The following is a 108805-nucleotide window of genomic DNA, read 5'->3' as shown; positions in this document are numbered from 1 at the left end:
CCCCGCCACCGCCTCCCGGTGCCGGGGCCCGTCCGCGTCCGAATCCCGGTGTCCGAATCCTGGTTGACGCCACCGCCGCCCGCCCGCTTCGCTACCCCCATGAGCGATCTTCAGATCCGGGTCGTGGACGGCGAGTCCGACCTCCTCGACTGGCAGCACGTCCACAACACGATCATCCCCACCCACCAACTCACCCCGGACGAGATCCGCGAACGCGCCACCCGCAACCGCCTCACCCTCGCCCACCTCGACGGCCTCCTCATCGGCTGCGCCACCGTCCGCCCACCGACGGACGACGAGCCCGCCACCACCGTGATCGCCCGCATCCTCCCCGCCCACCGCCGCCAGGGCCACGGCACCGCCCTCTACCACCACGAACTCGCCCACGCCCGCACCCTCGGCGCCACCGCCGTCACCACCGTCGTCCTCGCCTCCAACCACGACGGCCTCCTCTTCGCCCTCCACCACGGCTTCACCGAGACCGACCGCTACACCCTCCCCGGCGACACCGTCCCCTACGTCGACCTCCACCTCGCCTGAGCGGTGAGCGACCCGGGAGGAGAACACCGGCGGCCGTAGGACCGGCCAGATGCACAGCACACTGACCGAGCACGCCCAGTGCCTCTACGGCGACGGGCCACGACCCACACCGGGCTGTCCGGTGCGCGATCACGACGAGGTCTACTTCGTCGAGGAGCTGACCTTCGCCGACGCCGGAACGATCCTGGCCATGCTGCGGGCCCTCTGCCCCCACTACGTCGACGGCCACCTGCCGGTGTGGCTGCGCAACCTCTCCTACCGGCTGATCCTGCTGCAACGCCCCGACGAACCCGACCTGATGCGCGAGGCCGCGCTCAACCTCGACTTCCACGGACCCGACTGGGACCCGATCGCCGCCGAGCTACGGCGACGCGCCGACGCCCTCGACCCCGAGCATCCGGCCACCGCACGCCCCCAACGGTGAACACCCTCGTCGCGCTCGCTGACGAGTCGAACTCGCGACGTCCGTGATCGTGATCGGGCGAGAAGCCGCTGTGGCATGCTCTCCGCGTGATCGATGCCCCGAACGATGACTGGTCGTTTGCCACAGCGCGAGAGCCGGCCCGCTTCGGTGCCTGCGGGGTGAACGGCGTTCCCGGTGTCGAGCATGCGGCGGGCGAGCGCGGGACGCTGTGCGGAATCTCCGCGCGGCACACCACCGTCCACCTGCATCTCTTCGTTCCCGACGCCCTGCAGTCGTGCCGGCGGTGTCGCCAGGAGGCCGAGCTGTCCCGGACGCAGCCGTGCGTCCAGGAACGCCTTCACAGTCGAGTCCTGGAATCGGCTCAGGGCACGATGCGTGACGAGTTGCTCGCCGCGCTGCGCAAGGGGGCGAACGTCCGTTCGTGGATCAGCGGCCCCTCCGCGGATCTGGCGAAGTTCTACGCGGAGCTCGACGAGCTGACCGAGGGCACCGGGACCGCAGCCGAGGCTTTCGCATCCGCGGCGACGATCGGACTGGCGAACGTGGAGACCGGCCTCTGGCGGTTCCTGGTCGTCCTGCCGCAGGACGGTGGCTCACCGATCATCGCTCGCGGACCGCGCAGCGCTCGTTGACGTGGTCGGGAAGCCCCCGGCCATCACCATGAGTTGACCTCGAACGGAGCCCAAACCGGTTCGGCAACTCGGTGGCCCCCACCGCGGCTACCACCTTGTCGGCCACCGGATCAGCGCAGGACCCAGCCCTCGCGGCGCAGCCGGCGTGCAGGCCTCACGCACAGCCACCGGGCCGCCCGGGACAGGAGCTCCACCGGCTTTCTCCACCCCTCTTTCCACCCGTGGGTGCAGGTGTTCCGAGCCCCTGATCAGCAGGCTTGGACCCATGACAACCACCGAATGGATCACCGACCTCGCCCTCCTCCTCGTGGTCTTCCGCCAGCTCCGCGAGGGCCGCCTGGACCGCCGCTCCTACCTCGTCCCGCTCGCCATCGTGGCCTTCGTGGCCAACAGCTACCTCGACGGCGTGCCCACCGCCGGCAACGACCTGGTGCTGATCGCCGTCCTGGTCGCCGTCGGCGCCGCGCTCGGCATCGCCGGCGGCCTCTTCACCCGGATCCGCAACCGCGGCGGGCAGCTGTTCATCAAGGCGGGAGCCACCTCCGCCGCCCTCTGGGTGCTGGGCATGGGCACCCGGATGGCCTTCCAGCTCTGGGTCACCTACGGCGGCGGCGCACCCCACGTGGCCAGGTTCAGTGCCGACCACCGGATCACGAGTCAGCAGGCCTGGGTCGCCGCCTTCGTCCTGATGGCGCTCACCGAGGTGGTGACCAGGCTGGCCACCATCTACCTGCGCAGCCGCACCGTGAGCACCGTCCTGCCGCAGTCGGCCGACGCGCGGGCCGACGCGCGGGCCGTGGTCGGCACCGGCCGGGCGTCCTGAACCGGGAGTAGGGTCGCGCCGTGTCCGTGAACACCTCCAGCCCCCGCCCGACCCCTGATCAGGGGCCGGGCGGCCACCGCACCGTGCTGCTCCGTCAGGACGGCGCGGTCCGCTGGGTCGTCACCCTGGTGGTGATCGCCTCCGCGTTCCTGACCACCCGTCCGATCGGCCCCACCGGCCGCGGCCTGGCCGTCCTCCTCCTGCTGGTGGTCTGCTCGCTCGCCCTGACGTCCCGTCACCTCCCGGCGGACTGCCCGCCCCGGATCACCCTGCCGCTGCTGACCGGCGGCGTCCTGGCCGCCGCGGCGCTGACCGGGCTGAGCAGCAGCGGCTCCGGCTTCCTGTTCGCCTACTTCCTGGCCGGTCACATCGGCTTCCGCTTCCCGGCCCGGCAGGCCCTCGCGCTGGCCGCCCTGACCAGCCTGCTCTGCGGCGCGGTGCTGTACTTCGGCCTCGGCCCGGGCCACCAGCAGCTCCCCTGGACGGTCGGCCTGACCACCGGCGTCCCGGTGGTCACGGGCATGCTCAGCCGGAGCAGGCAGCGGGCGGTGGAGGCGATGGTGGCCTCCGCCGAGTCGGCCGAACGCGCCGCCCGGGCCGAGGCCCAGGCCGCCGTGCTGACCGAACGCGGCCGGATCGCCCGGGACGTCCACGACGTGCTGGCGCACTCGCTGGCCGGGATCAACATGCAGCTGGAGCTGGCCGACGCGCTGATCGAGACCGGTGACCTCGCGAAGGTGCGGGAGGCCAACGCCAAGGCGCACGACCTGGTCCGGGAGAGCCTGCGGCAGGCGCAGTGGACGGTGCACGCGCTGCGCGAGGACGCCCTCCCGCTGGTGGAGAGCCTCGCCGCGATGGCGGAGTCCTCCGGGCACCGCGACGCCCTGCGGGTGACCGGCACCGTCCGCGACCTGTCCGCGCGTTCCACCCAGAACCTGCTGCGGATCGCCCAGGAGGCGCTGACCAACGCGACCCGGCACGCCCCCGGCGGCCCCGTCACGGTGGAGCTGGCCTTCGCCGAGGCCTCCACCACCCTCCGGGTCCGCAACGGACCGGCCCGGCGCGCGGGGCAACCGGCCGCCGGCAGTGGGATGGGCCTGGTAGGAATGCGGGAACGGGTCGCCCTGCTGGGCGGCACCCTCACCACGGGACCGGTCACCGAGGGACCGGACCGGGGAGGCTGGCTGGTGGAGGCGGTGATCCCGGGATGAACGACGCACCGGACGAGGAACGCGGGCCGCTGCGCGTGGTGGTCGCCGACGACCAGGCCGCCGTGCGCGAGCCGCTGGCCGCGGTGCTCGACCTCGCGGCCGACGTGGAGGTGGTCGCGGCGGCGGCCGACGGCACCGAGGTGCTCGCGGCGCTGGCCGCCGGGCAGCCGGTGGACGTGGTGCTGATGGACCTTCGGATGCCGGTCCTGGACGGGATCGAGACCACCCGCCGACTGACCGCCGAACACCCGCAGGTGGCCGTCGTGGTGCTCACCACCTTCGCCGACGACGAGTCCATCATGGCCGCCCTCGGCGCCGGGGCCCGCGGCTACCTCACCAAGAACGCCGGCCGCCAGGACATCCTCCGCGCCGTCCGCGCAGCCGCGGCCGGCCAGTCCGTCCTGGACCGCGAGGTCCAGGACCGCCTGCTCGCCACCGCCCGCAGCCGCTCCTCCGCCGAACCGCAGCCGCTGCCCGCCGACCTCACCCGCCGCGAACGCGAGGTGCTCGCGGCGATCGGCCGCGGCCTGCCGAACCGGGCCATCGCCGAGGAGCTCTTCGTCAGCGAGGCCACGGTCAAGACCCACATCAACAACCTCTTCGCCAAGGCCGGCATCCAGGACCGCGCCGACGCCGTCCGCCGCGCCATCGCGGCCGGGCTGGCCTGACCTCCGACCTCCGACCCCTGGCCCCCGCCCCCGACCCCCGACGGAAGGCCCGATGAAACTCCTCCTCACCTCCGGCGGCGTCAGCAACGGGACCATCCGCGACGCGCTCACCCACCTCCTCGACAAGCCCGTCGCCGACGCCACCGCCCTGTGCATCCCCACCGCGATGTACGGCATGCTCCCCCGCACCGCCGTCATGACCTGGCGTCAGATCGCCGGGCAGTCCCCCACCCCGCTGGTCGAACTCGGCTGGAAGTCCGTCGGCATGCTCGAACTCACCGCCCTCCCCAGCCTCCCCGACGACCACTGGATCCCCCTGGTCCGCGAGACCGACGCCCTCCTGGTCTGCGGCGGCGACGTCCGCTACCTGCACCACTGGATGCTCGCCTCGGGCCTCGCGGCGCTCTTCCCCACCCTCCACGACACGGTCTACGTCGGCCTGAGCGCCGGCAGCATGGTGACGGCCCCGCACGTCGGCCGCGAGTTCCTCGGCTGGCAGCCACCCACCGCCGCCCCCGACGACGACACCGCCCTCGGCCTGGTCGACTTCGCGGTCTTCCCCCACCTCGACAACCCGATGTGCCCCGACAACACCACCCCCGACGCCGAACGCTGGGCCGCCCGCCTCCCCGTCCCCGGCTACGCCCTGGACGACGAATCGGCGATCACGGTCGTCGACGGCACCGTCGAGGTCGTCTCCGAAGGCCACTGGCACCACTTCGCCCGGTAGTCCTCCCGTCCGGTTCCCCGCACGCCGGCGGCACCCGAGCGCATCCAGCTCGTCGGCGCTCCGCCCCGGGAGCGCGACACCACCTTGTAGCACCCACTACCGTTCGCTACGTTGGAGCCATGAAGCAACTCAACGTGCGGCTGGACGACGGGGTGCACGAGGCACTGGAGCAGCGCGCCGAGGCCGCCGGGATGACCCTGCCCGACTACGCGCGCAAGGTCCTGGCCGAGGAGGCCGACGAGCGGCGGGACCGGTTCCTGACCGCCGCCGCACACTTCGCGCAGGCCTGGGGCCCTGCCTTCGAGGCCGAGTTCGGGCCGTACCCGGCCGGCAGGCGGGCCGGCGCCGGGACGGCGGACGCGGCGTGATCCTGCGCGTGGACCGGGCCTGGCTGCTGGACATCGCCCACCAGTTCCTGCCCACCGACCCCGACGTCACCGACTACGGCACCCTGGCCGCCGCCGTCGCCCGTCACGTCGACGAGGTGATGGATGTCCCCGTCTACGGCGCCGTCAACCAGCGCGCCGCCGCCCTGATGCACCAACTGGTCCGCGTCCCCGCCCTGGAGTTCGCCAACGAGCACTTCGCCGCCGTGGTCACCGCCTCCTACCTCGCCGCCTCCGGTGTGATCGTCACCGCCGAACCCAAGCAGGCCGCCGAACTCGCCGCCCGCATCCGCGACGGCCACGCCGACGTCCGCGAGGCCGCCACCGCCATCCGCACCTGGTACCGCTGAGCCACCGCCTCCGGACGTTCGGATCCGACGCGTAGGATCGGCGGCGGCCGGCGGAGTTCGCGGGCCAGGGGGAGGCAAGCACCGTGGTTCGTGACGACCGGTACGACGAGCTCGGGAAGAGGTTCGAGGCGTACCTCCTCTCCGGCGTATCCGCGATGCAGAAGGCGGGGTACAACCCGACCGACTTCCAACGGATGATCAGGACCCAGGGGGCGGTGAGCACCACGAAGACCCTCCTCGCCTCCGCCAGGGACACGTCCTACGGCTTCGCCAAGCTGTGGGAGAAGGACATGCTCGACGCCAGCGTCGAGTTCGCCGTCTGCCTGCCGTGGTTCAGGGAGTTGTTCACCGACGAGGAGGTCGAACGGGCCGAGTTCCGCCTGACGGAGCACCACTTCGGCCTCAGGCGGATCGGCACCGTCGCCGCACCGGACTGGTACACCGCCCCGATGCCGGACCGACCCGACCGGACCGGCACCGGGGCGCGGACGGCGGAGCTCCTGGCCGAGCCGAGCCGGACGGCCCCGCCGCTGACCTACCGACAGCGGGTCGAGGCGGAGGAAGCGGCGCAGCGCGCCCGCCCCGCCACCACCACCGCACCGACGACCGAGGCGGTGCGCTCGACCGCGTTCCGGGCGCTCGTCCTGGAGCGTGCCGGGGGCCGCTGCGAGAACCCCGGATGCGGCCACCCCGGCTTCCACGTGCTCGGCCGCAACGAGCAGCCCATCGTCGAGGTGGACCACGTCCACGGCCTGAAGGCCGGCGGTCCGGACCATCCGGTCAACATGGTCGTGCTCTGCCCCAACTGTCATGCCGTCAAGACCCGGGGCCGTGACGCCGAGGTCGCCGCCCTTCAGCGGCTGCTGGCCGGGATCGCCCGAACGAAGCACGAGGCCGCGATGGCGGGGCCCGACCTGCCCCGGCATTGAACATCACCGGGCCCGCACGCCGTGTACAGTCCCGGCCGTGATCAATCGGGGGCGGATGACAGTGCAGCGGCGCAGACGGATCGCGTGGTCGCTCAGGGGTCTGGCCCTGCTGGCGGTCCTGGCCTACCTGCCGGGGAGGTTCGCCCGCCGGTCGGGCGGCCTGGTGGTGCTGGAGGACTGGCTGGACCACCCCGTGCTGCTGGGCGGCACCGCGATCGGGCTGACCGTGGTGTCGCTGGTGGTGGAGCTGGAGTTCCGCACCGTGTGGTCGCAGGTCGGCTGCGCGGCCGGCCTGGTGGCCCTGCTGATCGTCGGTGCGCCGATCGTCTTCCTTGCCATGGTCTTCGGGGGCGACGGCCTTTCGGTGACCCGGGTGGCCGACCCCGACCACCCGGACCGCGTGCTGCTGGTGACCAACGTCTCCGGCTCCATCGACCCGGACTACCAGGTGCAGGTGCTGACCGGCAGGGGCTGGTCGGCCCGCCACTGGGACCTGGGCGTGTGGCGGGACCGCGACCCCCGCGGCAACTTCGGCCGCGCCTCCTGGTCCAGGACCGACCGGATCACCGTGACCACGGACGAGGAGACCGCGGTCTTCACCCTCGACCCCACCACCGGCCGCCCCTCCGCACCGGTCGTGACCCCCCGTTAGGCGGGCGCCACCGGACCACTGCACGGAGCTAGTCCGCGGTGCAGCCCCAGTAGCCGATCTCGGCGGGTTCACCGTCCCGGTACAGCACCGTGCACCGGCCGATCCCACGCTCGACCGGGTCGAGCAGCCGGCGCGTGGCGGCCTCCCACTGCTCGCGCGTGGGCCGGCCGTCGGGGGCCCAGCCACGGATCTCGGCCTCGGTCAGGGGGCGCATCATGGCGAACTGGTCGCCCGCCTCGGCGTCGATCAGCGCGTGGTGGTCGAGCACCGTGCACGTGCCCCCGGTCAGGATGTACTCCTGCCAGGCCTCGTCCTCCCAGAGCTCGACGATGTCCCGCCCCGGAAACCCGTGGTGATCCCTCGTCAGCTCGTCCTTCTGGGCCTTCCGGAAGGCCGCCCCCAGGTCCTCCTGGTACGGCCCCGTCGCCGTCCACGCGTTGCCACCCATGGCACGTCCTCCCTGATCACCACTGGTCCGCTCGGCCGCAGGTTAGCCCCGACCCCCGACAGGACAGAGCAGGATCCGCCCGTCCACCGTGCCGAGGACCAGCTCCCCGCCACCCGACACCGTCAGCGAGAGGACGACGGTCGGCACCCCGCCGACCTCCGCGCGAGAGCGCCACAGCACCGCGCCGTCCACCGCGTCGAGGGCGAGGACCTCACCGGAGGTGAGGGCCGCGTAGACCGTCCGGCCGTCGGTGTCGAGCGCGGTGGCGGAGTGGTCGCCGGTGAACGCCCACTGCAGGGTTCCGTCCGGGAAGCCGCGCCGGGCGATGAACGCGTTCCCGGGCAGCAGGCCGTGCCCGTCGTGGATCCAGCCCGCGTGGACCAGGGCCTCGCCGCCTTCGGAGAGGCGTACGGCCGGGCCGCCGAAGAGCCGCCCGTTCCGCTCGGTGTCCCACTCCAGCGGGAAGTGTTCGCGGACCTTCGTCTTGCCGCCGCCCGTCTCCGGAGCGAGCGAGACGAACCGCCGCTCCTTCCAGGGCTTCTTCCGCTTGCCCTGGATGAACAGCAGCTCGGGGCCGCGCCGCACCTCCAGGTGGTGGTTGAAGAGGTCGTAGCCGCCGACCGTCGGGCCCGCCACGACCTCCCGCTCCGGCGAGATCAGCACCAGCGCGGGCTTCGACTCCTCGTCGCGGGTGTCGCGCAGCGCGACCCACCCGCGGTCGTCGGCCGTCATCGAGGCCGGGAAGGGGACCTCGGCCGAGTCGAGGGTGCTGCCGTCGGCCAGCGAGAGCAGGTCGACGGCGCTGGGGGCGTCCTCCCAGTCGGAGCCCGTCCAGCGCCGACTCCGGGGCACGTTGACCCAGGCCGCCTCCTCGCCCGGGCAGACCGCGAGCTGCCGCCCGCCGTCCGGGTCGGGCACCGACCAGGCCGGCTCGCCGGAGGGCAGCCAGCACTCCAGTGCGGTGCCCTCCAGCGCGGCCAGCACCCGGCCGTCGGCCAGCGCCTCGACCGCCCAGACCTGGCGCCGCGGTGACCGTCCGTCGGCGACACCGGCGACACCGGCGAGACCGGCGACCAGGTCCCGGGCGGCCTCCTTCGCCGGGCCGCGGTCGTGTCCGGCCTTCACCGGCGAACCGCCGAGCTCGCGCGAGGTCACGCTCCGTTCGGTGACGGCCCGCCAGTCCGCCCGCTCGACGAGCGCCTCGAAGCCGCGGGTGAACGGCTTCTTCGCCGCGTCCTCGTCCGGCGGGGCCAGCAGCAGTTCGAGTGCACGGCCGTCCTGCCGCCAGCGCACCCGCCGCACCTCGCGGTCGTGCTCCAGGGCGGAGACCGTGCTCCCGTCCGTGAGGTCGACGAGCAGCAGCTCGCCCTCGAACATGTAGCCGCCGTCGTAGTCGCCCGTCCCGACCGCCAGCAGCGGCAGGCTCGGGTGGAAGGCGAGCGAGCGCACCGGCCAGCGGCTGCTGACGAGCCGTCGGCAGTCCAGGGCGTCGGTCCCGTAGACGCCGACGCGGTGGCCGTGCCAGCCTGCGACGTCCCGCCCCGCCCACTGCAGGTCCCCCAGCTCGCCGCCGACCGCGACCTCTCCCCGCTCCTCGCTGCGCTCGGCCGCCACGGGCTCGCCGAACTCGGCGAACGGACGGCCGCCGAGCACGCGGCGTACGGGCAGGGACGGGGGTACGGGCAGGGGTGCGGGCATCGGTCGGTCCTCCAGGCAGCTGACCCGGCATCCTCGCACGGCCTCCCACCTGCACACGAACGGGAATCCGCAGGTGACCCGCCCTCAGGGGAGCAGCAGCAGGCGGTAGTCGGCCGCCACCGCGAAGAACCCGGCCGCGCCCACCGTCAGCAGGGTGTACGCGACGCGGCCGGTCCGGCTCCACCACCCCCGGCGCCAGGCCAGCACCGTCGCCGGAACCATCGGCAGGGCACAGACCGCCGTGGCGGTCGCCAGCACGGGCACGGCCGCCAGCCCGGGCGCGTTCAGCGGGACGGCTGCCATCAGGACGTTCGGATCGGCCCCCACCACGGCGAACCCGCCCAGGAAGCCTGCGCTCAGCGCCCCGCACCCCCAGGCGGCGAGCAGCGCGAACCGGGCCGCTCGCGGTGCGGCCGGACGCCGCCTGGCCCGCCGGACGGCCGCCGCGACCGGGATGCCGACGGCAGCGGCCACCAGCGCCGCCGCACCGGCCCCGAACAGCGGGACGTCCAGCGTCGGGCTGTCGTACCAGGGCAGCTTCTCGTAGACCTCGGAGGGGAATTCGGAGGAGACCAGGACGCCGTCCCCGGGGAAGGAGATCCGGGCCTCGCCGTCCCGTTCCCGGTAGAGCCCGGGGCCGACGGGGATCCAGTGCTGGGTCGGACGGGCCGGGTCGGGGGAGAGTCCGGTGGTGGTGAGGGTGCCGTCCGGCTCCGCCTCCACCGTCGGAACGGCGAACAGCGTGGCCGCCTTCATCAGGCTGCTCCGGCTGGTGCGGGTCGACCGGTACGGTCCGGCGTGAGCCGCCGACCCGGCCGCCTCCGGGGTCACCGGGACCTCCGGGACGGGAGCCGCGGGGAGGCGGCTGTCCAGGACCAGGTCCACGATCCTCCGGACGTCCCAGGGGCCGACGGCGCCGGTCCCGTCGCCGTTGACGGCCACGTACACGCCGAAGCCCTGCTCCGGCAGCAGCGCCATCGCGCTGTGGTAGCCGGGGACGTCGCCGTCCTTCCACACCACCGGGCGGCCCTTCCGCAGGCGGTGTTCGAGGACGTAGCCCATGCCGGGCATCCGGTCGTCGGCGGTCACCCGGGTCTGCTGCATGGACCGGGCGAGCTGATCCCCCTTCAGCTGGTCGGCCAGGTACCGGCCCATGTCGTCCGGGGTGACGGCGGGCCCGGTGCCGGACGGCGTCCAGGGCGCGTACTGGCCGCGCTGCTCGACGTAGCCGGCGCCCTCGGGGCGGTAGCCGCGGGCGAGCCGGGCGGCGACGGGCGCGGGGTGGGGCAGGGCGGCCGTCGAGCCCGTCATGCCGTGGGCGGCGAACACCTCCTCGGCCAGGTACCGGTCGAACGGGCGGCCCGAGACCACCTCCACCAGGTACCCGGCCAGCGCCAGGCCGTAGTTGTCGTAGGCGATCCGGGTGCCGGGCGGACGGACCCGGGGCGGCTGGCGGTCCTTCACGCTCTCGGCCAGCGTGGCCAGGTCCGCCGGGTCCTCCTCCGCGAGGCCGACCAGGTCCTCGTCGAAGCCGGCGGTGTGGGTGAGCAGGTGCTCCACCGTCACCGGGCGGCCGGGGTAGGTGTCGGCGATCCGAAAGGCCGTCAGGTAGCGGTTCACGTCGGCCCGGAGGTCGATCCGGCCCTCGGCGGCCAGCCGCAGGACGGCCTCGGCGGTGAAGACCTTCGCGAGGGAGCCGGTGAGGAACGGGGTGGCGCTGTCCACCGGCCGCCCGGTCCGGACGTCGGCCACGCCGTAGCCCTTGCTGAGCACCGTCCGGCCGCCCTCCACCACGACCACCGCCGCGCCCGGTATCCGGTCGGCGGCGAGCATCCCGGTGACCGCCCGGTCGACCGCCGCGCCGAGCCCGGCCTCCCGACCGACGGGCTCGGCGGCGGCCGGAACGGTGTACAGGGCTACGGTGTGCAGCGCCACGGTGAGCAGAGCAGCGGCGTTGGCCGGGCGGCGGATCGCGTTCTTCATGCCCCCGAGCCTGCCGCGCGGGCCTGACCCGCCGTCAGTGCCTGACACCTCGACCGGACATGTGATTCGCATGATCCGGACGTAAGGTGCGGTCCGTGCTGATCATCGTGCTGGTCCTGGCGGGGGTGGTGTTCGATCCCCTGCACCCCGTCCCGAGCCTCCCGCTGGCCGGGGTCCTGGGGTTGCAGCTGCTGCACTGCCTGACGGCGGGTCAGGACCGGCGGCTCCGCTGGACCTTGGCGGCCCAGGTCCTCCTGCTGCCCTGGGCGGGCCCTGCGGCGGCCGGTCCGGTGGCGGCCTCCGCGCTGCTGCTCCTGTGCGGCCGCAGCCGCCGGGTGGTGTTCGCCGGGGTGGTCCTGGGGGCGGGCCTGATGGCGCCGGCCGAGCCGTTCGCGGTCGCGCTGGCCCTGCTCAACGCCGTCTGCCAGGGGCTGGTGCTGTTCGGCGTGACCCAGCTCGGCCGGACCAGGGCCGCCGTGCACGCCGTCCGCGCGGAGCTGGTCGCCGCGGCCGTGGCCGAGGAACGCTCCCGCGCCTCGCGCGATCTGGACGACGCCCTCGGCACCGCGCTCTCCGGGATCCTCGCCCTCGCCGCACGGGGCGAACTGGCCGAGATCATCAGGGTCTCGAGGCAGGCGGCCGCCCTGGCCCGGTCCGTCCCGGAACGGCCGTCGCCCGCATCCGCACCGCCCGACGACCTCCTCCCGCGCCTCGCCCTGCCGATCCTGCTCACCGTGCACGGCGGCTACCTGCTGATCGCCCTGATCTACCTCGGCGGCCGCCCCGGCCCCGCCCTGCTCGCCGCCGCCGTCCTCGGCCTCCAGCTCCACCACTCCCTCCCCCGCCCACCGGGGGAACGGCCCGCCGGGCTGGCCTGGACCTCAACCGCCCTCCTGGCACTGACCGTTGCCACCCTCCTCCACCCGGGGCAGGCCTACCCGCAGCTGGTCGGCTTCGCCGCCGCCACCTTCCTGCTGCTCGGCCGCTGGTGGACGCTCGGCGCGGCGGGCCTGCTCGCCTTCCAGACCGCGATCCTCGCCCTCCGCGACCACCCGACCGGCGAGGTCCTGTACTGGGCCTTCAACTCACTGGCCGTCGCCGCGATGCTGCACGCCCTGGCCGTCCAGACCCGCCTGGTCTTCGAAGCCCGCGAGGCCCGCCTCGCCCTGGCCGCCATCGCCGTCACCCGCGAGCGCCGTCGCATCTCCCGCGACGTCCACGACCTCCTCGGCCAGGGCCTGTCCGCCATCACCGTCCGCGCCGAACTCGCCCTCCGCCTCTCCCCGGCGGACGCCGTGACCGCCGAACTGTCCGAGATCACCGCAACCGCCCACCGCTCCCTGACGGCCCTGCGCGCCATCCCCCACGACGAGGACCCCGACCTCTCCCTCGACGCCGAACTCACCTCGGCCCGCGCCCTGTTGGAGGCGGCCGGCATCCGCGTCACGATCCACCGGACCTCCCGCCGCGACGACCGGCTGCTGGCGATCGTCCTCCGCGAGGCCGTCACCAACGTCCTGCGCCACAGCACCGCCACCCACTGCCTGCTGCACCTCGACGCCACCGGCCTCCGCATCCGCAACGACGGCGCGACCGCCCCCACCCGCACCGGCGGCCGCGGCACCACCAACCTCACCGACCGGGTCCGAGCCGCAGGCGGCCAGCTGACGGTCCACCAGGCAGACGGCCACCACGAACTCACGGTCCTGCACCCTTGTTGACGACCTACCCGGGAGAGCCGCCCTCCGCCGGGTCGGACCGACCGCACCGGCTCCACCGGGGAGGGCCTCTGCGACCGGGCCGGCAGGCCGTACGAGCTCGCGGCCGGTGGAACGAGGGGCCGGGGGTGCGCCCGGTCGAGGCGCCCGACGCGGCGCCGGGCCGTCGGGCGTCAGAGCCAGCCCTTGTGAGCGGCCTTGATGCCTGCCTCGAAGCGGCTGCTGGCTTCCAGGCGTTCCATGATGGAGGCCATCAGGCGGTTGACGGTGCGGGAGGAGACGCCGAGCCGCTGGCCGGCGGTGTCGTCGGTGAGGCCGGAGCCGAGCAGGCGCAGGAGCTCGCGTTCGGTGTCGCTCAGGCCCGTCGCGGCGTCCTGGGCGCGGGTCGCACCGAGGGGCACGGCGGTGGCCCAGGCCTGGTCGAAGAGTTCGCACAAGGCACCGACCAGGCCGGGTTCGGTGACGTGGAGTGCGCCTCTGCGCGTGTCGGCGGGGTCGATCGGGACGAGGGCCTGGGCACGGTCGACGATGACCAGGCGCTGCGGGATGACCGGGGCGGTGCGGATCTCGCCGCCGTGGTCGAGTACCCAGCTCGCGTGGGCGACGGTGTGCGGGACGTTGCGCACGGCGTCCTGGTAGAGGCTCCTGATCGCGACGCCGCGGGCCAGGGCTCGGCCGTTGGCGCTCTGGGCCGCGGCCAGGTCCTCGGGGCGGTGGCCGGTCCCGGGGTGGACGCCGAGGCACTCGGCCCGTGCACCGCGGGCCAGTTCCTCCAGCCGGGCCTGGATGGCGTCCATGCCGAGCAAGCGTTCACCGTGGGCGGCCCGGGTCTCGGCCCGGTCGGCGACCAGGCGGGTGACGGCAGCCCGCGAGGCTGCCAACTGGGCCTGTCGGGCAGCCAGTTCGGCCTCCTGGCGGGCCAGCATGTCGGCGAGGCCCACTTCGGGACTGACCGCACGCATCTGGCCGGGATGTTCGCTCGATGCGCGCACCAGCAGCAGGGCGGCGAGCTCGTCCAGGCCGGCGCGCACCCGGTCGGCGGTCAGGTCCAGGTCGGCGGCGAGTGCGGCGACTCCGACACCGGGCCGGTCGAGCATGGCCTGGTAGACGGCCGCGGCGGGGCCGGACAGCCCCAACGATTCGAGCATGGTGTGTTGCCCCCCGTGAAGACGCGGTTGCGCTTCGGCATCGCCGCCCATGATGGCAGGCCCTTCACATCCCCTTCAAGATCCACTTTGGGGTGTTTGTGCACGCACAAGGCATTTGGCGGGCCTGCCCCTAGTGCCGGGGTCCAGGGCTGTTGCGCGGGTCTGCCCCGGGACGAACCGGGTCGAAGCAGACGTCCCCGGTCCTGCTGTCCTGTCGAAATCCCGCCAGGCGCCTTGGCGACAGCCGGAAGTCCTACCGGCGCCACCACCGGGCCGCGAAGCTTGAGCCATCGCCACCAGGGACCACCCGCAACGGCGAACGGACCGAGCGCCACCGCGGAGCGTCGAACCGGCCCGTGTCCCGCACCCTCCTCCAGCCTCGTGAAGGGCAACGACCATGACCCGCCTGTCTCTTGCCGTCGCCACCGCGGTCGCCACCCTCGCCGTGACCGTGCTTCCCACGGCAGCGGCCACCACGGCCCTCGCCTCCCCGGTGCCCGCCACGTCGGCCACCACCACGTCCCCCGCGGCGGTGGACCCGGACGAGTTCCAGTGGGGCTGACCCGCCGATGGACATCGTCTACACCAGCCTGGACCACCGCCCCGGCACCCTCCCGGACTCCCTGACCGAGGTCCCCGAGGCCCTCGACGCCCTGTGGGCGCACGCCACACCCGAGGACGGCCTGGAACACGCCAGCGCCCGCAGCGAGCCCGGCCGCCTCGACCTGCTGCTCTTCCTCCTCCCGCCCGACAGAGCCGGAGCCGGGGCCGAGGCCGCCACCGGCCGAGCCGCCGCCCTGGTCGCCCGCAGCTACCGCAACTCCCCTGTGCTGAAGCGGCGTTACCTCCCGCCGGTGCCCGCGCCGGGCTTCCCCGGCCGCTGATCACTCGCGCCCGCCCGGCCGACTGCTGGTCCTGCAGGGCAGCCGTCCGCCCCCGTCATCCGCACGCGCCGACGTTCGCCGTGCACGAGAACACCCACACGACCTGTGAGTCGACACCGCCTTCTCCCCGAGGGCCGTCGACCGGACCGGCGCCGGGCTGACGGCCCGTGAGCTCTGCCGCCGGGCCCTTGCCGAGGCCCCCGGAGCTCGCTCACCGGCGCCCGGCCCGCTGTGCGCGCCGCCCGTCCTTCCGTTCCCGTCCTCCGAGCAACCGAGAGTGGAACCTGCCATGAGCACACCGATACGCCGTCTGATCAGCGCCTTCGCCGTCCTGGTCACCGCCCTCACCACGCTGGTGGTCCTCCAACTCCCGGCCCGGGCCGCCATGGTGTCCGACGTCAACGGCTGGATCACCAGGAGCGAGGTGATCGAGCGGGCGCAGTACTGGGTGGACCACAAACCCGGTACCTACAGTCAGAGCGGGTACTCTCCCGGGCCGACGGGTGACCGCAACTACCGGCGGGACTGCTCCGGCTACGTGGACATGGCCTGGCACACCGGTACCGACTACTCGACCCGCACGCTCGGGCTGATCTCCCACACGATCGGCTGGAGCCAGCTCAAGGCCGGCGACATCCTGCTGGACGAGCAGGAGCACGTGATCCTGTTCGACGCCTGGGAGAGCGATCGCATCCACTTCTCGTACTACACCTTCGGCGACACTCCGGTGCAGCGGATCACCCACGCTTCCAAGGACGCCCCGGACCTGGACGGCCACCCCCGGGGCGACTACGTCCCCAAGCGGTACGACAAGATCGTCGACGACGAGGCGGCGGTCGGCCGCAAGCAGATCGGCAACGACGCCGACGGCGCACTGAACTACGTCGAGAGCAACGGCAGCGGCGGCTTCCGGGTCCGCTACCAGAACGCGCCGAACAGCACCTGGCACGAGTGGACGGACCTCGGCGGCAGCGGCCTCACCGGCACCCCGGTGCTGGGGCGGAACGCCAACGGCACCCAGGAGCTCTTCGCCCGGCGCGCCGACGGTCACGTCCTGGCGGCCCATCAGGTGGCGCCGAACAGCACCTGGTCGGGCTTCGTCGACCTGGGCGGCAACGTCGTCTCGGACCCGGCCGTGGCGTCCAACGCGGACGGCACCCAGCAGATCTTCGCCCGCAACGCGGGCGGCGGGATCTCCACCACCTGGCAGCTCAGGCCCAACGGAACCTGGCACGAGTGGGCGGACCTCGGCGGCAGCGACCTGACCGGCACGCCGGCGGTGGGGCGGAACGCCAACGGCACCCAGGAGGTCTTCGCCCGGCGCGCCGACGGTCACGTCCTGGCGGCCCATCAGGTGGCGCCGAACAGCACCTGGTCGGCCTTCGTCGACCTGGGCGGCAACGTCGTCTCGGACCCGGCGGTGGCCTCCAACGCGAACGGCACCCAGCAGGTCTTCGCCCGCAACGCGGGCGGCGGGATCTCCACCACCTGGCAGCTCAGGCCCAACGGAACCTGGCACGAGTGGGCGGACCTGCGCGGCGTCAACCTGGTCGGCACCCCGACCGCGGTCCTGTGCGCCAACGGCAACCTGGAACTGTTCGTCCGCAACGGCAGCGGCGCCGTCATGAACGTCCACCAGATCGCGCCGAACAGCACCTGGTCCGGCTGGAGCGATCTCGGCGGGCAGACGGTCGGCGACCCGGTGGTCGGCAGTGACGCGGACGGCCGGTTCGAGCTCTTCGGCCGCACGGCCGACGGCGGGACGGTGCACGCCTACCAGCGTTCGCTGGCCAGTGCCTTCACCGCCTTCGCGACGGTCTGAGCCGAGCACGGCGGGCCGCACACCCCCTGGGGCGTGCGGCCCGCTCGCGTTCGCGATCCGGGGTCAGGAGCGGTTCGAAGAACGCACCGCGACCGTCAGGGCCGCCTCACCTGCTCGAACGGAACGGCCGTCAGAGCCAGCCGTTGTCGACGGCTATGCGGACGGCGTCGAGGCGGTTGCGGGCGTCGAGTTTGGTGACGATCGCGCCCAGGTAGTTGCGGACCGTGCCCTTGCCGAGGAAGCACCGGGCCGCGATCTCGGCCGGGTCGGCGCCGTCCTGGGCCATCCGGAGGAGTTCGGTCTCGCGTGGGGTCAGGGGGTTGGGGCGTGCGGTGAGGGCGGCGGCGGCCAGGGCCGGGTCAACCACCGTTTCGCCGGCGGCCACGCGGCGGATCGCGTCGGCGAGTTGCTCGGGCGGTGCGTCCTTGAGGACGAAGCCGCGCGCCCCGGCGGCGAGCGCGCGGCGGAGCGTCTCGGCCCGGCCGTGGGAGGTCAGCATCAGCAGGCCGCAGCCGGGCGCCCCGGCGTGGATCTCCACGGCGGCGGCCAGCCCGTCCAGGCGGCCCGGCATCTGGATGTCCAGCACCACGACCTCGGGCCGGAGTTCGGCGGCGCGGGCCACCGCGTCCTCGCCGGTGGCGACCTGGCCGACCACCTCCATGTCGGGCTCCATGCCGATCAGGGCGACCAGCGCGCCCCGGATCAGGTGCATGTCCTCGGCCAGCAGTACCTTGATCACGATCGGGCCCCCGTCACGCCGCGACGCTACCACGCGGCCGGAGAGGCGCCTCGACGCCCGACCCGCCGTCACGAGGCACCGCGCCGCCGTCACGAGGCACCGCGCCGCCGCGAACTGACCCGCTGTCAGGGAGCCGCGTCGCCGCCCCGGAGGAGGGCGAGGCCGATCTCCGGGCCGAGGCCCTGGGCGTAGGCGAGGTGGATGAGCACCTCGGCCAGCGGCTCCAGGTAGCGGGCGGTGGCCAGCGGGCCGGCGTCCACCGCGTCGAAGCCGAGCTGGGTGCCGAGTTCCGCCACGGCCTTGACTGCCTCGCGGTCGTCGCCGGCGAGCAGCAGGAGCAGCGGGCGGCCCTCGTAGGAGGCGGCCGCGGTGGCGGCGGCGAGGACGGTGTTGAAGCCCTTGACCACCCGGGCGCCGGGCAGGGCCTCGGCGACCAGTTCGCCGCCGGAGGTGGTGTGACCGACCGTCAGGGAGAGGAAGTCGGGGCTGAGCGGGTTGGTGGCGTCGACCACGATCCGGCCGGCCAGGGCGGCCCGGACCTCGGGGGCGAGGGTGGCGGTGAAGGGGACGGCCAGGAAGGTCATCTCGGCCTCGGCCGCCTGCCGGGCCGCCTCGGCGACGGGGGTGGCGGTGTTCGAGGTGGTGACCTCGTGCCCGGCGCCGGACAGGCGCCCGGCCAGGGCCGAGCCGGCGTTGCCGGTGCCGATGACGTTGATCCGCAAGACGGTCCCTCCCGAACGGGCACGGAGTGCGCCGTGAAGCGCACGGAGCCCGGGGCGGACGGCCGCCCCGGTGTCGGTCAAGCTACCGATCACCGGGGCCGCGGGCCGCCCCGTGCCGTCCGCGTCCGCCGTACCGTCAGGTCCGGGCGGTGACTCGGGCAGGTGCGGTGCGCCGGTGCCTGAGGTTGACCACGGCCGCCCGGGCCAGCACCGCCGGGTTGAGGAAGCGCAGCGGGCCGATCAGCCGGGAGGCGAAGCGGTGCATGTGCCGGGCGATCGCCGCGTCGCGGGCGGCGGCGGAGAAGATCAGCCGCTCCCCGGGGTTGAACGGGCGGGCCTTGGCGTAGTCGGCGGCCAGCTGCTGGTGCCCCGTCAGGCTGCGGCGGTGGCGCCGGGCGTAGGCGGCGAGCGCCTTCTCCAGGTCGCCCTGGCCGGGGCTGTCGGCTCCGCGAGCGCCTGCCAGGGCCGGGCCGACGGCCTCGGCCAGCCACTGGGCGGACTGCAGGGCCCAGGCGCAGCCGACGCCCCAGAGCGGGTCGGGGGTGAGCGCGGCGTCGCCGACCAGGGCGAGGCCGGGGGCGGTCGGACGGCGGCTCTGCAGGGGGTAGTTGACGGTGCCGATCAGCTTGGAGATCCGCCGGGCGCCGTCGACCGGCGGTGCCTCGGGGAGGGCGCGGACGAATGCGAGGAAGCTGCCCTCCGGGTCCGCCTTGAAGGCGGCCAGGTGCTTCTTCTTCTCCACCAGCACCGCGAGCACGGTGACGCCGTCCTCGTTGGGGAAGGCGTAGGCCATGTCGGGCTCCAGGAACCAGGTCTGGCCGATCCCCCCGGCCAGCGGCAGGTCGCGGTACTGCGCGAGGTAGCCGAAGCGGCCGTTCTCGTACTGCTTGGTGGCGATGCCCGCCCCCTTGGCGACCGCCGAGTCCTTGCCGTCGGCGCCGACCACCAGCCGGGCGCGCAGCTCCCGCTCGCCCTCGTGGGTGCTCACCCGGACGCCGACCGTCCGCCCGTCCTCCCGCAGCAGGCCGGTGACCTGGTGGCCGAGCAGCAGGTCGACCCCGGGGGTGGCGGCGGCGCGGGAGCGGATCAGCGGGTCGAGCCTGCTGCGCCGGAGGTTGTAGGCGTACGGCAGGGCGGGCCCGCCGGGGGCGGCCTGGGGCTCGATCCAGCCCCAACGGGTCCACCAGCGGGCGTCGTTGTGCAGGGCGCCGGCCGCCTCGATGGCCTCCGTCAGCCCGAGCTCCACCAGGACCGGGTAGGAGCTGGCCACCAGGGAGTGGGTGCAGAGCACCTTGTACGCCTGCGGGTCGGACCGGCGCTCCAGCAGCGCCACCCGGACTCCCTGGCGGGCCAGCAGGATCGCCGCGGCGCACCCCGCCAGGCTGGCCCCGCTGATCACGACGTCGTACTGCTTCGGACTCCGCGTACCGTGCCCCGTGCTTCCGGACCGTGCCATGAGCCGTCCGCCCCCTTCGGTGCCGTTCCGTCCCACCGGCCGATTACCGGTGGGTACACATCAGCGCCCCTCAGCTGACAACCTGTCAAGAGCGCACCCCGCCCCGGACGGCGACCGCCACTATTCATCAGGAACCCTGCCTGATAAATTCTGCTCCGTCAGAGCGCAGCCGTTCACTCACCAGGGGAGGGCCCAGATCCCATGGGCAGCTATCAGGACGCCCGCCGGGCCAGGATCCGGTTCGGCGTGGTCTTCGCCGTCCACGGCGCCGTGACCGGCACCTTCGTCACCAGGATCCCCTGGCTCCAGCACCACCTGGGCCTGAACGCCGGCCAGCTCGGCCTCGCGCTGCTCGCCCCGGCGATCGGCGCCTTCCTGGCGATGCCGCTGTCCGCCCGGGTGGTGGACCGCTACGGACCCCGGTCGGCGATGCGGCTGCTGATGGTCCTGTGGTGCCTGTCGCCGGCGCTGCCCGCCCTCGCACCGAACCTGCCCGCCCTCTGGGCGGCGCTCTTCGTCTACGGCGCGACCTCGGGCATGGCCTCGGTGCAGTTGAACGCCCGGGGCGTGGAGGTCGAACGCGACCTCGGACGCTCCGTCATGTCCGGTCTGCACGGCCTCTGGAGCGCCGGCGGCCTGATCGCCTCGGGCTTCGGGGTGCTCGCGGCCGGGCAGCACCTCGACGCCCGGATCCACCTGGCCGTCACCGCCGTGCTGCTCACCGCGCTCGCCGTGCCCGCCTGCAACGGACTCCCCGACCTGCGCGCCGAGGCCCACCCCACCGACGGCCCGCAGACCTCCCGGAAGGCACCGCCGCGCCTCGCGCTCCCGCCCCGGTCGGCACTCGCGATCGGCCTGGTCGGCTTCTGCGCCGTCTTCGCCGAGGGCGCCGGCATGGACTGGGCCGGGGTCTACCTGCGCGACGTGACCGGGGCCTCGCCCGCCGTCGCGGCGGCGAGCTTCACCGCCTTCGCCGCAACGATGACGGCCGCCCGCCTCACCGGTGACCTCGCCGTCCGCCGCCTCGGCCCGGTCCGTACCGTCCGCCTCGGCGGCGGGCTCGCCACGCTGGGCGGTCTGCTGGTGGTCTGCTCCGGCTCGCCCGCCACCGCCGTTCCCGGGTTCGGCCTGATCGGCATCGGCGTCGCCACCGTCGTCCCGCTGGCCTTCGCCGCCGCCGGACGCACGGCCGAACCGAGCCGGGCGATCGCCGGCGTGGCCACCATCACCTACACCGCCGGTCTGAGCGCCCCGCCGCCGTCGGCCTGATCGCCCAGACCGTCTCGCTCAGGGCGTCGTTCGTCCTGGTCGCCGCCCTCACCGGCGCCCTGGTGTGCACCGCCGGCGCCCTCCGCCACCGGCCCGCGCCGACCTCCGTCGCCGACGCCCCGTCCGAACGGACCGTCGGCGCCGTCTGAGGCGGCTCCGCGTAGCTCAACCCGCCCGCCGGGCAGCCGCCGTGGCCCCGCGCGGCTCCGTGAGCAGCAGGGCCGCGGTGAGGAGCACGCCGAGGGCGGTGAGGCCGTGCACGGTCAGAGCCGTGGTGGTGTCACCGTGCCGGGCGAGGATCAGGGACATGTCGCCGATCGGGATGGTCGCGGCCGCGAGCATCGCCCAGCCGAGCGAGCGCCGCCGGCCCGTGAGCAGCAGGACGAGGAGGATCAGCGCGAGGCCCAGGTCGCGGATGCCCTTGACCGCGAGGAAACCGGTGCCCTGCTCGGTGGGCCAGTCGGGCAGGCCGAAGCCCGAGGCCATGGTCTGCGGGGTGAGCAGGAAGCCACTGCCGAACCAGAGGACGAAGGCGATGCCGAGGGCGGCGAGGACGGTGGCGAGGTGCTTCTTCATGACGGGGATCTCCTTCGGTGACGGGCGAGCGGTTCAGCCGCGGACGCGGCGGACGGAGCGGGCGTACAGCGAGCGGCCGACGGTGTGCCACAGGAGGCGGCCGGGGAGCGGGAGTTCGGCCAGGAAGGCGGCCCGCTCCTCGGCGTCGGCGTCCTCCAGGGCGATGCCGAGGAAGAGCAGCAGCTTCGGCTTGGGCGTCGCGGCCAGGAAGTGCTCGCCGAGCCGGTTCCACTCGGCCACGGTGAGGTGGCGCTCGGCGAGCGGCAGGAGCTCGGCCTCCTCGTCGTCCAGGTGCTCCACCAGGACGGCGCGGTGCTCCGCGAGCACGGCGGCCAGCCGGTCGCGCTCCGCCTCGCCGGCCGTCGACTCCCAGGCGGGGAGCGCGGCTTCGGCCGCCGCCAGGGTGGCGGCCACCCGCTCGTGCTGGGCCTCCATCCGCAGCACCACCTCGGCCTCCAGGTCGACCCGGCCGAGCAGCAGCGGCCACAGGTGCTCGTCCTCGCCGTGGTGGTGGTTGTGCAGGCCGAGCAGGTAGTCGCGGAGGTGGGCGGTCAGGACGGCGGCCCGCGCGGTGTCGCCGGGGGCCACGGCGGCGACGAGTTCGGCCAGCAGCCCGGCCTCGCGGCGCAGGCCGCGGTGGATGACCACCATGCCGTGGGTGTCGGGGCGGACGCGGTCGTCCGTCGTGTTCCGGCCCTTGCTCGCGGTCTTGTTCTCGGTCTTGCTCGCGGTCTTGCTCTCGGTCTTCATGGTGAAGAGCTTGGCCGGGGCCTCCTGGAAGCGGTTTGGAGACGACTTGGAACCCCCGGTCCCGTCGCCCGGACGGCACCTGACGGTCCGTGAGCCGGTCCGACTAGGATGGCGCGCGCGATGGTGCGGATATCGGTTCTCGGCTCCCTGACGGCCGAACGGGACGGCGCTCCGCTACCCCTGGGCGGGCGGCGGCAGCGGTCGGTGCTGGCCCTGCTGGTGGCCTCGCGGGGCCGGGTGGTCTCGGTCGACCGGATGGTCGAGGAGCTCTGGCAGGACGCCGCCCCGGCCCAGGCGGTGACCTCCCTCCAGTCGTACGTCTCCAACCTGCGCCGCCTGCTGGAGCCCGGCCGCGCCCCGCGCACCCCCGCCCGGCTGCTGGTCAGCGCCGCCCCCGGCTACGCCCTGCGGCTGGACGAGGCGGCGGTGGACTCCTGGCGCTTCGAGCTCTTGGCGGCACGGGCCGCCACCGCACCCCCGCACCAGGCCCTCCCCCTGCTCACCGAGGCGCTGGCCCTCTGGCAGGGTCCGGCCTACGCCGAGTTCGCGGACGAGCCGTGGGCCCGTGACGCGATCGCCCGCCTGGACGAACTCCGTTTCCACGCCCGCGAGTCGGCCGTCGCGGCCCGCCTCCGGACGGGCGACCCGGCCACCGCCGTACCGGAGGCCGAGCTGCTCACCCGGGACGCCCCGCTCCGGGAGGAGGGGTGGCGGCTGTACGCGCTGGCGCTCTGGGCGGCGGGCCGTCAGGCGGACGCCCTGGCCGCGCTGCGGCGGGCGCGGGCGGTCCTCGCGGAGGAGACCGGCCTCGACCCGGGGCCGGCGCTCGCCGCTCTGGAGTCGGCCGTCCTGTCGGGCCGCACCGAGGCGCTCGCCGACCTGCTGCCCGGCCGACTCCCGCACCCTATCGGCGTGTTCGGCTCCGCTGGCACCACCCTTCCGCCTCCCGGCACGACGAGCACCCCAGCCACCACCCTCCCGCCACCGCCCGGCACGACGAGCGCTCCGCCCGCCGGCCTCCCCGCGGAACCGGCCACCGCCCCTGCGGCACGCGCACCGTTCGCCGGTCCGACAACCACCAGCGACGCACCCCCGACCCGGGTGGACCACGCTCCGGCGAGCGGCCTCACCGGCACACCGCCGACCGGGCTCACGGGACGCGTACCGTTCGTCGGCCGAGCCGCAGAGCTGGCGCAGCTCACCGCTGCCGCCGCGCGCGCCGACGCCGGCGCGGGGCCGGCCTTCGCCCTGGTGACCGGCGAGGCGGGGCTCGGGAAGTCCGCGCTGCTGGCCCGGTTCGCCGAACGGCTGCGCGCGGAGGGGTGGTTGGTGGTCTCGGGGCGGGCCGAGGACTCCGCCGGAGCACCACCCGCCTGGCCGTGGGTGCAGGCCCTGAGGGAGCTGGCGCAGACCGCGCCGCCCTCCCCCGAACAGTCCGCCCTCCTCGCCCCGCTCCTCTCCGACGACTCCCCCACCGCGCCCGCCGACCCGGGCGACGGCGCGGCGGCCCGCTTCCGCCTGCACCGCGCCGTCCACACCTGGTTGGCCGAAGCCGGGACCGACGCCACGGCCGACGCCACCACCACGACCGCGCCCGAAGCAGGCGCCGGGCCCGCCCCCGGCCGCCCCGTGGCGCTGCTCCTGGACGACCTGCACTGGGCCGACGGCGAGAGCACCGCGCTGCTCGGCGCCGCGGCCGAACTCCCCTCCGGCGCCCGGATCCTGATCGTCGGTGCGTACCGCGCCGAGGAGGCGCCCGCCGGCCTCACCGAGGCCCTGGCCCGCCTCGCCCGCCGCGAACCGGTCCGCCTCCCCCTGCCCGGCCTGGCCCCACCCGCCGCCGCCGAACTGCTCGCGGCCCTCGGCACCGGCAACGGCGACGGCAGCGGCGAAACCACCGGCACGGCCGCCGGCCCGCCCGTGAGCCCGCAGACCGTCGCCGCCCTGACCGAGCGCACCGGCGGCAACCCCTTCCACCTGCGCGAGAGCGCACGCCTGCTCGCCGCCTCCGGGGAGGCGGCGGCGCTGGGCGAAGTCCCGCAGGGCGTGCGGGACGTGGTGCGGCGTCGGTTCGCCCGGCTGCCGGCCCCGGCCGTGGCCGTGCTCCGGCTGGCGGCGCTGGTGGGCGCCGAGGCCGAGGTCGAGCTGCTGGTCACGGCTGCGGAGACCGGGGAGGAGGAGTCGCTCGACGCCCTGGAGGCCGGGGTCCTGGCCGGGTTGCTGGAGGAGCCGTCGCCGGGCCGGGTGCGGTTCGTCCACGCGCTGGTGCGCGACACCCTGCTGGCCGATCTGACGGCCCTTCGGGCCCGCCGGATGCACGGCCGGATCGCCGACGGCCTGGAACGGCTCGGCTCCACCGACGTCACCGCACTCGCCCACCACTTCGCCTCGGCGGCCTCCACCGCCACCGCCCGGCGAGCCGTCCACCACGCCCTGTCCGCAGCCGAGTTGGCCGGTCGCCGGCACGCGCACGACACCGCCGCCGCCGTCCTGACCACCGCCCTCGCCGCCTACGACCGCGTCCCGGACCCCACCCCGGCCGAGCGCGTCGACCTGCTCGGCCGCCTGCTCCGTGCCCAGGTCCGCGCCGGTGCCGTCACCCGGGCGCGGGCCACCCGGCAGCTCGCCGTCGACTCCGCGCACGGCGATCCCGCACTGCTCGCCTCCGCGCTCACCGCCTGGACGGTCCCCACCCCCTGGCAGATCCGGCCCTACGGGGAACTGGACCTGCCGCTGATCGCCCTGCTCACCGCCGAGTCGGCCCGCCCCGGCCACCCCGACGCGGTGCGGTGCGACCTGCTGCTCGCCTACTGCGCCGAGCTCTCCGACCTCCAGGACCCGCGCGCCCGCGCCGCCGCCGAGCAGGCCCTGACACTCGCGGGGGACGATCCCGTCCGTCGCGGCCGGGCACTGGCCGCGCTGCTCCGCGAGCTGGACGCGGACCGGGAGCGTCCCCGGCTCGCGCTGCTCTGTGCCGAACTGGCCGAGTCGGCGCTCACCCACGACCTGCCGGGGCTGCGGTGGTTCGGGCTCTTCACCGGCGCCTCGGCGCAGCTCTCCGCCGCCGCGGCCGACCGGCTGCTGGACGAGGCGGCGGAGGTCGCGCAGGCCTACCGGCTGCCGCAGGCGCTGATGGTGGGGCGGGCCGCGCTGGCCGTCCGGGCGGTGCTCGCGGGGCGGCCGGAGGAGGCCGAGCGGCTGTACGCGGAGGCGGCCGCCGGCATGGCCGCCCAGGGGTCCCCGCACGCGGAGGGCTTCCACCTCATCGCCCTGGCCACCATCCGCAGCCGGCAGGGCCGCCTGCCCGAACTCCTCCCCCGCCTGCGCCGGTTGGCCGACCGGTACCCGCCGGCCCGGGACGTCCTCGCGGCCGCCCTCGGCGCCGCCGGCGACCACGAGGAGGCCCGCACCGTCCTCGCCCAGGCCGGCCCGCTGCCCACCGACTTCTTCCTCAAGCTCTACGCCACCTTCCGGGCCTCCACCGTCCTCGCCCTCCAGGACCGCGCGGGCGCCGCCGCCCTCTACGCCACCCTCCTCCCCCTCCACGCCGCCCCGCCCCCTGCCGCCGGCTACACCGTCGCCATCCGCCCCGTCGCCGCCACCCTGGCCGATCTGGCCGCCTTCCTCGGCGACCCCGAGGCCTCCGCCGCGCACCACGCCGAGGCCGACGCCGTCGCCGCCCGGTGGGACCTCGCCGCGCCCTGACGCTCCGTCACGCCTTCCGGGCGACACCGCCCGCGATGCAGCGCTGACCGGCCGTCCTCGGCTTCAACTGCGGGCCGTCCGGCCACCAGTCGGCGCACGGGACCAGGCCCGGGGCGACCATGTCGAGGCCGCCGAAGAGCTGCTCCAGTTCGGCCCGGGTGGAGAAGGTGCCGCTGCCCATCATGCTGTGCAGGAACATCTCCTCCATCTTCCGGGCGGTCGCGCTGAACTCGTCCGCCGGGTCGAGGAAGTGACTGACCGCCACGTACGACCCGGGCGGCAGCGCCTCGACGTACGCGCGCATGATGTCGCGGCGGGTGCGCAGCGCCTCGCCGTTGTAGTGGTGGAGCGTGCCCATCTGCAGCAGCGCGACCGGCCGGGTCCAGTCCAGCGCGGAGCGCACGGCCTCGTCGCTCAGCAGGGCCTCCGGCTCGAAGATGTCCGCCTCGACCACCGCGACCCTCTCGTTGCCCGCGAGCAGCGCGCGGCCGTGGGCCAGCACCATCGGGTCGTTGTCCACGTAGACGACCCGGGCCTCCGGGTCGACGCGCTGGACCACGTTGTGGGTGTTCTCCGCGGTCGGCAGGCCGGAGCCGCAGTCCAGGTACTGGGTGATGCCGGCCTGGGTGGCGAGGAACCGGCAGGCGCGGATCAGGAAGGCGCGGTTCTCCAGCGCCAGGTCGACGGCCTCGGGGGCGGCCTCCAGGACGCGGCGGAGCACCTCGCGGTCCACCTCGTAGTTGTCGGTGCCGCGGAGGAAGGCGTCGTACACCCGGGCGATGCTCGGCTTCGTCGGGTCGACGTACGCGGGAACGGTCTGGTCGGACGTCATCTGGGACATGCCAGCGGACACTAGTCCCGCAGGGGCGCCGCCCACCGTCGCAACGGCGCCCCACGCGCTCAACCCACCCGTCCGTGTGACAACCGACCCGGCGTCACGCCCGCAGCGCCACCGGGGCGAGCGCCGGCCGCCGTGCGCTGCGCCCGTCCCCGGAGGAGCGGCCCCGGACGCGCCGGGCCAGCCACGGGCCCAGGAAGGCGGCGGCCCAGCGGAGCTCGGCGGCGGTGGCGCGGACGCCCGTGGCGACGGCCTGCGGCGGGAGCGGATCGGCCCAACTTCCCGAGCTGCCGGGCAGGTCGAGGGCCTGCGCCACCGCCTCGGCGATGCACCGGTGGCCGAGCGGGGAGGCGTGCAGCCGGTCCGCGGCCCACATCCGGGGGTCGGTGGATGCCTCCGGGAGGGCGGTCTCGGCGACCACCACGCCGTGCCGGGCGGCGGCCGCCCGGATGTGGTCGTTGATCTCCAGGATGCGCGGGCGCAGCGGCTTGGCCAGGGAGACGATCCGGGTGATGTCGGGGAAGGTCACGGTCGCGACCCGGGCCCCGGCCTCGGTGAGCGCGGCGAACATCGCCTCCAGCTCGCCCGCCGTCCGGGCCGGATCGAAGCCGGGCCGCAGCAGGTCGTTGACCCCGGCCACCACGGTGGCGAGGTCCGGCTTCAACTCCAGGGCGGGGCCGAGCTGTTCGGCCCGCACCTGCCCGGCCAGCCGGCCGCGCACGGCCAGGTTGGCGTACTGGAAGCCGGGCTCCAGCACCGCCAGCTGCTCGGCCAACCGGTCGGCCCAGCCACGCAGGCCGACGGTGTCGTCACCGTCGCCGACCCCCTCCGTCTGGCTGTCGCCGAGGGCGACGTAGCGCAGGTAGGGGCGCTGCTGCACAGACCTGTCCGGCTCGGTGCTGTTCGGCTCGGTGCTGTTCGGTTCAGTGCTGTTCGGTTCAGTGCTGTTCGGCACGGCTCTCCTCGCGTGCTCGCAGGACGGCCGCGATCCGCAGGCACCAGTCCCTGGTCTCCCGTTCGAACGCCACACCGCGCAGGCAGGTCAGGTAGGGCCCGATCCGCTCGCCGTGCAGCAGGTACTCGTCCTCGTCCGCGCCGCCGCGCAGCGTGTGCAGCAGCTCCACCAGGAAGTCCACCTTGGCTGCGGCGATCTCGGCGCGCTCCTCGAGCTGCGCGAGGACGGCGGCGGTGCCGATCCGGTCGGCGGCCTGCACCTTCACCATCAGGTCGTCACGGATGAAGGAGGGTTTGGCCACCGTCTCGGCGAAAGCCTCCAGTTCGGCCCGGCCGGCCTCGGTGACCTGGAAGAGCCGCTTGTTGGGCCGCCCCTCCTGGAGCACCTGACGGCCCGACACCAGGCCCTCCTTCTCCAGCTTCGCCAGCTCCGCGTAGAGCTGCTGGGGCAGGGCGTGCCAGAAGTTGGCCACCCCGATGTCGAAGGCCTTGGCCAGCTGGTAGCCGCTGAACTCGCCGTCCAGCAGCGCGGCCAGGACCGCGTGCCTGAGTGCCATCTCCGTCGCCCCTTCCCTTCCGAGGTCCGCGACGGCATCATACTCATGAAAATGACTAGTCACATTGATGACTATCGAGGAGGGCCCACCGTGCCGCTGCACCCCACCGCCGAACGCTTCCGCTCCGCCGTCGAGAAGGGCGACCACGCCGCGCTGGACGACCTCTTCAGCGCGGACGTGCGCTTCTTCAGCCCGGTGAAGTTCACCCCCTTCGAGGGGCGCCCGATGGTGGTCGGCCTGTTCGGCGTGCTGCTGAACGCCTTCGAGGACTTCCGCTACCTCGGTGAGTTCGACGGCACCGCCGAGCCGACCGCCGGCGGCGAGCCGGGCCGCTCGGCGATCCTGCCGTTCCGCACCACCGTCGACGGCAAGCAGATCCACGGGATCGACCTGCTCCAGTTCGACGAGGACGGCCGGATCGACGAGTTCACCGTCATGGTCCGCCCGCTCAGCGCCGTCCAGACCCTCTCCGCCGCCGTCCTGCGCGGCCTGGTGGCCGCCGGCCTGGTCCCCGCCCCGGCAGCCGCCGGGTCCTGACGGGGCGTCGGTCGGCGGCAGCCGCTGCTGGTGGCCAGGGCCAGTCCTCCGTGACGGGGAACACGTCGGCCTACGGGCTCGGTCCGCCGGTCTCCGGGTCCAGACCGTCCAGCGGTCCGGATCGGGATCGTTCATCGGCCAGGCCGTCTCGTCGGCGTTCATCCCGGCCCCCCGGGGCAGGACGGCCTCGGCACCGGGGCCAGGATGACGAACCCACCGAGGTCGCCCACCTCGTAGACGTCCAGCAGCGCCTTGTGGTCGCTCGGCGAGCTCACGCCCAACGACGCTTCGGCGGCCGCCCGGTCGATCCGCTCGCCGTCGGCGAAGTCCGCCGGTACGAGATCGAGCAGTACGGCCGGCTCGGAACGAATGCCCACGGTGGCGCCCCTCCGGATCGGTGAGCAGCCACCCCGGTCATCCCGGCTGACACTCGTTCACCGCCGTTCCGGCCTGACCGGGATGGACTCGGCCCGGGGGCGCCCGGCGGCCGGCTGGGCGGCGGACCCGGTGGCGGCGTTCATCGTGCCGAGCAGCTGGCGCGCCAGGCCGAGGCCGGTGCCTCCCATCGTCAGGGCCTTGGCGAACATTTCGCCCATGCCGTCGGCGCCGTTCAGCAGTACCGTGTCCTCGACGTTGCCGGTGGAAGCCCGTTGATGAGCGCCATCGGTTGTGGTCGGCGGACGGCACCTGGGAGCTTCTGCTGCACGACCCTTGCCGTCAGTACCCACGGCAGCGTGCCATCCGGCGGACGATCCCGGAGAAGGCGGACGGCCACCAGGATTCGACAAGGAGCGGTACAAGAAGCGCAACACTGTCGAGAGGGCCATCAACAAGCTGAAGAACTCCCGCACCGTCGCGACCCGTTACGGCGAGCGCGGATACGTCTTCCTCGGCACCGTCACCGTGGCCGCCCCCGTCATCTGGCTCCACACATGATCAGTCACCGTCCGGGACCTCGTCATCAGCGACCCGGAAGGCTCCCTGCGCGGCCGGCGAGCCAGACGGCAACACGCTGCTTTTCCTCGCGGTTTGCGTAAGGGCTGTCGTCACGCGTGATCCACTCCAGGTGTCGCAGGACGTTCTCCGAGCGGTCCGGGTGATGCACCGCGAGCACGTCGATGCCGGTCTCGCCCGTCGAGGCTTCGATGTACACGCTGCCATCCAGAGCCATCATGCCGAAGCCCGGGTGCCCTGAGTGCACACCCAGGAACGCCGACGCCGCGCCTCGGCCCATGATGTCCCAGCGATCCAGCAGTCGGACCCGGGTCCAGAGCGCCGGTGCAGTGTTGCCGCTGTGCAGGTGCTCCAGAGCGGCCCGGTGCGAACGGGTGCCCTGTGGAAGCTGCAGTAGGAACTCCCGCCGGTGGTCGAAGAGGCCCGAGGAGACCGCCAGGTCGTACCAGTCTGCATTGAGCCGCTCGACCAGCCGCGAGGTGCCGTACCGGTGCGAGAAGCCTCCGGCCACGTCCTCCGCACCGTATCCGCGGACGAACGGCATCGTGTCCCCTGGCACTGCGTTGGGGATCACCTCGAGGCTGGCTCGCCGCAGAGGCCGGTACACCTTGCGGTCACGTTCCTGAATACCCATCGGCTCATGTTCTACCAGGGGTCCACAGCCCCGGGCCCGCCCTTTTCCTTCACCTCCACGTGACCGGCCGGACCGCTCCCAGGTTGCGGGTCCTGCCACAAAGTCTGACGCACGACACTACAAACCCCGAAAATGCCCGAGTCGGCGAACTGACCGGAGTCCTCAACCCTGGCCCCTACCTTGAGCTTCTGCCTGCGCTGAGCACCAGCCTGCCCACGGGCGCCAAGGCATTCGCCACCGACCCGGGCCACTACGACTTCGCCGGACGGCGCTGCGTGAAGGACCTGACGCTCCACCAGGCCACCTTCTTCCACGACGGTCAAACCCTCGACCTGGGACGACCTCGGCACGCTGATCCTGGACGAGATCCTTCCGCACGACCAAGGCTGCACTCACGAGATGGCCTTCCGGCCCGGGTCGGTCATCGTTACGTGCAACGACATCACCGCTACCTGGGTCGCAGCGGACTGCGCTTAAGCCCACTGAGGTTGAAGAACAAGACTAGGGCCTGTTCTAAAAGTGGATCAGAGGACGCGTAGGATCCTGTGCCGCCAGCGGTAGGAGTTGGTTCGGCGACCGGAGGCGGCATGACGGCGCAGAGGAAAGGTCAGGACTCCGATGAACCCTTGGGCAGGGACTCGCTGGAGGACCGTGTCCGCGCGCTGACCACAGCTCTTGTCGACGGCGCTACGGCGGTCGCCGAGCAGGTTCGTGGGCTGTCCGGCGACGAGATGCACCGGATTGAGCGTGACCAGTCCGCGCCTCTCGGGGATGCCTACCGTTGCTTCCTGACGCTGATCGGTGGTGGTGCAGGGCGCTTCTTGCAGGGCAGTGACGTCTTCTATCCGCGAGTCATCGGCCTGGGCGAGGCGGCACGAGAGCTGCTGGCGGAGAACGGCGTCCCCTTCCTTCTCGCCGAGTCGGACCGGGTCATCCTCATGCACCAGGGTTACCAGTTCGATTTTCTGCGCGGCCCCGGACCTGATCCCGAGGTGTGGTCGTACTGTGAGGGCGAGGCGCCCGCCTTGAGCTTCGCCAGGTTCACCGACTGGCTGCAAGCCCACGTCACGCAGCAGACCAAGGCGTGGGCGCGGCTCGTTCCGATGTACGAGGTCGAGAAGCGGAAACCGCCATCGACACCCTCAGGAACAACGCCTGGCTCCGCACCCGTGCCACCGCCCTCGACCTACGGACCCTGATCAACCTCGGACTCACCCACAACGGCACGACCCGGCAGATCCCGGCCGCCACCTGACGGCACGACCCGGATCACACCAAGATCTTCATCAGCGTTCTACAGCGGCTTGCGCCACACCGAGACGTGCTTCGTGGAGTCCTGGGCGAACGGCGCACCGTCCCAGTCCGCGACCCGGCGCTCCGGCTCCAGACCGGCGATCCTCGCCATCAGGTCGAGTTCGGCCGGCCAGGCGTACCGGTGGCGGGAGTTGTCCCGGCGGTAGCGGCCGTCCTCGCCGTCCCGGGTGAAGTGGTGCGAGACCAGCACCTGCTCGACCAGGTCGAAGGTGTCGAAGCCGACGTGCCCCGCCGAGACGTCGAACGGCACCGCCAGCGCCCCGGGCGCCAGCAGCCGCAGCGGCGGCACCCCGAGCTCGATGACGAACCGGCCGCCGGGCTCCAGGTGGCGGGCGGCGTTGCGGAAGCACTCGACCTGCTCGTCCTGGGTGAGCAGGTTGGTGATGGTGTTGTAGACCAGGTAGACCAGGCTGAACGAGCCGGGGACGACGGTGGTCGCCATGTCCCCGACGGCCACCGGGAGGGTCTCCTCGTCCACCTTGGCCCGCAGCACCGCCGCCATGTGCGGCGAGTACTCGATCCCCACCACCGGCACCCCGCGCGCCCGCAGCGGCACCCCCACCCGCCCGGTCCCGATCGCGAACTCCAACGCCCGCCCATCTCCGGCGAGTTCGGCGAGGAAGTCCAGGACAGGCTTGAGGGCTTCCGCCGTGGAGGACTCGGCCTCCTCGGCGTCGTAGCGGTCGGCGGTCTCACGGGTCCACAGTTCGCTGCTCGTCACGGGCCGCAACGATGCCCGCCGCCCACCCCCGCTGTCGAGTGAATTACCCGTGCCCGTCGAACGGTCAGTCGGTGGCGGCCAGTTCGGCGGCCCGCCCGGGGTCGCCGCCGGCCCGGCGGAGCAGCGCGGCCACGTCGTACGAGCCCTCCCCCGCCCCGAGCGAGAGCCCGGCCTCGAAGCGCGGCCGGTACAGGCCCGCGCGCAGCTCGGGCCGCAACCGGTCGAGCGCGCACAGCAGTTCCCAGCCCGCCAGCTCCAACCGGCCCCGCTCCACCGGGTCGCAGGCCCGGACGGCGTCCTCGACCGCGCCGCCGTCGGCGTCATGGTTCCGTAGGTACGGCAGCAGCTCGGGCGAGCCCAGGATCTCGGCCGCCCGGAAGGTGTGGACGTGCGCGCCCTCGGGGTCGTCGAGCAACTCGGCCAACAGCGGTACGGCGCGCAGGTCGTGACGCCGTGCCAGGCCGCGGATTCCCTCCTCCCGGGTGTCGGCGTGCCCGTCGCCGGTCCGCTCCCAGAGCGCGGCGCGGATCTCGGCGGTGTCGACCTCGTACTGGAAGCCCAGCGTGAAGGTGGCCCAGTCCCGGACGTCCGGGTCCTCGTCCCGGGTGAGCGCGATCAGGGCCCGGACGTCCGGGCCGTCCGGCTCCCCCGTGGCCACGCTGGAGAAGGCGGTCGCCACCTGGCGGCGGACCTCCTCGTCGGGGTGCCGCGCGAGGGTCACCAGGACGGGGACGGCGCGCGGGTCGTAGGTCTGCCCGACGGCACGGGCCAACGCCGCCAGGACCTCGGCGTCGGTCTCCCGCTCCGCGAGCGCGACCAGTGCGGCCACCACCTCGGGCTTGACCTCGTCGTGACGGTCGGCAGCGTTGCCCAGCAGCCGGCACCCGAGCTCACGCTCGGCCGGGTCCGGCGAACCGATCGACTCCAGCCCGAGCGCCAGCGCGCCCGGCCCGTCCTCCGCCGCCCGCCAGAGCAGGCCTCCGTACTCGTCCCAGTCGTCCGTCTGCTCCGCGATCCGGGCCGCCGCCCGCGCCCGCTCCGCCCACTCCGCCGCCGCCGTGCCCGTGTCCATCCGGGCAGTGTGCCGTACGGATCCCGCCCACACGAAGGGGTTTCCGCAGGTCAGGCGCCGACGGTCTCAGATCACCTCGGCGAGGAACCGTCGCAGGCGCGGGCTCTCCGGAGCACCGAACACCGCCTCGGGCGGGCCTGACTCGACCACCACACCCCCGTCCATGAAGGCGACGCCGTCCGAGACCGAACGGGCGAAGCCCATCTCGTGGGTGACCACGACCATGGTCATGCCCTCCTTGCCGAGGTCGGCCATCAACGACAGGACGCCCTTGACCAGTTCGGGGTCGAGCGCGGAGGTCGCCTCGTCGAAGAGCATCACCCGGGGCCGCATCGCGAGCGCCCGGGCGATGGCCACCCGCTGCTGCTGCCCGCCGGAGAGCTGGCCGGGCCGGACGTCCGCCTTGTGCCGCAGCCCGACCAGGTCGAGCTGACGGCGGGCGGCCTCGACCGCCTCCTCCTTCGGGAGACCGCGCAGCTTGCGCAGCGGGAGCGTGAGGTTGCGCTCCACGCTCAGGTGCGGGAAGAGGTTGAACTGCTGGAACACCATGCCGATGTGCCGGCGCAGCAGGTCGGGGCTGCGCCCGAGCACGCTCTCGCCGTCCAACAGGACGTCGCCCCGGTCGGGTTCCACCAGCCGGTTGATCGTCCGCAACAGTGTCGACTTCCCCGAGCCGGAGGGGCCGATCACCGAGACGGTGTGCCCCTTCGGGACGTCGAGGTCCACGCCGCGCAGGATCCGGTTGCCACCCAGTGCGAGGTGCAGGTCACGGGCGGTCAGACTGACGGGTGAGAAGTCCGTGTCAGACACGTGCCGCTCCTTCGGGGACGGGCGCCGGATCGGTGGCGGCCTCGGGTTCGACGACCTCGCGCCCGTTCCGGAGCCGCCGGTCGATGACGTTGACCAGGTGGGTCAGCGGCACGGTGAGCAGGAGGTAGAAGAGTCCGGCCAGGACCAGGGCGGACTCGTTGCCGGTGTTGGCGGCCGCGTCCTGGCCGATCCGGAACAGGTCGCGCTGATCGGCCATCAGCCCGAGGAAGTAGATCAGGCTGGAGTCCTTGATCAGCGCGATGAGCTGGTTGACCCAGGCCGGCAGGATCCGCCGCACTCCCAGCGGTACGACGACCAGCCGCATCGCGGCCGCGTAGGAGAACCCGAGGGCCCGGGCAGCCTCCAGCTGCCCGGCCTCCACGCTCTGGATGCCGGAGCGGAAGATCTCGCCGAAGTAGGCGGCGGCGATCAGCGAGAGCGCCAGGATGCCGAGCGGATAGGGGTCGGGCCCCCAGATCAGCATGCCCTGCGGGGCCAGCCCGACCCCGATCAACAGGATGGTGACCGCGGCCGGCAGGCCGCGGAACACGTCCGTGTAGACCCGGGCCGGCCACCGCAGCCAGCGGGTCCTGGCGATCCCGGCGACCGCCAGGAGCAGACCGAGGACGGTGCCGAGGACGGCCGAACTCACGGCGAGGACCAGCGTGTTGGGCACGCCGGTGGTGAGCAGGTCGGGGATCGCGGAGCGCATCGACTCCCAGTTGAAGAACGTCTCCGCCAGCGTGCCCAGCTGGTCCACGTCGGTCTCCTGTCCTCTGGATAACTAGGTGACGGTCGGTCAGGAGGACGGCGTGGCGCCCGCGGCCGCAACCGGCGGGAAGGCGACCGAGCCGCTGCCCGGCTTGAAGCCCTCGGGGATCGGACGGCCCGGGTAGTACTGCTGCTGGAGCTTGGTCCAGGTGCCGTCGGCGATGACCTCGTCGAGCGCCTTGTTCAGCGCGGTCAGCAGCTCCGGGCGGTCCAGCGCCACCGCGAAGGCGGTCGGCGAGGAGCTGAGCTGCTTCTGCGCCAGCACCACCTTGCCGCCACTGTCGTTGGCGCTCTTCTCGCCGATCTCGGCCGGGGATATCCAGGCCTCGGCGGTGCCGGTCTTCAGCTGGTTGAGCGCGCTGTTGTAGTCCGGGACGCGCACCGGGTCGAGCTTGTTCTTGGTGGCGTAGTCGTCCTGCACCGTGCCCTGGACGACCACGACGCGCTTGCCCGCGAGCTGGTCGAAGCTCTTGATCGGCGAGCCGGCGGGCACGTCCAGCCCGAAGTAGCCGAAGTCGTAGCCGTTGGTGAAGGCCACCGTCTTCTTGCGGGCCTCGGTGATGGTGATGGACGAACTGCCCACGTCGAACTTGCGGTTGGCGACCTGCGAGAGCAGCGCGGAGAAGTCGGTGGAGGCGAACTGCACCTTGAGGCCGGCCTTCGCGGCGACGGCGGTGAAGAGGTCGTTGTCGAAGCCGGTGAACTTGCCGTCCTTGAGGTAGACGTTCGGCGGCGCGTCGGAGAGCGTGCCGACGTGGACGGTGCCCGCCTCGTTCAGCTTGTACGGGTTGTCGGCGGACTTCGAGGAGGACGAGCTGCCGGCGCTGCTGCAAGCGGTGAGCGCGGAGAGCGAGACGGCGGCGGCGAGGGCGGCGACCAGGACACGGCGCGAGCGCATGGGGAACTCCAGGGATGGCGGAGGAGCAGGAAGGAGGTGCGCGCGAGGAGCCCCGCACCGGCTGTGGTGACCGGGACGGGACGCGCGCGAGGAGATGCCGGACCGGCCCGTTCACGGGCATGCCGGTGAGGATGGAGCGAAGGGAGGAACGCGGCGGACAGTCGGCCTCAGGGCCGGAGAAGGGCGCGCGTCAGCAGCTGGGGCGACAGCTCGTCGCCGTCACACGGCGCAGGTCGATGTGCCTGCGCGAAACGAGGTATCCAGCCATGCGGGCACTATGCGTGGTGATCGTCCACGGAGTCAAATCACATGATCCCCACAACGGCCGTCCCGGGACGTGTGCCAGGATGCCCGGATGATCAACCACGACGCCCCGCGCGGTGACGCCCTGTCAGGGCCTCCCGTGCTCGTACTGGACGACAGGACGGTCCTGCGGCCCTGGGAACCCTCCGATGCCGGGGCCCTGCTGACGGCCGGCCAGGAGCCGGAGATCCAGCGGTGGAACCTGTTCACGGTGGGGTCGGCGGAGCAGGCGCGGGGGCGGATCGCCCGGATGCGGGAGCGGTGGGAGGCCGGGACGGGGGCGGTCTGGGCCATCGCGGACCACTCCGGACCCGTCGGGCTGATCGGCTGCAACGAGCTCGATCTCACCAATCGCAGCGCGGAGTTGGTCTACTGGCTGCTCCCGGCCGCCCGCGGCCGCGGGCTCGCGGTGGCGTCCGTCCGCCGGGTCACCCGCTGGGCGGTGGAGGAGTTCGGCCTGCACCGGCTCCGGCTCTGCCACTCCACCGCCAACCCGGCGTCCTGCCGCGTGGCGCAGAAGGCGGGGTACGCCTTCGAGGGCACCATGCGCGGAGCCCTCCTGCACGAGGACGGGTGGCACGACCAACACCTCCACGCCTTCCTCCGCGGCGACCCGCTCACGGAGTGACCGGCATGGACGACCGGGCGTCGGTCCGGGTCGACGCGAGGTGCGACGGGTCCGTTCGGGTGAGGTGTCCGTAGCTGGCGGGGCGTCAGCACGGGAGCAGGGCGGTTCGGTTGCTAGCTTGCCGCTCACCGGCTGTCGGTACCTACGGAGATGATGATGGTTTCGCTGCGTTCGGCGTTGCGCCTGGTCGGCATCGGCGCCGTGGCGGGTGCCCAGGTGCTCGGCGCGCTCCTCGTGGCCGCGCTGCGGCCGCGCTTCGAGGCGATCTTCCGGCGGGACTGACGGCCGCCGCCGGCACCTGCGTTCGGGCCCGTCGCGTGACGAGGGGTCAGACCTGGGAGGGATGCTCGTCGGGCGGGGTGGAGCGCAGGCCGATGGCCTGGCGGAGGAGGGCGTCGGCCTCGCCGTTGGCGTTCTGGTCGAGACCGTCGTAGGCGTCATAGAGGGCGTCGACGTCCTCGTCCCCGGTCTCGTTGAGCTTCTTGCCCTGGGTGACGAGACGGTCCAACTCGATCTGGAGGTCGGCGAGTTCCGGCCGACCGGGGTGACTCCAGGCCACCTTGGCCAGCTTGCTCTTGGTGGCGGTGGCGGCGTCGGCGACCGTACGGCCCCACTCCTGGTAGTCGTCGGTCGCGTCCTCGAGCTCTTCGATCGGCGCGCCCGCGAGGGCGACGTCCAGCTCCCGGGTGGCCTCCAGGTACCCGTACTGCTCGGCGGTCCAGCGGGACTGGTCCTGGTGGAGGGTGCCGGTGCGGAGCTCCTCGGAGTCGAAGAGGCAGATGGCCCGCTTGGTGGCCGGCCAGGCCTCGCGGTCGGGGTAGATGGTGGTGGACTCGACGGTGGCCGGGATGGTCCAGTGGTCCGGGGTGTAGGCGTACTGGGGGGCGATGCACTGCAGCGAGACCGTGCGCTCCAGCCGGCTGGTGCCGGGGTAGTCGGCGCCGGGGAGGTGGGCGACGCCGAACACCTCCCCGTGGTGCGGCTCGCCGCACGGCACCACCGTGAAGCGGGCCCGGACCGCCCGACGCCCGGTGGCCTCCTTCATGCAGTCCCCGGCCTTGAGGTCGAAGACCGCGACCCCGCCGGCCGACTGCTCCACGCCCTCCTGGAACGCCGCCACCACGAACGGCGCCAACGCCAGCGTCACCAGGGCCCAGCAGGAGGAGAGCACGATGCCCGCCACCGCCATGCCCTTGCCGCGCTGCGGCCGCCGCTTGAGCTGCCGCAGCGCGGCGATGCCGAGCCCGAGGCCGAGGGTCCAGGCCAGACAGAACAGCCCGAAGATCCCGAGGACCAGCGAGGCGACGGCCAACCCGTTGGTACCGGGCGCCGGCAACGGCGGCCCCTGCCAGTACGGCCCACCGGCGTACGGACCGCTCGCGTACGGGTCACCGGCATGCGGCCCACCGGTGTACCCACCGCCTGCGTACGGACCACCTGCGTACGGACCACCGGCATACGGGTCGCTGGTGAACGGAGCGGCCGGGTACGAAGCACCGTGCGGCGGCTGGTAGGACGTCGCCGGCCCGTACGGTTCGTCCGTGACCTGCGGCGGCACGTAGGCGTACGGGTCGGCCGCCGGAGCGGCGCCAGGAGCGCCGGAGTCGCCGGAGTCGGCGGGCGCGGACCAGTCGGTGGCGGCCGGGGTGGCGCTCGGCTGGCTGGACTGGTCGGGCTCGGACGACAAGGGGCTCCCCCGGAAGGCACGGTTCCGTCGGCGCGACGGTTGCGCGAATATAGCCGATCGTCCGATGGTCTTCCCAGGGGGATCCCAGGTCATCCGGCCCGCAGCCCTGTGATCTGTCAGTGGCGGGCCGTACGCTCACGTCCCATGGACGGGAACCAGGCGGAGCCCACGGAGGCCCGGGAGGCCACCGGGCCGGCGGTGCGGGGGTGGACGGCGACGGGGCTGCGCTGGCGCGAGGGCGTGCCGCAGCTGACGGCCGCCCGCGGAACGGAGGAGCACCGCCGCGAGATCGGCACGGGCACCCGGATCGGCTGGGAGGTGGCCGGGCCCCGCCGCTGCACCGGCATCCGGACGGCGCACCGCCACCACCCCTGCCCCACCTCGGCCCTGCTCGACCCGGCCGGGAAGTCCGGCCAGTGCCCGTCCTGCCAGGACGCGGACCAGGGGCTGGCACTGGCCCGGGACCGGGTGGTGGACGACGGGCGGACGTACCGGCTGTACCTGGCCTGGTTCGGCCCGGGCCTGGCGAAGGTCGGCCTGACGGCGGAGCAGCGCGGCAGCGCACGGCTGCTGGAGCAGGCGGCCCCGGTCTGGACCTTCCTGGCGCGCGGGCCGCTGCCCGGGGTGCGGCGGGCGGAGCTGACGGTGGCCCAGGCGGGGCTGGCCCGGGAGCGGTTCACCACCAAGGCCAAGAACCAGGGGTGGTGGCACCTGCCCGGGCCGCGGGGGCGGGCGGAGGCCGTCAGGGCGCTGCGGGCCGAGGTGCTGCCGGTGCTGGCCGGGCACGCGGTGGAGCTCTTCCCGGACGGGCCGGTGGTCGATCAGGTGGAGCTGTTCGGCCTGGCCGAGGGGCCACCGCCGGCGTACCGGGAGGTCACGGCGCTCTCCGACGGGGCCCGGCTGAGCGGGGTGCTGCACGCACCGGTCGGCCAGCAGCTCTTCCTGACGCCCGATCAGTCCCCGCCCGTCCCCGGCCGCGAGCACGTCCCCGGTCGCGAGCCCGTGCCCGGCCGCGAGCCCGTCCCGCTGCTGCTGGACACCCGCCTGCTCACCGGCTGGACGCTCCGCCCGTGCGCCCCGGCGCCCTGTACGGGCCTCACCGAGCTGCTCCGCTCCCGCCCGGTCGAGCAGACCGCGCTGTTCTGACCGCCCCTGACCACCGGGTGATCCGCACCGCCGCCACTGCCACGCCCCCCGTGCGCCCCGGCGTACCACCGTCGGCACCCCGGCGCCGTTGTGACGGGATGTGGACAGCGGGAAGCATGAGGGGTCCAGTCCCGCCTGCGGAGGCCCCGAACCATGCGGATCGCGTACCTGCACGACGGCAGCATCCCCACCGACCGCGCCGCCGGTGTGCGGGCGGTGCGGATGTGCGACGCCCTGGTGGACGCCGGGCACCAGGTGATCCTGTACGCCCGGCCCGGGTCGGTACCGGACGAGGACCTCTACGCCTACTACGGGACCCGCAACCGCTTCGAGGTCCGCACCGTCGCCCAGCCCGCCGTGCCGCTGGTCGGTCCCTGGCTGCGGGCCCGGCGGGTCCGCGCGGAGCTCCGCCGCCGGGCCGTGCCGGACCTGCTGTACGGCGACGACCGCGCGGCCCTGCTGGTCTGCGCCGACCTCGCGCCGATGGTCCGCGAGGTCGACCGCCTCCCGGCCGGGCGGCTGGACCGGGCGCTGGAGCACCGGCTGCTGCGCCGCCGCCGGCTGCGCCGGGTGGTGACCGGTTCGCACGCGCTGGCCGAGGAGCTGCAGCACTCCCTCCCGGGGTCGCCCCGCACGGACCGGCTGACCGCCCTGCCGGCCGCCGATCCCGTCCCGGCCGACGGCCCGGTGGCCCAACTGCCGGGCCGGGAGGGCGCTGTGCGCATCGGCTGGATCGGCCGTCCGTCCACCGGGCGGGGCACCGGGCTGCTCCTCGCCCTGGCGGAGCGCTTACCGGAGGCGGACTTCCACCTGGTCGGCGGGACGGAGGCCGAGGTCCGGCACTGGCGCGACCGCTGCCGCTCCGTCAACGTGCACTTCCACGGCCACCGGCCGCCCTCCCGGATCACCCGCTACCTGCGCGCCTTCGACCTGGTGCTGGCACCCCACCAGCAGCACGCCGACGGCGCCGGCCGCCGCACCGTCCCCACCTGCCTCCCCGAGTACCTCGCCCACGGCCGCGCCGTGGTCGCCTCCGACCACCCCGTCCTGCGCGAGCTGCTCACCGACGAGGTCAACTCCCTCCTCTGCCCGGCCGATTCGGTCGAGGACTGGGTCAAGGCCGTCCGCCGCCTGACCGAGGACCAGGAGCTCCGCGAACGCCTCGCCACCGGCGCCCTGCGCCGGCACCTCACCCACCACACCTGGCACGCCCGCACCGCCCGCGTCCTCGCCGGCCTCCCCACCGACCACCGCCCCTGGCGCTAGAACCCGTCCGACGGGCGCCGGCCGATCAGCCCGCGACGCCCTTCAGGTAGGTGGCCAGGCGGGTGATCGCGGCGGGGTTGCGGGGGCTCTCGACCAGGTCGACGTAGGAGAGCACGAAGACGCGGTCGTTCTTGACGGCGGAGACCTGGGCCAGCGGCGGGTAGGACTTCAGGAACTGCCGCTTCGCCTCGGCGCTGGTGTCGCCGTAGTCGTTGATGACGATGACCTCCGGGTCGCGGGCGACCACGGCCTCCCAGCCGACGGTGGTCCAGGAGTCGTCCAGGTCGCCGAAGACGTTCCGGCCGCCGGCCTTGGTGATGATCTGCTCGGGCGCGGCGAACCGGCCGGAGGTGAACGGCTTGTCCTGGCCGCTGTCGTAGAGGAAGACCGAGGGGCGCTTCGCGGGGGCGGCGGCCTCGGCCTTCGCCACCTCGGCCTTGAACCCGTCGATCAGCTGCTGCGCCTTCGCCTCCACCTCGAAGATCCGGCCGAGGTTGGTGAGGTCGGCGTAGAGGGCGTCCAGCGGCGGCATCACGCCGCGCGCCTTCTCCTTGCCGTTGCGGCAGGACTCGGTGAGCGTGTACGAGCCGACGCCCAGCTTGCCCAGGCCCTCGGGGGTGAGGCCGGTGCTCTCGTTCCAGCCGTAGTTCCACCCGGCGAAGACCAGGTCCGCCTTGGCGTCGAGCACCAGCTCCTTGGTGATCTCCTTCTTGGAGAGCCACGGGGTGCGCTCGTACTCCTTGCCCCAGGCGACGGCCGACAGGTCGCCCTTCTCGTCCGGCATCACGTACCCGGCCATCCGGTCGGCCAGGCCCAGGGCGAGCATCAGCTCGGTGATGCCGATGTCGTTGGTGACCACCCGGCCGGGCTTCTGCTGGTACGTCACCTGCCGCCCGCAGTTGTCGACGGTGACGGGATAGTGCGCCGACGCGGCGGCGTCCGCCGGGGGGGCGACCTCGGCGCCGCAGGCGGCCAGGCCGGTGCAGAGGCTCAGGGCGGCGGCGGCCGCCAGGGTACGGCGGGCGGTGGTGAACAGCACGTGATGGTCCCTCAGGAGTGGTGGGCGGGAGAGTCGGTGGTGAGACGGTCGAAGAGCAGTTGCACGGCCCCGGTGACCGGGTGCCGGACGGGGTGGGCGCGCACCCCGAAGACCTCGGCCAGCAGCTCGGCCGAGAGCACCTCGGCCGGCGGGCCGGACGTGACGATGCGGCCGCCGGCGATGACGTACAGCAGGTCGCAGTGGGCGGCGGCCAGGTTGAGGTCGTGCAGGGCGGTGAGGACGGTGAGGCCGCTGTCGCGGACCAGGGCCAGCACCTCCAACTGGTGCGCGATGTCCAGGTGGTTGGTCGGTTCGTCCAGCACCAGCACGTGCGGACGCTGGACCAGCGCGCGGGCGATCAGCACCCGCTGCTTCTCGCCTCCCGAGAGGTGGAGGAAGCCCCGCCCGGCCAGGTGGTCGGCCCCGACCCGGGCCAGCGCGGCGGTGGTGTCGGCGGCCTCCTCGGGGCCTGGGCCGGTGAAGCCGCGGCGGTGCGGCAGGCGGCCCATGCCGACCACCTCCGCCACCGTGAAGTCGAACTCGGCCACCGTCTCCTGCGGCAGCGCCCCCACCCTGCGGGCCCCCTCACGGGCCGTCAGCCCGTGCAGGTCGTCGCCGTCCAGCCGGACCGCGCCGCTGCTCGGGCGCAGCGCCCGGTAGACGGTCCGCAGCAGGGTCGACTTCCCGCTGCCGTTCGGCCCCACCAGCCCGATCACCTGTCCGCTCTCGGCCTCCAGGCTGGCCTCGTGCACCAGCCGCGCCCCGGCGATCTCCACCGAGACCGCGTCGATCTCGACCTTCATCCTCGGCCTCCCGCAGTGCGGCGAGCGGCCCGCGGATCCCGCGTCCGGGCCGCCGTCATGGTGTGCGTACGCTCTCCGGCCCCCGTCGGCGTGCGCTCCCGAGCCCCCGTCGGCCTGCGCTCCCCGGCCCCCATCAGCGCCCGCCGAAGCTGTAGGTGCGCCGCCGCATCAGCAGCAGGAAGCAGGGCACGCCCAGCACCGCCGTGATCACGCCGACCGGCAGCTCCGCCGGGGCGAGCAGCAGGCGCGAGACGATGTCCACCCACACCAGGAGCACCGCGCCCAGCAGCGGAGCGACCGTCAGCACGCGTCGGTGGCCGGCCCCGACCAGCATCCGGGCCAGGTGCGGCACCATCAGGCCGACGAACCCGATCGCCCCGCTCACCGCGACCACGGTGCCGGTGACGGCGGCGGTCACCAGGAAGAGGGCCCGCCGCAGGCGGGCGGCGTCGACGCCCAGGGCGGCGGCCGTCTCGTCGCCCATGGCCAGCGCGTCCAGGCTCCCGGCGGCGGCCAGCAGGTAGACCAGCCCGGCCAGGACGGTGGCGGCCGCGATCGGGACGGAGGCCCAGGTGGCGCCGCCGAGGCTGCCGAGCAGCCACATCATCGCCGTCCGGGCGGCCTCGCCGCGCTCCGCGGAGAAGACCATCAGCGAGGTGACGGCGGAGAAGCCGTAGGCGAGGGCAGTTCCGGTGAGCACCAGCCGCAGCGGGGTGAGGCCGTGGGCGGTGCGGGCCACCGCGTAGACCAGGACCATCGCGGCCAGCGCCGAGCTGAAGGCGGAGAGCGAGAGCGCCCAGACGCCCAGCGAGGCGAACGCGCCGAGCAGCAGGACGGCGTTGGCGCCGACGGCGGCGCCGGAGGAGATGCCGAGGACGAAGGGGTCGGCCAGGGCGTTGCGCACCATGGCCTGGACGGCCACGCCGACGGCGGACAGCCCGGCGCCGACCACGGCGGCGAGCACCGCCCGGGGCAGCCGGATCTCCCAGACGATGGTGTAGCCGGCCACCTGGTCGGCGTGGATCCGCCCGCCGGTGAGCCCGGCCTGCAGGAAGTGGGCGACCTGACCGAGGCTCAGCCCCGAGGAGCCGAGCGCGACCCCGCAGACCAGGGAGGCCAGCAGCGCCGCGCCGAGGCCGAGGGCCAGTGGCGCGGTGCGCAGCGGTCGCCGGGCCGCGGCCGGTCGGGGCGGGCCCGGCCGGCCGGGCGGGCTGGTGGCGCTGCCGGGAGGTCCGGTGGCGGTGGTCGCGCTGCTCAACGGCTGGGCCTTCGGTCGGGCCCCGGGCGTACGGGGGCGCGACCGGCCGGGCCCGGGCGGCGGCGGACGGCGGGCGTCCGCGCGCTCCGGCGGGCGCGCCGTTCGGCATCCCCTCGCAGTCCGCGGCGAGTTCTCGGGAGGACCGCGCCGCCGGGGGCGATCGGGCTCACGGACCGTCAGGGGCCGTTCCACCGTTGCGGGTCAGCGCCGGGTTCTCACCGGACTTCTCCCTCGGGACGCCCTGGCAGCATAGCAAGGCTCACCTCACCTGTAAGGGGCCCATCCCTGTGTCACCCGGCACACCCGGGGGCGGACCGGACGGCGGACCCGGGGGCCAGCCCCCGCCCGAGCTCGGGTGCTGACCGGGTACCGGGCCCGTCCCGCCCGACCGTAGCCTCCTCGTCATGACCACCGGATCGCACAACTCCCTTCCCCCGCAGCACCATTCCCGCACCCGCGCCCGCGCCCGCCGGGCCCTCGCGGCCGCCGCCGCGGTCCTGCTCGCGGTCGGCCTCGCCGCCCCGGCGGCCGCAGCCGCCACCCCGGCCCCCGTCCCGGGCTCGCCGACCTCGCCGACAGAGCGCACCGCCGGCCGGGGCGAGCTGCTGGCCGTCACCCCGCTCGCCCGCCTGACCCCCGCCCAGGTCGCCGCCTACGCGCGGGACTTCGGGGTGGACACCGCCACCGTCCGCCACGGCGTCGCCGCCTACCGGCTCACCTACCGCACCGTCACCCCGCAGGGCGCTCCCACCACCGCCACCGGCCTGTTCGCGCTGCCCGAGGGTGGCCCGCACCGGCTGGCCGTGGTCTCCGACACCCACGGCACCATGGTGAACCGCGACGACGCGCCCTCCACCGCCGGGGACTTCGGCAAGCTCACCCCGTACCTGCACGCCTCGGCGGGCCGGGCCGTGGCGGCGCCCGACTACCTCGGGCTCGGCCTCGGCCCGGGCCTCCACCCCTACATGGACACCCGCTCCGCCGTCTCCGCCTCGCTCGACCTGCTGCGCGCCTCCCGCGAGGCGGGCCGCCGCCTCGGCCGGCCGCTCACCGGGGACGTGTACGCGACCGGCTTCTCGCAGGGCGGCCAGGTGGCGATGGCGCTGGGCCGCGAGCTCTCCCGGGGCGCCGACCGCCACCTGCGGCTGCGCGGGCTGGCCCCGGTGGCCGGGCCGCACGACGTCCGGGGCGCGGAGCTCCCCGCGATCCTGGACGGCCGGGTGGACGAGCGCTCCGCCGTCTTCTACCTCTCCTACTACCTGACGGCGGCCAACCGCCTGCACCCGGTCTACCGGGATCCGGCCGAGGCCTTCCGGGCACCGTACGCCGGGGTGGTGGAGGGGCTGTTCGACACCCGGCACACCGAGGAGCAGGTGGTGACCGCCCTCCCGGGCACGGTCCGCGAGCTGCTCACCGACTCCTTCCTGCGCCAGCTGGACCGGCCCGGCCCCGGGCTGTCGGCCGCGCTGGAGGCCACCGACGGCGGCTGCGACTGGCGGCCCGCGGCACCGGTGCGGCTCTACGCCTCCACCGGGGACCGCGACGTACCGATCGCCAACTCCCGTTCCTGTGCCGCCGCGCTGGCCGCCCACGGGGTGCGGGCCCCCATCCTCGACCAGGGGCAGGACGCGGGCCACTTCGCGACCCTGCGGGCGGCCGCGCCGCAGATCGTCCGGTGGTTCGACGGACTCGACCGGTAGCGTTCCGGGCGGACCGGACCGCGGAGCGAAGGAGTGGACGTGGCAACGGAACTGACGGGACGGGTGGCCCTGGTGGCGGGAGCCACCCGGGGCGCCGGGCGGGGCATCGCGGTGCAGCTGGGAGCGGCGGGGGCCACCGTCTACTGCACCGGCCGCTCCACCCGGGGCCGCCGCTCGGAGTACGACCGGCCGGAGACGGTGGAGGAGACCGCCGAGCTGGTGGACGCGGCCGGCGGGCGCGGCGTCCCGGTGGTGACGGACCACCTGGTGCCCGAACAGGTCGAGGCGCTGGTGCGGCGGATCGACGCCGAGCAGGGGCGGCTGGACGTGCTGGTGAACGACATCTGGGGCGCCGAGCACCTCTTCGAGTGGGACACCCCGGTCTGGGAGCACGACCTGACGAACGGTCTGCGCCTGCTGCGCCTGGCGGTGGAGACGCACGCCGTGACCAGCCACCACGCGCTGCCGCTGCTGCTGCGCCACCCCGGCGGACTGGTGGTGGAGATGACCGACGGCACGGCCGAGTACAACCGGGAGAACTACCGGATCAACCTCTTCTACGACCTCGCCAAGACCTCGGTGCTGCGGATGGCCTTCGCCCTCGGCCACGAGCTCGGGCCGCGCGGCGCCACGGCGGTGGCGCTCACCCCGGGCTGGATGCGCTCCGAGATCATGCTGGAGACCTTCGGCGTCACCGAGGCCACCTGGCGCGAGGCCCTGGAGAAGGTCCCGCACTTCGCCATCTCGGAGACCCCGTCCTACGTCGGCCGCGCGGTGGCCGCCCTGGCCGCCGACCCGCAGCGGGAGCGGTGGAACGGGCAGTCGCTCTCCAGCGGGCAGCTCGCCCGCGAGTACGGCTTCACCGACCTGGACGGCAGCCGCCCGGACGCCTGGCGCTACATGGTCGAGGTCCAGGACCCGGGCCGTCCCGCCGACACCACCGGCTACCGCTGAGCAGGCCGCTGAGCGGACCGCTCCGTTCGACGCGGGGTGCGTGACCTGCGGAATCCGGCTCTCCGTCAAGCAGCGGGCTTCCGGTCGTCCGTGGACGAATTCAAGCCCGGGGCAGGCTCCGGCGACCCGCCCCGCGTCGGGTCACGACATAGTCATGGACAGGTCAACACACCACCAACCGGAGGACCCCATGACCAGGACCCGCACCCTCGTCTCCGCCCTCGGCGCCGGCGCGCTCTCGCTCGCCGCGCTGCTGCTCCCGGCCGCCGGAGCACAGGCCACCACCCTCGCGGCGGACTCCTGCACCCAGAACTGGAGCATCAGCTCGGGCGAGGGCTACGCCAACGGCAAGTGGTGCAACTACAACACCAAGGTGACCGGCACCGTGCACGACACCAAGGCCGACGGCCGCTGTCCGTTCGTCCGCGGCGTCCTCTCCAACGGCGGCGTCGTGGACGGTGACTGGGCCACCGGCAAGGGCACCTCGCGCGGCTTCACCCTCGACGCGCCCTCGGGCTACTTCACCTCGGTGCAGATGAAGTACATCACCTGCTGACGAGCCGGCCCACCCCTCGCGACGGCGGGCGCCACCCTGTCCCGGGGCGGCGCCCGCCGTCCTTCCGGCCCGGCGCCCGGGGCTCGGCTACCGTGGGTCCATGACCGACGACCGCACCCGGCTGACCGCCCTCGTCCACGGACTCGTCCAGGGCGTCGGCTTCCGATGGTCCGTCAGGGAGCGGGCGGAGGCGATCGGCGGGCTGACCGGCTACGCCCGCAACCTCGCCGACGGGGGCGTGGAGGTGCTGGCCGACGGCGGCCGCGCGGAGTGCGCGCGCCTGCTGGAGTGGCTGCGCGGGGGTGACACGCCGGGCCGGGTGGAGTCGGTGGCCGAGCGCTGGAGCTCCCCGACCACCGACCACCCGGGCTTCACGATCCGCTGAGCACCTTCGGGTCGGTCCGGTCCGCCCGCTCGGCCCGCTTGCGCCATCCGTGCCACACGCCCAGCGCCACCACGAAGGCCGCCACCGCGAGCGAGAGCGAGACCACCTCGCGGTTCTCCTCGTCCGTGAACATGTAGCCGATCACGAAGACGATCATGGCGATGGCCGCCCAGGTCAGGTACGGGAAGAGCCACATCTTCACCGTCAGCCCCTCCGGCCGCTCGCGCAGCAGGATGCCGCGCATCCGCAGCTGGGTGCAGCAGATCACCAGCCAGACGAAGAGCGCGATCGCCCCGGAGGAGTTCAGCAGGAAGCTGAACACGGTGTCCTTGAAGGCGTAGTTGAAGTACACCGCGACGAAGCCGAAGACCACCGAGCCGAGGATCGCCGCCACCGGCACGCCGCGGCGGTTGGCCCGGGCGAAGGCGGCGGGCGCGTCGCCGCGCTCACCGAGCGAGAAGGCCATCCGGGAGGCCGTGTAGAGGCCGGAGTTGAGGCAGGACAGCACGGAGGTGAGGATCACCACCTCCATGATGGTGCCCGCCTGCGGGATGCCGATCGAGTCCAGCGCGGCCACGTAGGAGCCCTTGGCGGTGATCGCCGGGTCGTTCCACGGCAGCAGGGTGAGCACCACCAGGATCGAGCCCAGGTAGAAGACGGCGATCCGCCAGATCACCGAGTTGGTGGCCCGGGTGACGGCCCGTCGGGGGTCGGCCGACTCGCCGGCCGCCAGCGTGACGATCTCGCTGCCCATGAAGGAGAAGACCACCATCAGCACACCGGTGAGCACCGCCCCGGCCCCGTGCGGGAAGAAGCCGCCGGTGTCGGTCAGGTGGGCGAGGCCCGCGCCCGGGTTGTCCGAGCCCGGCAGCAGCCCGAAGACCGCGAGCAGGCCGATCACCACGAAGACGCCGATCGCCACCACCTTGATGCCGGCGAACCAGAACTCGAACTCGCCGTACGAGGCGACCGAACCCAGGTTGGTGACGGTCAGCACCGCCATCACGATCAGCGCCCAGGCCCACTGCGGCACGGCCGGGACCCAGCCCTCCAGGATCACCGCCCCGGCCGTGGCCTCCACGGCGAGCACCACGACCCAGAAGAACCAGTACAGCCACCCGATCGAGAACCCGGCCCAGCGGCCCAGCGCCCGGTCCGCGTACGCCGAGAACGACCCCGGGTCCGGACTGGCCGCCGCCATCTCGCCGAGCATCCGCATGACCAGCACCACCAGCACGCCGACCAGCAGGTACGACAGCAGGATGGCCGGTCCGGCCTTGGCGATCCCGGCACTCGACCCGACGAACAGGCCGGCGCCGATCACCCCGCCGATCGCGATCATCGACAGGTGACGGTTCTTCAGACCGGCGTGCAGGCCGTCCTGCGGCTGTCCTGGCTCCGCCGGCGGGCGACCGGTGGTGGGGTCACCCTGCTGCGGACGGGTTCTGGTGGAGTCCATGGGCATGTCCTTGCGGTTCGGGCCGCCGGGGTCCGCCCGGGGTCCCCGAGCGCGCCGACGGCGGGGGCCACGGTCACGTGGCATCGGCCACATGCTGCCCCGCCGCAGCCCCCCGCAGTGGGATTCCCCGGTCTCTCCGTCAGGTCCCCACCCTCTGACCACGCAGTTCTGAGCCCCCTCTGAGCATCGGCCCCCTCCGGCCCCGTCCGGCGCCCTGACCAGGCCCGCTACAGGTCCGCGATCCAGGAGTGCCCCGGGTGCATGCGGTCCAGCAGCCCGGCCAGGCCCCGCCGCTGCGCCGGGCTCATGTGCGGCACGGTCGCCTCGAAGTCCCACTGGTCCTTGGGGCGCAGGTGCTTGGCCTTGAACAGCAGAACCAGTTCGGGCACCAGGTACGGGATGCCGTCCCCGGTGCGGCGGACGATCTCCTCGTACGGGAACCGGATCCCCTCGTCGCGCCGGCAGATCCAGGTGTCGCCGTCGTGCGGCTCGCGGAACACGTCCACCAGGTAGTCCCCGCTGACCGGATCGCGCACCCACGTCTGGTGCACGGCGGCCAGCACCTCCGGCGCAGCGTCCTCCCAGATCCGGCCGCTGCCCGCCGCATCGAACACGTACCCGGGAAGACGATCGCGGACCTCACCGAAGGCCGCCGCCGGGATCCCGATCTCGATGTCCCCGTGCACCCGCGTCGGCCCACCCCGGAACAGCTCCAACGCCCACCCCGCAGCCACGTACCAGGGCGCACCGACCCCGCCCAACCGCCGCGCGACCTCCCCCGGCGTCCAGCAGGACGACCACCTGGCGTCGAGCGCCTCGATCTCCTCGGCCGACAACTCGATCCCGCCGCTCGGCAGTTGCTCACCCACCACACGAACCTACCAGCGCCCGCACCGATCCCGACCGGCAGTCCACCGCCACCCCTCGAGCTGCGGCAGCGACCGTCACATCCGTTCGCGCGGGACGAAGGCGCGTCAGTCCCCAGCGACTCCTGGGAGCAGAAGACCGTGGCCCGGTACTCCCCGTTGGCCGAGCAGGGTGCCGAGTGCGGAGGCGGGGTCCGGGGCGGTGAGCACCGCGCGGACCTCCGTATCGCTGATCCTGATGGTCGGCAGCCAGCCGTGCTCGGACGGAAGGAGATCCGCCAGCGTGTCCCGGAAAGCACGCTGACGGTGGCGACCTCCGACGCCCGGGAACAGCGGCGGCTTGGCCTTGGCGAACCCGCCGCCGGGCTCACGCCCGGTCAGCGCCCGCGATCGGGCCAGCCACTGTCCGGCGTCGAAGCCCAGCCTCACGCTCGACGGGTAGAGCTCCAAGGCCACGGCACGCGCACCGGTGAAGTGCTGTCTCTCGTCGATCTCCAGGATCTGCTGCCGGCCGCCCTCGTAGGTCAGCACCACGTCCAGGCGCCGCCACTCCCGGCTGGGAGCCAGCTCCGGCAGAACCAGCCCCGTCAGTGCGCCGTAGACGGTCGAGACCGTCTCCCACATCCCGGCACATTCGACGCGGCCGGGCCGGTTCAGCCATGCGGGGCAGTTCTCGGGTGCGATCCGCGCCACCACCACGGCAGGCAGCAGGCCGGTCACGGCGTCCTGCAGTTCCCTCACACCGAGCTCCCCACACGGTCAACTGGGTCGCAGCGAAGGGCGAGCGTTCTCACTGAGCCCTGTGCGCGAGTCACGAGAAGTCGTCCTCCGCACGTGCCCAGACCACCTGCTCGTTGCTCAGTGGCGGGGTGAATCCGTCCGGGAACATCAGCATGCGGTCGTCCGGCCACATGTTCTCGAGCCCGTGCTCCGCGCAGACCAGGGCGACGAGATGTGACGGTCCGCCCTGGCAGGCGTCACCTCGGTAGGGACCGTCGTGCGACTGGCAGACGTATCCGAAGGACGTGCAGTCGTCCTCATCGGTCGGCTCGTAGAACCCGGGGTCGCGGACCACGCTCGTCACCGGTTCCTGCAGGTTGTCCCTGGGGATGGGACGCGGGTCGCACCACAGCAGTCGAGGAGGGAGCACGGGCTCATCATCCCGCCTCGCGACCCTCCCTGGCCACAGTCGCCCGCAGCCTCCTGACGAACGGCCTTCACCCGGTGCCGGGCCCGCACCAGGAGTACTGTCGGGCGTGCGCCACCGCTGACGGACCGTCAGGGACCCTCCGCGGTGGGGCGTACGTGACCTAGGGGAGGCATGGTCTTGGCCGGACCGGACCCGAGGGGGCCGCCGGAGGCGGAGCGCGTGAGGGCGGGCCTTCCTGCCGGCGCGCCGAGGAGGAGCGGCTGCGGAGGCATCCGCAGGGGAGCCGCGTGGGCACCTGGTGCATCCCCCGTCACCGGGCTGCCACCGCACCCCAGTCCCTCTTCCTCGGAAGGCCAGAGATGGAAACTGCCGGATGGGTGACCACCATCGTGGCGGGGATCGCCGGGAGCATCACGGTGCTCGGCTATCTCTTCGACCAGGTCCCGCCCCTGTCGCAGAAGCTCGTGAAAGCGATCCGCTCGGTGCGCGCTCTGCGTGATGAACTGAGGCGTACGACGAACGGATGACCGAAGGCCGCGCCGGTCCCCGACCGGCGCGGCCCTCACGGTCGTGCCCGACGCTCCGTCAGGACCCGTCGTCCCCCGCCAGACCCGCCGGGTCGGTGTTCGCCCCGCAGAGCACGATGCAGACCCGCTCCCCCTCCGCCGCCCGGTACGCGCCGTGCCGCACCGCCGCCAGCGCCGTGGCCGCCGCGTGCTCCACCACCAGCCGGTGCTCCTCCCAGAGCGCCCGCCGGGCCTCGACGATCGCCGCGTCCGGCACCAGCACCGACTCCACCCCGCCGACCCCACCCGCGAGGGCCACCGCGAGCGCGGTCGTCGAGACCCGCCGGGCACCCAGCGAGTCCGCCGCCACCGAGTCCACGTCCACGTCCACCACCCGCCCGGCACCGATCGCCGCGTTCAACGCCCGGCAGTTCTCCGGCTCGACCGCCACCGTCCGGATCCCGTGCTCGGCCGCCGCCGTGGCCACCCCCGCGAACAGGCCGCCGCCGCCCACCGCGACCACCACCGTGTCCACGCCCGGTAGTCCGGCCCGGATCTCGTCCAGCAGCGTCCCGGCCCCGGCCGCGATCAGCGGGTGGTCGTAGGCGTGCGAGGCCAGCGCCCCGCTCTCCCCCGCGTACTCCTGGCAGGCCGCCAGCGCCTGCGCGTACTCCCGCCCGACCAGCCGGACGTCCGCCCCGTAGGCCCGCAGCCGCGCGACCTTCACCTCCGGTGCGTTCTCCGGCAGGAAGACGGTGGCGGGGACGCCCTGCTGTCCGGCCGCCCAGGCACAGGCCAGCCCGGCGTTGCCGCCGGAGGCGATGGTGACCCCGGCCTCGGGCAGGGTCCCGGCCTCCCGGTGCGCCCGCAGGAAGTTCTGCGCGCCCCGGGCCTTGAAGCTCCCGGTGTGCTGGAGCTGCTCCAGCGCGAACCACACCCCCTCCCGGCCGCCCGGCACCACCCCCACCGGCCGTACCGCTCCGGCGATCCGTTCGCCGGCCGCCTTGACGTCCTGGTAGTCGAAACCGGGTCGGGTCACGTCGCTGCTCCTCGTCCGCAGGGGTCCTGTGACCCGTACCGTACGCCGCGACCCCACCCCCCTGACCAGTGGGTTTAGGACAGGGACGAAAGGAGGGGTCCGCAAGGCCCCCAGCGCGCCAGTCTGATGGCCGAAGGAGGTCCAACTCATGTCCCTCACCCGCTCGTTGACCCTGACCGCCACCGCCCTCGGCCTCGCCCTGGCCCCGCTCGGCCAGGCCGTCGCCGCCCCCTGTCCCCGCCCCTCCGACTACCTCGTCTCCCGCGACCCGGGCGTCCTGCCCGAGGGCATCGCGATCGACCGCGACGGCACCGTGTACGTCTCCTCCTCGGCCACCGGCCGCCTCTACCGCGGCCAGGTCGCCGTCCCCTGGCTGCGTCCCTTCGTCGCCCAGGGCGTCGCCGACCGCACCCGCACCCTCGGCGTGCACACCGACCGGCGGGGCCGGGTCTTCTCGGTCGGCGGCGCCACCCTCGCCGTGCACGCCCCGGACGGCCGCCTGCTCACCCGCCGCACCGCCCCGGAGGGCCCGCTCGGTGCGCCCGACCTCAACGACCTGGTGATCACGCCGGACGCGGTCTACGTCACCGACTGGGCCAACCCCTCCGTCCTGCGCGCCGCCCTCGACCGCGACGGCCGCCCGGGTCCGCTCCTGCCCTGGCTGGACCTGCGCCCCGCCCTCCCGCAGTTCCCGGCCCGGTACTGGCTGCTCAACGGCATCGTCGCCACCCCCGACGGCGCCACCCTCCTGGTCGCCTCCAACGGCACCGAGGCCGTCTGGCGGATCGACACCGCCAGCTCCGCCGTCTCCCGCCTCGACCTGGGCGACCAGTCCTTCGGCGCCGACGGCATGGTCCTGGCCGGCCGCTCCCTCTACGCCGTCCTCAACTACGGCGCCCCGTCCGGCGTCTACGTCGCCGAGCTCGACCCGGACCTCCGCACCGGCACCGTCACCCACCGGCTCACCGGCGCCCCCTTCGACTCCCCCACCACCCTGGCCCGCCACGACTGCCGCCTCTACGTCGTCAACAGCCAACTCGACCACGCCCCGGGCACCCCGCCGTACACCGTCTCCGCCGTCCCCGACCCCCTCTGCTGACGCCCCCTCACCACCGCGCGCGTCAGGACTTGGTGCGGCCCTTGCGCCAGAGGAGGAGGGCCACGCCTGCGGCCACGGCCAGCAGGAGGGCGCCCAGGTGGTTGGGGCCGGTCGGCTGCTCGGTGGCCGTCGGGGCGGGAGCCGGGGCCGGGGTGCCCGCGGGGCCGGTGCCGGGGCTCGGGGTCGGCTGGGGCTTCGGGGCGGCATCCGGCACCGGGACCCGCCACACCTCCGAGTCCTTGCCCTCGCTGCCGAACAGCAGCGCCGCGCCGTCCGCCGTGAAGGTGACCGACTCCCCCTGCCTCTGGAAGGGGACGGAGACGGACTTCTCGGCCCCCAGCGCACCGTCCTTCCAGTCGTACAGCTTCGCCCAGAAGTACCCGCGCAGGACCACCCGGCGGCCGTCCGGCGAGAACGCGCCGTCCGTCACCCACGGCACGTCGCCGACCGGCCGGAAGACGTTCACCCCGGTGCTCGCCAGGCTCTCGGGCCCCTCGTACAGGTGGCCGCCGCTCTGGTCCTTGCTCGCGATGTAGACCCGCCCCGTGACGGGGTGCACCAGCAGGGCCTCCGCGTCGCGCGGCCCGTCCTCGTACCGCACCCGGTACTTGGTGACCTGGACGGTCTGGTCGCGCAGCTGCTCCGGCTCGGTGAAGCGGTAGAGCCAGACCTCGGGCCACTTCCCGTGGAAGTTGTCCCCGATGTCGGCGAGGTAGAGCTGGTGGTCCGGGCCGAGCGCGACGGCCTCCACGTCCCGCGGCTTGGTCCCGCGCAGGGTGAGGGTCGCCACCGTGCGGCCGGTGGCGGCCTCGACCCCGTAGACGTAGGGGCCGTCGTCGCTGTCGTTGTGGGTCCAGTAGACGCCGGGGCGCCGCTGACTCGCCGTCAGTCCGCTGGACTCGGTGATCCGCTCGTCCCGCAGGGTGAACTCGCGCCGCGACCCCTCTGCCGCCGCGGGCCCGGCGACCGGCCCGAGCACCACCACCAGGGCAGCCACCACCGCCGCGACCGGCCGGCCCACCGCTCGGCCCCGATCCCGCTCCCGCCACCGGCTGTCCACGCTCACCACCCAGCGATCATCGCACGAGCCCCGCCTCCGGAGCGGTCAGGGCCAGAGCAGCGAGCGCCGCCACCCGTCCTGCCCCCGGCAGTACGCCAGCCGCACGTGGCGCCGCCCCGAGTCCCCCTGCCAGAACTCCACCGTGTCCGGCCGCAGCAGATAGCGCGTCAGCCCGGGCACCGGCCCGTCGGGGTCCGCGTTGGCGAGCACCAGCGCCCGCTCCCAGAGCGGTCCGAACTCCTCCGCCGACCGCATGTTCTCGCTCTGCCGGCCGACCAGGGCGGCGGCGTGCGCGGCGGGGCTGACGCTGCGCTCCTCCCGCGGCGCGTCCTGCTGGTCGAGGGCCGTGACCGGCCCGCGCAGCCGCACCTGCCGCCCCATCGGCGGCCAGTACGAGGTCATCGCGGCCCAGGGCGTGGCCGCCAGCTGACGGCCCTTCGGGCTCCGCCGGTCGGCGACGAAGCTCCACGTCCCGGTCTCCGGGTCGATGTCCCGCAGCCCGACCACCCGCGCGTCCGGGCGCCCGTCCGCGTCCACCGTGGACACGGTGACCAACTGGGCGTCCGGGACCTCCTGCGTCATCGCGGCGAGCAGCCATTCGACGTGCAGCTCGGCCGGGTCCTCCGGCGCGGCGGCCGGGTCGAACCCCGGCAGTTCGCGGGCCATCGGCGGCCGGCTCCGCAGCAGCCCGCGCAACTCCGCGAGCCGCTCCTTCCCACTGTGCTGCCCCGTGCCCTGCCCGTGCACAACACCCTCGCTCATCCCGGCCTCCTGACGCCACGTCCCCCGCTGCCGACGGTCATTCTGCCGTGCCCCGCGCGCCGGGCCGAACCTGCCGGACCGTGAGGTCAGAGCACCAGGTCGTCGTGCTCGTCGAAGATCCAGCCGTCCTCGTACAGCACCTCGAAGAGGTGGCCGTCCGCGTCGGTGAAGTAGCCGCTGTGGCCCCAGGCGTTCGCACCGGCCGGGCGGGTGACGGTGGCGCCCAGCTCCTCCGCCTTCGCCATCACCGCGTACACCTCCTCCGCACTGCGGGCCACGTACGCCAGCGCGAAGCCGGCGAAGCCGCCCGGCCCCCGGTCGGGGAGCCGCGCGTCGGCCGCGAAGGCCTCCCGCGACTGGAACGCGACCGCGACCCCGCCGAGTTCGAAGAGCGCGAACTCGTCCGAGCCGGCCTTGGACCGCTCCCAGCCGAGCCCCTGGTAGAAGGCCACCGAGGCGGCCACGTCCCGCGCCCCCAGCAGGATCAGGTTGAGTCGTCGTCGCATGGTCGTCCTCCCTGGTACACCGGTCGGTGCGATTCTGCCGTTCCCCACTGACAACCCCGACCGACAACCCCCACTGACGACCCCCACCGACCACCCCTGCCGACCGCCACGGCCGCAGGTTCAGTCGAAGACCTCCAGGTACAGGACCCCGGCCCACTCCTCCGTCACCACCAGCAGGGAGCGCCACCAGATCTGACCCACCCGGGCGTTCCCGACGTCGCCGCAGCGGCGGACCGGCCCCAGGTGGGCCTCGATCAGGTCGGCGATGCCCTCGGCGAGTTCGCCGGTACGGCGCAGCTCCTCGGGGGTGCGCAGGCCGGGGTCCCCGTACCGGGCGACGGGCTGCATGAACCCCTTCGACACCGCCCCCAGGAACACCTCCCGCCACTCCTCCGGCCGCTCGAACCACCTCACCGGCCCCACCGCCTCGCCGAGCTGAGCGGCCGTCATCCCGCCTGCGGGGAACACGGGGTACAGCTCCACCGACGACACGTGGTTGCAGTCGTCGAGCAGTTCCTCCAGCGGCTCGGCCGCGGCCAGCACCGCCTCGGGAGCGTCGAGCGGGTTCAGCATGGGTGTCCGTCCGTGGATCGACGCCGTGTCCCCGGCACCCTAACCCGGCTCCCCAACCCCGCCGAGCCCGGCCCGGGGCTGGCGCCCCGGGCCGGGCCGGGCTCGATCGTGGACGGGCTGGGCTACGTGCGGGTCCAGCGCTGGGCGTCCGTGCCGTTGCAGTAGTAGAGCTGCAGCTGGGTTCCCGGCACGTTGCTCGAGTTCGGAACGTTGACGCAGAGTCCGGCGGAGCCACCGCCGGGGGTGTGCCTCAGGGTGCCGCCGGTGCCGGGGGTGAACCTCTGCGCTCCGGTGCCGTTGCAGCGACCCACGGCGAAGGCATCCTCGCGGACCCCACCTGACCGCCGTTCACGTAGAAGGCGAGGACCTCGGTGTCCGCGGAGTAGGTCGCGGCGATGTGGGTCCAGGCACCGGGGTAGGCCGACCCTCCGGACGCGCCGACGGAGATCCAGTGCGCGGCGCTCGAGTCCTGACTGGTCGTCATCACGTCCCACGACCGGCTGGCCTCGCGGTAGAACAGGTTCACCGAGGGGACGTTGTCGCCCTGCTGGCAGATGACCGATTGGTCGGTGCCGGTGCTGCCGTTCAGCTTCACCCAGGCGGAGACGGTGTAGCCGGTGTCACTGACGATGCCGGGCGCTGCGGCCTGGAAGGTGTTGCTGTGCCACAGCGGTGTGGTGCCCTGGTAGACCACCAGGTTGCGGTCGTTCTACAGCGCGAGCACGGCACCGGCGTGACCGTGGGTGTTGGTGTGCCAGATCGGATTGCCGCCCTGGTCGTGGATCACGAGGTTGCCGTCCGGCTGCATGAGAGCGGTGGCCCCGTTGTGTCCCCAGGTCTGCGAGGCCCACAGTGCGCGGGCCGAGTTCTTCGCGGCGAGGACCAGGTTGCCGTCGCTCTGCATGGTCAACATCGTGTTCTCCGAGGCGACTTGCCGACCGGAGGCTGGTCCGCTGCCCGACGGCAGCCCGGCGGAAGTTGTCGGTGCTCTCGCCGAACGCTTCAGTGTCGGCGGCGGTTGAGCACACCGATGAGAGTGGCAAGGTCGGCGGCACCGGCCGGGTCATCCGCGTAGCGGGTGGTCTGGAGGGGGCCGACCTCAGGAAGGACGATGTCCTCCCGCGCCAGAACATGGACCAAGGTCAACAGTGCGGCGCGGGCGTTGCCATCGGTGAAGGGGTGGAAGAACGCCACGTCGAGGTAGGCGCGGGCCGCGCGTGCCGCCAGCGGGATGTCCGGGTCGGTCGTCTCGCGCAGGCAGGAATCGAAGTCGGCCTGCGTGTGAGGGGTAAGACCGTAGCGCTCGCGGCCAGCCTTCGCATAGGCGTCGCTCACGCGGAACGGTGCCTCTGCTGCAGCGAGGACTTCGCGTTGCCAACCGGCCAGGAGCGCGAAATTCAGCGGGGTCTGGCGTGCGGCATCTTCTCGGGCCAGGGTGTGTGCGGCGAGCAGACGTTCGGCGCGAATCGGGTCACGTCGGCGCACCGGACCCTCGCACCAGGACTGGAACCCATCGCGGTCGGTCGGGACCCGTTGTAGAGCCGGTGCGTGTTGCCAGTCGACCTCGCGGCGTACGCGCAGCCAGTCCGAAAGGCTGTCAGTAGTGGTCATGGAACTCCTCAAGCGCCGCCCTCTCACGGTGGTCCTGGTACGGGGCGTGGCCGGTGAGGCCGACGGCGAGGTCCTCGCCGACGGATTCGATCAGGGTTCGTTCCGGGTAGACCCAGCTCTTGAACCGGCCGCCGATCGCGCGCTCCACCGCTAGCTCGGCCTCGGCCCGGTCCATGCCGGTGCTGGTGAGGAACCAGCCCAGGACGATCGAGGTCTGGCCGCGCCAGGCGTTGTCCGCGCCCGAGTCCAGCGCGTGGGTCACGAGCCGGACGCAGGCCCGTTCCAGATGCCAGCTGCGATCCTCGGGTGAGGCGTCCGGCGGCGGCGCCAGTTCGGCGAAGCGCTGGGTCGTCCGCTCCAGCCAGGCTCGCCACTCCAGTAGCGCGGCTACGACGCGTGCTGCGGTCTCGTCGGGGGTTGTCACCGAGCTTGACGCGCTGACCCAGTAGCCGATGGGCCCGCCGTCGCGGTAGGACCAGCTCCATCCCCAGGTCCAGGTGCCGTATCGCTCCCGGAGGACCGCGTCCACCTGGCTCTCGCACCAGCGTTCTCCCTGCCACCAGCCAGCCATACCGGAGAGCACGGGTGGCACCCACTCGCGGACCAGCGAGCGGAGGCGTTCCTCCTCGTCCTCGTCCCAGGCGAACGAGTGGCGGGCAGGGTCGAACTGATCCCAGTCCCGGATGCCCTCGTAGGTGACGCGGGGCACACGGTTCTCGGGGAAGGGCAGGGTGTCACGGTTGTACGTCAGGGCTGGCCACTCTTCCTGTCCGATGTGATCGACCCATCAGTCTCGGCTCAATGACCCTGGGACCGCGATCGGTTTTCCGACGGTGTCGGTTCGTCGGTCATGCCGCTGCCGCCTCGTCGTCGTCGCCGAGCACGCTGAAGTCAACGTCCAGGCGGGCGTCGTAGTCGTCGGGGGATACCGAGTTCGTGGGTGGAGTACTCGCACCGGCCGAACGGGTCCCTCAATTTCGGGTCATTGCCGGACGCCGGTCCGAACCGGTTCCACCACTCGATCCAGTACGCGGTGCGGGCCACGATCCCCAGCAGGGTGCGCTCGGGCATCCGCTCCTTGACGGCCTGCTCCAGCACCTGCGCGGTGCGGCGCGGCTTCTCCGCCTGGCGGGCCCCATGAGCTTCGGCGCCCCCGTGTCGGGGTCGACGAACAGCTCGTCGTTGTCCGGGCACTCGCCGTCCGCCGCGGCCGCCGAGGCGGACAGCCGCCCGCGCAGCTGGGCGACCAGGGCAGCGGCCGTCGAAGGCCGCGCCTCGCCCGGGGTGCTCAGGCCCGCCTCGACCAGGTAATCCGGCAGCTTCGCCTCCACCTGCTCCCAGGGCAGCAGCTGCTCGGACCAGTCGGCGCACTCCTCCGAGCCGATCACCGCGACGTTGTGCTTGAGCGCGTTGAACAGCGTCTTGCCGTCCAGGCCAACGACGTCGACCAGGCCCAGCAGCCGCGCCCGCACCCGGGACAGGGCCAAGCCCCGGTGGTAGACACGGAGTACGACTCAGAGCTTCCAGATCATCCCGTGGCGGCTTTTGGGCTCACCTTGGTTGGACCCCATATGCGGGAGATCGCCATCGCGCGTCAGGAACGGCCCAGCGCCTCGCGGAGCGTCAGCCCGTGATGCTCCTTCAGGCGGCGCAGCTCCCACCAGGAGAGGGCCGTCACGGTGATCGGAGCGCCGAGGACGAAGGCGGCTCGGGCGGCCGGCGGGACCTCGGAGTAGGCGCCGGTCACGACGTCGAGGAGGGCCATCTCCCAGACCAGGATCCCGGCGAGGAGCGGCGGGAGTACCTCGTGGATGTCGGCGGTGCGGAAGACGTGGACGAGGGAGAGGCCGATGCCGTAGAGGGCGAAGCCGAGGGACCACAGGCAGAGCACGGCGAGGACGACCGTCCCCACCACGCCCACCGCGTCGCGGAATCCTGCGGTCTCCGGGGCCATCGCGAGGGGGAAGGTGGCCATCGATCCGATGACGGCCGCCACCGCGCCGAGCGGGCGCAGGGCCCGCCGCAGGTACGTCCGCCGCAGGTCGCCCCGGGCGGCCGCGATGAAGGCGCCGACCACCAGCGGGAAGGTGCAGACGAGCACCAGGACGCTGGACCAGCTCTGGTTGAAGCGGTCGTCCGCCATCGCCTTGACGCCTTCGACGTCGGCCACGGCCCGGTAGGTCGCCGTCAGCCCGATGTAGGCCGCCAATCCCAGCCCCGTGCGCCAGAGTTGGAGCCGGCGGACCGACGCGTCCTCCGCCAGGTCCGCGCGCGAGGGACGGAAGGCCCGCTGGGCGGCGTAGAACGGGTTGCGGACGCCGCGCAGGATCTTCTGCGCGCGCGAGGGCTCGACCGGCGGCAGCAGCGGCGGGGGCTCCGGCGGAGCGTACGGGCCGGGCGGGACCGGCGGCGGAGGTCCGTACGGGTAGCCCTGCGGCGGGATCGGTCCCGGCCCCGGCGCCCCCTGCCCGGGAGGCGGCCCGTACCGCGGTCCGTACGGCGCTCCCGTCGGCGGACCGTAGCCGCCCCCGCCTCCACCGTTGCCGCTCACGTGCCGTCCCCCGTCCAGTCCGTTCGTCAGTGCCTGGGCATCGTAGTGGGCCTTCCCCCGAACGAGCCTGACGACTCGGCGGACGCCTGCTCACACCGCCTCGGCCGGCGCCTCCCAGGGCCCGAGCTTCTCCGGGTTGCGCACGGCCCAGATCCGGGTGATCCGCCCGTCCTCCACCGTGAAGGCGGCCACCGTCACGGCGCTGCCGTCGAGGAGGGCGACCAGGCCGGGGCGGCCGTTGACCGAGCCCTCGCGGAGGGCCTGCCCCTGGGTCCGGTCGGCGATGGCGAGGACGAGGCGGGCGATCGCGTCGGCGCCGGTGACGGGGTGGAGGGCGGACGGGACGAGGCCGCCGCCGTCGGCGGTCAGGGTGGCGGCGGGGTCGAGGAGGGCGACCAGGGCCGCGATGTCCTTGGTCTCCCAGGCGTGCTTGAACGCGCGGACCACCCGGGCCTGGTCGGTGGTCATCCCGGTATCGGGCCGGGCGTCCCGTACCCGCCGCCGCCCGGAGGCCGCCAACTGCCGGCAGGCGGCCGCCGACCGCTCCAGCACCTCGCCGATCTCACCGAACGGGTACCCGAAGACGTCGTGCAGGACGAAGGCCACCCGCTCCGCCGGGGTCATCGTCTCCAGGACCACCAGCAGCGCCATGTCCACCGACTCGTCCAACGCGATCCGCTCGGCCGGGTCCTGACGCTCCGCCACCGACGGGCCCGCCGGCCACTCGGTGCGGTCGGGCAGCGGCTCGGGTATCCACTCGCCGACGTAGCGTTCGCGCCGGGCCCGGGCCGAGCCGAGCTGGTCGAGGCAGATCCGGCTGGTGACGGTGGTGAGCCAGGCGTCGGGCGACAGGACCGCCTCCTGCCGCTCCGCGGGCAGGGCGTACCAGCGGGCGTACGCCTCCTGGACGGCGTCCTCCGCCTCGGTGAGCGAACCGAGGAGGCGGTAGCCGATGTTGAGCAGCCGGTGGCGCGCACTGTCGACGGCAGTGATGGTCATGGTCCGGCTGCTCCTTCGCTACGGGGTGATGCACCGTCATGATCCACTGCACGCACGCCCGAAGCGAGCCCTTTCGCCGCCCCGCCTCACATTCCGCCGGGCTGTTCCGTCAGGAAGGTGAGCGACCGGGACACGGCCCGGCGCAGGGGAGAGAGAAGGACGGCGATGGCCACCTTGACGTCGACGGTGACGGTGCGTCGGAGCACCAGGTTCCAGCCCTTCGTGCGGGTCGCGGTCGGTCTGCAGACCGCGACCCTCCTGGCGCAGGCGGTCAGCGCGGGTCTGACCTTCTCCACCTCCTACGGCGAGCTGCTGCACGCCGTGGGCGCCCGGGTCACCTACGGGGCCACCATGCTCTACCTGCTGGCTGCCGTCCTGGCCTGGCGGCCGGGTGGCGGTCCGGGGCGGCCGGTGCTGTACGCGACCGGGTTCCTGGTGCTCTCCTCGGTGCAGGTGCTGGCGGGGATCGCGCACCTGGCGAGTCTGCACATCCCGCTCGGGGTGCTGATGTTCGGCACCAGTCTGCTCCGCTTCGGCTGGGACGTGGCGGGGTACCGGAACGGCGCGGCCGCGAAGCCCTGACCTGCGGAGGGAGCGGCGGGGCGCGGCCCCGAGCGGACGGGCCGGCGCGGGCCGGGGCGTTAGGCTGACGCCCCATGAGACGCCGCCCCGCCGCCCCACGCTCCCCCCTCCCCCAGCGGCACGGCGTCGACCCGGTGCGGCGCCGGCTGCCGGAGGACGGCGGCGGGTGGGCGACGGTCCACGCGTACCTGACGGAGTTCCTCCCGGTGGAGCCGGCCGTGGTCGACGCGCTGTTCGCGGGCGATGCTCCCGGGGACGGGGTGCACGGCGCGGACGGGAGGCTCTCCCCCGACGCGCCGTTCGTCCCGGGGGCCGTGATCTGGTACCACCGTGACCTGCCGCCCGAGGTGGAGGTGCCGTTCCCGCTCACCGTCCTGCACCGGGACGAGCGGATCGTGGTCGCGGACAAGCCGCACTTCCTCTCCATCGCCCCGCGCGGCAAGCACGTCACCCAGACCGCGCTGGCCCTGCTCCGCGACCGCCTCGGCCTGCCGGAACTGAGCCCGGCCCACCGCCTCGACCGGCTGACCGCCGGCCTGGTGCTCTTCGTCGTGCGGCCGCAGGACCGCGCCGCGTACCAGGGGCTGTTCGCCGAGCGGCGGGTCCGCAAGGAGTACCGGGCGGTGGCCCCGTACCTGCCGGGTCTGGAGCTGCCCCGGACGGTGGAGAGCCGGCTGGTGAAGGAGCGCGGCGAACTGACGGCGCGGGAGGTGACGGGCGAGCCGAACAGCCGCAGCGTCGTCGAGCTGCTGACGCAGGACGGGCGGAACGGTGGATACCGCTTGCTGCCCGAGACGGGCAAGACCCATCAGCTGCGGGTCCACCTCTGCTCGCTCGGCATCCCGATCCTCGGCGATCCCCTCTACCCGCGCGTCCTCCCCGAGGCGGCTCCGGACGATTTCCGCGATCCGCTCCAACTCCTGGCCCAGGCACTGGAGTTCACCGACCCCGTGACCGGCGTGGCGCACCGCTTCGAGAGCGGGCAGCGACTGGCCCACTGGCCGGACCACCAGGCCTCCCCGCACCCCTTGTGACGAAGCTCACCCCCGGGACTCCGTCACCTACGGTCGCGTAAGGTAGTTCACAAGGTGAACTATCTCCTCCATGGCTGACACACAGGAGACCCTTGACCTCAGCTCGTACGTGGCACTCGGGGACAGCTTCACCGAGGGCCTCAACGACGCCCGCCCGGACGGCCTGTACGCCGGATGGGCCGACCGACTGGCCCGACTGCTCGCCGCAGAGCGGCCGTTGGGCGACTTCCGGTACGCGAACCTCGCGGTCCGCGGCCGGCTGCTGGACCAGATCGCCGAGGAGCAGGTGCCCCGGGTCGCGGAGATCCGCCCCGACCTGGTGACGCTCTGCGCCGGCGGCAACGACATCCTCCGCCCGGGCAGCGACCCGGACGCGGTGGCCGAGCGCTTCGAGGCCGCGGTGGTGGAGCTGAAGCGCCACGCCGGGACGGTCCTGATCTGCACCGGCTTCGACACCCGGGGCATCCCGGTGCTCGGTATGCTGCGCGGCAAGATCGCCACCTACAACGGCCACCTGCGGGCCGTCGCCGACCGGCACGGCCTCACCGTCGCCGACCTCTGGTCGCTGCGTTCGGTGCACGACCGTCGCGCCTGGAGCGAGGACCGCCTGCACCTCTCCCCCGAGGGCCACCAGCGGGTCGCCCTGCTGGCCGCCCGCTCGCTCGGCCTGCCGCTCGGCCCGGAGCAGGACCCGGAGGCCCCGTGGCCCGCCGCGCCCGTGCTCACCACGGCCGAGCAGCGCCGGGAGAACCTGCAGTGGGCCCGCGAGTTCCTGGTGCCGTGGGTCGGCCGCCGCCTGCGCGGCGAGTCCTCCGGGGACAACGTCGAGGCCAAGCGCCCGGAGCTGCTCCCGCTCTGACGCCGCATCAGCCACCGGCCCGTGCCTCCGACGCCCCGGAGGCACGGGCCCGGCCGTTCTCCCGCTCAGCCCGCTCAACCCGGCTCCGACCGCTCCGGCGCCGCTCCGGTTCAGCTCACCCCGGCGCCGCGCCCGGCTCAGACCACCCCGGCGCGGCGCAGCAGCCAGCGGTTGGTCGGGCCGATCAGGCCCGCCCGGTCGAGGACGCCGACCGCCTTGGCCGCCATCCGGGTCTTGGTGGCCCGCCAGTTGGGGTTGGACCGGGCGGCGGCCCGGCCGGCCTTGGGGTCGATGCCGACCGCCGCGTAGAGGCGGGGGTTGATCAGGCCCTTGGTGGAGCGGTGGATGATCAGGCCGATCAGCAGCTGCTCGTAGAAGCGGCGCACCGGTCCGACCCGGGTGCGGACCAGCTCCTCCCGGGCGTAGGTGATGTGGCGGGACTCCTCGATCACGTGGATCCGGGAGACCTGGCGGGTGAGGGGCTGGAGCGACTCGTCGTTCATCAGCTCACGCTGGAACGCGTCGAGGATCTCCTCCACGTACATGGTGCCGCCGAAGGTCTGACTGTGCGTCGAGATCGCCTTGAAGATCCGGCCGAGCTCGTGCGAGAGCCGTCCGGGACCGTAGGCGGGGACGCCCATCCAGGTGATCATCTTGGCGAACATGACGGAGTGCCGGCACTCGTCGGCGATCTCGGTGAGCGCGTACTGCACGTGGGCGCTGGTCGGATCGCGGTCGAAGGCGTGGCGCAGCAGCATCTGCATCAGGATCTCCTCGAACCAGATGCCGAGGCTGGCGACGCTGGCCACCTCGTGCTTGCTGAGCTCGATCCGCTGCTCCTCGCTCAGGCCCTCCCAGAGCTCGGTGCCGTAGAGCGAGGTGTGGTGCGGCGGGCAGAAGTAGCGGCCGGGCAGCGGCGGGGTGTCCCAGTCCACCTCGGTGAGCGGGTCGAAGGAGAGCTTGGCCGAGGAGTTGAGCAGCCGCTCGGCGGTGCGGCGGCGCTCCTCGGGCCAGGCTTCGGGTGCGGTCCGGACGGCCTTGGTCATCGGCCCTCTTCCTTCCTCTCGGCGCGCGGCGGGGCGCACTGGCCCTCTGACCGGAAGGTAGAAGCTATTAGACACACCGTCAATACTTCGCACAGCCCCACCGCCCGCCGGTCCGGGTCAGGCCCGCAGGAAGGCGGTCAGCAGCCGCGCGGCCTCCGCCACCTCCTCGACGTCACGCCGCTCGGTGTCGACGTCCAGGTGGAACGGTGCGTGCCCGCCGGCCGCCGTGTCCACCTGGGCCTCGCGGCGGTCCGGCGTCACCAGCCACCAGACGTGGTCGTCCTCGCCCCTGCCCCTGGCGTCCAACCGCCGGACCTCGACCTCCGGAACCGCCGACCGGACCAGCGCGAACACCTCGTCCAGCGGGCCGCCCGTCGCATCGGCCGCCGACCAGATCCGGTGGAAGCAGCGCTCGCTCAGCGGCTGCGGGTACTCCGTCATGACGCCCCCTCAACTCTCGTTCCTCGTACACGGGTCACCGTAGCTCCCCGATTCCTCCGGATCCTGTTCCGTTCTGCGAACAGGCGTGTGCGATCTTCGTATGCTCGACTCCACACCCCCTTGGGCACACCCTCTGGGTCGACCGAAGCGAGGCTGACCGGATCATGACCAACCCCCTGACGCACGCCACCGCCCTCTACCACGCGGGCCGTTACGCCGAGGCCGAGGCGGAGGCCCGCGCTCTGGCGGAGGCACCGCGGATCGAGCCGGAGGACTTCGTCTTCGGGCCGCTGGCGCTGGAGATCGTCGCGCTGGCGGCCAGCGCCCAGGGCCGCCACACCGAGGCCCTCGGCATCCTCGACGAGGTGCGGCCGCTGATCGCGGAGCTGATCGGGCCCGAGCACATGCTGACCCTCAAGCTGCGGGCGGACCGGGCCCAGGTGCTGACGATGCTCGACCGCTTCGCCGAGGCCGAGTCGGAGTGCGCGGCGGTCGCCCACCTGGCGGAGCGTCAGATCGAGGCGGAGGCGGAGGCGGGGGCGGAGCCGGAGATGCAGCTCCTGCGGCTCAACGCCCGCAGCGGTCAGCTCCACGCCCTCACCGCGCTCGGCCTCCACCCGGAGGCGGAGGCGGTGGCCCGCCAGGCCATCGCCTCGCACCGCGAGGACGACCAGATCGCGCTGATCCTGCGGCTGGGCCTCTGCCGGAGCCTCAACCTCCAGGGCCGCTACGAGGACGCCCTCGCCGAGGCACGGCTCGCCGACGAGCTGCGCCGCGGCTGGGACGAGGAGCGCCGCCGCCCGGAGGCCGGGGCCGTGGAGCTGGCCGCCGCCCGGGCCCTCCTCGGGCTGGGGCAGGACGCCGCGGCCCGTCCGCTGGCCGCCACCGCCCTCGACGCCTCCCTGGCCGCGTTCGGGCCGGACAACTCCCGCACCGTCGAGGCCCGCGAGCTGCTGGAGCGGATCGACGGCGCCTGACCCGGCCACAGGCGGCTGACGGTCAGTCGATCTCCTTGCGCGGGGCGGCCGCCGTCCAGTAGTCCGGGTCGGGCGGGATCCGCTGGGCGAGGTCGGCGCGCACCTGGTCGGCGAGCCTGCGGGTGTCGCGGCGGTTCATGGTGGCGCCGAGGCCCGCGCCGATCAGCAGCGGAGTCAGGGAGGGGAGCTTGCGCAGCGTGCTCCGGGTCAGCCGCTTGCGCAGCTTCTGGCGGACCTCGGAGCTGACCGCCATCGCCGCCAGCCCGGCCGGGCGGATCAGCGCGGCCCGGTCGATGCCCCGGCCGTCGGCCCAGGCGCCGACGTACGCGGTGGCCCGCTGCGCGACCGTGCCCTGGGCGGGGACCCCGTAGACCTCGTGCAGCTCGGCGATCAGCTTGATCTCGACGGCCGCCACCGAGAGGGTCTCCGCCGCGATCTCCACCGGCATCGCGGGCGGGACGGGCATCATCGCCGCCGCGCCCGCCCCCGCGCCCAGCGCGGCGGAGGAGCGGCAGGCCCCGAGCGCGATCAGTTCGGCCAGCTCGTCCGGGGTGGCGGCGGTGGGGTGCTGGGCGCGCAGGGTGGCCAGGCTGCGGACCGGGATCCGGGGCGCGGCGTCCAGCAGCCGGTCGGCCAGTACCTTGCCGCCGTACCCGGCCCCCTTGGCCGCGGCCTTGCCGCCCCGCCCGAGCGCGGCGGTCAGCGAGCGGACGAGCGCGCCGGCCCGCTGGCTCCCGCGCCGCCGGTACCAGGCCTCCCGGACCGCGGGAGCGGCGTCGGGGAGGGTGCGCTCCATCTCGGCCGAGAGCGCGGCCAACTGCCCGGCGACGTCCTCGCCGCCGGCCGGTGCGTCCCGGCCTCCCCGTACGCCGTCCTCCGGCCCGGGCTCCGGCTCGCCGTCTCTCCTCCGTCGGATGATTCCCATGATCTGCGCGTACCCGGTTCCCTCCGCCGCCACGCCGCACCGTGACCCCGATATCCCCCTGGTACCGCTCAGGTCTCGGTTCGGGCATGCCCACGCCCACGAACCGTCCGTGCCCAGCACACTGGGACCGGCCGGTCCGACGGGGCGTCACGGGGGCGAGCACCGTCGGACCGGCCGCACCGACGCCTGCCCCGACGGCACCGGTGCGCGCACCGCGCGGTTCCGTCCACCGGGCCCCTGCCTGCTCGCCACCGAGTCCGAGGGGACCGCCCGTGCCGACGACCGCCACGAGAGCCCGCGCCACCGACCGCAGCGACCTCCAGCTGGCCGCCCTGCTCGCCGCCGCGACCGCGGTCCTCGACCTGCTGCTCCTCCTCGTGGTCACCCGCGTCGGCGGCCTGCTCCTCGCCTTCCACCTCGGCGGGGCCACCGTCGCCGCCCTGCGCGCCCTCTGGTACCCGGCCCCGGCCGTCCGCCAGCTGCGCCGCCTCGCCACCTGGCTGCTCCTCGGCCAACTCGCCCTGGTGGCAACCCTGTTGGCGACCCTGATCGCCGTCCACTGGGCCATGCGCGGGACTCCCTGAACGTGTCCTTAGCACACCGTGCGCGCGCCTTGACCAGGCCTTGGCCGGCCCTTGGCCCTCCCTTGATCGTCTGCGGAGCACCTACCGGCGGCCGCCCTCCGACGGCTGGGTACTGTGGGCGGACCACCCCTCGAAAGGCGCTTTCCCCATGGCCAAGAACGCCGCCGCCGGACCGCCCGCCGCCCCGTCCGGGGCCGCACGCGGGGCGGCCGCGCCGGCTCCCCTGCTGCGCCTGAGCGGCGTCAGCCGCTCGTACGGCGACCGGGAGGTGCTGCACCCCGTGGACCTGTCGCTGGCCGCCGGCGAGTGCGTCGCACTGCTCGGCCACAACGGCTCGGGCAAGTCCACCCTGCTCCGGGTCGCCGCCGGGCGGGACGCGCCCAGCAAGGGGACGGTGCGCTTCGACGGCCTCCCGATGGACCAGAACGACCCCCGGATCCGGGCCCGGGTCGCCGTGGTCGGCGACACCGTCGCCTGCTACCCGGACCTGACGGTCCGTGAGCACCTGCTGCTGGTGGCGGTCGCGCACGGGGTGGCCGACGCGCCCGACTGGATCACCGAGGTGCTGGCCCACCGCAACCTCACCGAACGCGCCGACGCCCTGCCCTCGGCCCTCTCCTCCGGCCAGATGCAGGCCCTGCTGCTGGCCTGCGCCATGGTGCGCCCGCGCGACCTGCTGCTGCTGGACGAGCCCGAGCAGCGGCTCGACCCGGAGGCCCGGCGCGACCTCGCCGAGCTGCTCAAGGGCGAACTCGCCGACGGCGTCGCGGTGTTGCTGGTCACCCACCACACCGACCTGGCGCTGGACGTGGCCGACCGGGTGGTGGTCCTGGAGGAGGGCCGGATCGTCCGGCAGGGCAAGCCCCGGCAGGTCCTCGCGGCGGAGTACGCCGCGCGTACCGCCGCCGCCCCGACCACCAACTCGGCCGGTGACCGATGAGCACCGCCGTCCCCGAGGCGGAGAGCGCCGTCGAGCCGTGGTCGGCGGACGACGACTGGACCGACGAGACCCTCGCCCTGCTGCGGGCCCTGCGCGCGCCCCACCGGCGCAACCGCGCCAAGTCCGTGGCCTTCGCGCTCTACTGCGTGCTGCTCGGCCTGGTCGTCTGGGGCGGCGTGCCGAGCCTGGGCCTCTTCCTCCAGGCCTCGATGGGCGCCGACTACACCGGCCACGGCGGCGACCTGCTCGCCGCGATGCCCGCCGGCATCACCGCCGTCGGCCTGACCACCTTCCTGCTGCTGCTCCGGGACGGCCTCTGGCGCGGCCCCGTGGTGCCGCCCCGGGCGGCGACCGACTGGCTCCTCGCCCACCCGGTCCGGCCCCGCCCGGTGCTGCGACCGTGGTTCTGGCTGTCCTGCGCGGTGGCCGCCTTCCCCGGGCTGGTGGCGGCGGCCGGCGGCATGGTCGCCCTCGGGCTGACCGTCCGCACCGGCCTGCCGGCCGCGCTCGGGTGGTGCCTGCTCGGCGGGCTCGGCGTCCCCCTGCTGGCCACCTGCGCCGCCCTGGTGGTGGAGCGCAGCGACCGCACCGCCCACTGGGTGCGCCGCCTGACGCCCTACCTCACCCTGCTGATCCTGGGCCTCGCCGCGCAGACCGTGCTGGCCGTCGCCGGTCACCCGGTGGGCTGGCTGGAGCGGGCCGAGCTCTGGTCCGGCCCGTGGGGCTGGGCCGCCGTCGCGGCCCTGGCCCCGACGCCCGCCGCCGTGCCGGGCGGCTGGATCGCCGCCGCGCTCCTCCTGGTCTCCACGGCCGCCGCCCTGGTGGCCGCCGACCGCGCCGCCGCGACCGTCCCGCTCGCCCGTCTGCGCGAACGGGCCCGGACGGCCGCCGGCGTCCTGGCCGCGCTGCGCACGGTCGAGCTGCGCAGCGCCCGACTGGCCGTCAACAGCGCCAACGGCAGCCTCCGTCAGCGCCGCCTGCGCCTCCCCGCCCCTCGGCGGGCCTGGCAGGTGCTGCCCTGGCGCGACACCCTCGCGCTGCTGCGCTCCCCGGCGCGGCTGGGCCGCGCGGTGGTGCTCGCGGTGCCGGCGCCGCTCTGCGCCGCCCTCGCCCACGGCACCCGGGGCGGAGTGTCCTGGCTGGCCACCGCCGTGGCGCTGGTCTTCGGCTACCTGGCGGTGGCGCAGCTGCTGGAGCCCGCCCGGATCGAGACCGACGACGTGAGGCGCGCCTCCTGGTCGCCGTACCCCTTCGCCGGGCTGATGCTCCGTCACGCCGTGGTCCCGGTCGTGGCCGGTCTGCTGCTGGGCCTGGCCTGCGCGGGCGCGCTGCTGGCCCTCGGTGGCGGTGGCCCGGGGGCGGGGCCCACGGTCTGGCTCGTCCCGGCCGCCGTCCCGGCGCTGGTGGCGGCCGGGCTGGTGAACGCCTGCCGGGGCCCGGTGCGCCGGGACCTGATGTACTCCCCCGCCCGGGGCGCGGGCGGGGGCACCGGGCCGTTGGTCTTCGCCGCCTGGTACGCGGCGGGGCCCGCGGTGGGGATCGCGGGCCTGACGCCGCTGTACTCCGTCGCCCTGCGGGCGGGGTCCGTCCCGGCGGTCGTCAAGGCGTCGGCGATGGCGGTGGTGCTCGCGGTGCTGCTCTTCGCCTGGGCCCGGACCAGGGCCGTGGCGATGAGCACGGCCCGGCCGGGCGAGGGCGCCCTCTGAGTCAGCCGTCGCCGCGGCGGTGGACGGTGAGCTCGCCGTAGGCCGACAGGGCCGGGACCGGGTCGCCTCCTGTGCGGTCCTTGAGGGTGGCGTCCAGGAAGGCGAGCGTGGCTCCGGCGGTGGTGCGGGGGCTCCCGGTGCGGCCGAGCGAGCCGACGATCGAGGGCACCGGCGGCAGGTAGAGCGGGCTGTCGGTGAAGGTGAGGTGGGCGGCGCCGGGGACGGTGAGCCGGTAGGCGGTCGCGGTGCCGGCGTCGAGCGCCTCGGTGAGACGGGGCGGGTAGCGCGGGTCGGTGTCGGCGGTGAAGGCCTGGGTGAGCGCCAGCACCGGAGCCGCGAGGGCGGGCGCGGCGGGGCCGTGCGGGAAGCCGTCCAGGTCGACGACGGCGCCGAACCTCCGGTCCTGCCGGGCCGCCTGCAGGGCGGCGGCGCCGCCCATGGAGTGGCCGGTCACGGCCGCGCGGCCGGTGTCCAGACGGCCGGCCAACGGGTCGGCAGCGCGGCCGGCGTCCGGACGGTCCGTCAGCGGGCCGTCCGCGCCCCGGTCCAGGGCGGTGAGGCGGGTGAGGACGAAGCGGAGGTCGGCGGCCCGGATCGCCGTCCAGCCGGCCGCGAGCTTCTCGTCCTGGTCCCGGTCGCCGGTGGAGGTGGTCGCGGTGGTGACGGTCCGTCCGTCCGCGAGCAGCACGGCGGCGGAGTCGTACGGGTGGTCCAGCGCGGCCACCAGGTAGCCGTGGCTCGCCAGTTCCTCCGCCCAGGCGGTGTTCTGGGTGCGCACCCCGCTGGAGCCGGGCGAGAACAGCACCACGGGGAAGCGCCCGCCCCCGTCCGCCACCGGGGCGTCCACGACCGCGGCGGTGCGGGCGCGCGGCACCCCGTCGACCAGGAAGCCCGGCAGGCCGGCGGTCCGGGCGAGGGCCTCGGCGACGGTCCGTGCCTCCTGCTCGGTCCGCCCGAGGTAGCGCGCCCGCTGCCCGCCGTCCGGGCTCCTGCGTGCCGGGTACCAGAGCTGCACCACGACCGTGCGGTGGTCGTCCGGGTCGGCGGTGAAGGTCTCGGGGCGGTCCGGGTCGGTCCACTGGAGGACGCGGGTGCCGACCGCGAACTCGCCGGTGGGCCAGGGGAAGACCGGCACGGGGAAGGCCCGGGCCGCCAAGGGCCCGGCGGCGATCAGGCCGACGCAGGCCACCGACGCGAGGAGCGCCGGCCACCGCCGGGCCCGGCCGGCCGGCGTCCCTGCGCGGCGGGCCCGCAGCAGCGGGAGGACGGCGAAGGGCAGCGCGGCGGCACCGGCCACCAGGACCGGCAGCAGCTGCCAGCGGAGCCCGGCCACCAGGAGCACGGTCGCCGACGACGCGAAGAGGGCGGTGGCCGCGACCGTCGTCCGGGAGCGGGCGACGGGTGGCAGCCGGTGGGCCAGGGGCAGCGCCACCGCGCCCAGGACGGCGAGGAGTTCGGGAAGGGACAGGGACAGCTCGGGGATGATCTCGTTCACCCGGCCAGCGTCGCGGCCGGGCCCGTCCCGCCGCATCGCCCTCGGGTCCTCGACGGGTGCGCCCGCAGTCGCAACGGCCCGGGCCCGATGCGCTGCCGCACTGCGACCGTGGTCGGTGGCCCGGCTCCTCCTCCAGGCGTACACCGGGGCTCGGCGATCGGACGGCGGGCCCATGCGCGGCCCCTCCGCCGGGCACTACGGTGGCGCGTGTACCGAGCGCGGGGCGCATGCCGAATCGACAGGAACACGTGATGACCGAGGCGGCCACCGGGCCCGACAGTGCCCACTCCCCTTCGGCGCGGCCGGCACGGCCGGCGCGGTGCGGACGGTCCCGGCTGCTGCTCCGGGACTCGCTGCTTCCGGCGCTGCTCCTGCTCAACGTCCTGACCACGCACGGCCCGCAGGGCCTGCCGGTGGCCGCGACCCTCACCGCCGCGCTCGCGCTGCCGCTGCTCTGGCGCCGCCGCGCGCCGCTCCTGGTGTTCGGCACGGTGGCCACCGCGGCCCTCGCCCAGTGGCTCCTTGACCTCCAACTTCCCGGCGCGATCGCCCTGTTGGTGGCCCTCTACACCGTGGCGACCGACTCGGACCGCCGCGTCACGCTGCTGGCCGCCTCGGTGGTGGAGGCCGGGGCCCTGCTGGCCTGCCTGCGCTGGGCGACCGAAGGCGCGTTCCTCACGCCCTTCGTCGCCCTGACCGCGCTGGTCGTCGCCGCCACCGCGCTCGGGACCAACGTCCGGACCACCCGCGCCTACCTCGCCGTGGTGGAGGAGCGGGCCGTCCGCCTGGAGCAGCAGCAGGACCAGCAGGCGCGCCTGGCCGTCGCCGGGGAACGGACCCGCATCACCCGGGAGATGCACGACATCGTCACCCACAACCTCTCCGTCATGGTCGCCCTCACCGACGCCGCCGTGCACGCGCAGCGCCGCTCTCCCGAGCGGGCGACCGCCGCGATGCTCCAGATCTCCGAGACGGGCCGTCAGGCCCTCACCGACATGCGGCGCTCCCTGGGCGTCCTGCGGGCCGACGAACCCGACGCCGAACGCCACCCGCTGCCCGGCCTCGCCCAACTGGAGCTCCTCGCCGCCCAGATGGGCGCAGCCGGACTGCCGACCCGGGTCGAGCTGCGGGGCGACCACGCCCACGTGCCCGCCACCGCCCAGTTGACCGTCTACCGCCTGGTGCAGGAGTCCTTGACCAACGCCCTCAAGCACACCCCGGGCGGCACCCGTGCCACGGTCCTGGTCCACTGCTCCGCCGCCACCGTCACCGTGGAGGTCACCGACACCGGCCCGCGCACGACCCCGCCCTCCTCCCCCTCCGGCCACGGACTTCCCGGCATGCGCGAGCGCGCCGCCGCCTACGGGGGGACCCTGCGGGCCGGACCGCTCCCGGACGGCGGCTGGGGAGTGCACACCCGGCTCCCGCTCGACGGCGGGGCGGTGCCCGCATGACGATCCGCGTCCTGATCGCCGACGACGAGACCCTCCTGCGGATGGCCTTCACCATGATCCTGGAGGACCAGCCCGACCTGACGCCGGTCGGCGAGGCCTCGGACGGCGACCAGGCGGTGCTGCTGGCACGGGAGTTGAGCCCGGACGTCGTCCTGATGGACGTCCGGATGCCCGGTACGGACGGGATCGAGGCGACCCGCCGGATCGTCGCGACCTCCCCTCGGAGCAGGGTGTTGATCCTCACCACCTTCGACCTGGACGAGTACGCCTTCGCCGGCCTGGAGGCCGGTGCCTCGGGCTTCCTCCTCAAGAACACCCGGCCCGACGAACTCCTCGGCGCCATCCGCACCGTGGCGGCCGGCGACGCCGTCGTCTCCCCCCGGATCACCCGCCGCCTGCTCGAGACCGTCCGCCCCCACCTCTCCCCCGGCACCGCCCCGCGCCCGGACCCGCGCCTGAGCCGCCTCAGCGCCCGCGAGCACGAGGTGCTCCTCCACGTGGCCCGCGGCCTGTCCAACGCCGAGATCGCGACCGCTCTCCGCCTCGCGGAGCCGACGGTCAAGTCCCACTTCGGGCGGATCCTGCTCAAGCTCGAACTCCGCGACCGCGTCCAGGCCGTCGTGTTCGCCTACGACAACCGCCTCGTCAAGGCGACCGGTGCGACCTGAACCAGCAGATCCGGATGAACGCGTCGCACGCGTCCAGTTCGTTCATCTCCCTCCTGATCCTCTCGAGGGTGTCGCCCTTCGAGAGCGGCCACGGTTCCACCTCGATCCCGGTCTCGCCCCCGAGGTCACCGACGGCGACCCCTCGGTCCATCATGTCCCCGATCAGCCGGACGGTGAGGGCACGGATCACGTCCTCGTGGGTGCCGTGTCCCGCCAGGGTCTCCGCCGCGCCCCGGACGACGAAGAAGTAGACGGGCGCGTCACGCGCGTACGCCACCAGATAGTCCAGTTCGTCCTGGTAGGGCTTGCTTCCTGTCATCGACGCCTGTCCTCCGCGCAACCGGTTCCGTGTCACCCGCCGAGCGGGTGTGCCCACAGACTCCGCGACCGGCACTTCGGCCCGGTCGTGGCGGCGCTTCCGCCGGCGCGCAGTCGTGTATCAGCCGTGTACCGGGTCGTCGTGGACGGGCAGGTCGAGGGTGGCGACGGCTCCGCCGTCCGGGGCGTTCGCGAAGGTCAGCCGGGCGTCGAGGACGGCGGCCTGGCCGGTGGCGATGGTGAGGCCCAGGCCGTGGCCCTGGCCGCGTTCGGCGGCGCCGGTGCGGAAGCGCTGGGGGCCGTCGGCGAGGAGGGTCTCCGGGAAGCCGGGTCCGTGGTCGCGTACGGTGATCCGGCTGCCGGTGACGCTCACCTCGACGGGGGCGCGGCCGTGGCGGCGGGCGTTGGCCACCAGGTTGGTGACGATCCGTTCGACCCGCCGCGGGTCGGTGCGGACGGTGGCGGGTGCCGCGAGGAGGAGTCGGACGTCGTCGCCGCCCTGCCCGATCACCTGGGTGATGAGGTCCGCCAGCGGGACCTCGTCCAACCGGGCGCTCTCGGCGCCGGCGTCGAGGCGGGAGATCTCCAGCAGGTCCTCCACCAGGGCGCGCAGGGTGCTCACCTGGGTGCGGACCAGATCGGTCGCCTCGTCGTCGTCGGGCAGCAGCGTGGCGGCGGTGACCAGACCCATCAGCGGGGTGCGCAGTTCGTGGGCGACGTCGGCGGTGAAGCGCTTCTCGGCGGCGAGCCGTCCTTGCAGCGTGGCGGCCATCGCGTCCACGGCCGCTGACATCTCGGTGATCTCGTCGCCGGCGCGGCCCTGGCGGCCGATCCGGGCGTCGAGGTCGCCGTCCGCGATCCGGCGCGCGGTCCGGGAGCCGTGGCGCAGGCGCCGGTTGAGCCGCCCGGTCGCCAGCGCGGTGACGGGGACGACGACGGCGAGCGCGGCGAGGGCGGCCGTGACCATGCTGCGGTCCAGCAGTTGCAGGCTGCGCACCGTGGCGCTCATGTCGGTGCGGACGGTGAGCACCTGGCCGTCGCCGACCGGCAGGGCTGCCCACATCCAGTACCAGTTGGGCGCTTTGACGTCGTACCACAGGGCGTACTCGCCCGGGCCCCGCAGGTCCTGGACGGCCCGGGCCAGCGGCCCCGGAAGAGTGGTCGCCGGTTGGAGCGAGGCGTTGTCGGGGCGGCGGCCGGTCCGCGTGAACTCCTGCTCGGCGGCGCTCAGTTGGGCGACCGCCAGGTCGCGGCCGGTCCGGTCGCCGCGTTGCTCGGTCGCCCGGTGGACGAGCAGGCCGATCACGACGGCGACCGCGCAGCAGGCCAGCGCGACCAGCGTGGTGATCTTCCAGCGCAGGGAGCGCGGGTCGAGCAGGCGCCGGCCGGTGCGTCGGGCGGTCACCGCGTCAGTTCCGCACGAGCTTGTAGCCGAAGCCGCGGACGGTTTCGATGCGGTCCGCCCCGACCTTCTTGCGCAGCCGTACCACGCACAGGTCGACCACCCGGGTGTCGCCCTCCCAGCCGTAGTCCCACACCTCCCGCAGCAGCCGGCGGCGGTCCAGGACCGTGCCGGGGCTCTCCGCGAAGGCCAGCAGCAGGCGCAGCTCGGTGGGGGTGAGGGGCACGGCCCGGCCGTCCAGGCGCACCTCCAGGCCGTGCGGGTCGATGGTCAGGCCGCCGAAGGTGAGCAGCTCCGGCTCCCCCGGCGCGACCGGCTCCTCCGGCACGGGCCGCGCGGCCTGCACGGGCTGCACGGGCTGCGCGTCCCGCTCCTGGTGGAAGGTGGCGCGGCGCAGCAGGGAGCGGATGCGGGCGACGAGGACGGTGATGTCGACGGGTTTGACCACGTAGTCGTCGGCGCCGGCCTCCAGCCCGGCCACGACGTCGAGGGCGTCGCCGCGGGCGGACATCATCAGGACGGGGGTGAGGGTCTCCTCCCGGACGCGCCGGCAGAGGCTGATGCCGTCGATGCCGGGCAGCATCACGTCCAGGATCAGGACGTCGTGCGCGCCGCTGCGGACGGCGTCCAGGCCGTCGAGCCCGTCCCCGGTGACGTCGACCTCGTACCCGTAGCGCTGCAGGGCCAGTTGGACCGAGCGGCGGATGACCGCGTCGTCCTCGACGAGCAGCACGCTGACCGCGTCGGGCACTCGGGTAGCGGACAAGGGTTCTCCGATGTCGTCGTCTCGGGGTGGAAGGTCCATTCCAGCACGTCGGGGGCGGTTCCCGGCCCCCGGGGGCGGCGGCACGGCGGCCGCGGCCGGGTGGGGGCCGGTCACAGGCGCAGGGACGCCGCGACCGGGAGGTGGTCGCTGCCGGTGTCGGGCAGGGTCCAGGCGGAGCGCGGGGTGACGCCCTTCACCAGGATCTGGTCGATGCGCACCACCGGGAACGATGCGGGCCAGGTGAAGCCGAAACCGGCCCCGGCCTCCTCCTGCGCGGACCGCAGCGGACCGGTGAGGGTGCGCAGTGCCGTGTCGTCGAAGGAGCCGTTGAGGTCGCCCAGCACGACGACCCTCGGCAGCGGCTCGCTCCCGACGGCCGCCGCGAGCCTGGCGGCGGCCCGGTTGCGGTCGGCGGTGGTGAATCCGGCGTCCAGGCGTACCCGGACCGAGGCGAGGTGCGCCGCGTAGAGGGCGACCGGGCCCTTGGGGGTCAGGACGGTCGCGCGGACGGCCCTGGTCCAGGGCATGATCTCCACCGGCTCCACGGCCTGGAGTGGGTACTTGCTCCACAGGCCGATGCCGCCGTTCACCTGGGCGTAGGGGTAGGCGGCGGCCAGCTCGCGCCGGAAGGCCTCCTGCGCGCGGCTCGCCAGTTCCTCGACGGCCACCACGTCGGCCCCCGATCCGGCCAGGGCCCGTGCCGTCCGGCCCGGGTCGGGGTTGTCCTCGTTCACGTTGTGGCTGACGACCGTGAAGTCCCCGCCGCCCTCGCGCTTGTCGAGGAGGGCCGGTGCGAACAGGCAGGTCCACACCAGGGCGGGCAGCAGGACGGCCACCGCCGCCGGGACGGAGCGCCGCAGCGCCGCGAGGAGGAGCAGCAGCGAAATGCCCAGGCCCGACCAGGGCATGACGGTCTGCCAGAGGCTGGCCAGGTTGACCGGGCCGTTCGGCAGCCAGGGGGCCAGGGCCATCAGGGCGGCGCACACCACGGCGGATCCCGCGATCAGCCGCCCGCCCGGCCCCAGGGCACCGCGGGCGCGGCGGAGGAGGAGGTGACACAGACCGGCTCGGCGGCGCGGCCCGGGCCGGTCGACGGCGGCGGGCCCGGCCGGGGGTGCCGTCGGAGCCGGGCCGATGCCCGCCGCGGTACCGGTCCCCGTACCGGTCTCGGTGTTCGTGCTCACGCCCACTCCCGCTGGCCGCCGTCGAGCGTCGGAAGGACACCGGGCAGCTTCTGCCGCAGGGCGTCGACGAGTCGGCCACTGCTCTCCAGGGCCGCCCGGATCCCCTCGGTGGGGGTGGTTCCGGCCCGTTGGCCGAGCACCACGCCGTAGACGAGCCGGCGCCCCGAGCCGCTCCGGCCGTCGGCGACCTCCAGGGCCCACATCAGGTTCCCGCCCGCCGCGGTGGTCGAACCGGTCTTCAGGCCCACCACCCCGGGCCGGTCGAGCAGCGCGTTGGTGTTGCGCAGCGGTGCGGCCCGGCCCGGCAGCGTGGTGTCGCGCAGCGCCACGATGACCCGCAGCGCCGGGTCCTTCATCGCCTCGCGCGCCAGCTTGAGCTGGTCGGCGGCGGTGGACACGGTCGTGGCCTCCAGGCCGCTGGCCCCGGTGTAGGTGGTGCCGGACATGCCCAGCCGGGCGGCCTCCGCGTTCATCCGGGCCACGAACGCCTCCTCGCTGCCCGCGTCCCAGCGGGCCAGCAGCCGGGCGACGTTGTTGGCGGAGGGCAGCAGCATCACCTCCAGCAGCTTGCGCTGGGTGAGCCGCTGCCCGGCGGTGACGGGGGCGGTCGACTCGTCCGTCGAACCCGCCTCGGCGGCGGCCTGCGCGTCGACCGTGATCACCGGTCCGTCCTCGCCCTCCTTGAGGGGGTGGTCCCGCAGGACCACGTAGGCCGTCATCACCTTGGTGACGCTCGCGATCGGCACCGGCTGCTGCGGTCCCTTCACCCCGAGCACGCCGACCCTCGCCGCGGCGACGGCCGCCTGTCCCTCCTGCGGCCACGGGAGCCCGAGGGCGGCGACCGCCTCGGGCGCCGGCAGGACCAGCGCCGCACCGGGCCGGCCGTCGCCGCCCGCGTGCGCGGAGCCGCCCGCCCGGGTGGCCAGCGTGCCCCCGCCGGCACCGGCGGCGGCGAGCAGGACGGCGGCCAGGGCCCACAGCGCCGTGCGGCGGGCCGGTGGGATCCGGCCGGGCGCGGTACGAGGGTCTCGGTCTTCAGGTTGCACGGGCACGGACACGACGGCTGCCTCCCGGAGCCAGAGGGACGGATCTCCCCGGCGGCCTCGGTCGCCGGGTGTGCCCACAGACTCCGCGACCGGCACTTCGGCCCGGTCGTGGCGGCGCTTCCGCCGACGCGCAGTCGTGTATCAGCCGTGTACCGGGACCGTCAGCGGGCCGGGCCGTACCACACCCGCTCTCCGCGGCGGAGGGTTCCGACCGAACCCCGCCGCCGCCCCGATGGTGCGAACTAGCTTGGCCGCCAGACCGGTTCCGCACAGAGGAGGCCCGTCCATGGCCAACGACTTCCAGCGGCGCAAGCTCCGCAACGTCTTCCACGCCTTCGACGCGGACGGGGACGGCTACCTGCGGAAGGCCGACTTCGAGTCCCTGGTGGTCCGCTGGAGCCGGCTCCCCGCCGTGCGGGGGAACGCCGAGCTGCAGTCCCGCGTCGAGGCCTTCCTGCTCGGCTGGTGGGACCACCTGGCCGCGGTCGCCGACACCGACCGCGACGACCGCGACGACCGCGTGGACATGGACGAGATGCTCGCCCTGGTCGACCGCCTCCCCGCCCTGCGCGACACCGTCACCGCGACCGCCGACACCGTCTTCGACGCCGTGGACGAGAACGGCGACGGCCGCATCTCCCGCGAGGAGCACCGCCACCTCGTCGACCTCTGGCACGGCCGCCCCGTCGAGACCGAGGACGTCTTCCCCCTGCTCGACCTCGACGGCGACGGCTACCTCGGCCGCCCCGAATTCGCCGCCCTCTGGGCCCAGTTCTGGATCAGCGACGACCCGGCCGAGCCGGGCAACCTGATGTGCGGCCGCATCCCCGACCAGTGACGGGCCGTCAGCCCCCGGCCCCGTGCGTCTCCGCACACTCTCCGGTTCCCCGTCGAGGGGCCCCTCGGACGATCGTCCGGCTCGGCCCCCGGGTAGCGTGGCGGCATGACGATGCGGGTGGTGTCGCTGGTGCCGTCGCTGACCGAGGCGGTGGCGGCGACGGGGCGGGAGCTGCTGGTCGGGGTCACCGACTGGTGCAGTGAACCGGGCGACCTCGGTGTGCCGAGGATCGGGGGCACCAAGAACCCCGACGTGCCGCGGATCCTCGGCCTGCGCCCCGATCTGGTCGTCGCCAACGAGGAGGAGAACCGCGAGGCCGACCTCGCGGCGCTGCGCGCGGCCGGCGTGACGGTCCGGGTGACCGAGGTGCGGTCCGTGCCGCAGGCCTTCGCGGAGCTGCGGCACCTGCTGACGGAGGATCTGGAGCTGCCGGAACCGGGCTGGTTGACGGCGGCCGAGGCCGCCTGGGACGGCCTGGCCCCGTCCCCGGCCCCGCTCCGTGCCGTGGTGCCGATCTGGCGGCGGCCGTGGATGGTGCTGGGGCGGGACACCTTCGCCGGGGACGTCCTGCGGCGGCTCGGCGTGGAGCCGGTCCACGCCGCCCACCCCGAGCGCTACCCGGCCGTCCCGGTCGAGCAGCTGCGCGCCGAGCGGCCCGATCTGGTGGTCCTCCCCGACGAGCCCTACCGCTTCACCGCCACCGACGGCCCCGAGGCCTTCCCCGGAGTGCCCGCCGCCCTGGTGAGCGGCCGTCACCTCACCTGGTACGGCCCGTCCCTGGCCGAGGCACCGGCGGTCCTCTCCGCCGCGCTGCGCGACGCCCACCCCCACCCCCACCCGGACGCCCGAGGAGGCACCACCCCGTGAGCACGCCCGCACCCATCGGCATCGGCGCCCTCGCCCCGCTCTCCCGCCCCGGCTGGGTCGAGGCCGGCCGGCACCTGCTCGCCGGGATCGAGCTGGCCGTGGGCGAGGTGAACGCGGCCGGCGGAATCCACGGCCGCCCGCTGGAGCTGACGGTCCGTGACACCGCCGGCGATCCGCACCGGGCGGAGGCCGCCGTGGAGGAGCTGGCCGCACTCGGGGTGGCCGCCGTGGTCGGCGAGTACCACAGCGTCGTGGCCCGCGCCGTCGCCGCCCGGGCCGAGGCCCTCGGCGTTCCGTTCCTCTGCTCCTCGGCCGTGCTGGACGCGCTCACCGAGCGGCCCGGCGACCACGTCGCCCGCATCGCCCCCGCGCAGTCGCACGGCTGGCGCGTCTACGCGGACTTCCTGCTCGCCGCCGGCCACCGCACCGTCGCCGCCGCGGTCGACCCCAGCGTCTACTGGACCTCGGGCATCGCCGTCCTCCGCACCCACCTCGCGCCGCACGGCGGCACGGTCACCGAGTGGCCGGCCGCCGGGCTCGACCCGGCCGCCCTCGCCGACAGCGGTGCGACGGCGCTCCTGCTCCTGACCAGCGTCCCCGACCGGGCGGCCGAGCTGGTCCGCACGCTCCGTCATGCCCCCGGTCTCGCCGGTCTGTTGATCGGCGCCCCGGCCGGGCAGCCCGAGTTCTCCGACTGGGCGGAGCAGCTGGGCCCGGCCGGCGACGCGGTCCCGTTCCTGCGCTACCTGCCGGAGCGGCCCACCCCGCTCCAGGCCGCCCTCGGGGAGCGGCTGCGGGAGCGCCTGGGCGCCGCCCCCTCCTTCGTGGCCTTCGAGGGCCACGACAGCGTCACCGTCCTGGCCGAGGCGCTGCGCACCCACGGGACCGACCGCGCCCGCCTCGCCGCGGCCTGGCCGCACCTGGTGGTGGAGGGCAACCGGGGCACCGTCCGCTTCTCCCGCGTACCGGACACCGGCCTCCACCAGTGGGCCTGGCCGCCGGTCCAGGTCGCGCAGCGGGATCCCGCCGCACCGGACGGCTTCCGCGCCCTCCACCAGGGCTGACCGCCCGTCACGGGGCGTCCGGCCCCGCGCCGCGCCCGGCTGCCCACGCCCGCAGCCGGGCGGCGGCCTCCTCCGTCGTCAGCGGTCCGAACTCGACGTGCAGCTCCTTGAGGTGCCGGGTCGCCGCACCGACCAGCGGCCCGGGGCCCAGCCCGAGCACCTCCATGACCGCCCGGCCGTCCAGCACCACCGGGACGTCCCGCAGCCGCCGCTCCAGGTCCGCCTCCGCCGCGGCCCGTTCCGTCCGCTCGTGCTCCGCGTACCACTCGTCGTGGTCCGCCGCCCACCCGGCGGCCCGACCGGCTGTCAACCACCCGTCCAGGTCCCGCTCCCGGCCGAGCCCCACCTGGTGGAACAGGTCGTACCGCACCGCCTCCCCGGCCCCGGCCGGGACGACGCCGAGCCGCGCGAGCGCCGCATTGACCGGCCACTCCTGCCTCGGTCCGCCGAAGTCCCGGTCGCTGACCGGCCCCCACACCAGCCTGCCCGCCCGCCACACGGCCGCGGTCTGTTCGCCCTCGCCGCCGAAGAACTCCGCCTCCACACGGGCGAGCGGCCCCCGGTGCGACCACGCGCACAGCGTCTCCTCGGGTGCGAGGCCGCCCGGCGGCCCGACTACGGGCAGGAGCCCCAGGCCGTGCCGGAGCGGGGCGACCACCGCTCCGTCCGTCCCGGCGGTCAGGCTCCGGAGCAGGTCGAACCCTCCGATGACGGCGTTCAGTTCGTACGACATCCCCGCAGGCTAGCCGCACGGGAACGGACTCGACCCGAGCCGACCATGATCGCTATGCTCCGGCGAGCTTTCGAACACCCCAGGGGGCGGACAGACATGACCAACGAGACCGACCGGCCGACGGACCAGCAGCACGCCCCTTCACCGGACCTCCGGCCGGTGGCCGACCCGCGGCGGCTCGCGCTCTGGGCACAGGGCCTGATCGCCGCAGCCTGCCTGGTCGAGCTCCTGCTGGCGGTGGCCGGCGGCACGGGCACGTGGCTGTTCCGGGCGGCCTCCCTGCCGTACGGCGCCGTCACGCTGGCGGCGGCCGTGCTGTTCCTGCGCTGGCTGTCCCGGGTCCGTCACAACGCGGAGCACCTCGCCCCCGACGCCCACCGGTACGCGCCCGCCTGGGCGGTGGGCGCCTGGTTCGTGCCGTTCATGATGTGGTGGGCGCCCCGCCGCATCGTGCTCGACGTCGACCGGGCGAGCGGCGGAGCCGGCACCCTGCTGGTGAACCTCTGGTGGGTCGCCTGGCTCGGCAAGACGGTGGGCATGCTGATCGCCCGCCAGCTGGCACCGGACCTGCCCGTGTACACCCCGGCGGGCGAGGCCGTGAACCTGCTGGCCGGCGCCCTGGCCGTCCTGCTGATCCACCGGATCACCGCGGCCCAGTGCGCCCGCTTCACCTCGTCCACCGCCGCGGTGGAGGGCAGCGGTGAACGGGTGGACGCGTGAGGGCCGCCGCCACGCGGCCCGGTCAGCCCGCCACCGGCACCAGCGGCGCGGTCAGCCGTTCCAGGTGGCAGGGGTTCGGGTAGCCCTCCTCGAACTCCCGGAACTCCCCGTTCCAGTACCCGCTGATCTCCAGCGTGCGCGGATCGTAGTCACGCGGGCAGCCGGCGACCGGCCCGTTCCGCAGCGGGGTGAAGTCCCCTGCCAGCTCGACCAGTCGGCCGCACGCCGCCTCCTGCTCGGGATGGTTGCCACCGGTCGGGCCGGTGGGGCCGCAGCGCAGCGTCCAGTGCCGGACGGTGCCGTCGATGCCGTCCCGGACGGTGATGCCGAGACCGGCGGACGGGCCCGCCTCCCGCGGCTGGGCGGCGGCGGGCAGCACGGGGACGAGCGCGGCCAGGACGGCGGCGAGGACGGCCGAGCGGCGGGCGAGACGCGAGGGGCGGACGGAAGGGCGCACGGCAAGGCTCCGTTCGATCACTGACGGATGATCAGACCCTGCCGAGTATCAGGGCCTGACGGTCCGTAGCGCGGGACGACTCGCCACGGCGGACGGGCCAGGCCCGGCGATATCGGGTTGCGGAGCCCCGGAGCACCGGTGTCAGATCCCGGACATGACGATTGCGCTGGGGACACCGACCGTCCACGCGGTCCGCGAGGCCATGGCCGCGCTGCGGGAGTGGCAGGACGACGGGGCACCGATGCAGCTCCATCCGGGGGACGTCGGCTGGAACCACCGCTTCGGGGCGGCCGAGACGGCCGCCGTGGTGCGGACCTGGAGCCGGGGCGGACGGATCCTCGCCGTCGGGATGCAGGACACCCCGACGCTGCTGCGGATGACCGTCGCCCCCGACGCCTTCCAGGACGAGGAGTTGGCACGGCGGCTGGTCGAGGACTGCTCGCTGCCGGGGCGCGGCGTGCTGCCGGAGGGCGAGGTGGCCGTCGAAGCCCCGCAGGGCCTGCTCCTCCACGAGCTGCTCACCGCCGAGGGTTGGGGCGTCGACGAGCCGTGGACACCGCTCTTCCGCGACCTCACCGAAGCGGTGGAGGATCCCGGCGTGCGGATCGAGCCGATCGGCCCCGAGCGGGCGCAGGACTTCGCCGACGTCCTGCGGTCGGCCTTCGACACCCAGCGGCCCACGCCCGCGTACTGGCACGCGCTCGCGAAGGCGCCGTTCCACACCGACGCCCGCTACCTGGCCGCCTACGACGACCGGGGCACCCCGGCAGCGGTGGTGACGGTCTGGTCCGCCGGCCCGGGCAGGCCGGGACTGATCGAGCCGATGGGCGTCCACGCGGACCACCGCGGCCGCGGCTACGGACGGGCCATCACCCTCGCGGGGGCGGCCGCCCTGCGGGAGTTGGGCTCCTCCAGCATCCGCGTGTGCACACCGAGCTCCAACACCGGCGCCGTCGCCACCTACCAGTCGGCCGGCCTCGTGCCGCAGCCCGAGATCGGCGACCGGATCCGCCACCCCTGACACTACGTCAGCCCGCACCGCTGCCCCCGCAACCGCTCGCGGCCGGCCCGGCGTCAGCCACCACGCGAAGGAAACCGCAGGGCCCGTCATACCGCACCAGCTGGGCAGCGCTCCACGGCCACCGGGCGGTGACCCGCTCGACCTGCTCGGGGACAATCTCGGCATCACGGCCGACGGGCCGTCAGCTACGCGTTGCGCGCGCACCGTATGTCATGTCAGCATCAAGAGCACCAGCAGCACCACCGCTCCCGGAAGGAACTGCCATGCTCCGCCGCGCCGTTGCCGCCCTCGCCTCATCCGCCGCCCTCGCGACCGTCCTGGTTGCCGCACCCACGGCCTCCGCCGAGCCCAACCCGGCCGACTGCCCCAAGGGCTACTTCTGCGCCTGGGAGGGGCCGGACCAGACGGGCCGCCAGGTCGTCCGCACCGCAGGCAACTGGACCGGCTGGGCCTGGTACCAGTCCTACTTCAACAACGGGTACGTCTCCCCCGGCGCCGACCACGTCGACCTGCACTACAACTGGCAGGGCCTGGACGGCAGCTTCTGCGTCCACTACAACCCGGGCCCGGGCAACTACAAGGGCAGCGTGTCCCCCGGGGTGGTCATCACCGGGGTGGTGTGGCGCGGGGAGTGCTGACACCCGCCCGACTACCAGGGCCGTTCCCCAACTGACGTCGGAGGAACGGCCCTTGGCGTTCGCGGGCCGTCCGGCAACCGTGTGCGGCCCAGGGGCCCGTGGAGCCACCACCACCCCCCACCGCACACTGCCGGAGGCAGAAGGACGGCGTCTTCGACCAGCTCAACGGCCTCCTCCGCCGACCGGTCCGGGAAGCCGCAGGCCAGGAAGCAGAGCCGAGCGTGTGTGTCCTCGACGCGCAGAGCGTCGGCCGCAACCGAGTCGGTGACGGCCGGAGGCCTACCGCGGCGGGGCAGGGGCCGGCAGGCGCAGGCCCTCCGGGTAGGTGCGCCACTTCCAGACGCCGTCCACGTCGCGCACCGCGAGCCCCGCTCCGGGGTAGTGCACGATGACGGTGCTGCCGCGCGGACCGGCGACCGTCGCGAGTTCCATGACGGTGCCCGGGAGTTCGCGGTACCCGGCCGCCGACCGCCAGACCGGGGACCAGTCCTGTTGCCCGTGGACGCTCTCCTCGACCACCCACCGGTCGACGGTCTCCTGCCCCGGTCCGAGCGTGGGCCCCTCGGTGGCCCAGCTGCCGGGGGCGCTCCGCGCGGGACGCGGGGACGTCTCACCGGGGGCCATGACGCCCGGAGCCGGCGAGCCCGGCGGTTCACCGCGGGTCAGCCGGTAGCAGCGCTCCGGCGCCTTCGGGAGGCAGACGGTCCGCCCGGGCGTTCCCTCGACCGAGGTGAACGGTGCCGCGTCCTCCGAACCCGCTTCCAGCCGCTTCCAGTTCTGGCCCCCGTCCGGGGAGGTCCAGTACCCGCCGGACGTCTCCAGGAACGCGCCGTCGGCGTCGACGCCCAGGTGGAGGGAGGTCGTCGGGGCCGGTGGTACGTAGCCGTCTCCCTCCTGCCGCCGCTCTCCGGTGGCCACCATCGCCGCGACCGCCACCGGGACGACCACCAGGCCGACGTACGGCGCCCGCCGCAGCTCCCGGCCCCGCCGCCACAGCCACCAGCTCGCCACCAGCGCGGGCAGCGCCATCAGGTCGGTCGGATCGCCGACGATCCGGCTCGGCACACCGCCCGACGACCAGACGCCGGAGGCGAGTTCGCCCCCGGCCGGGCCGGACTTGGCGACCGCGAACGAGACCGCCGTCACGGCCAGCCCCAGAACCGCCGGCCAGTGCCCGCGCAGCCGCAGCGCGGGCGTGAGCAGCAGCGCCACCACCGGCGGCGCCACCAGCATCCACGCCACGTCGCTGACCTTGCCCGTCACCGGTCCCGGCCAACTCCGCTTCCACAGATGGTCGTTGAGCAGCAGCACCAGGACCGCGAGCACCGTCCCCGGATGCCCCGCCCACCGCACCACCCTCCGCACCGACCCGCCGGCGACACCCCGATCCCCCTGCTCCCCCTGCTGCGGCATGGCGACCAGTCTGGCGGACGGCCGCCTCGGCGGGACCGCCGCCGGGGTCGGTCAAGCACGGAACCGGCCATCGCACGCACACCGGCACCGTCCGGGGTCGAACCTTCCGCCAGCATCGCGTCTACACGAAGGGAGCATGCGTAACACGGTGCTCCACATGGCCAACTCCCCCTTGGACAGCGCTTTCTCCGCGTACGAGAGTTCCGGGCCTTTGTCCGGTTCGAGCGGCCTGCCGGGCGGTCTCCCCGGACTAGATTCCTCGCCGGTGAACGCCCCACCACGGGGGTGAATGGGCGGTGGCGGGGGATGCCCGGCCGGCGATTTGCGGCCGGAGCTACCCCGTTCTCACCTTTGACGAAGGGACATGGCTATGGCCACGACCTCGATGCGGCGCCTGGCCGCATTCGGTGCAGCGGCGGCGATGAGCTCCGCGCTGCTGATAGCCCTGCCGACCACGGCCCACGCGGCCGGGTACTGCAACGGGGACGTCCTCATCACGAAGAACGCCAACGGCATGAGCTCCCGCCTGATCCGCTCCTACGACGGCGCCAGCCTCTGCGTGAACACCTGGAACCAGACCGGCGGTTACGCCTGGACCCGGGCCGTCATCACGAAGCAGGTCGGCGGCCCCGACGCGGCGAAGGACTACGGCTGGTACTCCCAGTACGCCTCGACCGGCTGGGTCGGCAAGGGCAACGGCTGCTGGTGGTGGGGTGGTACCCCCACCTCCCCGGGGTCGAGCACTTTCAGCCTCTGGTACGACTGCGTGTGAGTTCCGAGCGGCCGGTCACGGACGGATCCGCACGACCAGGGCAGCGACCGTGACCGTGCGGAGGAAAGCCGAGGCGCGCGCCACAGCATCTCGCGACAGCACGGAAGGCCGTTCACCGTGTTGATCTCCCGCTCGATGGCTTGACGCTTCCCGGCTGGTCGACCACCGCACCCGCCTCGTGCGGTGGTCGGCCACCCGGCCCTCCACACCGACCCGCCCCCGCGCTACGGCACCAGCAGTCGCTCCCGCAGCGCCATCACGTACGACCCACCGAGGCCCAGCTCACCCTCGACGTACCCCGCCACCGATCCGTGACGCTCCGTCAACTCCCGTAGGAAGGAGCGGATCAGCGCCTCGGGGGCCTGCCCGTAGGCCGGCCAGAGCTTGCCGGGGCCGTACTTGGCCTGCCAGTCGGCGACCAGCGAGGCGGTGGCGAGGTTGGTCAGCGCGAAGTCCTCGGCCACGGTGGCCTCGGGGACGCCGAGCAGGGTGAGCACCAGGGCGCCCACGATGCCCGTCCGGTCCTTGCCCGAGGCGCAGTGGAAGACGGTGCGGCCGGCCGACGGGTCGGCGATCACCTCCATCACCCGGCGCAGCTCGGCGGTGCCGTCCTGCGCGACCTCCAGGAACTTGTCGACCAGGTAGACCGCCGGGTCCACGTCCTCGCCCAACGCGGCCTGGTCGTACGGGCGGTGCTCGATGCTCAGGTTGTGGAAGGCGAGCCCGGGCAGCTCGGGGACGCGTCCGCCGCGCTCGATCTCCCAGGGGTAGCGCAGGTCGATCACGGTGCTGACGCCCAGGTCGGCGAAGCGGGCCAGGTCGGCCTCGGTGCGCAGCTTGCCGAGCGAGTCGGAGCGGTAGAGGGTGCCCGTCCTGACGTCGCGGCCGTCCTCGGTGCGGTAGCCGCCGAGGTCACGGAAGTTGTGCAGCCGGTCGAACTCCAGGTGTCTGGTCATGGCCGCCACTCTAGGGGGGTCTCCTTGATGGGGCCGGACCACCGGCGCCCGGCGTCCGGTCCTGGTGGCCTCGAACTGGGGGCTTGCCAGGTGCACGGCAACCCCTAGACTCTGCCGAGCGATCATGGTTCGATCTTCACAGGGGGAGCACGAAATGGTGACCAGGCGTGGATTTCTGGGCGGCGCCGCCGCGTTGACGGGCACGACCGCGCTGCTGGGCGGCGGCGTGGCCGCGAGCACCGGCGTGGCCCGGGCCGCCGAGGCGCGGAACGTCCCGTTCGCACCCGTACCTCCGCCGCACCTGGTGCAGGCCGAGCAGATGGTGCAGTACCAGCGGATGCTGGCGGAGGGTCAGCTGACCACCGGTCTGGCCGGGCACTGGCCGCTCACCGCGACCACCGAGGACCGCAGCGGCAACGGCCGCGCGCTCACCAGGGGTTCGGCCACCGCCACCGGCTGGAGCGACCTGCGGGTCGGCCAGGAGCTGACCCTCAACGGCGCCGCGGACGCCGCCTACGCGGCGACCTCCTCGGTGCTGGACACCACCAGGCCGTTCACCGTCTCGGCCTGGGTCCGCCCGGCGGCGCTCACCGGGATCATGACGGCGGTGAGCCAGGACGGCGCGCAGACCAGCCGCTTCCTGCTGATGCAGGACCGCGACCCCGACACCGGCCAGACGACCTGGTCGTTCCGGGTGCGCACGGCCGACCAGGCCCAGGCCTCCAAGGTCGCCGCGGTGGCCACCACCAAGCCGGTGGCGGGGACCTGGGTGCACCTGACCGGCGTCTGGACCGGCACCGAGGTCCGGATCTACGTGAACGGGGCCAAGGAGGGCACGGCCGCCGACGCCACCACCCCGTGGGCCTCCGGCCAGGGCTTCAACGTCGGCCGGGCGAAGTGGAACGGCAATGCCGTCAACGAGTGGAACGGCCAGCTCAGCGACGTCCGTGCCTACGACCGCGCGCTGTCCGACCAGGAGATCGACCTGATCAGCGGTCAGGCCGCCGTCCGCAGCAACGTCTACCTGGTGGGCGAGGAGGCCCAGGTCGTCTTCGGGCAGCCCGCCGACCCGGCCACCTGGGTCAACCGCTCGCGCTGCAACTCCTTCGTCACGGCGGTGCTGCGGCACACCTACCCCTGGGCGGCGGACAACAGCTACTTCGCCACCTGGTTCGGCGCCACCGACCCACGCTTCAGCCCCACGGCGGCCCGCTACCAGTCACGGTTCAGCGGGGAGAACGGCGGCGCGGGGCCGCGCTTCAAGGCGATCACCCGGGTCACCGACCTCCGGCCCGGTGACCTGGTCTCGGTCAACTACAACGGCACGGTCGCGAACAACACCGGACACATCGTCATGGTCCGCACCCTCAAGGGCGTCCGCACGGGCTTCATGGACCAGCCGGGCCTCACCCAGTACGTGGTGGAGGTGGTGGACTGCACGGCCTCGCCGCACGGGGTGTTCGGCCTCTCCACCTACTGGGACTGCCCGGACACCCGGATGGTGGACAACCTCGACAAGGCGGTCTCCCAGAACCGCCAGGGCGCGGGCATCGGCCACATGGTGTTCTACGCCAAGGCGGACGGCAGCTTCGCCGGGCACCGGTGGAGCGTGAACTCCGCCGACTTCCGCGCGGTCGCCGAGACCACCGGGACCGGCCCGGACGCGACCACCTCCTCCGGCGACAGCATCACCGCCGCCCGGGTCGTCTGAGACCCGGGACCCGGGTCCCGGATCCCGGGTCCCGCCGCCCGGATCCCGGGCCGCCGGAAATCCGGGCGACGGCACCGCGGCCGCGGTGTTAGCGTCCGAAGCATGGAGCCACTCACCGAGCCGCAGATCCGCGCCTCCTTCGTCAACTGCACCAAGGGGGAGGCCGGGCGGCTGAGCCTGCCGCGCGGTCTGGCCGAACTGCCTTGGGAGCACCTGGACTTCCTCGGCTGGCGGGACCAGGGGGCGCCCGACCGGGCGTACCTGGTCGCGCCGGCCGAGGACGGTCCGGTGGGCGTGACGCTGCGGGTGCCGACGGTGCGCCGCAGTTCGCTGAAGAGCAACCTCTGCTCGTTCTGCCTGACCTCGCACACCGGCACCGGGGTGGCCCTGCTGGCCGCGCGCCGGGCCGGGGCCGCCGGGCGGGAGGGCAGCACCGTGGGCACCTACGTCTGCGCGGACCTGGCCTGCTCGCTCTACGTCCGGGGCCGCAAGCGCACCGCCTCCGCGGAGCGGGTGGCGGAGTCGCTGACCGTGGAGGAACAGATCGCCCGCACCGTGGCCAACCTCGACGCCTTCCTGGCCCAGGTCCTCCGGGGCTGAGACCGGGCCCCGGCGCACCGGGCGGGGACGAACCCTCGCCCGACTCCCGGCCCGCTCCTGACCTGGGGCGTCGTGACCCGGGGGTCCGGCATCCGAGCGTCGGCCGGGCCGATAGGGTACGGGCACCACGACCCATTCAGGAGGGGCAGACATGGCTGACATCGAGAACGCCAAGAAGGTCTTCGCGCGCTTCGACGCCGACGGCGACGGCTTCATCACCGCCGCCGAGTACAGCAAGGCGATGGCCGAGCTCGGTGACCCGTACGTCACCGAGACGGTCGCCCAGGCGGTCATCAACAAGGCCGACACCAGCAAGGACGGCCAGCTGAACTTCGAGGAGTTCTGGGCCGCCCAGCAGGGCTGACGCCGAACGGCCCGGCCGTGAGGCCGAGGCCGAACGGAGCACGCCCTCGCGGCCGGCGGTCAGCCGGCCGCACCACCGTCCCGGCCGCTTCCCTCGGCCGGGACGGCCCCGTGCACCACGTAGTGCTGCGGGGCCATCGCCGTCTCCCGGCCGGGAAGGGCCGCGACCACCGCGCGGTGCGCCTTCGCCGGGGTGAGCGGCCGCTCGCCCGGGTCGATCCAGGCGGTCAGCCTGCCCTCCCGGACGGCCACCGTGGCGATGACGCCGGGGCCGAGCGCCTCGGCCAGCAGGGTGCGCACGGCCGCCAGGTCGATCCAGCTGCCGTCCACCTCCTCCCACTCCCCCACCCGCTTGCGCGGTGCCAGCCCGGTCAGCTCGGTGAGCCGCGACAGCTCGACGGGGCCCTCGGCGACTGCGGCGACCAGCTTCAGCAGACCCCGGGCGAAGAGCTCGCTCTCCTGACGGTCCAGCACCTGCGGACAGGTGTGCAGGGAGATCTCCACCACCTCGCGGACCCGCCAGATGTTCATCATCAGCCGCACCGGCACCGGCTCGTCCGGGTACCAGCTCAGCTCCGGCTCGGCGCTGGGCACCGGCCGCGAGCGGGCGGCCGCCTCGGGGATGGTCAGGCTGAGGTCGTTGACCACCACCTGGCGGTTCCAGCGCGCCCCGCGCTGGTGCGCGGCGTCCTCGACCAGCTCCCAGATCCGCGGCGCGTCCAGGGTGCTGTGCCAGTAGCCGGCGAAGGCCGCGGCCTTGGTCCGGCCGATCACCTCGTCCAGCCCGTCCGCCCGGGCGTCCACCGCGATCAGCGCGTCCTGCGCCAAGGTGCCTATGTGGGTGGCGAGTTGGGCCCGGTGCCGGTTGGCCGAGAGCGCGGCCAGTGCCAGCCTGGGCTGGTCGGCGAGGTGGGCGACCAGCGCGGCGAAGACGCCGAGCAGCACGCTCGACGGACTGGCACCGGTGCGGTGACAGGCGGCGTCCAGGCTCTCGGCGGCGGCCCGGGAGCGGATCGCCAGGGTGGCGAGCTGCTCGGCCGGCCCGGTCAGCCCGGAGTCGGCGAAGACCGCCGCCGGGCTGGTGAGCAGGATCTTCTCCCAGTGCTTGAGGGAGGCGGTGGTGCGGCGCCGCCCGGCCGCCGAGTGCTCGGCGGCCGCGATCTCCAGCGGGGTGGGGGCGCTGACCGGCGGGAGCTCGGCCCCCGAGAGCAGGGTGAACCACTCCTCGAACAGGACGGAGGTGGCCGCGCCGTCCGCCCCGGTGTGGCAGACCACCACGGCCAGCCGGGCGGGCTTCCCGTCCCGGGTGAGCAGGGTGAAGCGCAGCGGGAAGTCCGCTGCCAGGTCGAACGGGCGCGGCCGGTCCAGCCGTGCCAACTCATCGGCCCTGACGTCGAGTTGGTCCTCCGGCGCGGCCTCCGTCAGGGTCACCTCGAAGGAGCCGGCGGCGTGCACCGCCTGCCGTCCGTCGACCGCGAAGGTGGTGCGCAGCGACTCGTGGCGTTCGGCCAGCCGCCGCAGCGTGGTGAGCACCTCGGGCACGGTGGCCCCGGGCGGGACGGGCCAGACCGCGTGCTTGTTGATCTGGTCGGGGTCGTCCCGGCGGATGCACAGGATCATGTTGGCCTGACCGAGCGTCACCGGCCCCTCGCCGGTGCTGCCGCCGTCGTACCGGACGGTGACCACGCTCATCGGAGGGCCCCTGCCGCGACGGTGCCGGTGAGCACCTCGCGCACCGGCTGCGGCCAGTCCGCCGGGTACGGGCCGTGCGCGTGGATCAGGGCGAGCGCGATCCGCTCCAGGCCGAAGGCGGCGCAGGCGGTGTGGCCGGGTTCGCCGTCGGCGGTGAACTCGAAGACGGTGCCGAAGGTGTCCTTGTGGCAGTTGGCCGAGGCGATCGCCTGGACCAGGCCGTCGGCCACCTCCACCCGCAGCTCGTACTTCAACTCCTGGGCGCGCTGGGCGGCTTGGAAGACCTTGCGGGCCCGGCCGAAGAACGGGTCGTCGGCGACCTCGACCGAGACCTTGAGGGCCATCGCCCCCAGCCACTCGGCGACCCGGGCCAGCCAGGCGGCCCGCCAGTCCTCGCAGTGCGCCTGCGTCCCGGCGGTGACGTACTCCGACATCCGGAAACTGCGCAGCCGGCCGGGCTCGGCGCTGCCCTCCTGGCGGAAGCAGTGCGCGGAGACCGCGAAGCGGGCGGGGCCGGTCAACTCCCGTCCCTCCAGGGTGGCGTAGACCGGGTAGCAGGCGGCGGGGAGCAGCACCAGGTCACCGATCCGCTGCTCGCGGTGCCAGTCCGGAGTGCCGGAGAGCTCGCGCCACTCGGCGGGGGTGCCGGTGAAGCTGTGCACGGTGCCGAGCAGGTGCGGGAAGGCCTTGGCGTACCCGGCCCGCTCCACCAGGGCGCGGGAGATCACCGGCGGGATGGCCAGCCGCTCGAAGGGCTCGTCGGCGCCGAGCGCCTCGATGCCGAGGCGCAGGTCGGCGATCAGCCGCTCGAAGCCGCCCGAGTAGAGCACCACACCGGGGGTGTCCGTGGGCAGCAGGGTCGCGGCTTCCGCCGTCCGGAGGTCAGTCATCCGCTGTACCTGTGTTCCTGGTTGGAGTCTGGTCGGGGAAGGGTGGTGCTGGTACTGACGCCGGTGCCGGTGCGGGCGCCGGTCACGGCTGGCGCAGCTCGGCGGAGCGGCCGGTGCGGCGGTCGGTGCCGCGGACGAGCAGCGGGCCGCCGCTCCAGGCGGAGAGCGCGGCCGTCCAGGCGCCGGTGAGCGGCTGGCCGCCGGCCGCAGGGGCGGCCTCGTCGGCTCCGGACACCGGGTCCGGGAAGGGCCAGGACGGACGCCACGGCTCCTCGCCGCCGGTGGTGACCGCGCGCCGCGCGGCCGTAGCGGTCCGGCGGACCGTCAGGGTCTGCTCCTCCGGCGCCTGTTCGCAGAGCAGCAGGACGCCTTCGGCGTGTGCGGGCAGCTCGACCGGCCCGGGCGGCACGTGGTGCAGCGCGGGCTGCTCCAGCAGCAGCACCAGGGCGCGCTCGCAGGCGCCCGTCCGCGCGTAGCGGTCGGCGATCCGCAGGGCGGTGAACGGGCTGAGCGGCCCCTGGTCGCCGACGGCGAAGGCCATCGGCTCCCCGGGGCAGCTCCGGGCGAGCCGCAGGGTGTTGGCCAGTCCGGGCTGGACGTCGGGGACGTCGAAGGCGAGCAGCAGCAGGTCGGCCGGCCGGTCCTCGGGGAGGTCCAGCTCGGCGAGCAGTGCCTCGCCCATCTCGCCGTAGCCGTGCCCGGCTCCCTCGGTCAGCAGGTCCTCGCGCAGGGCCAGCCCGTACGGGCGGGTCTGGTCGGCGACGAAGACCCGCAGGTCCGGGTCGAGCGCGGCGGCCGAGCGGCCGGAGAAGCGGCGGTGCACCGACCTGGTGATCCGCAGTCCGCCCCGGCCGGTGGGGCGCGGCTGCACCGCTCAGGCCTCGGTGATGGTGTGGCCGGCCACGAAGTCGGCGAGGCTGGCGACCGAGCGCAGGTCGTCCTCGCCGATCTCCTCGACGTCCACCTGGATGTCGAGCGCCTCCTCGAGTTCGAGGATCAGCTCCAGGGTGCCGGCCGAGGTGAGGCCGAGGTCGTCGAACAGGCAGGCGTTCTCCGGGATCTCGGTGAGCTCGCGGCGGAGCACCCGGGGCAGCAGGGTGCCGATGCTCTCCAGCACCTGGCCGCGCAGGGCCGGATCGGGGGCAAGGGTGGTGTCGTCCATCGTGGAACATCCCATCGGGGGCAGCGCGGTGTGGTCAGCGCGGGCGGACGGTGGAGGCGCCCCTGGGGAACGGGGGCTGTCTCCCGGGGGCACGGCCGGTCAGTGCCGGACGGTCATCGCCGAGAAGGTGGCGCCGAGGCCGGAGGCCGCGATCATGTACCGGTCACCGGGACGGAGCAGGCCCCTGGTGACGGCGGTGTGAAGGTTGATGAACCCGTCTGCGGCGAAACTGTGCCCGACGGCGGGCACGTTGTCCAGCAGTACTCGCTCGATCGGGAGCTCCAACTCCCGCGAGAGGCGCCGCCAGGAGACCTGGTTGACGTTGTGCGGCAGGATCAGCGCGAGCTCGTCGAGGCCGGTCCCGGCGCGCTCCGCGGCGGTGCGGATCACCTCGGCCATGGTCTCGGGGTAGGCCCGCTGGTAGCGGGTGAGCAGCTCCGGATCCTCGGCGAAGCGGCCGTCGAACTCACCGAGTTGGCGCACGGCGTAGGACAGCACCTCGCCGGGGCCGCCACCGGCGCGCACCAGGCAGGCGGCCGCGCCCTCGGCGAACAGCGCCGTCTCCGGGACGAGTTGGGCGTCCCGGGTGAAGGTCTTCTCGCCGGTCAGCACCAGGGCGAGCGCGTCCGGGTCCGGATCGGCGGCGAGCAGGCGCCCGGCCAGGTCGATCGCCAGCAGGCTGCCGGCGCAGGCGTGGTGGGAGAGCGAGAAGTGCTCGGCGTGGCCGAGCCCGAAGCGGTCCAGCAGGTCGGGCAGGGGGTCCAGCGGGTACGGGAGGGCCACCGGCATGCTGCGGGCGTACAGCACGTGGCGGACCAGGTGTTCCCGGCCGCGGAGTTCGGTCAGGGCGCCGAGGGCGCCGGCCAGCAGGTCGTGCAGCGTTCCGTCCGGGTCCAGGCACACCTGGTCCAGGCCGTGGAAGCGGCGGAAGAGGGAGATTTGGCGCGGGGTCAGTCCGATCCGCTGCCCGACGGCCTCGATGGGAACGGCCGAGTCGGGGAGGTGGACGGCCACTGCCTCCAGTGCGGTCACCCGGGCTAGTATTCCCACGCCCCGCGAGCCGCACAAGATGTGTCCTGACTCTTCGGCCGGAGCCCACGACCCCCCGGAGTGCTTCCTGATGGATCGTCATACCCCTGTGAGCAGCAGCTTCCTGTTCGTCGTGCCGCCGCTCGCCGGCCACGTCCTGCCCACGATCGGTCTGGGCCGCGAGCTGGAGGGCCGCGGCCACCGGGTGGCCTGGGCCGGTTCGGAGCTGGTGCTGCGGCCGCTGCTCGGGCCGGACGCCCGGGTGCTCCGCACCGGCTCGCGGCTGTTCCGTCCGCAGGGCGGTTCGGGCGAGGCGGCGCTGCGCTCGCTCTGGGACGGCTTCGTGGTCCCGTACGCCCGTTTCACCGCGAAGGCGCTGGACGCGGCGGTGCGCACCGAGCGCCCGGACGTCCTGGTGGTGGACCAGCACACCCCGGCGGGCGCCCTGACCGCGCACCGGCACCGGATCCCCTGGGCCTCGCTGGCCCCGGGGCTGATGGAGCTCGGGCGGCCGTTCCCGGAGGCGGAGCCGTGGATCGAGGAGCGGCTGCGCGAGCTGTGGCGGCGGGCCGACCTGCCCGAGGAGGAGTACGTCGACCCGCGCTTCTCGCCCGAGCTGGTCCTGGCCCTGACCAGCGAAACCCTGAGCGGGGAGGCCCTCGCCGGCCGGGCGACCGCCCTGGTCGGCCCCGTGCTCGCCGAGCGGCCACCGGAGCCCGGCTTCCCGTGGGAGCGGCTCGACCCGACCCGCCGTCACCTGCTGGTCTCCATGGGCACGCTGGCCGACGACGTCTCGGTGGACTTCCTGCGCCGGGTGGGCGCGGCGCTGCACCTGCTGGGCCCCGAGGTGCCGGCCGTGGTGGTCGCCCCGCCGGAGCTGTGGGAGGCCTTCCCGGAGTGGGCGGTCGCGGTGGAGCGCGCCCCGGTGCTCGAACTGCTGGCGCGGGGGCGGGTTTCGGCCCTGCTCGGCCACGGCGGGCTGAACACCACCGGCGAGGCGCTGGCGCACGGCGTGCCGGTGGTGCTCGCCCCGATCCGGCACGACCAGCCACTGGTGGCCGGGCGGGTGGCGGCGGCCGGAGCCGGGCTGTGCGTCGACTTCGCGGGGGCCGCCGCGCAGCACCTGGCGCAGGCGGTCCTGACGGTGCGCCAGGGGCCGTCCTACCGCGAGGCGGCGGGGCGGCTCGGCCACGAACTTCTCGCGAAGGGCGGCGCCCGCACCGCAGTTGACCACCTGGAGCGCACGGCGTCCACCAGGCGAGATCCCGCGAACGACCTGGTCCAGACCATTGTGGCGAGCCCTGCCGACCCCCTAGGGTGACGCCCGGGGAGCCACTCCCCCGGCTGCCGCACGGGTGCTTCCGTCACCCCGGCCGCCGGTGCCCGTGGCCTGCCCCGGCACCGTACGGCTCCGACCGGACGGCCCCTCACCCCCTGTCTGCCCACCCCTGTACGGGAGTTCTGGCTTTGATCGAGACCACGGGGCTGCGCAAGTCCTACCAGTCCCGCAAGGCCGCCGCCGTCGACGCCGTACGCGGCCTCGACCTCTCCGTGGCGGCCGGCGAGATCTACGGCTTCCTCGGGCCCAACGGCGCCGGGAAGACCACCACCCTGCGCATGCTGGCCACCCTGATCCGCCCCGACGGCGGCTCCGCCGTCATCGCCGGGGCCGACCTGCGGGCCGACCCGGCCGGCGTCCGCCGCCGCATCGGCTACGTCGCCCAGGGCGGCGGCACCGCCGACACCGTCACCGGCCGCGAGGAGCTGGTGCACCAGGCCCGGCTGTACGGCAGCTCCAAGGCCGAGGCCCTGAAGCTGGCCGAAGGGGCCGTCGAGTCCTTCGAGCTGGGCGAGTTCGCGGACCGCGCCTGCCAGACCTACTCGGGCGGCCAGCGCCGCCGGGTGGACATCGCCCTCGGCGTCATCCACCAGCCGGCCGTGCTCTTCCTCGACGAGCCCACCGTGGGCCTGGACCCGGCCAGCCGGGCCGGGGTCTGGGAGGAGATCCGCCGGCTGCGGGCCGAGGGCATGACGGTCTTCGTGACCACCCACTACCTGGACGAGGCCGACGCGCTCTGCGACCGCATCGGCATCATCGACCACGGCGGCATCGTCGCCGAGGGCACCCCGGAGGAGCTCAAGCAGGAGGTCTCCGGGGACGTGGTGGTGCTCAGCGGGCTGGACGTGGAGGACGCCGCCAAGGCGCTCGCCGACGCCCCGTACCTGCACCGCACCGAGACGCCCGCCGAGGGCGGCCTGCGCCTGTACGTCCGGGACGGCGCCACCGCCATCCCCCAGCTGCTGCCCGCGCTGGCCGAGGCCGGCCTCACCCCGGCCACCGTCCAGCTCCAGCGCCCCAGCCTGGACGACGTCTTCCTGGCCCGCACCGGCCGCTCGCTCACCTGAACCGCCGCCCACCGCGGTCCGCACCCCTCTGGAGCCGTTCCCCGATGAAACTCGCGCGTGACACCTGGCTGGTGTTCCAGCGTCAGGTGCTGCTGATGTGGCGCACCCCGGTCTGGCTGGTCGTCGGCATCGTCCAGCCGCTCTTCTACCTGCTGCTGTTCGCCCCGCTGCTCAAGAGCGCCCTGGGGGCCGGGAGTTACCAGGAGGCCTACCGGATCTACGTGCCGGGCCTGCTCGCCGTGCTGGTCATCTTCGGCGGCCTGTTCTCGGGCTTCAGCCTGCTCGGCGAGCTCAAGGCCGGCATCGTCGAGCGCTCCCGGGTGACCCCGGTCAGCCGGCTCGCCCTGCTGCTCGGCCGGGCACTGCGCGAGGTGGTGGCGCTGCTCGCCCAGGCGGTGGTGATCACCCTGCTGGCCCTGCCGTTCGGCCTGACCGTCGGCCTGCTGGACCTGGCGCTGGCCTACCTGCTGATGGCCATGCTGGCGCTGATGACCTCGGCGGTCTCCTTCGGCATCGCCCTGCTGGTGCGCAACGACGCCGCGCTGGCCCCGGTGGTGAACACCGCGGCGCAGCCCATCGCCCTGCTCTCCGGCGTGCTGCTCCCGCTGGCGCTGGCCCCGCAGTGGCTGCGGTCGATCGCCGAGTGGAACCCCTTCTACTGGGCCGTGGAGGGGATGCGCTCGCTCTTCGCCGGCCGGATCGGCGACGCCGTGGTCTGGCAGAGCATCACGGTGGTGGCGCCGCTGGCCGCGCTGGCGGTCTGGTGGTCGGCCAGGCTGTTCGCGGAGCGCGTGCGCTGACGGCACGGACAGCACGCAGGAGGGGGTGGGAGCCACTGGCTCCCACCCCCTCCTGCGTGCTGTCTCAGGCCGCCGCCTCCGCCCGGACGAAGGCGGCCAGCCGCTCGACCCCGTCGGCGATCCGATCACCCGTCAGACTGCTGATGGAGAGCCGCAGCCGGCGCTCCCCGCCGCCGTCCGGGTAGAAGTCGGCCATCGGGGTCCAGAGCACCCCGTACCGCTCGGCACACCGCGCCACAGCCGCCGCGTCGGCCGTGAACGGGACGGTGAGCACGGTGAAGTAGCCGCCCTCCGGCTGGTTCCAGCCGACCCCGAGCCGCTCCCGCTCGGCTGCCGGGAAGTGGCGGTCGAGCTCGGCCAGCAAACGGTCCAGGTTGGCCGCGTAGTGGGCGACCGCGTCCGCGTTGGCCTCCCGCAGCCGGAAGTCGTGGCTGATCAGCAGACCGCCGATCACCGCCTGGCTGAGCGCGGGGGTGTTCACCGTGGTCATGCTCTTGAGCTTGGCCAGTTGGTCGGCCAGCAGCGAGGTGGTGCCGTCCGCGGCGCGCACCACCTGATCGGCGATCAGGTAGCCGAGCCGGGCGCCCGGGAAGCAGGTCTTGGCGAAGGAGCCGAGGTGCACCACCCGCTGCTCGCGGTCCAGCGCCTTGAGGGTGGGCCGGCGCTCACCGGTCCGGGAGAAGAAGCCGTAGGGGTCGTCCTCCAGGATCAGCAGGTCCTCCTGCCCGGCCACCGCGAGCAGCTCCTCGCGGACGGCGGTGGGCAGGCTGGCGCCGGAGGGGTTGGCGAAGTCGGGGACGACGTAGAGCGCCCGGGAGCGCCGCCCCTCGGCCCGCAGCCGCCGCACGGTGGCGGCCAGCGCGCCCGGGTCGCCCTCCGGCACGGGGACGGTGGCCACGTCCAGCAGCCGGGCCGCGCCGGTCACGCCGACGTAGCAGGGCGAGCTGACCAGCAGCACGTCCTCGGGCCCCGCGCAGAGCGCGCGCAGCACCAGCAGCATGCCCTCCTGCGCGCCGACGGTGACCACCACCGAGGCCGGATCGACCGTCAGGCCCTCGTCGTTGGCCAGTGTCCGGGCGATCAGGTCGGCCACGATGCCCTTGGTCGGGCCGTACTGGAACAGCGCGCTGCGCACCTGCTCCTCCGTCAGGCCGCGGCCGCGCAGGTGGTCCAGGTACACGTCCAGGTACTTCGCCACCTGGGAGGTCTCGAAGAAGCCCTCGTAGGGACGGCCGGCGGCGAAGGAGACCGCCGACGGGTAGCGCTCCGCCACCTCGTTGAGGAAGGTCATCGCGTCCAGCAGCGGGTCGGCGAGCGAGCCGTGCAGCTCGGCCAGGGACAGGGCGCTCACGCGAACGCCTCCCGCAACCGCCGGGCCGCGTACTCCTGGGCGTCCCGCCCCGCGTCCAGCGCCCCGGCCATGGCGAAGAAGCCGTGCACCATGCCGTCGTACCGCCGGGTCTCGACTTCCACGCCGGCCGCCCGCAGGGCCTCGCCGTACGCCTCGCCCTCGTCGCGCAGCGGGTCGTACTCGGCGGTGATCACCGTGGCGGGCGGCAGTCCTGACAGGTCGTCGGCCCGCAGCGGGGAGACCAGCGGGTCGTCGCCGTCGGCCTGGTCCGCCAGGTAGTGGCCCCAGTACCAGTCCACCGAGTGCCGGTTGAACAGCAGCGGGTCGTCGTTCTCGCGCAGCGAGGCGGTGTCGGCCCGGCGGTCGGTGTTCGGGTAGACCAGCAGCTGGTGGCGGAGCTCCGGGCCGCCCTCGCGGCGGGCCAGCAGGGTGACGGCGGCGGCCAGGTTGCCGCCCGCGCTGTCCCCGCCGACGGCGATCCGCGCGCCGTCCAGGCCGAGCTCGGCGGCGTGCGCGGCCAGCCAGACCGCGGCGGCGTGGCAGTCCCGCACGGCGGCGGGGAAGGGGTGCTCGGGGGCCCTGCGGTAGCCGACGCCGACGGTGACGCAGCCGGCCGCGTTGGCCAGCCGGCGGCAGATCGCGTCGCTGGTCTCCAGCGAGCCGAGGGTCCAGCCACCGCCGAAGAGGTAGAGCAGGGCGGGCAGTCCGGGCGCGTCGCTCGGGCGGTAGACCCGCAGGGTGAGCGGGCCGCCGGGCCCGGGGACGGTCAGCTCGCTGACCTGGTGGACGGGCTCGGGGTCGCCGCCGGCGGCCTGGATCGCGGCCAGGTCGGCGGCCCGGGCGGTGGCCAGGTCGAGCGTGTAGAGAGGGGGGGTGCCGGCTTCGGCACGGCGGGCCCGCAGGGCCAGGACTTGCGGGTCGAGTGGCATCGCCTCGCCCAACCTTCCTTCGGGAAAAGGGAACTGATGGGGAGTGAGCGGAGATTCGTCAACGGCTTCACCGCTTCTCCGTCAACTCCGCCGCCGCGCCTCGACATAGATGGTCTCGTCGCTGCGGAAGGCGGTGTCGAGATCGGCGATTTCCGTGTGCAGCCCCACACGGTACGAGCACAAGCGGACCGCCTCCTCGTCGAAACCCGCCTCGGTGAGCACGTAGGTCAGCTCGGCCTGGTCGTAGATCCACCGGTGTCCGTAGTAGGCGAAGATCTGGTTGATCAGGAAGGCCTTGCGCTCGGGCATCGGCGGGCCGAAGCCGAGCTTGCTCAGCCGGCGCCGGTGCCGGGTCAGGAAGCCGTCCTCCTGGACGTAGCCGACCAGGTACTTGGCCAGGTCAGGGGTGGTGATCCTGATCAGCCCGCCGGGGGCGAGCACCCGGTGGCACTCCTTCAGCCAGCCCAGCGCGACGTTCAGCGGGATGTGCTCGATGAGGTGCTCGGCGTAGATCCAGTCGACCGCGCCGTCCTCGAACGGAAGGGGGCGGGAGACGTCGAGCTGGGTGAAGCAGCGGTCGCCGTCGACCCGGTAGAGGGTGCCGGGTTCGCTGACCGCGACGGCGCTGCGCAGCGGGGTGAGGTCACTGCCGAGGCCGTTCGGATGGTCGGTGCGGAATGCGGCGAATTCGATTCCGGTGAGACCCAGCGCCTGGAATTCCGCGCGGGTGCGCGGGATTCCCTCCGGCATAGCCTCCAGTTTCTCGCAGACCGCGACCCCGGCACTGAATTCGTCCAGGGTCACGGCGAGCGTCTCGGGATTCTCCCAGTCCCATCCGGCAAATCTGTTCACGGTGCTTCGCGCCTTTCCTGTTCTCGACATGGCGTCAGCGTGCACAAGTCAATCCGTGCACGTCCGACCTGAAGGGCCGATCCGGCGGAGCCGGGGTGCCGTGGGGGCTGCCCGTTCGGCGGGCCCCGCCGGGGCCCGGAAGGCAGACCTGCCGCCCCGACCCGAGGCCGTGCGGCCGGAGTCGCGCAGGCCATGGCGGTCCTGCGGCGTCAGGCGGGGCCCGCAGGCCCGCCACCGCACCGCCCTCGCGGCACGCCCGCCCGCGGGCCCGCTCCAGGCTCGGCAGCGTAGGGGCCGCAAGCGGCATTGGTATAGACCTTGACCCGGTCAATCGTCCTGTGCCAGGGTCTGGGAACGCGGAATTCCATCCGCCGAAAGTGAACCGCTGCCAATCTCTGTCGCCCCGATTCATGGAGTGGCGTTGCCCGGTTTCCCCACCGATGCGCCCCCGCATTCCGAAGCCCCGGAAGGCTGGGTCGATCACTTCCTTTTGGCCGGTCCCGGTCAAGAAGTCTGTCTCCGGTTCGAAAGGCCGGTGACCCGCTCCGCCCTGCGTTCCCTGGTGGACGCGCGGCGGGCAAGCCTCGCCGCCGCCGGGCTCACGGACGGCGGCACGGTGGCCCTGCGGCTGCCGCCCTCGCTCGGGTACGTCGCCGCCCTGCTCGCCGCCTGGCAGCTGGGCGCCCAAGTGGCCCTGCTGGACCACCGGCTGACGGACCACGAGACGGCGGCGGCGCTGGAGCGCCTGGCTCCCCAGGTGCTGGTCGAGGCGGACCGGCCGCCGCCGGCGGGACTGCGCGGGTTCAGCGAGGTCGAGCCGGTCGTCACCACGCGACCGGACGGCCTGCCCGCGCGGTCACCGCACGCGCTGGTCCAGTTGAGCTCCGGCTCGACCGGGCCCTCCAAGGTGATCGCCCGGACCGCCGGCGACCTGCTGCGCGAACTCGCCGTCTACCGCGCGCTGCCGGGCTTCCCGGCCGCGGGCGGCCGCACCGTGCTGCTCTCCTCCGTGGTCCACGTGCTGGGCCTGGTCGGAGGGCTGCTGCACGCCCTGCACGCCCGGGTCCAACTCACCGTCCCCGAGCGGATGACGGCGGCCGGCATCCTGGCCGCCGTCGCGGAGGAGGACCTGCCGACCACCGTGATCGGTGTCCCGTTCCACGCCGAGCTGCTGGCCGGAGTGCGCGCACCCCGGCCGCTGCCGCACCTGACCGCGATCGTGGTCGCGGGCGAGCTGACCCGGCCCGGAGTGGCCGGGGCGGTCCGCGACCGGTACGGCGTACCGCTCGGCACCATGTACGGGATGACCGAACTCGGCGTCATCGCCACCGACCTGGACGGCACCCTGGCGCCCGCCGTCCGCCCGGTCCCCGGACTGGAGCTGCGCACCGAAGGCGGCGAACTGCACATCCGCCGCCCCGACTCCCCCTATCTCGGGCTCACCGATCCGAGCCGCTGGTCCGACGGCTGGCTGCACACCCGGGACGCCGCGGCGTACGACACGACGAGCGGCCTGCTCACCGTGCACGGCCGCCGCGACTCCCAGGTCTCGATCGGCGGGCTCAAGGTCGACCTCACCGAGGTCGAGCACACGCTGGCCGCACTGCCCGAAGTCCGGGAGGCGGTCGTGGTGTTCGAGCACGGCGCGGTCGAGGCCTACCTGGTCCCCTCCGAGGGGGCCGGGGCCGAACAGATCCGCGCGGGCCTGGAGCAGAGGCTCGCCGGATACAAGCGCCCGCGCAGGCTGGCGCTGCTGCCGGCCCTTCCCCGCACCGCCACCGGCAAGCTGCTGCGCGACCCCGCGGGGCTGCGCGCCGCCGCCGCAGCGCTCTGACCCCGTCACCGCCCTTCCCGCCGAGGCTGGGCAGTGGCTGGGCAGAGCCTGGGCACTTCCTGTGAGTTCTCCCCGTCTGCGAATCCCCCCGTCCCTCCGACCCGTTACGGAGCCCCCCGATGCAGGACACCATCCGCGAGTTCGTGCTCGCCACCCTCACCGCGATGAACTACGACGTCTCCGAGGTCACCGGCGACACCGACCTGGGCCCGGCCGGCCTGGACCTGGAGTCCCTCGCGCTGGCCGACCTGGCCGTCCAGGTCGAGGAGGAGTACGGCGTCCGCTTCGAGCTGGACGACATGGAGGGCACCGCGCTGATGACCCTCGACGAGTTCACCGCCGACGTGGCCAAGCGCCTCGCCACCGCCGGCACCCCGGCGTGAGTGCCGCGCCGCCGCCCGGCCGGGCGGAGGTGCTGGCCGTGCTGGCCGAGTTCGGCCGGCGCGCCCCCGAGGCGGTGGAGGAGGAGCTCGGATCGCTCGAACTCACGTGGTTGCTAGCCGAGTTCGAGCAGCGCCACGGTGAGCTGAGCTACTCCGACGAGGCACTGGACCAGGTCCGCACGGTGACCGACGCGGTGGAGCTGCTGCGGACGGCCGTCGTACCGGCGACGGGCGCGTGACCGTGACCACCACCGACGTGGCGGTCACCGGCATCGGTGTCCGCTCCGCCTTCGGGTCCGGTCTCGACCCGCTGGTCGCCGCCGCCACCCGGGGCCTGTCGGCCTTCGGACCCGTCGGTCGCTTCGACGTGACGCACCGCCAGGCCCGCCGGGCCGCGCTGGCGCCGGGAACCCCCGTCCTCGGCGAAGCGCTCCCGGCCGTCCTGCACGAGGCCGTCACCCAGGCGGGCGTCGACCCCGACGAGGCCGGCCCGCTGCTGCTGGCCCGTCACGGCGACCCCGTGACGGCCGAGGCCTGCCGTCCGGTGCACGAGCGCTGGGGCGACGGCCGGGTCTACACCGGGGCCTGCACGGCCGCCGGCTCGGCGGTGGCGGACGCCGCCGCACTGATCTCCTCCGGCCGAGCCGAACGGGTCCTGGTCGCGGCCGGGTACCTGGTCGAGCCGGACACCTTCGCGGTCTTCGACGCCGGCCGGGCCCTGGCCCGCGACGGCGTGGCGCGGCCGTTCAGCGCCGGGCGCAGCGGACTGCTGCTCGGCGACGGCGTGGTCGCGGTGGTGCTGGAGTCGGCCGCCGCGGCGGAGCACCGCGGCGCCGAGGTGCTGGCCCGGATCGCGGGCTGGGGCCGGGCGGGCGACGCGTACCACGTCTGCCGTCCGGCGCCGGACGGTTCGGGCCTGGCCCGGGCCGTGCGGTCCGCGCTCGGCCGGGCCGGGCTGACGCCCGACCAGGTCGGCTACGTCAACGCCAACGCCACCGGCTCGCCGCTGGCGGACCAGGCCGAGGCCCGGGCGCTGGAGAGCGTCTTCGGCACCGGCGGGCCGCCCGTCAGCTCCAGCAAGTCGGTGCACGGCCACGCGCTGGAGGCCTCCGCGCTGCTCGAACTCGCCGTCACCATCGGCGCGTTGCGGGCAGGCGTGCTCCCGGTCAACGCGGGCCTGCTCGGGCCCGACCCGGAGTGCGCGCTGGACCTGGTCACCGAGGACACCCCGCGGGCGGCGCCCGCCCACGCGCTCACCCTCAACTCCGCCTTCGGCGGCGCCAACACCGCACTCCTGGTGGCCGCCGCGTGAAGCAGCTCGCCGAGGGGCGCTGGCCCGAGCCGCAGGACGAGGCACTCCCCCGTCTGCCCGGCTTCGCCGACTCCCCGTTCAACCCCCTGGTGGTGGCCGCCGCCGACCGCTGCCTCCAGCAGCACCGAGCGGCACCCCTGACCGCCCTGCTCCTCGTCAGCCACAGCGGGGACCTGGGCACCGCCGAGGCGATCGCCCGCGCGGCGGCGGGAGAGCGACGGGTACCCCCGCTGCTCTTCTTCCAGTCCAACCCCAACGCGGTGCTCGGCCACCTGGCCGCCCGCTGGGGCCTCACCGGCCCGGTGATGGCGGTCAGCCCGTCGAGCGCCACACCCGGTGAAGTACCGCAGGACGCCTACGAGTTGGCCGACCTGCTGCTGCTCGACGGCGACGCCGACGAAGTCCTGGTGATCGCCGCCGAACAGGCGCACCCGAGCGACCCCGGCCGCGCGGTGGCCGTCCTGCTCGCCCCCTGACCCACCTCCCGACCCCCATCCGACGCCGCCCGAGCGGGCGGCGCCGCGCCCCGTGCTCTCCCCGTGCGCCCCGGTGCGGCCTCCAGAAGGGAACCCCTACCCGTGAGCATTCGCAGCATCCGTGCCCGGCTGGCCGCCGATCCGGCCCTCGGCGCCGGGAACGTGCTCACCACCCGGATCGCCCTCGGCGAGGGTCTCGACGAGCCGCTGCTCACCTTCGACACCCCGGTGGACGACCACGCCGCCTGGCAGCCCTTCACCCTGCGCGAGCTGGACCTGGCGGTCCGCTCCCGGGCCGCCGCCCTGCACGAGCTGGGGATCGGCCGCCGCGATCCGGTGGTGGTCTGGTCGACCGCCGCCGCCGACCACGTGCTGACCTTCCTGGCCGCCGCCCGCCTCGGCGCCATCCCGGCCCTGCTCAACCCCAACCTGGACGGCGAGAAGGCCGCGCTCTACATCCACCGCCTGCGCGCCACCGGCATCCTGACCGACGCCGAGCACCGCGAGCGGCTGGCCGGCTACGACCCCGGCGCCCCGCTGCTGCCGGACGTGGCCACCCTGGGCCTCGGCGACCCGGCCAAGGCGCCCGAGCCGTACCGGCACTGGGGCGGCGACCCGGTGGCGATCACCCACTCCTCCGGCACCACCGGCCTGCCCAAGGCCGTGGTCCACTCGCACGACAGCCTCTACGCGGCGATCCGCTACCGGCTCGCGCTGCCCCGCCCGCAGGGCTCCGAGCGGATGCTCTCCGCGCTGCCCGCCCCGCACGCGGCCACCCTGATCATCTCCAACCTGGTGATGAGCCAGCACGCCCAGCTCGCGGTGCTCTCCAGCCAGACCGGCGCCGGGGTGCTGGACGCCATCGAGCGCTGGCAGCCGGGCGGTGTGATCGGCTTCGCCGCCACCTGGGCCGACCTGGCCCGGCACGACCTGAGCGAGCGTCAGCTCCAGTCGGTGGCGCTGTGGTGGAACACCGGGGACTGCGCGCACGAGGCGCACATCCGCCGCCTGATCGCGGTCGGCTCGCGCGAGTCCGTCTCCCGCGAGGGCCGCGTCCGCACCCCCGGCTCGGTCTTCGTGGACGGCCTGGGCTCCACCGAGATGGGCCACTCGCACTTCTTCATCAGCCACAGCCAGGGCAGCGACCGCTACGGCCGCTGCGTCGGCCGCCCGCACGCCTTCGTGGACTGCGCGGTGCTGGCCCCCGACGGTTCCGAGCTCGGCCCGCACGAGATCGGCGAGCTGGGCACCAAGTCCCCCACCCTGGCGCTCGGTTACTGGAACGACTCGGTCACCACCTACCGCACCCGGGTACGCGGCTACTTCCTCACCGGCGACCTGATGTACCGGGACGAGGAGGGCTACTACTACCACGTGGACCGCGCGGTGGACTCGGTGGACCTCGGCAACGGCCACCGGCTGCTCACCGCGATGAGCGAGGAGCGGGTGCTGGCGGCCTGCCCGGACGTGCTGGACTGCACCGTGGTCGCGGTCCGTGAGAACGGCGCCGTGGTCACCGACGTGCTGCTCCAGCTGGCCCCGCAGGCCGACCAACTGGCCGACCGCAGCAAGGAGGTGACGGCCGCGCTGGACGAGTGGACGGCCGCCACCGTGCGCCGGGTGCTGGTGGTGCCGGACGAGCGCATCCCGCTCGGCCCGACCGGCAAGGTCCGCAAGATCCTGCTGCGCGAGCGGCACCTCGCCGAGTCCGCGGCCGCCGCCCTCGCCGGGAACCCGGAGTGAGCGCGCAGCTCGGCGCCGCCGTCACCGGTGTGGGCCTGGTCACCCCGCTCGGCCGCAAGGCGGAGGAGGTGTTCGAGGCGCTCACCTCCGGCCGGTCCGGGATCACTTCGGTGCCGGAGGGCCACGCCGCGCACGGC

The 108805-nt window shown here is 74.0% G+C and carries 118 protein-coding genes and 3 pseudogenes (1 of these 121 only partly in view); 60 read left to right on the top strand and 61 right to left on the bottom strand.

Features of this window, described 5'->3' with window-relative positions; all coding sequences use genetic code 11:
* The first annotated feature begins 99 nt into the window (after positions 1 to 99).
* The 11 genes from ACWCYY_RS19235 (at position 100) to ACWCYY_RS19185 (ending at position 7345) form a co-directional block, all read left to right on the top strand.
* Positions 100 to 540, top strand: coding sequence for a GNAT family N-acetyltransferase (locus tag ACWCYY_RS19235; RefSeq protein ID WP_449796737.1), 441 nt, complete (start codon positions 100 to 102; stop codon positions 538 to 540).
* 49 nt (positions 541 to 589) lie between these two features.
* Positions 590 to 964 carry a hypothetical protein gene (locus ACWCYY_RS19230; protein WP_449796736.1) on the top strand — a complete coding sequence of 125 codons (375 nt, stop codon included), beginning with the start codon at positions 590 to 592 and terminating at the stop codon, positions 962 to 964.
* Positions 965 to 1050: 86 nt separating this feature from the next.
* Positions 1051 to 1596: a hypothetical protein gene (locus ACWCYY_RS19225; RefSeq protein ID WP_449796735.1), complete on the top strand. Its 546-nt coding sequence runs from the start codon at positions 1051 to 1053 to the stop codon at positions 1594 to 1596.
* A 265-nt stretch (positions 1597 to 1861) separates the two neighbouring features.
* On the top strand, positions 1862 to 2419 hold the full coding sequence (locus tag ACWCYY_RS19220) for a hypothetical protein (RefSeq protein ID WP_449796734.1): 558 nt from the start codon (positions 1862 to 1864) through the stop codon (positions 2417 to 2419).
* A gap of 20 nt (positions 2420 to 2439) precedes the next feature.
* A complete protein-coding gene (locus ACWCYY_RS19215; RefSeq protein ID WP_449796733.1) occupies positions 2440 to 3630 on the top strand; it encodes a sensor histidine kinase in 1191 nt (396 codons plus the stop codon).
* Positions 3627 to 4298, top strand: a complete 672-nt coding sequence (locus ACWCYY_RS19210; protein WP_449796732.1) for a response regulator — start codon at positions 3627 to 3629, stop codon at positions 4296 to 4298. Before ACWCYY_RS19215 ends, ACWCYY_RS19210 begins: the two co-directional genes overlap by 4 nt.
* A gap of 52 nt (positions 4299 to 4350) precedes the next feature.
* Positions 4351 to 5028, top strand: coding sequence for a Type 1 glutamine amidotransferase-like domain-containing protein (locus ACWCYY_RS19205; protein WP_449796731.1), 678 nt, complete (start codon positions 4351 to 4353; stop codon positions 5026 to 5028).
* A 119-nt stretch (positions 5029 to 5147) separates the two neighbouring features.
* The gene (locus ACWCYY_RS19200) at positions 5148 to 5396 is read left to right on the top strand and encodes a hypothetical protein (RefSeq protein ID WP_345286879.1); all 249 of its coding nucleotides are present in this window, start codon (positions 5148 to 5150) and stop codon (positions 5394 to 5396) included.
* Positions 5393 to 5764, top strand: a complete 372-nt coding sequence (locus tag ACWCYY_RS19195) for a fic family toxin-antitoxin system, toxin component (protein ID WP_345286877.1) — start codon at positions 5393 to 5395, stop codon at positions 5762 to 5764. Before ACWCYY_RS19200 ends, ACWCYY_RS19195 begins: the two co-directional genes overlap by 4 nt.
* Before the next feature lie 83 nt (positions 5765 to 5847).
* Entirely contained in the window at positions 5848 to 6693 is an 846-nt protein-coding gene (locus ACWCYY_RS19190) for an HNH endonuclease (protein ID WP_449796730.1), read from the top strand.
* 55 nt (positions 6694 to 6748) lie between these two features.
* A complete protein-coding gene (locus ACWCYY_RS19185; RefSeq protein ID WP_449796729.1) occupies positions 6749 to 7345 on the top strand; it encodes a hypothetical protein in 597 nt (198 codons plus the stop codon).
* A gap of 28 nt (positions 7346 to 7373) precedes the next feature.
* On the opposite strand, the gene ACWCYY_RS19180 is transcribed toward ACWCYY_RS19185, so the two are convergent.
* The 3 genes from ACWCYY_RS19180 to ACWCYY_RS19170 all read right to left on the bottom strand — a co-directional run bounded on the left by ACWCYY_RS19180 (position 7374) and on the right by ACWCYY_RS19170 (position 11474).
* Positions 7374 to 7793 carry a hypothetical protein gene (locus ACWCYY_RS19180; RefSeq protein ID WP_449796728.1) on the bottom strand — a complete coding sequence of 140 codons (420 nt, stop codon included), beginning with the start codon at positions 7791 to 7793 and terminating at the stop codon, positions 7374 to 7376.
* Positions 7794 to 7835: 42 nt separating this feature from the next.
* Positions 7836 to 9491: a PQQ-binding-like beta-propeller repeat protein gene (locus tag ACWCYY_RS19175; protein WP_449796727.1), complete on the bottom strand. Its 1656-nt coding sequence runs from the start codon at positions 9489 to 9491 to the stop codon at positions 7836 to 7838.
* An 84-nt stretch (positions 9492 to 9575) separates the two neighbouring features.
* Complete coding sequence (locus tag ACWCYY_RS19170) at positions 9576 to 11474, bottom strand: serine hydrolase domain-containing protein (protein ID WP_449796726.1); 1899 nt, start codon at positions 11472 to 11474, stop codon at positions 9576 to 9578.
* A gap of 95 nt (positions 11475 to 11569) precedes the next feature.
* Between ACWCYY_RS19170 and ACWCYY_RS19165 the strand changes: the two genes are divergently transcribed.
* Positions 11570 to 13195: a sensor histidine kinase gene (locus ACWCYY_RS19165; RefSeq protein WP_449796725.1), complete on the top strand. Its 1626-nt coding sequence runs from the start codon at positions 11570 to 11572 to the stop codon at positions 13193 to 13195.
* A gap of 170 nt (positions 13196 to 13365) precedes the next feature.
* Here ACWCYY_RS19165 and ACWCYY_RS19160 read toward each other — a convergent pair whose 3' ends face one another.
* Positions 13366 to 14340, bottom strand: coding sequence for a LuxR C-terminal-related transcriptional regulator (locus tag ACWCYY_RS19160; protein WP_380149903.1), 975 nt, complete (start codon positions 14338 to 14340; stop codon positions 13366 to 13368).
* A gap of 397 nt (positions 14341 to 14737) precedes the next feature.
* On the opposite strand from ACWCYY_RS19160, the gene ACWCYY_RS19155 reads away from it, so the two are divergent.
* The 3 genes from ACWCYY_RS19155 to ACWCYY_RS19145 all read left to right on the top strand — a co-directional run bounded on the left by ACWCYY_RS19155 (position 14738) and on the right by ACWCYY_RS19145 (position 17046).
* The gene (locus ACWCYY_RS19155; protein WP_449796724.1) at positions 14738 to 14902 is read left to right on the top strand and encodes a hypothetical protein; all 165 of its coding nucleotides are present in this window, start codon (positions 14738 to 14740) and stop codon (positions 14900 to 14902) included.
* Between the two features lie 7 nt (positions 14903 to 14909).
* On the top strand, positions 14910 to 15224 hold the full coding sequence (locus tag ACWCYY_RS19150; protein WP_449796723.1) for a hypothetical protein: 315 nt from the start codon (positions 14910 to 14912) through the stop codon (positions 15222 to 15224).
* A gap of 289 nt (positions 15225 to 15513) precedes the next feature.
* On the top strand, positions 15514 to 17046 hold the full coding sequence (locus ACWCYY_RS19145) for a hypothetical protein (RefSeq protein WP_449796722.1): 1533 nt from the start codon (positions 15514 to 15516) through the stop codon (positions 17044 to 17046).
* A 130-nt stretch (positions 17047 to 17176) separates the two neighbouring features.
* Here ACWCYY_RS19145 and ACWCYY_RS19140 read toward each other — a convergent pair whose 3' ends face one another.
* The 3 genes from ACWCYY_RS19140 to ACWCYY_RS19130 form a co-directional block, all read right to left on the bottom strand.
* A complete protein-coding gene (locus ACWCYY_RS19140; protein WP_449796721.1) occupies positions 17177 to 17785 on the bottom strand; it encodes a response regulator transcription factor in 609 nt (202 codons plus the stop codon).
* A gap of 125 nt (positions 17786 to 17910) precedes the next feature.
* The gene (locus tag ACWCYY_RS19135) at positions 17911 to 18507 is read right to left on the bottom strand and encodes an NADPH-dependent F420 reductase (RefSeq protein ID WP_380149908.1); all 597 of its coding nucleotides are present in this window, start codon (positions 18505 to 18507) and stop codon (positions 17911 to 17913) included.
* A 136-nt stretch (positions 18508 to 18643) separates the two neighbouring features.
* Positions 18644 to 19906, bottom strand: a complete 1263-nt coding sequence (locus tag ACWCYY_RS19130; RefSeq protein WP_449796720.1) for an NAD(P)/FAD-dependent oxidoreductase — start codon at positions 19904 to 19906, stop codon at positions 18644 to 18646.
* A 258-nt stretch (positions 19907 to 20164) separates the two neighbouring features.
* Between ACWCYY_RS19130 and ACWCYY_RS19125 the strand changes: the two are divergent.
* Positions 20165 to 21381 (top strand): annotated as a pseudogene (locus tag ACWCYY_RS19125) (MFS transporter).
* A 16-nt stretch (positions 21382 to 21397) separates the two neighbouring features.
* On the opposite strand, the gene ACWCYY_RS19120 reads toward ACWCYY_RS19125, so the two are convergent.
* Positions 21398 to 21808 (bottom strand): DUF4267 domain-containing protein, encoded by a 411-nt coding sequence (locus ACWCYY_RS19120; RefSeq protein WP_345288331.1) that lies wholly within the window; start codon positions 21806 to 21808, stop codon positions 21398 to 21400.
* 33 nt (positions 21809 to 21841) lie between these two features.
* The gene (locus ACWCYY_RS19115) at positions 21842 to 22558 is read right to left on the bottom strand and encodes a hemerythrin domain-containing protein (protein WP_449796719.1); all 717 of its coding nucleotides are present in this window, start codon (positions 22556 to 22558) and stop codon (positions 21842 to 21844) included.
* Positions 22559 to 22678: 120 nt separating this feature from the next.
* Between ACWCYY_RS19115 and ACWCYY_RS19110 the strand changes: the two genes are divergently transcribed.
* On the top strand, positions 22679 to 26263 hold the full coding sequence (locus ACWCYY_RS19110) for a BTAD domain-containing putative transcriptional regulator (protein ID WP_449796718.1): 3585 nt from the start codon (positions 22679 to 22681) through the stop codon (positions 26261 to 26263).
* 7 nt (positions 26264 to 26270) lie between these two features.
* On the opposite strand, the gene ACWCYY_RS19105 is transcribed toward ACWCYY_RS19110, so the two are convergent.
* From ACWCYY_RS19105 to ACWCYY_RS19095, 3 genes are all read right to left on the bottom strand, one after another.
* Complete coding sequence (locus ACWCYY_RS19105) at positions 26271 to 27104, bottom strand: SAM-dependent methyltransferase (protein WP_345288326.1); 834 nt, start codon at positions 27102 to 27104, stop codon at positions 26271 to 26273.
* 94 nt (positions 27105 to 27198) lie between these two features.
* Positions 27199 to 27981, bottom strand: coding sequence for an SGNH/GDSL hydrolase family protein (locus ACWCYY_RS19100; RefSeq protein WP_449796769.1), 783 nt, complete (start codon positions 27979 to 27981; stop codon positions 27199 to 27201).
* Between the two features lie 58 nt (positions 27982 to 28039).
* Positions 28040 to 28612, bottom strand: coding sequence for a PadR family transcriptional regulator (locus ACWCYY_RS19095; protein ID WP_345288324.1), 573 nt, complete (start codon positions 28610 to 28612; stop codon positions 28040 to 28042).
* A 96-nt stretch (positions 28613 to 28708) separates the two neighbouring features.
* Between ACWCYY_RS19095 and ACWCYY_RS19090 the strand changes: the two genes are divergently transcribed.
* Positions 28709 to 29149, top strand: a complete 441-nt coding sequence (locus tag ACWCYY_RS19090) for a nuclear transport factor 2 family protein (RefSeq protein ID WP_449796768.1) — start codon at positions 28709 to 28711, stop codon at positions 29147 to 29149.
* A 158-nt stretch (positions 29150 to 29307) separates the two neighbouring features.
* On the opposite strand, the gene ACWCYY_RS19085 is transcribed toward ACWCYY_RS19090, so the two are convergent.
* Positions 29308 to 29526, bottom strand: coding sequence for a hypothetical protein (locus ACWCYY_RS19085; protein WP_449796717.1), 219 nt, complete (start codon positions 29524 to 29526; stop codon positions 29308 to 29310).
* A gap of 57 nt (positions 29527 to 29583) precedes the next feature.
* A pseudogene (locus ACWCYY_RS19080) lies at positions 29584 to 29787 on the bottom strand (flotillin family protein); the annotation flags it as partial.
* A gap of 121 nt (positions 29788 to 29908) precedes the next feature.
* On the opposite strand from ACWCYY_RS19080, the pseudogene ACWCYY_RS19075 reads away from it, so the two are divergent.
* Positions 29909 to 30085: pseudogene (locus tag ACWCYY_RS19075) on the top strand (IS5/IS1182 family transposase); the annotation flags it as partial.
* A gap of 25 nt (positions 30086 to 30110) precedes the next feature.
* Here ACWCYY_RS19075 and ACWCYY_RS19070 read toward each other — a convergent pair.
* Positions 30111 to 30737 (bottom strand): hypothetical protein, encoded by a 627-nt coding sequence (locus ACWCYY_RS19070; RefSeq protein ID WP_449796716.1) that lies wholly within the window; start codon positions 30735 to 30737, stop codon positions 30111 to 30113.
* 587 nt (positions 30738 to 31324) lie between these two features.
* On the opposite strand from ACWCYY_RS19070, the gene ACWCYY_RS19065 reads away from it, so the two are divergent.
* Positions 31325 to 31936: a hypothetical protein gene (locus ACWCYY_RS19065; protein ID WP_449796715.1), complete on the top strand. Its 612-nt coding sequence runs from the start codon at positions 31325 to 31327 to the stop codon at positions 31934 to 31936.
* A 95-nt stretch (positions 31937 to 32031) separates the two neighbouring features.
* On the opposite strand, the gene ACWCYY_RS19060 is transcribed toward ACWCYY_RS19065, so the two are convergent.
* The 5 genes from ACWCYY_RS19060 to ACWCYY_RS19040 all read right to left on the bottom strand — a co-directional run bounded on the left by ACWCYY_RS19060 (position 32032) and on the right by ACWCYY_RS19040 (position 36323).
* Positions 32032 to 32772 carry a class I SAM-dependent DNA methyltransferase gene (locus ACWCYY_RS19060; RefSeq protein WP_380149996.1) on the bottom strand — a complete coding sequence of 247 codons (741 nt, stop codon included), beginning with the start codon at positions 32770 to 32772 and terminating at the stop codon, positions 32032 to 32034.
* 64 nt (positions 32773 to 32836) lie between these two features.
* Positions 32837 to 33844 carry a HEAT repeat domain-containing protein gene (locus ACWCYY_RS19055; RefSeq protein WP_449796714.1) on the bottom strand — a complete coding sequence of 336 codons (1008 nt, stop codon included), beginning with the start codon at positions 33842 to 33844 and terminating at the stop codon, positions 32837 to 32839.
* Between the two features lie 66 nt (positions 33845 to 33910).
* Positions 33911 to 34654 (bottom strand): amino acid ABC transporter ATP-binding protein, encoded by a 744-nt coding sequence (locus tag ACWCYY_RS19050; RefSeq protein ID WP_380149997.1) that lies wholly within the window; start codon positions 34652 to 34654, stop codon positions 33911 to 33913.
* The gene (locus tag ACWCYY_RS19045; protein WP_380149998.1) at positions 34647 to 35414 is read right to left on the bottom strand and encodes an amino acid ABC transporter permease; all 768 of its coding nucleotides are present in this window, start codon (positions 35412 to 35414) and stop codon (positions 34647 to 34649) included. The genes ACWCYY_RS19050 and ACWCYY_RS19045 overlap by 8 nt, the downstream gene beginning before the upstream one ends.
* A 39-nt stretch (positions 35415 to 35453) precedes the next feature.
* Entirely contained in the window at positions 35454 to 36323 is an 870-nt protein-coding gene (locus ACWCYY_RS19040; RefSeq protein WP_449796713.1) for an ABC transporter substrate-binding protein, read from the bottom strand.
* 355 nt (positions 36324 to 36678) lie between these two features.
* Between ACWCYY_RS19040 and ACWCYY_RS19035 the strand changes: the two genes are divergently transcribed.
* Positions 36679 to 37254: a GNAT family N-acetyltransferase gene (locus ACWCYY_RS19035; RefSeq protein WP_449796712.1), complete on the top strand. Its 576-nt coding sequence runs from the start codon at positions 36679 to 36681 to the stop codon at positions 37252 to 37254.
* A 150-nt stretch (positions 37255 to 37404) separates the two neighbouring features.
* Entirely contained in the window at positions 37405 to 37536 is a 132-nt protein-coding gene (locus ACWCYY_RS19030; protein ID WP_449796711.1) for a hypothetical protein, read from the top strand.
* Positions 37537 to 37582: 46 nt separating this feature from the next.
* Here ACWCYY_RS19030 and ACWCYY_RS19025 read toward each other — a convergent pair whose 3' ends face one another.
* Positions 37583 to 38941, bottom strand: coding sequence for a DUF4190 domain-containing protein (locus tag ACWCYY_RS19025; RefSeq protein ID WP_449796710.1), 1359 nt, complete (start codon positions 38939 to 38941; stop codon positions 37583 to 37585).
* 144 nt (positions 38942 to 39085) lie between these two features.
* Between ACWCYY_RS19025 and ACWCYY_RS19020 the strand changes: the two genes are divergently transcribed.
* Both ACWCYY_RS19020 and ACWCYY_RS19015 read left to right on the top strand, forming a co-directional pair.
* Complete coding sequence (locus ACWCYY_RS19020) at positions 39086 to 40087, top strand: hypothetical protein (RefSeq protein WP_449796709.1); 1002 nt, start codon at positions 39086 to 39088, stop codon at positions 40085 to 40087.
* A gap of 153 nt (positions 40088 to 40240) precedes the next feature.
* A complete protein-coding gene (locus tag ACWCYY_RS19015) occupies positions 40241 to 41353 on the top strand; it encodes a glycosyltransferase family 4 protein (RefSeq protein ID WP_449796708.1) in 1113 nt (370 codons plus the stop codon).
* A 25-nt stretch (positions 41354 to 41378) separates the two neighbouring features.
* Here ACWCYY_RS19015 and ACWCYY_RS19010 read toward each other — a convergent pair whose 3' ends face one another.
* From ACWCYY_RS19010 to ACWCYY_RS19000, 3 genes are all read right to left on the bottom strand, one after another.
* Complete coding sequence (locus ACWCYY_RS19010; RefSeq protein ID WP_449796707.1) at positions 41379 to 42392, bottom strand: ABC transporter substrate-binding protein; 1014 nt, start codon at positions 42390 to 42392, stop codon at positions 41379 to 41381.
* A gap of 11 nt (positions 42393 to 42403) precedes the next feature.
* The gene (locus ACWCYY_RS19005; protein ID WP_449796706.1) at positions 42404 to 43195 is read right to left on the bottom strand and encodes an ABC transporter ATP-binding protein; all 792 of its coding nucleotides are present in this window, start codon (positions 43193 to 43195) and stop codon (positions 42404 to 42406) included.
* A gap of 133 nt (positions 43196 to 43328) precedes the next feature.
* Positions 43329 to 44357: a FecCD family ABC transporter permease gene (locus tag ACWCYY_RS19000; RefSeq protein ID WP_345288335.1), complete on the bottom strand. Its 1029-nt coding sequence runs from the start codon at positions 44355 to 44357 to the stop codon at positions 43329 to 43331.
* Positions 44358 to 44857: 500 nt separating this feature from the next.
* On the opposite strand from ACWCYY_RS19000, the gene ACWCYY_RS18995 reads away from it, so the two are divergent.
* The 4 genes from ACWCYY_RS18995 (at position 44858) to ACWCYY_RS18980 (ending at position 48048) form a co-directional block, all read left to right on the top strand.
* A complete protein-coding gene (locus ACWCYY_RS18995; RefSeq protein WP_449796705.1) occupies positions 44858 to 46153 on the top strand; it encodes an alpha/beta hydrolase in 1296 nt (431 codons plus the stop codon).
* Positions 46154 to 46192: 39 nt separating this feature from the next.
* On the top strand, positions 46193 to 47107 hold the full coding sequence (locus ACWCYY_RS18990; protein ID WP_449796704.1) for an SDR family oxidoreductase: 915 nt from the start codon (positions 46193 to 46195) through the stop codon (positions 47105 to 47107).
* 190 nt (positions 47108 to 47297) lie between these two features.
* On the top strand, positions 47298 to 47663 hold the full coding sequence (locus ACWCYY_RS18985; protein WP_449796703.1) for a hypothetical protein: 366 nt from the start codon (positions 47298 to 47300) through the stop codon (positions 47661 to 47663).
* 100 nt (positions 47664 to 47763) lie between these two features.
* Positions 47764 to 48048, top strand: coding sequence for an acylphosphatase (locus ACWCYY_RS18980; protein ID WP_449796702.1), 285 nt, complete (start codon positions 47764 to 47766; stop codon positions 48046 to 48048).
* Here the strand turns inward: ACWCYY_RS18980 and ACWCYY_RS18975 are convergent.
* From ACWCYY_RS18975 to ACWCYY_RS18960, 4 genes are all read right to left on the bottom strand, one after another.
* On the bottom strand, positions 48035 to 49507 hold the full coding sequence (locus ACWCYY_RS18975) for an amino acid permease (RefSeq protein ID WP_449796701.1): 1473 nt from the start codon (positions 49505 to 49507) through the stop codon (positions 48035 to 48037). The genes ACWCYY_RS18980 and ACWCYY_RS18975 overlap by 14 nt on opposite strands.
* A gap of 227 nt (positions 49508 to 49734) precedes the next feature.
* A complete protein-coding gene (locus tag ACWCYY_RS18970; RefSeq protein WP_449796700.1) occupies positions 49735 to 50376 on the bottom strand; it encodes a hypothetical protein in 642 nt (213 codons plus the stop codon).
* Positions 50377 to 50481: 105 nt separating this feature from the next.
* Entirely contained in the window at positions 50482 to 51114 is a 633-nt protein-coding gene (locus tag ACWCYY_RS18965; RefSeq protein WP_345288061.1) for a hypothetical protein, read from the bottom strand.
* A 70-nt stretch (positions 51115 to 51184) separates the two neighbouring features.
* On the bottom strand, positions 51185 to 51457 hold the full coding sequence (locus tag ACWCYY_RS18960) for a hypothetical protein (protein ID WP_345288060.1): 273 nt from the start codon (positions 51455 to 51457) through the stop codon (positions 51185 to 51187).
* Between the two features lie 443 nt (positions 51458 to 51900).
* On the opposite strand from ACWCYY_RS18960, the gene ACWCYY_RS18955 reads away from it, so the two are divergent.
* Complete coding sequence (locus tag ACWCYY_RS18955; RefSeq protein ID WP_345288058.1) at positions 51901 to 52050, top strand: hypothetical protein; 150 nt, start codon at positions 51901 to 51903, stop codon at positions 52048 to 52050.
* Between the two features lie 58 nt (positions 52051 to 52108).
* Here the strand turns inward: ACWCYY_RS18955 and ACWCYY_RS18950 are convergent, their stop codons facing one another.
* Positions 52109 to 53068, bottom strand: a complete 960-nt coding sequence (locus tag ACWCYY_RS18950) for a serine/threonine dehydratase (protein WP_449796699.1) — start codon at positions 53066 to 53068, stop codon at positions 52109 to 52111.
* Positions 53069 to 53216: 148 nt separating this feature from the next.
* Here ACWCYY_RS18950 and ACWCYY_RS18945 point away from each other — a divergent pair, with 148 nt between their 5' ends.
* Positions 53217 to 54167: an SMP-30/gluconolactonase/LRE family protein gene (locus ACWCYY_RS18945; RefSeq protein ID WP_449796698.1), complete on the top strand. Its 951-nt coding sequence runs from the start codon at positions 53217 to 53219 to the stop codon at positions 54165 to 54167.
* A 22-nt stretch (positions 54168 to 54189) separates the two neighbouring features.
* Here the strand turns inward: ACWCYY_RS18945 and ACWCYY_RS18940 are convergent, their stop codons facing one another.
* From ACWCYY_RS18940 to ACWCYY_RS18925, 4 genes are all read right to left on the bottom strand, one after another.
* Positions 54190 to 55233, bottom strand: a complete 1044-nt coding sequence (locus tag ACWCYY_RS18940) for a hypothetical protein (protein ID WP_449796697.1) — start codon at positions 55231 to 55233, stop codon at positions 54190 to 54192.
* A 39-nt stretch (positions 55234 to 55272) separates the two neighbouring features.
* Entirely contained in the window at positions 55273 to 55989 is a 717-nt protein-coding gene (locus tag ACWCYY_RS18935; RefSeq protein WP_449796696.1) for a pyridoxine/pyridoxamine 5'-phosphate oxidase, read from the bottom strand.
* A gap of 86 nt (positions 55990 to 56075) precedes the next feature.
* Positions 56076 to 56495, bottom strand: coding sequence for a VOC family protein (locus ACWCYY_RS18930; RefSeq protein WP_449796695.1), 420 nt, complete (start codon positions 56493 to 56495; stop codon positions 56076 to 56078).
* Between the two features lie 120 nt (positions 56496 to 56615).
* Positions 56616 to 57068: a hypothetical protein gene (locus ACWCYY_RS18925; RefSeq protein WP_449796694.1), complete on the bottom strand. Its 453-nt coding sequence runs from the start codon at positions 57066 to 57068 to the stop codon at positions 56616 to 56618.
* Positions 57069 to 57080: 12 nt separating this feature from the next.
* On the opposite strand from ACWCYY_RS18925, the gene ACWCYY_RS18920 reads away from it, so the two are divergent.
* A complete protein-coding gene (locus ACWCYY_RS18920) occupies positions 57081 to 57233 on the top strand; it encodes a hypothetical protein (RefSeq protein ID WP_345288046.1) in 153 nt (50 codons plus the stop codon).
* 85 nt (positions 57234 to 57318) lie between these two features.
* Here ACWCYY_RS18920 and ACWCYY_RS18915 read toward each other — a convergent pair whose 3' ends face one another.
* The 7 genes from ACWCYY_RS18915 to sigJ form a co-directional block, all read right to left on the bottom strand.
* A complete protein-coding gene (locus ACWCYY_RS18915; RefSeq protein ID WP_345288044.1) occupies positions 57319 to 57762 on the bottom strand; it encodes a LamG domain-containing protein in 444 nt (147 codons plus the stop codon).
* 15 nt (positions 57763 to 57777) lie between these two features.
* A complete protein-coding gene (locus ACWCYY_RS18910) occupies positions 57778 to 57972 on the bottom strand; it encodes a hypothetical protein (protein WP_345288042.1) in 195 nt (64 codons plus the stop codon).
* Positions 57973 to 58070: 98 nt separating this feature from the next.
* Positions 58071 to 58679, bottom strand: a complete 609-nt coding sequence (locus tag ACWCYY_RS18905; protein WP_345288040.1) for a Fic family protein — start codon at positions 58677 to 58679, stop codon at positions 58071 to 58073.
* Positions 58666 to 59388, bottom strand: coding sequence for a hypothetical protein (locus tag ACWCYY_RS18900; RefSeq protein ID WP_449796693.1), 723 nt, complete (start codon positions 59386 to 59388; stop codon positions 58666 to 58668). Before ACWCYY_RS18900 ends, ACWCYY_RS18905 begins: the two co-directional genes overlap by 14 nt.
* A 262-nt stretch (positions 59389 to 59650) precedes the next feature.
* Positions 59651 to 60166, bottom strand: coding sequence for a hypothetical protein (locus ACWCYY_RS18895; RefSeq protein WP_449796692.1), 516 nt, complete (start codon positions 60164 to 60166; stop codon positions 59651 to 59653).
* Positions 60167 to 60273: 107 nt separating this feature from the next.
* On the bottom strand, positions 60274 to 61230 hold the full coding sequence (locus ACWCYY_RS18890; protein ID WP_449796691.1) for a hypothetical protein: 957 nt from the start codon (positions 61228 to 61230) through the stop codon (positions 60274 to 60276).
* A gap of 90 nt (positions 61231 to 61320) precedes the next feature.
* Positions 61321 to 62229 carry an RNA polymerase sigma factor SigJ gene (gene sigJ / locus ACWCYY_RS18885; protein WP_449796690.1) on the bottom strand — a complete coding sequence of 303 codons (909 nt, stop codon included), beginning with the start codon at positions 62227 to 62229 and terminating at the stop codon, positions 61321 to 61323.
* A 165-nt stretch (positions 62230 to 62394) separates the two neighbouring features.
* Here sigJ and ACWCYY_RS18880 point away from each other — a divergent pair, with 165 nt between their 5' ends.
* The 3 genes from ACWCYY_RS18880 to ACWCYY_RS18870 all read left to right on the top strand — a co-directional run bounded on the left by ACWCYY_RS18880 (position 62395) and on the right by ACWCYY_RS18870 (position 64704).
* Positions 62395 to 62811 (top strand): hypothetical protein, encoded by a 417-nt coding sequence (locus tag ACWCYY_RS18880; RefSeq protein WP_345288005.1) that lies wholly within the window; start codon positions 62395 to 62397, stop codon positions 62809 to 62811.
* A gap of 74 nt (positions 62812 to 62885) precedes the next feature.
* Entirely contained in the window at positions 62886 to 63845 is a 960-nt protein-coding gene (locus ACWCYY_RS18875; protein ID WP_449796689.1) for a pseudouridine synthase, read from the top strand.
* Positions 63846 to 63915: 70 nt separating this feature from the next.
* A complete protein-coding gene (locus ACWCYY_RS18870) occupies positions 63916 to 64704 on the top strand; it encodes an SGNH/GDSL hydrolase family protein (protein WP_449796688.1) in 789 nt (262 codons plus the stop codon).
* A 137-nt stretch (positions 64705 to 64841) separates the two neighbouring features.
* On the opposite strand, the gene ACWCYY_RS18865 is transcribed toward ACWCYY_RS18870, so the two are convergent.
* Positions 64842 to 65750: an AurF N-oxygenase family protein gene (locus ACWCYY_RS18865; protein WP_345288008.1), complete on the bottom strand. Its 909-nt coding sequence runs from the start codon at positions 65748 to 65750 to the stop codon at positions 64842 to 64844.
* A 117-nt stretch (positions 65751 to 65867) separates the two neighbouring features.
* On the bottom strand, positions 65868 to 66191 hold the full coding sequence (locus ACWCYY_RS18860) for a hypothetical protein (RefSeq protein WP_449796687.1): 324 nt from the start codon (positions 66189 to 66191) through the stop codon (positions 65868 to 65870).
* A 164-nt stretch (positions 66192 to 66355) separates the two neighbouring features.
* Between ACWCYY_RS18860 and ACWCYY_RS18855 the strand changes: the two genes are divergently transcribed.
* Complete coding sequence (locus ACWCYY_RS18855) at positions 66356 to 67168, top strand: tetratricopeptide repeat protein (RefSeq protein ID WP_449796686.1); 813 nt, start codon at positions 66356 to 66358, stop codon at positions 67166 to 67168.
* Between the two features lie 22 nt (positions 67169 to 67190).
* On the opposite strand, the gene ACWCYY_RS18850 is transcribed toward ACWCYY_RS18855, so the two are convergent.
* On the bottom strand, positions 67191 to 68093 hold the full coding sequence (locus ACWCYY_RS18850; protein WP_449796685.1) for a hypothetical protein: 903 nt from the start codon (positions 68091 to 68093) through the stop codon (positions 67191 to 67193).
* Positions 68094 to 68365: 272 nt separating this feature from the next.
* Between ACWCYY_RS18850 and ACWCYY_RS18845 the strand changes: the two genes are divergently transcribed.
* The 3 genes from ACWCYY_RS18845 to ACWCYY_RS18835 all read left to right on the top strand — a co-directional run bounded on the left by ACWCYY_RS18845 (position 68366) and on the right by ACWCYY_RS18835 (position 71323).
* Positions 68366 to 68677 (top strand): hypothetical protein, encoded by a 312-nt coding sequence (locus ACWCYY_RS18845; protein WP_345288012.1) that lies wholly within the window; start codon positions 68366 to 68368, stop codon positions 68675 to 68677.
* Positions 68678 to 68825: 148 nt separating this feature from the next.
* On the top strand, positions 68826 to 69617 hold the full coding sequence (locus ACWCYY_RS18840; protein ID WP_380150004.1) for an ABC transporter ATP-binding protein: 792 nt from the start codon (positions 68826 to 68828) through the stop codon (positions 69615 to 69617).
* Complete coding sequence (locus ACWCYY_RS18835) at positions 69614 to 71323, top strand: hypothetical protein (RefSeq protein WP_449796684.1); 1710 nt, start codon at positions 69614 to 69616, stop codon at positions 71321 to 71323. Before ACWCYY_RS18840 ends, ACWCYY_RS18835 begins: the two co-directional genes overlap by 4 nt.
* A 1-nt stretch (position 71324) precedes the next feature.
* Here the strand turns inward: ACWCYY_RS18835 and ACWCYY_RS18830 are convergent, their stop codons facing one another.
* On the bottom strand, positions 71325 to 72818 hold the full coding sequence (locus ACWCYY_RS18830; protein WP_449796683.1) for an alpha/beta hydrolase family protein: 1494 nt from the start codon (positions 72816 to 72818) through the stop codon (positions 71325 to 71327).
* 251 nt (positions 72819 to 73069) lie between these two features.
* Between ACWCYY_RS18830 and ACWCYY_RS18825 the strand changes: the two genes are divergently transcribed.
* Together ACWCYY_RS18825 and ACWCYY_RS18820 are read left to right on the top strand one after the other, a co-directional pair.
* Positions 73070 to 74272 (top strand): sensor histidine kinase, encoded by a 1203-nt coding sequence (locus ACWCYY_RS18825; RefSeq protein WP_449796682.1) that lies wholly within the window; start codon positions 73070 to 73072, stop codon positions 74270 to 74272.
* Entirely contained in the window at positions 74269 to 74940 is a 672-nt protein-coding gene (locus tag ACWCYY_RS18820) for a response regulator (RefSeq protein WP_449796681.1), read from the top strand. Before ACWCYY_RS18825 ends, ACWCYY_RS18820 begins: the two co-directional genes overlap by 4 nt.
* Here ACWCYY_RS18820 and ACWCYY_RS18815 read toward each other — a convergent pair.
* The 5 genes from ACWCYY_RS18815 to ACWCYY_RS18795 form a co-directional block, all read right to left on the bottom strand.
* On the bottom strand, positions 74918 to 75259 hold the full coding sequence (locus tag ACWCYY_RS18815; protein ID WP_449796680.1) for a hypothetical protein: 342 nt from the start codon (positions 75257 to 75259) through the stop codon (positions 74918 to 74920). The genes ACWCYY_RS18820 and ACWCYY_RS18815 overlap by 23 nt on opposite strands.
* A gap of 120 nt (positions 75260 to 75379) precedes the next feature.
* The gene (locus tag ACWCYY_RS18810; protein ID WP_449796679.1) at positions 75380 to 76663 is read right to left on the bottom strand and encodes a sensor histidine kinase; all 1284 of its coding nucleotides are present in this window, start codon (positions 76661 to 76663) and stop codon (positions 75380 to 75382) included.
* Positions 76664 to 76667: 4 nt separating this feature from the next.
* The gene (cseB, locus tag ACWCYY_RS18805; protein ID WP_449796678.1) at positions 76668 to 77465 is read right to left on the bottom strand and encodes a two-component system response regulator CseB; all 798 of its coding nucleotides are present in this window, start codon (positions 77463 to 77465) and stop codon (positions 76668 to 76670) included.
* A gap of 71 nt (positions 77466 to 77536) precedes the next feature.
* Complete coding sequence (locus ACWCYY_RS18800) at positions 77537 to 78610, bottom strand: endonuclease/exonuclease/phosphatase family protein (RefSeq protein WP_449796677.1); 1074 nt, start codon at positions 78608 to 78610, stop codon at positions 77537 to 77539.
* Positions 78607 to 79656: a D-alanyl-D-alanine carboxypeptidase family protein gene (locus ACWCYY_RS18795; protein ID WP_380150013.1), complete on the bottom strand. Its 1050-nt coding sequence runs from the start codon at positions 79654 to 79656 to the stop codon at positions 78607 to 78609. The genes ACWCYY_RS18800 and ACWCYY_RS18795 overlap by 4 nt, the downstream gene beginning before the upstream one ends.
* Positions 79657 to 79942: 286 nt before the next feature.
* Between ACWCYY_RS18795 and ACWCYY_RS18790 the strand changes: the two genes are divergently transcribed.
* From ACWCYY_RS18790 to ACWCYY_RS18780, 3 genes are all read left to right on the top strand, one after another.
* Positions 79943 to 80494, top strand: coding sequence for an EF-hand domain-containing protein (locus ACWCYY_RS18790; protein WP_449796676.1), 552 nt, complete (start codon positions 79943 to 79945; stop codon positions 80492 to 80494).
* Positions 80495 to 80605: 111 nt separating this feature from the next.
* Positions 80606 to 81361, top strand: coding sequence for a helical backbone metal receptor (locus ACWCYY_RS18785; RefSeq protein ID WP_449796767.1), 756 nt, complete (start codon positions 80606 to 80608; stop codon positions 81359 to 81361).
* Positions 81358 to 82425 carry an ABC transporter substrate-binding protein gene (locus ACWCYY_RS18780; protein ID WP_449796675.1) on the top strand — a complete coding sequence of 356 codons (1068 nt, stop codon included), beginning with the start codon at positions 81358 to 81360 and terminating at the stop codon, positions 82423 to 82425. The genes ACWCYY_RS18785 and ACWCYY_RS18780 overlap by 4 nt, the downstream gene beginning before the upstream one ends.
* 7 nt (positions 82426 to 82432) lie before the next feature.
* Here the strand turns inward: ACWCYY_RS18780 and ACWCYY_RS18775 are convergent, their stop codons facing one another.
* Positions 82433 to 83158 carry a hypothetical protein gene (locus ACWCYY_RS18775; RefSeq protein ID WP_449796674.1) on the bottom strand — a complete coding sequence of 242 codons (726 nt, stop codon included), beginning with the start codon at positions 83156 to 83158 and terminating at the stop codon, positions 82433 to 82435.
* A 96-nt stretch (positions 83159 to 83254) separates the two neighbouring features.
* On the opposite strand from ACWCYY_RS18775, the gene ACWCYY_RS18770 reads away from it, so the two are divergent.
* On the top strand, positions 83255 to 83878 hold the full coding sequence (locus ACWCYY_RS18770) for a DUF4328 domain-containing protein (RefSeq protein ID WP_449796673.1): 624 nt from the start codon (positions 83255 to 83257) through the stop codon (positions 83876 to 83878).
* Between the two features lie 22 nt (positions 83879 to 83900).
* Here the strand turns inward: ACWCYY_RS18770 and ACWCYY_RS18765 are convergent, their stop codons facing one another.
* Positions 83901 to 84335: an SSI family serine proteinase inhibitor gene (locus ACWCYY_RS18765; RefSeq protein WP_449796672.1), complete on the bottom strand. Its 435-nt coding sequence runs from the start codon at positions 84333 to 84335 to the stop codon at positions 83901 to 83903.
* A gap of 154 nt (positions 84336 to 84489) precedes the next feature.
* On the opposite strand from ACWCYY_RS18765, the gene ACWCYY_RS18760 reads away from it, so the two are divergent.
* The gene (locus ACWCYY_RS18760) at positions 84490 to 85356 is read left to right on the top strand and encodes a GNAT family N-acetyltransferase (RefSeq protein WP_449796671.1); all 867 of its coding nucleotides are present in this window, start codon (positions 84490 to 84492) and stop codon (positions 85354 to 85356) included.
* Between the two features lie 263 nt (positions 85357 to 85619).
* Positions 85620 to 85994, top strand: coding sequence for a peptidase inhibitor family I36 protein (locus tag ACWCYY_RS18755; RefSeq protein ID WP_345284521.1), 375 nt, complete (start codon positions 85620 to 85622; stop codon positions 85992 to 85994).
* Positions 85995 to 86273: 279 nt separating this feature from the next.
* On the opposite strand, the gene ACWCYY_RS18750 is transcribed toward ACWCYY_RS18755, so the two are convergent.
* The gene (locus ACWCYY_RS18750; RefSeq protein ID WP_449796670.1) at positions 86274 to 87407 is read right to left on the bottom strand and encodes a hypothetical protein; all 1134 of its coding nucleotides are present in this window, start codon (positions 87405 to 87407) and stop codon (positions 86274 to 86276) included.
* Positions 87408 to 87777: 370 nt separating this feature from the next.
* Here ACWCYY_RS18750 and ACWCYY_RS18745 point away from each other — a divergent pair, with 370 nt between their 5' ends.
* Positions 87778 to 88179 carry a hypothetical protein gene (locus tag ACWCYY_RS18745; protein WP_345284517.1) on the top strand — a complete coding sequence of 134 codons (402 nt, stop codon included), beginning with the start codon at positions 87778 to 87780 and terminating at the stop codon, positions 88177 to 88179.
* 224 nt (positions 88180 to 88403) lie between these two features.
* On the opposite strand, the gene ACWCYY_RS18740 is transcribed toward ACWCYY_RS18745, so the two are convergent.
* Positions 88404 to 89135, bottom strand: coding sequence for a tyrosine-protein phosphatase (locus tag ACWCYY_RS18740; protein ID WP_449796669.1), 732 nt, complete (start codon positions 89133 to 89135; stop codon positions 88404 to 88406).
* Between the two features lie 154 nt (positions 89136 to 89289).
* Here ACWCYY_RS18740 and ACWCYY_RS18735 point away from each other — a divergent pair, with 154 nt between their 5' ends.
* The 3 genes from ACWCYY_RS18735 to ACWCYY_RS18725 all read left to right on the top strand — a co-directional run bounded on the left by ACWCYY_RS18735 (position 89290) and on the right by ACWCYY_RS18725 (position 91810).
* Positions 89290 to 90846, top strand: a complete 1557-nt coding sequence (locus ACWCYY_RS18735; RefSeq protein WP_380150017.1) for a LamG domain-containing protein — start codon at positions 89290 to 89292, stop codon at positions 90844 to 90846.
* A gap of 102 nt (positions 90847 to 90948) precedes the next feature.
* Positions 90949 to 91446 carry an FBP domain-containing protein gene (locus ACWCYY_RS18730; protein WP_345284511.1) on the top strand — a complete coding sequence of 166 codons (498 nt, stop codon included), beginning with the start codon at positions 90949 to 90951 and terminating at the stop codon, positions 91444 to 91446.
* Between the two features lie 151 nt (positions 91447 to 91597).
* Positions 91598 to 91810, top strand: a complete 213-nt coding sequence (locus ACWCYY_RS18725; protein ID WP_345284509.1) for an EF-hand domain-containing protein — start codon at positions 91598 to 91600, stop codon at positions 91808 to 91810.
* Positions 91811 to 91869: 59 nt separating this feature from the next.
* Here the strand turns inward: ACWCYY_RS18725 and ACWCYY_RS18720 are convergent, their stop codons facing one another.
* The 5 genes from ACWCYY_RS18720 to ACWCYY_RS18700 form a co-directional block, all read right to left on the bottom strand.
* On the bottom strand, positions 91870 to 93501 hold the full coding sequence (locus ACWCYY_RS18720) for a condensation domain-containing protein (protein WP_449796668.1): 1632 nt from the start codon (positions 93499 to 93501) through the stop codon (positions 91870 to 91872).
* Positions 93498 to 94391 carry a hypothetical protein gene (locus tag ACWCYY_RS18715; RefSeq protein ID WP_449796667.1) on the bottom strand — a complete coding sequence of 298 codons (894 nt, stop codon included), beginning with the start codon at positions 94389 to 94391 and terminating at the stop codon, positions 93498 to 93500. The genes ACWCYY_RS18720 and ACWCYY_RS18715 overlap by 4 nt, the downstream gene beginning before the upstream one ends.
* An 82-nt stretch (positions 94392 to 94473) precedes the next feature.
* A complete protein-coding gene (locus ACWCYY_RS18710) occupies positions 94474 to 95262 on the bottom strand; it encodes a hypothetical protein (protein WP_345284504.1) in 789 nt (262 codons plus the stop codon).
* Between the two features lie 3 nt (positions 95263 to 95265).
* Positions 95266 to 95553, bottom strand: coding sequence for a phosphopantetheine-binding protein (locus ACWCYY_RS18705; protein ID WP_345284502.1), 288 nt, complete (start codon positions 95551 to 95553; stop codon positions 95266 to 95268).
* Between the two features lie 99 nt (positions 95554 to 95652).
* Entirely contained in the window at positions 95653 to 96585 is a 933-nt protein-coding gene (locus ACWCYY_RS18700; RefSeq protein ID WP_345284500.1) for a 3-oxoacyl-[acyl-carrier-protein] synthase III C-terminal domain-containing protein, read from the bottom strand.
* Between the two features lie 106 nt (positions 96586 to 96691).
* Between ACWCYY_RS18700 and ACWCYY_RS18695 the strand changes: the two genes are divergently transcribed.
* From ACWCYY_RS18695 to ACWCYY_RS18685, 3 genes are all read left to right on the top strand, one after another.
* Positions 96692 to 97903 carry a glycosyltransferase gene (locus ACWCYY_RS18695; RefSeq protein ID WP_449796666.1) on the top strand — a complete coding sequence of 404 codons (1212 nt, stop codon included), beginning with the start codon at positions 96692 to 96694 and terminating at the stop codon, positions 97901 to 97903.
* Positions 97904 to 98049: 146 nt separating this feature from the next.
* Positions 98050 to 98988: an ATP-binding cassette domain-containing protein gene (locus ACWCYY_RS18690; RefSeq protein ID WP_449796665.1), complete on the top strand. Its 939-nt coding sequence runs from the start codon at positions 98050 to 98052 to the stop codon at positions 98986 to 98988.
* Between the two features lie 44 nt (positions 98989 to 99032).
* Positions 99033 to 99788 carry an ABC transporter permease gene (locus ACWCYY_RS18685; protein WP_380150019.1) on the top strand — a complete coding sequence of 252 codons (756 nt, stop codon included), beginning with the start codon at positions 99033 to 99035 and terminating at the stop codon, positions 99786 to 99788.
* Positions 99789 to 99852: 64 nt separating this feature from the next.
* On the opposite strand, the gene ACWCYY_RS18680 is transcribed toward ACWCYY_RS18685, so the two are convergent.
* The 3 genes from ACWCYY_RS18680 to ACWCYY_RS18670 form a co-directional block, all read right to left on the bottom strand.
* On the bottom strand, positions 99853 to 101139 hold the full coding sequence (locus tag ACWCYY_RS18680) for an aminotransferase-like domain-containing protein (protein WP_449796664.1): 1287 nt from the start codon (positions 101137 to 101139) through the stop codon (positions 99853 to 99855).
* Entirely contained in the window at positions 101136 to 102068 is a 933-nt protein-coding gene (locus tag ACWCYY_RS18675) for an alpha/beta hydrolase (RefSeq protein ID WP_380150021.1), read from the bottom strand. Before ACWCYY_RS18675 ends, ACWCYY_RS18680 begins: the two co-directional genes overlap by 4 nt.
* Before the next feature lie 81 nt (positions 102069 to 102149).
* A complete protein-coding gene (locus ACWCYY_RS18670; protein WP_449796663.1) occupies positions 102150 to 102950 on the bottom strand; it encodes a class I SAM-dependent methyltransferase in 801 nt (266 codons plus the stop codon).
* 505 nt (positions 102951 to 103455) lie between these two features.
* Here ACWCYY_RS18670 and ACWCYY_RS18665 point away from each other — a divergent pair.
* The 7 genes from ACWCYY_RS18665 to ACWCYY_RS18635 all read left to right on the top strand — a co-directional run.
* A complete protein-coding gene (locus tag ACWCYY_RS18665) occupies positions 103456 to 104754 on the top strand; it encodes a class I adenylate-forming enzyme family protein (protein WP_345279882.1) in 1299 nt (432 codons plus the stop codon).
* A 119-nt stretch (positions 104755 to 104873) separates the two neighbouring features.
* A complete protein-coding gene (locus ACWCYY_RS18660; protein ID WP_345279884.1) occupies positions 104874 to 105137 on the top strand; it encodes an acyl carrier protein in 264 nt (87 codons plus the stop codon).
* Positions 105134 to 105376: an acyl carrier protein gene (locus ACWCYY_RS18655; protein WP_345279886.1), complete on the top strand. Its 243-nt coding sequence runs from the start codon at positions 105134 to 105136 to the stop codon at positions 105374 to 105376. Before ACWCYY_RS18660 ends, ACWCYY_RS18655 begins: the two co-directional genes overlap by 4 nt.
* A 2-nt stretch (positions 105377 to 105378) precedes the next feature.
* Complete coding sequence (locus tag ACWCYY_RS18650) at positions 105379 to 106449, top strand: beta-ketoacyl-[acyl-carrier-protein] synthase family protein (protein ID WP_345279888.1); 1071 nt, start codon at positions 105379 to 105381, stop codon at positions 106447 to 106449.
* The gene (locus ACWCYY_RS18645; RefSeq protein ID WP_345279890.1) at positions 106446 to 106925 is read left to right on the top strand and encodes a beta-ketoacyl synthase chain length factor; all 480 of its coding nucleotides are present in this window, start codon (positions 106446 to 106448) and stop codon (positions 106923 to 106925) included. The genes ACWCYY_RS18650 and ACWCYY_RS18645 overlap by 4 nt, the downstream gene beginning before the upstream one ends.
* Before the next feature lie 102 nt (positions 106926 to 107027).
* Entirely contained in the window at positions 107028 to 108668 is a 1641-nt protein-coding gene (locus ACWCYY_RS18640; RefSeq protein ID WP_345279891.1) for a class I adenylate-forming enzyme family protein, read from the top strand.
* On the top strand, positions 108665 to 108805 hold the start of the coding sequence (locus ACWCYY_RS18635; RefSeq protein ID WP_345279893.1) for a beta-ketoacyl-[acyl-carrier-protein] synthase family protein. Its footprint extends 1134 nt past the window's final position; only the first 141 of its 1275 coding nucleotides appear in the window; it begins with the start codon at positions 108665 to 108667; the stop codon falls past the right edge of the window. The genes ACWCYY_RS18640 and ACWCYY_RS18635 overlap by 4 nt, the downstream gene beginning before the upstream one ends.

It is taken from the genome of Kitasatospora sp. NPDC001664 (assembly GCF_053596675.1).
This window is presented reverse-complemented; position numbering and strand designations above follow the sequence as displayed.

Excerpts from the sequence above, each read along its gene's own strand:
- ACWCYY_RS18925 (WP_449796694.1), bottom strand. The coding sequence starts at position 57,068 with ATGCTGAACCCGCTCGACGCTCCCGAGGCGGTGCTGGCCGCGGCCGAG.
- ACWCYY_RS18865 (WP_345288008.1), bottom strand. The coding sequence starts at position 65,750 with ATGACCAAGGCCGTCCGGACCGCACCCGAAGCCTGGCCCGAGGAGCGC.
- ACWCYY_RS19035 (WP_449796712.1), top strand. The coding sequence starts at position 36,679 with ATGATCAACCACGACGCCCCGCGCGGTGACGCCCTGTCAGGGCCTCCC.
- ACWCYY_RS18835 (WP_449796684.1), top strand. The coding sequence starts at position 69,614 with ATGAGCACCGCCGTCCCCGAGGCGGAGAGCGCCGTCGAGCCGTGGTCG.
- ACWCYY_RS18840 (WP_380150004.1), top strand. The coding sequence starts at position 68,826 with ATGGCCAAGAACGCCGCCGCCGGACCGCCCGCCGCCCCGTCCGGGGCC.
- ACWCYY_RS18685 (WP_380150019.1), top strand. The coding sequence starts at position 99,033 with ATGAAACTCGCGCGTGACACCTGGCTGGTGTTCCAGCGTCAGGTGCTG.
- ACWCYY_RS18875 (WP_449796689.1), top strand. The coding sequence starts at position 62,886 with ATGAGACGCCGCCCCGCCGCCCCACGCTCCCCCCTCCCCCAGCGGCAC.
- ACWCYY_RS19220 (WP_449796734.1), top strand. The coding sequence starts at position 1,862 with ATGACAACCACCGAATGGATCACCGACCTCGCCCTCCTCCTCGTGGTC.
- cseB (WP_449796678.1), bottom strand. The coding sequence starts at position 77,465 with ATGGACCTTCCACCCCGAGACGACGACATCGGAGAACCCTTGTCCGCT.
- ACWCYY_RS18755 (WP_345284521.1), top strand. The coding sequence starts at position 85,620 with ATGCTCCGCCGCGCCGTTGCCGCCCTCGCCTCATCCGCCGCCCTCGCG.
- ACWCYY_RS18930 (WP_449796695.1), bottom strand. The coding sequence starts at position 56,495 with ATGCGACGACGACTCAACCTGATCCTGCTGGGGGCGCGGGACGTGGCC.
- ACWCYY_RS18770 (WP_449796673.1), top strand. The coding sequence starts at position 83,255 with ATGACCAACGAGACCGACCGGCCGACGGACCAGCAGCACGCCCCTTCA.
- ACWCYY_RS18855 (WP_449796686.1), top strand. The coding sequence starts at position 66,356 with ATGACCAACCCCCTGACGCACGCCACCGCCCTCTACCACGCGGGCCGT.
- ACWCYY_RS19040 (WP_449796713.1), bottom strand. The coding sequence starts at position 36,323 with ATGCGCTCGCGCCGTGTCCTGGTCGCCGCCCTCGCCGCCGCCGTCTCG.
- ACWCYY_RS18985 (WP_449796703.1), top strand. The coding sequence starts at position 47,298 with ATGACCAGGACCCGCACCCTCGTCTCCGCCCTCGGCGCCGGCGCGCTC.
- ACWCYY_RS19175 (WP_449796727.1), bottom strand. The coding sequence starts at position 9,491 with ATGCCCGCACCCCTGCCCGTACCCCCGTCCCTGCCCGTACGCCGCGTG.
- ACWCYY_RS18775 (WP_449796674.1), bottom strand. The coding sequence starts at position 83,158 with ATGTCGTACGAACTGAACGCCGTCATCGGAGGGTTCGACCTGCTCCGG.
- ACWCYY_RS19120 (WP_345288331.1), bottom strand. The coding sequence starts at position 21,808 with ATGAAGAAGCACCTCGCCACCGTCCTCGCCGCCCTCGGCATCGCCTTC.
- ACWCYY_RS19055 (WP_449796714.1), bottom strand. The coding sequence starts at position 33,844 with ATGGACACGGGCACGGCGGCGGCGGAGTGGGCGGAGCGGGCGCGGGCG.
- ACWCYY_RS18880 (WP_345288005.1), top strand. The coding sequence starts at position 62,395 with ATGGCCACCTTGACGTCGACGGTGACGGTGCGTCGGAGCACCAGGTTC.
- ACWCYY_RS18660 (WP_345279884.1), top strand. The coding sequence starts at position 104,874 with ATGCAGGACACCATCCGCGAGTTCGTGCTCGCCACCCTCACCGCGATG.
- ACWCYY_RS19170 (WP_449796726.1), bottom strand. The coding sequence starts at position 11,474 with ATGAAGAACGCGATCCGCCGCCCGGCCAACGCCGCTGCTCTGCTCACC.
- ACWCYY_RS18785 (WP_449796767.1), top strand. The coding sequence starts at position 80,606 with ATGCGGGTGGTGTCGCTGGTGCCGTCGCTGACCGAGGCGGTGGCGGCG.
- ACWCYY_RS19070 (WP_449796716.1), bottom strand. The coding sequence starts at position 30,737 with ATGGGTATTCAGGAACGTGACCGCAAGGTGTACCGGCCTCTGCGGCGA.
- ACWCYY_RS18790 (WP_449796676.1), top strand. The coding sequence starts at position 79,943 with ATGGCCAACGACTTCCAGCGGCGCAAGCTCCGCAACGTCTTCCACGCC.
- ACWCYY_RS18725 (WP_345284509.1), top strand. The coding sequence starts at position 91,598 with ATGGCTGACATCGAGAACGCCAAGAAGGTCTTCGCGCGCTTCGACGCC.
- ACWCYY_RS19005 (WP_449796706.1), bottom strand. The coding sequence starts at position 43,195 with ATGAAGGTCGAGATCGACGCGGTCTCGGTGGAGATCGCCGGGGCGCGG.
- ACWCYY_RS18905 (WP_345288040.1), bottom strand. The coding sequence starts at position 58,679 with ATGACCACTACTGACAGCCTTTCGGACTGGCTGCGCGTACGCCGCGAG.
- sigJ (WP_449796690.1), bottom strand. The coding sequence starts at position 62,229 with ATGACCATCACTGCCGTCGACAGTGCGCGCCACCGGCTGCTCAACATC.
- ACWCYY_RS18850 (WP_449796685.1), bottom strand. The coding sequence starts at position 68,093 with ATGGGAATCATCCGACGGAGGAGAGACGGCGAGCCGGAGCCCGGGCCG.
- ACWCYY_RS18820 (WP_449796681.1), top strand. The coding sequence starts at position 74,269 with ATGACGATCCGCGTCCTGATCGCCGACGACGAGACCCTCCTGCGGATG.
- ACWCYY_RS18730 (WP_345284511.1), top strand. The coding sequence starts at position 90,949 with ATGGAGCCACTCACCGAGCCGCAGATCCGCGCCTCCTTCGTCAACTGC.
- ACWCYY_RS19105 (WP_345288326.1), bottom strand. The coding sequence starts at position 27,104 with ATGTCCCAGATGACGTCCGACCAGACCGTTCCCGCGTACGTCGACCCG.
- ACWCYY_RS19200 (WP_345286879.1), top strand. The coding sequence starts at position 5,148 with ATGAAGCAACTCAACGTGCGGCTGGACGACGGGGTGCACGAGGCACTG.
- ACWCYY_RS18675 (WP_380150021.1), bottom strand. The coding sequence starts at position 102,068 with ATGCCACTCGACCCGCAAGTCCTGGCCCTGCGGGCCCGCCGTGCCGAA.
- ACWCYY_RS19110 (WP_449796718.1), top strand. The coding sequence starts at position 22,679 with ATGGTGCGGATATCGGTTCTCGGCTCCCTGACGGCCGAACGGGACGGC.
- ACWCYY_RS18750 (WP_449796670.1), bottom strand. The coding sequence starts at position 87,407 with ATGCCGCAGCAGGGGGAGCAGGGGGATCGGGGTGTCGCCGGCGGGTCG.
- ACWCYY_RS19150 (WP_449796723.1), top strand. The coding sequence starts at position 14,910 with ATGGACATCGTCTACACCAGCCTGGACCACCGCCCCGGCACCCTCCCG.
- ACWCYY_RS18860 (WP_449796687.1), bottom strand. The coding sequence starts at position 66,191 with ATGACGGAGTACCCGCAGCCGCTGAGCGAGCGCTGCTTCCACCGGATC.
- ACWCYY_RS19210 (WP_449796732.1), top strand. The coding sequence starts at position 3,627 with ATGAACGACGCACCGGACGAGGAACGCGGGCCGCTGCGCGTGGTGGTC.
- ACWCYY_RS18670 (WP_449796663.1), bottom strand. The coding sequence starts at position 102,950 with ATGTCGAGAACAGGAAAGGCGCGAAGCACCGTGAACAGATTTGCCGGA.
- ACWCYY_RS19095 (WP_345288324.1), bottom strand. The coding sequence starts at position 28,612 with ATGGCACTCAGGCACGCGGTCCTGGCCGCGCTGCTGGACGGCGAGTTC.
- ACWCYY_RS18760 (WP_449796671.1), top strand. The coding sequence starts at position 84,490 with ATGACGATTGCGCTGGGGACACCGACCGTCCACGCGGTCCGCGAGGCC.
- ACWCYY_RS18715 (WP_449796667.1), bottom strand. The coding sequence starts at position 94,391 with ATGACTGACCTCCGGACGGCGGAAGCCGCGACCCTGCTGCCCACGGAC.
- ACWCYY_RS18975 (WP_449796701.1), bottom strand. The coding sequence starts at position 49,507 with ATGGACTCCACCAGAACCCGTCCGCAGCAGGGTGACCCCACCACCGGT.
- ACWCYY_RS18995 (WP_449796705.1), top strand. The coding sequence starts at position 44,858 with ATGACCACCGGATCGCACAACTCCCTTCCCCCGCAGCACCATTCCCGC.
- ACWCYY_RS18945 (WP_449796698.1), top strand. The coding sequence starts at position 53,217 with ATGTCCCTCACCCGCTCGTTGACCCTGACCGCCACCGCCCTCGGCCTC.
- ACWCYY_RS19205 (WP_449796731.1), top strand. The coding sequence starts at position 4,351 with ATGAAACTCCTCCTCACCTCCGGCGGCGTCAGCAACGGGACCATCCGC.
- ACWCYY_RS19180 (WP_449796728.1), bottom strand. The coding sequence starts at position 7,793 with ATGGGTGGCAACGCGTGGACGGCGACGGGGCCGTACCAGGAGGACCTG.
- ACWCYY_RS19030 (WP_449796711.1), top strand. The coding sequence starts at position 37,405 with ATGATGATGGTTTCGCTGCGTTCGGCGTTGCGCCTGGTCGGCATCGGC.
- ACWCYY_RS19235 (WP_449796737.1), top strand. The coding sequence starts at position 100 with ATGAGCGATCTTCAGATCCGGGTCGTGGACGGCGAGTCCGACCTCCTC.
- ACWCYY_RS18825 (WP_449796682.1), top strand. The coding sequence starts at position 73,070 with ATGACCGAGGCGGCCACCGGGCCCGACAGTGCCCACTCCCCTTCGGCG.
- ACWCYY_RS18980 (WP_449796702.1), top strand. The coding sequence starts at position 47,764 with ATGACCGACGACCGCACCCGGCTGACCGCCCTCGTCCACGGACTCGTC.
- ACWCYY_RS19145 (WP_449796722.1), top strand. The coding sequence starts at position 15,514 with ATGAGCACACCGATACGCCGTCTGATCAGCGCCTTCGCCGTCCTGGTC.
- ACWCYY_RS18705 (WP_345284502.1), bottom strand. The coding sequence starts at position 95,553 with ATGGACGACACCACCCTTGCCCCCGATCCGGCCCTGCGCGGCCAGGTG.
- ACWCYY_RS18740 (WP_449796669.1), bottom strand. The coding sequence starts at position 89,135 with ATGACCAGACACCTGGAGTTCGACCGGCTGCACAACTTCCGTGACCTC.
- ACWCYY_RS19020 (WP_449796709.1), top strand. The coding sequence starts at position 39,086 with ATGGACGGGAACCAGGCGGAGCCCACGGAGGCCCGGGAGGCCACCGGG.
- ACWCYY_RS18745 (WP_345284517.1), top strand. The coding sequence starts at position 87,778 with ATGGCCACGACCTCGATGCGGCGCCTGGCCGCATTCGGTGCAGCGGCG.
- ACWCYY_RS19155 (WP_449796724.1), top strand. The coding sequence starts at position 14,738 with ATGACCCGCCTGTCTCTTGCCGTCGCCACCGCGGTCGCCACCCTCGCC.
- ACWCYY_RS19065 (WP_449796715.1), top strand. The coding sequence starts at position 31,325 with ATGACGGCGCAGAGGAAAGGTCAGGACTCCGATGAACCCTTGGGCAGG.
- ACWCYY_RS18935 (WP_449796696.1), bottom strand. The coding sequence starts at position 55,989 with ATGAGCGAGGGTGTTGTGCACGGGCAGGGCACGGGGCAGCACAGTGGG.
- ACWCYY_RS19115 (WP_449796719.1), bottom strand. The coding sequence starts at position 22,558 with ATGAAGACCGAGAGCAAGACCGCGAGCAAGACCGAGAACAAGACCGCG.
- ACWCYY_RS18870 (WP_449796688.1), top strand. The coding sequence starts at position 63,916 with ATGGCTGACACACAGGAGACCCTTGACCTCAGCTCGTACGTGGCACTC.
- ACWCYY_RS18910 (WP_345288042.1), bottom strand. The coding sequence starts at position 57,972 with ATGCAGAGCGACGGCAACCTGGTCCTCGCCGCGAAGAACTCGGCCCGC.
- ACWCYY_RS19015 (WP_449796708.1), top strand. The coding sequence starts at position 40,241 with ATGCGGATCGCGTACCTGCACGACGGCAGCATCCCCACCGACCGCGCC.
- ACWCYY_RS18720 (WP_449796668.1), bottom strand. The coding sequence starts at position 93,501 with ATGAGCGTGGTCACCGTCCGGTACGACGGCGGCAGCACCGGCGAGGGG.
- ACWCYY_RS19185 (WP_449796729.1), top strand. The coding sequence starts at position 6,749 with ATGACAGTGCAGCGGCGCAGACGGATCGCGTGGTCGCTCAGGGGTCTG.
- ACWCYY_RS18735 (WP_380150017.1), top strand. The coding sequence starts at position 89,290 with ATGGTGACCAGGCGTGGATTTCTGGGCGGCGCCGCCGCGTTGACGGGC.
- ACWCYY_RS19160 (WP_380149903.1), bottom strand. The coding sequence starts at position 14,340 with ATGCTCGAATCGTTGGGGCTGTCCGGCCCCGCCGCGGCCGTCTACCAG.
- ACWCYY_RS19230 (WP_449796736.1), top strand. The coding sequence starts at position 590 with ATGCACAGCACACTGACCGAGCACGCCCAGTGCCTCTACGGCGACGGG.
- ACWCYY_RS18815 (WP_449796680.1), bottom strand. The coding sequence starts at position 75,259 with ATGACAGGAAGCAAGCCCTACCAGGACGAACTGGACTATCTGGTGGCG.